Source organism: Streptomyces sp. NPDC046805 (genome assembly GCF_040645355.1).
Taxonomy (GTDB): Bacteria; Actinomycetota; Actinomycetes; order Streptomycetales; family Streptomycetaceae; genus Streptomyces.
Window position 1 is genome coordinate 55436 of the sequence record NZ_JBEYYC010000016.1, and the last position, 115343, is coordinate 170778.

A 115343-nucleotide genomic window follows, 5' to 3' on the forward strand; every position below is an offset into this window, starting at 1 on the left:
GCCGCAGCGGGGGGCTATCTGCTGGTGTGGTGGTGGGCGGGGTTACGGGGAGTGTCACGGCGTCTGACATCGGCGGAGCCGGTCCACTCCGAGATCGCTGTATGCCGAACAGACCTCCGTTGTCAGTGACTGCTGTTAGAACTGATCCATCCATAGATGGGGCGGGTTGAAGGAGCGGTCTTGGTGGAGTCGGGGGGCCTGTCGGAGCCGGTCGCGGGCGTGTACGAGCAGCTCATCACCGAGGGACTGCACCATCGGATAGAGGGCCTCGAAGCCGCGGGCTGGAAGGCGATCGACGACGAAGTCAGCGCGGAGTCCACGCCGCATGTACTGGCCCGTCACGTGGCCGAGGCGGTGCGGCGCCGGCTGAGCGGGCTGCCGCACAAGGACCAGGTGGCCGCGGCCAACCGGATCATGCGGTCGCTGGCCGCCGGCGCACCCGACGGGGAGCCGGGCGAAGCCGACGGCGCCATCGCCGACGGCCCCCGGCAACTCCTCGCTCTCGCCGAGCAGGAAGCACCCGGCGTCTACGCCATCCGCCCCCTGACCCCACTTTCCGAGACCGCGCTCATCACCAACGCGCCGGACGATCCCAACCTGGGCGCCGAGTTGCGCGCGGAACTCGCCACGGCCGACCGCATCGATCTGCTCTGCGCGTTCGTCAAGTGGCAGGGCATACGGGTGCTTGAGGACGCGCTGCGTGCGGCGAGGAAACGCGGCGTCACCATCCGGGTCATCACGACCACCTACATCGGCGCAACCGATCGATTCGCGTTGGATCGCCTGGTGCGCGAGTTCGGTGCCGAGGTCAAGGTCAACTACGAGATCCGGACGACTCGTCTGCACGCCAAGGCCTGGCTGTTCCGCCGCAACACCAAGTTCGACACGGCGTACGTGGGCAGCTCCAATCTGTCGAGGGCCGCGCTGCTCGACGGCCTGGAGTGGAACGTACGGCTGTCCTCGGTCGCCACTCCCCGAGTCCTCAAGAAGTTCGAGGCGACCTTCGACGCCTACTGGGACGATGCGGCATTCGAAACGTACGACCCCGATCGGGACGGGAAGCGGCTCGCCGAAGCGTTGGCCCTGGCGGGCGGAAGCGGCAAGGGTCCGGGCGACGAGCTCACGATCAACGTCTCCGGACTCGAGGTACGACCGTTCCCGCACCAGCGCGACATGCTGGAACGCCTCCGCGTCGAACGGGAGATCCGCGGCCACCACGAGAACCTCCTGGTGGCGGCGACCGGTACCGGCAAGACCGTCATGGCGGCCCTGGACTACCGCCGCCTGCGCGATCAGCGGGGCGGCGAGCTGCCTCGGCTGCTTTTCGTGGCTCATCGCAAGGAGATCCTGAAGCAGTCGCTGCGCACCTATCGCGAGGTGCTCGCCGACGGCTCATTCGGTGAACTGCTCTTCAACGGGCAGGAACCCCGCGAATGGACGCATGTGTTCGCCAGCGTCCAGTCCCTCAATCTCCAGCGGTTGGAACAGCTCGATCCCGGCCACTTCGACGTCATCGTCATCGACGAGTTCCACCACGCCACGGCGAACACCTACCGCCGCGTCCTCAGGCACTTCACCCCGACCGAACTCCTCGGCCTCACCGCGACACCGGAGCGGATGGACGGTCTCTCCGTGCAGGAGGAGTTCTTCGAAGGTCGGATCGCCGCCGAGATGCGCCTGTGGGAAGCGCTCGAGAACGATCTCCTGTGCCCCTTCCACTACTTCGGCGTGCCGGATGGAACGGACCTGTCCCAGCTCGACTGGCGAGCCGGTTCCTACGACAGGGACCAGCTCGGCAACCTCTACACGGCCAGCAACGCACGGGCTCTCATCGTCATCAACCAGGTTCGGGCCAAGATCGCCGATCCATCGGCCATGCGCGCCCTGGGCTTCTGCATCTCCAGGGCGCACGCGCACTTCATGGCCGACTGCTTCAACAAAGCGGGCCTCCGAGCCGCCGCGCTCGACAGCAGGTCGACGGCCGAGGAACGCGAGCGCACGCTGAACGACCTCAAGAACGGCAAGATCCAAGTCATCTTCTCCGTCGACCTGTTCAACGAGGGCCTGGACATCCCCGACGTCGACACGCTGCTTCTCCTGCGCCCGACGAACAGCGCGACCGTCTTCCTCCAGCAGTTGGGGCGTGGGCTACGCCGTACCCCGAACAAGCCAGTGCTGACCGTGCTCGACTTCATCGGCCAGCATCGGGCCGAGTTCCGGTTCGAGGCGCAGTTCCGCGCTCTGACCAACCTCTCCCGCAATCGCTTGGTCGACAGTATCGAGCGCGACTTCCCACACCTTCCCTCCGGCTGCCAGATCATCCTGGAGGGCAAGTCCAAAGACCTCGTCCTCGACAACATCCGTACGCAGCTCAACGCCACCGTCAACACACTGGCGAAGGAAGTCAGGGACTTCAGCACTCTCAAGCTCGCCTCCTACCTGCACGAAAGCCGGCGGGAGATCAACGAGCTCTACAGGAGCTCGAATTCCTGGACCAAGGTCCTCCGCAAGGCCGGCGTCATCACGGAGCCCGCGCTACTGGGCGAGGAGGAACTCCTCAAGCGCGTACACGCCTTCCTGCATGTGGACGACCCCGAGCGGGCCCGCAAGTATCTGCGTCTCCTCGCGGACGACGCCCCCGACTACGAGACGCTTTCCGCGACGGAGCAGACGTACGCCCGCATGCTGTTCTTCAACCTGTGGGACAGGGCGGGCGGCTTCTCCGGCTACGGGGAGGGCCTGGCATCCCTGCGCGCCCAGCGGTTGGTGCGGGACGAGCTGCGACAGGTCCTGTCGTACGTCCTCGATCGGACCGACCACTTCCCGATCTCCCTGAACGGCCCGCTCACCCACATCCCGCTGAAGATCCACAGCTCGTACAACCGCTCCGAAATCCTCGCAGCCCTCGGGGTGGCCCGCCTGGGTGGTCAGATGCCCGGCGTCTTCGCCCAAGGAGTCACCTGGGTCGAGGACATCAAGACCGACGCCCTCTTCATCACCGCGGAGAAGAACGAACGGGACTTCTCCCCCAACGTCCGCTACAAGGACTACGCACTCAGCCCCACACGCTTCCACTGGGAGTCCCAGAACAGCACGTCCGAGAAATCCCCGACGGGCCTGCGCTACCGGCACCACACCAAACAGCACAGCCACGTCCTGCTGTTCCTGCGCCGCTACAAGGAGAACAGCATCGGCAAGTCCGAGCCCTGGATGCTGCTCGGCCCGGCTCGCTATGTGAAGCACAGCGGCAGCAAGCCGATGGCGATCACCTGGGACCTGGAGCATGAGCTGCCCGCGGATGTGTGGTCGTACTCGGCCATCGCCTCGGTGTGAAAGGTCCCGGACGTACGTCAGGCAAGGAGTTCCCGAGCAGGCGCGGAGGCGGCCTCCCAGGCCATGCGGGCATAGTCTCCTTCGACCTCCTCATACGGGGCCAGAAGACGAAGCGGCGCCATCCCCAGCTCACGCGATCTGCATCTCGAACCGTGTTTGAGCACGGTCCAGGGCCTCGTCCGCGTCGCAGCCGTGCGCTCGGAGCCAGTGGAGAAAGTCCGTGATGACGTCGACCACTGCTTCCTGGGCCATTGACGCACTCAGCTTGCTCAAGCCCGGCTCGTGAGTTCGCCGTGCCGCCGTGTAGAGACCGAGCAGTGCTTCGGCGCGCGTGACGCCGACGCCATCGACGTGACCGTTCGACGAGGTGAGTCCCGTCGTCAGCTCGCACCAGGTCACCTTTCGCTCAGGATGGAGTTGGACGCCCCATCGGTCGGCGAGCGCATCCATGAGTGCCAAGCCCCGACCGGTCTCGCCATCAGGGACTGCGTCCATGAGCGTGGGCAATGCCCGCGTGTCAGGGTCGTGCACCTCGATGCGAAGACGGGTGCCACTCATGGAGACCGCCAGTGTGGCCAGGGTGCCGCGACCGACGTGGTTGATCACGTTGGACACCAGCTCGCTGACACAGAGTTGGGCCTCGTCGGCGATGTGGTGCAGGCCCCAGATCCCGAGGTGCAGTCGCATGGTGCGGCGCAGGACAGCCACTTCTGCGGGTTCGGCGGTGAAGGCGAGGTTCCACGGCTTTCTCGGCATGCAGGTTTCCTCGATCACGAACACCCCTCTCGTCGCCTGTTGCGCCATAGGTGCGGCGGTGCGTTACAGGCGCTCACCATGAGTTGCGATGAGGACCAGAGTGGCGCGAGCCCATCCCGACATGCAATGTGCACGGCGGGATTCCCACTTCCGAGTGATTGGCAAGTACAGACCTTGGCGCAAGACTGAACACCCGCTATTCGGAAGAGGGTTGAGATGGCCGGATCTCCCACGGCGCGCCGCCGTCGCCTCTCGATCGAGCTGAAGAAGCTCCGTGAGAAGAGCGCGCTCACCTGTGCCCAGGTCGGCGAAGCGCTGGACTGGAGCGGATCCAAAGTGAACCGCATGGAGACGGGGAGCGGCAGGGTCCAGCCGTCCGACATCGACGCCCTGTGCCGGTTCTATGACACGAGCGACGAGCTTCGCGACTTTCTCAAGTCACTGGCCCGGCAGGCCAAGACACGCGGCTGGTGGCAAGTGCACGGCGCCGGCATCCCCGAGTGGTTCAACATCTACATCGGCCTGGAGCAGGATGCCGCCACCTTGCGCCAGTACCAGTGCGAACTGATCCCTGGACTCATGCAGACCAGGGCTTACGCCACCGAGCTCCACAGGGCCGGCTCGCACATGGCCGCCGAGGACATCGACAGGGCCGTACAGGTACGCATGGAGCGCCAAGCCATGCTGACGCGCCCTGACGCGCCCGACGCCTGGTTCATCGTGAACGAAGGCGCCCTTCGCAATGTGATCGGGGACCGTGCCGTGATGCGAGAGCAACTGGAACGCGTCCTGGACATCACCGAGTTGCCGACGCTGACCCTGCAGGTCCTCCCCTTCGATTCAGGCACCTATCCCGCCACCGGGACGTTCACCATGCTCGGCTTCCCCGCTCCGGAAGACCCTGACCTGGTGTACCGGGATGGCATCACCGATGCCGTGCACCTGGAAGGCGAGCATCATGTTCGCGAGTACACAAGGGCATTCGACGGCCTGAGGGCCGCGGCCCTGAGTCCTCAACGTTCCACGCGGCTGGTCGAGTCGGTGTTGAAGGAGAACGCACGGTGAGCAACCCAAGCTCAAGAGGTGCCCACGGCCTGGTGTGGGTTACGTCCTCGTACAGCAACGGTGCCGGAGGGGAATGCGTCGAGTGTGCGATGGGCGACGACGGCACGTTGATACGCGACTCCAAGCGCCCGGAAGGGGCAGTGGTCGCCGTCAACGGCAACGCCTGGCACTCCTTCATACAGGCATTGAAAGGCCAGCTTGAAGCCTCATGCACGGCATGACCGCATGTAGGACACTCACCGTAGGGCAAAGGACATCGAGGAGCACGATCGTGAGCGCACAGCACTCGGAAGCACCGGTTCATACATCGTTGCCACTGAAGACCATCGGCGACATTCGGGCCGCCCTACACTCCGGGCACGGCTTCCCCGGTGACCGGGAGTCCTTCGAAGCGGATCTTCAGCATGCACTGGAGACGTCATCGGAGACGGACCTGAACGCGGTGGCTACGGTGATCGTCGACTACCGCGGCAGGATCCGTCTCTACCAGGACCCGGACTTCGACATCGCAGTGCAGGAAGGCATCGACCTCGCGGCCCGTCTGAAGCAGGGGCCCCAAGACCGATGAGCGGCGTGATCGCGGCCGTAACGACGCGAGCCGCCGAGCGGGCGAAGGAGCTCGGGGCCGAGTAGGCCCTGGAGGCGCTGCGACAGGATCTGGAGCAGGTACCTCGACTCGGCGTGCTGCTCGGGCCACTGCGTCGGGACAGCACCGAGGTCCGCAAAACGAAGATCGAACCCCGAGGCAATGTGCCAGGGCTCGCGGTGGCGTACGTATACACGCCGTCGCCCCCGCCCCCGACGGTGGCTATCGTCGCGGTGACACCGGACGACGGGGTTTCCTCCGAGTAGTCACTCGGTGCGCCCAGGATCTGTCGGGTTCATCGGCAATCAGTAGTCGGTGAGAGAGCGGTAGGTTGGCCTCCCATGGAACTTTGGGGAGCGCGCCTGTACGGGAACCCTTGCCGGGACTGCGGGTTCGACTGGTCACTGACCACGCGTGAAGCCATGGAACAGGTGGAGGACCTGCCCACAGACTACGCGGCTCTGGTGAAGGGGCGCCTGGGCAATGAGCGGCATCCGGAGCTGACCTGGAACGTGGCGGCCTACGTCAGCCACGTCACGGACAACCTGCGCAACTGGGCGGAGCGCCTGGCCGGTGCACGGCTATCGGGCACACGCCAGGTTCCCGGGTATAACCCAGACCTTCTGGCGCAGGCCAGCTCCTACAACGAGGTATCCCTGGCGGGCGCCTTGTGGTCGCTCCAGCTAGCAGCCGACGCCTGGGTGGACTCAGTGTCCGCCGCACTGGAGGACAACGTGGTTCTTGAGCATGCCGGTCGTGGCATCCAGCGGGCCGAGGACGTGGTGCGCAACAACGCCCACGACGCCGCACATCACGCCTGGGACATCGAGCGGATCTTGACCCACGCCGATCAGTCAGCCGCAGGCTGAGGCGCAGCAGCTGTCCTTCAGGTCGGGAACTCACCTACCAGCCAACGCGTTTGAAGGAGTATCCACCAGCTCACAGTCGCCTCCCGCGTGCTGTGGGTCCGCCAGGGAGACGAGAAGGGGTTCGGCATATGGACGACATCTTCGGGGAGATCATCGAGGAGATCGCGGAGGAGACGGCCGAAGAGGTCGGCGGCGAGGTCCTCGAAGACGTTGTGGAGGACCTCTTCGGCTGACAAGGCGTCCCCGGACCGGGCCGTAGCGCATGCCTCACCGTGATCTTGTGCGCCAAGCCTTCGGCACGGTACAGTCGATCTTGAGCGCGGCACCCAAGTCCGGGTGAAACGCGATGCGTCGGTGGTCCAAGGAAAGACGCCCCGCTTCCTGCGGGGAAATGCAGGTGCAAGGCCTGCCCGGCGCTCTGAGAGGAACCCGTCCCTGGTCTGCCAGGGGCGGGTTTCTTTGTGTGTGCGGTTCGGGGCGACGTCTGTTACCCGTAACCACCGCCTCGCGTCCGGCTATTTGCGCAGGCACATCACATAGCTCGGACCGGCGGGGTCACGCTCCAGCGCTTCCGGTGTCCAGGCGGATTCGGCCACGGCTGCGGCGAGTTCATTCGGTGCCGCCAGCCAGTAGTCGAACCACGACGTTGCCGTCGCGCCGTCCCGCACGCGGAGGCGCAGTTGGCCTCGTGCGCGTCCGCGACTGAGGTTCCAGGCGTGGTAGTCAGCATGGGCTGTGCCGCCGTCGCCCGGGTCGGTGCCGGTGCCGATCAGCCGTGTGCCTGGGCGGGCCACCGCGGCGAGGGCGGCCAGGACCTGCGGCGCCTGGTCGGGGCCGGCCAGCAGGCCGAGGTTGTTGCCGAAGAGAACGATGGTGTCGAACTCCCCCAGCCCTTCGGGTAGGCATGGCACCGAGCCGACCAGCGCCTCGACCCCACGTTCGCGTGTGATGCGCACTGCTTCGGGGGACGCGTCCACTCCCACCACCTCGTGTCCACGGGCCAGCCAGGGGACCGCGTGGCGGCCACCGCCGCACCCCACGTCCAGGATCCGGCCCGTGGCCTGCTCCCACGCCCATCGATCCAGTGCCGTCCATTGCTCCGGCTCGCGGAAATACCGAGAGGCGTCATGGGCCGCGATCAGGCCGTCGTCGCGCTCGATCACCTCCACCGCTGACCACGGCGCGGTGCCGGCCTCCCAGCAGCGGGCCAGAATGCGGCCGAAGGCATCGTCGATCCGCGGTTGTTTCGGATCCAGATCCATGAGAGCAACCGTGTCACCAGTGCACCGCGACCCGCATGCGAATTACCGCGCCGGGTGGCCCGCCGCCCCCGGCTGAGCAGACGGGCGAGGACGGCGGGCGACCGCGGTCAGTAATTCCAGCGGTTGACGCTGCCCTCGTCCCGGCAGTAGATCAGCCGGCCGTTCCCGGCGTGCGTGGAGCTGCCCACATCGCTCGCGCGGCAGAACTGGCCCGCGTTGTAGCAGTTGCCCGCGTTGGAGACGATCTCGCAGGTCGTGCTCGTACTGGCGCTACCGCTGCTGCCGGACCCGCTCGCCGAGGTTGACGACGTCGACGACGACGTCGACGAGCCGCTGTCGCTCGCGGCCGGCGGGGTGTAGTTCGGGTCGTTGGTCTTGTCCTTGTAGGTGCCCTTCTGAGACGGGCAGGCTTCCTCGGTCAGCCACAGCGTCACCTTCGCGTCGTCGGTGACTCGCGTTCCGGGCTGCGGGGACTGGAAGCACACCTTCCAGGCGTCGTAGTCGCCGTCGGTGGCGTTGCCGACGTCGACCTCCTCGTCCTTGTAGGAGGCCTTGAGGGCGATGTCGCCGTGGGTCAACTTGCCGATGTTCTTGGCGGCATGGGCGTAGGTGCTCCCCACCACGGTCGGCATGGTCGGCCACGTGATCGGCTTGCCGTCCGTCTTGGGGCACGGTGCGTCGTGGGGCACCGCGGCGTAGTCGACGGTGTCGTACGTGACCTTCTCGAAGCACACGCCCCAGTCGTCGCCCGGGGTGGCGTCCTTCTCGCTCGCGTCGTGCGCGGAGACCTTGTAGCCGTGCTTCTTCGCGACGGTGGTCGCCGCGCCGAGCGCCTTGCTCACCTGGCTGGTCATCGGCTCGGGCGCGACCGTGACCGTCGCGGTGACGGTCACGGTGGGCGCGGGCTTCGCCTTCGCGGCCGGCTTGCCGTCACCGCCTGCGCTGCCGCATCCCGTGCCGAGGGCGAATATGAGCGCGCCGATGCCGAGGCGCTTGATCCACTTCTTCTCGCCCGAGGTGAGCGGGCGCGGGGGCTGCTGCGGGGGCCTTCCTCCGGGGCGCGAGGAGGCGGTGTTACGCGGGTTCACTTGAGTGGGTCGGCCTTTCACATCTGGCACGTCCGGCTGCCAGCGCATGGCGCAGAGCGCATGCCGGACTCGTACGGCGTTGCGAGGTGAGAGTGGGCCCCGCCGTACGGATGGCGGGGCCTCGGTCAGCGGGCGGTTCGCCCGGTCAGGACACGTCGGTGCGGATCGGGTCGCCGAACAGGTCCTCGGTGAACGTCACGTACTTCGGCGTGAAGCGGCCCTTGCCGGTGACGGTTCCGGAGATGTTCTCGCCGGGGGCCAGGTCCGCCGTGGCGATCTGCTTGTCGTCGACGCCCAGTTCGGCCGTGTGCTTCGTGCCGTCGGTGTCGGTGATGGCGAAGTACAGCGGGTTGACGCTGACCTTCTTGCGGCTGTTGTTCGTGATCGTGAGCGCGACGCTGGTGTAGTTGCCGCTGTCGGCCAGGATGGTCTTCGAGAACGCCGTCTTCTTCGCCGTGATCCGCACCGGCGCCGCCTTCGCGGCCGGCTCGGACCGGTCGGACGTGTCGCTCTTCTTGGCGGTGCCGTTCTTCGCCGACGCCGCGGCGGTCGGGGCCGCGCCCTTCGGCGCGCTTCCCTTGTCGTCGTACTTGCCGTCGCCTCCGGACATCACCGCGCCCATGACGGCGAGCAGCACGAAGAGGGCCACGACGCCCAGGCAGCCGAATCCCACGATCTTGCCCGCGCCGGACTTCTTCGGCGGCTGAGGCTGCACACCCCAGCCCTGCTGCGGACTACCCCAACCGGGTTGCGGCTGTCCGGGCTGCTGAGGCGGCGGCGGATACTGCGGCTGGCTCTGGCTCATGGTCCCCCCTGGGATTGCTTATGCGCCTTGCGCGTGTGTGACTTGTGAAGGAATCGCGAGGTTGCCTCGATTCAGGGAAAGTGACCTGACCGTGACAAAGCCGCTCGACGGGCTCGAAGTTGTCCGGCAAACCTCGCAAACCCGGAGTTAGCCTCAGCTCACGGACACATGGAGGCAGATATGTTCAAAAACATCAGATCGATCACGCTGACCAGCCCGTTCGCCGTTCCCTCCTCGCTGGTCGCCGCCAGTGGGCTCATCGGCGGGTACACCGTCGCGCGCGTGACCGGGAAGCGGCAGCTCGGCGGGCTCGTGCTGGCCGCCGCGGGAGTCGTGGCCGCGCGGCAGTGGCGCGAGGAGGCCGGGGAGGCGGCCACGTTGGCGCTGAGCGCCGCCTACACCGGCGCGTTCGCCCTGTCCCACCCGCTCGCCAAGAAGATCGGTGCGTGGCCGGCCGTCTTCACGGTCGCAGGGGCCATGGGCCTGACGTCCTGGGTCGTCGCCGACCGGGCGCACAAGAGCGCGCTGCGGGCCCCCCGCCGAGGACCACGTAACCCCCAGGCCACGGGGAGCCGGCACGGCAAGCGACCGAGTTCCCCCCAGTCCGCGGCAGGCTGAGAGGGGCTCCCTCAGGCCTCCCTCAGACTCCCACCCCCCGCGACACCGCATAGATCAGCAGCCCCGCCAGCGAGCCCACCACCGTGCCGTTGATCCGGATGAACTGCAGGTCGCGGCCGATGTTGGCCTCGATCTTGCGGGTCGTGTGCTCGGCGTCCCAGCCCGCCACCGTGTCGGTGATCAGGGAGGTGATCTCCTTGCGGTACGTCGTCACGACGTGGACCGCCGCGTCCTCGACCCAGCTGTCGACCTTCTCCTGGACCTTGGGGTCGGTCGCCATGCGGGCGCCGAGGGAGAGCAGGGAGGCTCGGACGCGCATCCTGAGCTCGCTGCGCTCGTCCTCCGCCGCCGAGACGATCATGGATCGTACGGCCGTCCAGGCGGACGCGATGAGGTCCTGGACCTCGCCGCGGCCCAGCACGTCGCCCTTCAGCCGCTCCACCCGCGCGCGCGTGTCCGTGTCGGACTGGAGGTCGCCCGCGAAGTCGCCGAGGAAGCGGTCGAGGGCACCGCGCGCGGGGTGGGAGGGCATCTCGCGCATCTCGGTGACGAAGCGCAGCAGCTCCCGGTAGACGCGCTCGCCGACCTTCCTGTCGACGAAGCGGGGCGTCCAGCCGGGGGCGCCGCCCTCGATGGCGTCCATGACCTGCTGGTCGTGCCACACCAGCCAGTCGTAGGCGCGGGAGAGGACCAGGTCCACGACCCGTTTGTGGCCGCCGTCGGCGACGATCCGCTCCAGCAGCTTGCCTATGCCGGGCGCGATCTCCTGGGCCTCGGCTCTGCGCGTGATCGCCTCGCCGACCACCGCCTGGACGTCGGAGTCGCGCAGGACGGTCAGGGCCCCGCGCAGGGCCGTCGCCAGCTCGGCCGTCACCCGGTCCGCGTGCTCGGGTTCGGCCAGCCAGGCGCCGAGCCGACTGCTGATGCCCACCGCGCGCAACCGCTGCCGTACGACGTCACCGGAGAGGAAGTTCTCGCCGACGAACTCGCCCAGAGAGACACCCAACTGGTCCTTCTTGGTGGGGATGATCGCCGTGTGCGGGATGGGCAGACCGAGGGGGTGGCGGAAGAGGGCGGTGACCGCGAACCAGTCGGCCAGCGCACCGACCATGCCGGCCTCGGCGGCCGCCGCCACATAGTCGGCCCACGCGCCCGCGTGCCCGTGCGAGGCCCACTTGGCGAGGATGTACACCACCGCCACGAACAGCAGCAGCCCGGTCGCCGTGAGCTTCATGCGCCGTACGCCGCGCTGCCGCTCCTCGTCGGCCGGAGTGAAGGCGTCCATGGTGCGACGGGAGGGCACGCCGCCCTGAGCTGCGGCTTCCGTGGCCCCGCCCTGCGTTCCCGTTTCCGTACGTTCCATTTGCTCCGCCCGTTCGGTGATCCCGCACACATTGTCCCTTTCCTGACCGACTCCTGGAACGGAACGAGAGTTCCCGACGTCTGTCTGAGCGGGGGGTTTATTCCTGGTCCGGTCAGGACCACCCCCGCCCATGCCGCATCATGGGCTCATCGGTTCGGAGCCTCGGGCTCCCTCGCCCGAGGGGAACAACACACGTATGACCAGGGGTCACGGTTATGCCGTGCTCAGCGCTATCTCCGCGCTGGTCGTAGGCCTGTCCACCGCCATCTACGTCGGGGTGGCGGCCGACGACGGCGACTCCCTCAGCAGCATTGCCGGGGTCCGCCCGCACCACGACTCCTCGGCCGCCCCCGCCTCCACCGGCACCTGGGTCGGCTCCTGGTCCACCTCCCCGATGGGCGCCGAACCGGGCACCGAGACGCTGGGCATGGCGGGCCGCTCCGTGCGCAACATCGTCCACGCGAGCGTCGGCGGCACGAGCGCCCGGATCACCCTGTCCAACCTGTACGGGCAGTCGGCGCTGACCATCTCGCACGCCTCGATCGCGGTCGCCGCCACCGACAACACGGCGCAGGCCACGGCGGAGACGATGCGCCGGCTCTCCTTCAACGGCAACACCTCCGTCGTCATACCGCCGGGCGGACAGGTGCTCAGCGACGCGGTGCGGATCAACATCCCGCACGACACCGACGTCCTGGTCACCACGTACTCCCCCGTCCCGTCGGGCCCCGTCACCTTCCACCAGCACGCACGGCAGATCTCCTACGTCGCGGAAGGCGACCACACCGAGGACGCGGCGGGCGCCTACTACACCCAGCAGACGCCGTACTGGCGCTATCTGACTGCCCTCGACGTGCTCAGCAACGAGTCCGACGGCACCGTCGTCGTCCTCGGCGACTCGCTCACCGACGGCATCACCTCCACCACGGGCGCCAACCACCGCTGGACCGACATCCTTTCGGAGCGGCTGCGCTCGGCGCTCGAGCACGGCGAGGACGTTCCCCGCTACAGCATCGTCAACCAGGGCATCAGCGGAAACCGGATCCTGATGAGCGGCCTCGGCCGCCCCGCCGACAACGAGAGCGGCCTCGGCCGCTTCGACCGGGACGTCCTCACCCGTACGAACGTCAAGGTCGTCGTCATAGACCTCGGGGTCAACGACATCCTCCGTCCCCCCGGCGTCACCGACCCCAACCAGATCATCGACGGCCTGCGCACCCTCGTCCGCGAGGCCCACTCCCGCGGCCTCAAGGTCGTCGGCGCCACCCTGATGCCCTTCCAGGGCCACATCGGATACTCGCCGCAGCGGGACGTGATCCGGCAGCAGGTCAACGCCCGCATCCGGTCCGGGCAGGTCTTCGACGCGTACGTCGACTTCGACAAGGCCCTGCTCGACCCCTACAACCCGCGCCGCCTGCGCCCCGACTACGACTCGGGCGACCACCTCCACCCCAGCGACGCCGGCTACCAGAAGATGGCGGAGGTCTTCGACCTGGAGGACCTGAAGGGCGCCGGGCAGACGGAGCTCTAGGGCCTTCCTTCCGGACCTTGCCCTGCGGCGGCGCCGCTCGGGGTTTCAGTAGCCCCCGTGCCTGCGCCGCCGTCCCTCCCGCCGCTCCCGGCGCTCCGTGCGCCGCTCCCGCAGCAGGTCGCGGTGACCGTCGAGCATCCTGCGGTGGGCCGCCTGGACGTCCTCCTGGAAAGACTCCTGCAGTTCCCTGAACGCCGCCTTGCGCTCCAGCTTCTCCTGGCGGCGCTCCTCCTTCAGCCGCTGCCGATCCGCCCGCGTGGCCTTGCGCTCCACCCCGACTCCGCCCCAGAGGGCGAACCCGGTCACGATCACCCGCGGCGCGCCCGGGTCACCGGGCACGCCCTCCTCGCGGTGGTCGAAACCGCCCATCACGCCGATGCCGCGCACGACGACCTCGACGCCCGGCGGAACGATCACCTGCATCCCGCCCATGACGGCGATGCAGTTGATCTCCACCTCCCGGTCGGCGAAGTCCGCCTCGCGCAGGTCGATCTCCCCGCCGCCCCAGAAGGCGAAGCAGGTGAAGCGGCGCGGCATCGTCCAGCGCCCCTTGCGCTGGAAGCCGGACATGACGGCCACCGCCCCGGACGAAGAACCTTCGCCGCCGACGATGCGGCCCGCCCAACTCCCGCTCTCCACCGGCTCCTTGCGCAGCGACACCGGCGGCACGGCCGCCGGTGTCGCACCCGGCAGGTCCCGGGTGATCGGCGCCAGCTCGCCGTACGTACGCGCCTTGTACGTCGCGTCGAGCCGTTCCTCGAACTCCCCCATGTCGAGCCGCCCTTCGGCCAGGGCCTCCCGCAGGACCTCGGCAACTCGCTCACGATCGGCGTCGGACGCACGCAGTTGAGGGGCTTCGTCGGTCATGCACAGCAGCGTACGAGTTCACCCGGCCCAGGGCTACGAGACCGCCCTCTCCGCGTCCCCGGTGTCCGCGGCCTCTCCCGGGCCCTCCCCCGCGCCGGTACCGACGCCCGCGTACATCCTGGCGATCACCGCCTCGATGTCCGGCTCCCGTACCGACAGGTCCACCAGCGGATACTGAGCCGCGATCCGCGCCACCAGCGGCGCCGCCGACGCGGACGCCGGGAAGGCCAGCCACTGCCGCGGTCCCTCCACCCGCACCACCCGTGCCTGCGGCACCTCGATCGGCGGCACCTCCCGCTCCAGGTCCACCACCAGGGTGCGCTCGCTCTCCCCCGCCTCGTGCAGCCCGGCGAGCGCACCGTCGTACATCAGACGCCCGTGGTCGATGACCATCACGCGTGAGCACAACTGCTCGATGTCCTGGAGGTCGTGCGTGGTCAGCAGGACCGTCGTGCCGCGCTCTGCGTTCAACTCCCGCAGGAACTCCCGCACCTTGGACTTGGAGATGACGTCCAGACCGATCGTCGGCTCGTCGAGGTAGAGCACCTCGGGGTCGTGCAGCAGCGCCGCCGCGATGTCGCCGCGCATCCGCTGCCCCAGGGAGAGCTGCCGTACGGGCACGTCCAACAGGTCGCCCAGTTCCAGGAGTTCGACGCAGCGGTCGAGGTTCTCGCGGTAACGGGCGTCCGGGACGCGGTACATGCGGTGCACCAGTCGGTAGGAGTCGATCAGCGGCAGGTCCCACCACAGCGTCGTTCGCTGCCCGAACACCACCCCGATGCGGTGCGCCAGACGGGTCCGCTCACGGGAGGGGTCGATGCCCGCGACCCGCAGCCGGCCGCCGCTCGGCGTCAGGATGCCGGTCAGCATCTTGATCGTCGTCGACTTGCCGGCGCCGTTCGGGCCGATGTAGCCGACCATCTCGCCGCGCGCCACGCCGAAGGAGATCGAGTCGACCGCCCGCACCTGCCGCCGCTCCCGTCGCAGGAAGCCGGTCTTCCTGCGCACGTCGAAGACCTTCTCCAGCCGGTCCACTTCGATGAAGCCACCGTGGACCCCACCGGACACGCCACCGTCGCCGTCCACCACGTGCTAACTCCCTGTACTCCGGTACGAACGAAGCCCCGCCCGCCATGCCGCCCCCGCCAGCGCACAGCACCCCGCCGCCACCAGCGGCGAGACGAACGCCGTCCACACGGGCAGCCCGAGCGGGTACGGCCGCCCCAGCACATAGCAGGCGGGCAGCCAGTTGACGAACGCCAGCGGCAGCACGAAGGTCACCCCGCGCACCAGCTCCTTCGCGAACACCGTGGGCGGGTACTGCAGCAGCGTCGTGCCGCCGTACGTGAACGCGTTCTGCACCTCGGACGCGTCCTGCGCCACGAACTGGAAGGCCGCGCCCGCCACGAACACGGCGGCGAAGATCCCGAACCCGCTGACCAGCATCACCGGCATCAACAGCAGCTTCGGCACACTCCAGTCGATGTCGACCCCGGTCAGCGCATAGCCGAGCACCAGCACCCCCTGCGTGACGCGGCCCAGCCGGCGCAGCCCGAACCGGTCGGCGGCCACCTGCGCGAGCACCGGCGCCGGCCGCACCAGGAGCGTGTCCAGCGTGCCGTCGCGCACACGCTGCCCCAGCCGCTCCATCGAGCCGATGGCGAAATCCGTCAGCCCGAAGGACGTGGCGGACAGGCCGTACAGGAAGGCCACTTCGGGCAGCGAGTAGCCGCCGAGGGCGTCCACGCGGGAGAACATCAGCAGGATCGCGACGAAGTCGAGCATGGTCGCCGCGAAGTTCCCGAACGTGGTCATCGCGAAGGAGGCGCGGTACGCCATCGTGGAGCGGATCCACATCGCGGAGATCATCCGATAGGCGCGCAGCCCGTCCAGAACCCGGCCGAGCGCCCCGTACGACTCCCCGGCCCTTCGCCACCGCCCCTCCGTCGCATGCGACTCACCCACCCTGGACCACCACCCTCCGCGTGGCCACCGACTGCACCAACCGCCCGAGCGTCAACAGAGCCACCGCCCAAGCCCCCTGAAAGACGTACGTGTCCCACGGGTCCGCATGCCCCAACAGGATGTCAGCGGGCGCCTGGAGCAACGACGACCACGGCAGGGCCCGTACGACGTCGCCGAGCGCCCCCGGAAAGACGTTCAGCGGCAGCAGCATCCCGGAGCAGAAGTACCCGGCGAGCCAGGCCATCTGCGTCACCCCCATGCCGTCCAGCAGCCAGAACGCGCTCAGCGCCACCAGGAACCGGATCCCGAACCCCACCAGCATCGCCAGCAGTACGGCGACGAGGAACGCGGCCCAGGTCGACACGTCCGCCGGCAGCGCCACCGGAAAGCACAGCGCCCCGAACGCGAACGGGATCATCCCCCGACCCAGCAGCTGGAACAGGGCCCGCCCCAAGTCGGCTGCCAGCCACCACAGTTGCAGATCGGCGGGCCGGTACAGGTCGATCGCGACGTCCCCGGTACGGATGCGCTCCATCAACTCGCCCTCGAACCCGCCACCCCCGATCGCCAGCGTCGACAAGAACGCCTGCCCCAGCCACACATAGGTGACGGCCTGCGCCCGGTCATAGCCCCCCAAGTGGGGCTTCGCGTCCCACAACGCCAGGTAGACGTAGACGAGCATCAGCCCGAAGACCGTGTTCGTGAACACCCCTGCCGCAGTGGCGGCCCGGTACGTCGCGTACCGTCTGAACCCCCCCGCCGCGACGGCCGCGTACAACCGTCCAGCACCCATGCCAACCGACCTCCCGGACCGCCCGACACCAAGGCCGCAGGAGCGTAGTCCGAAGGCGTCGTGGCAAGCCACGCAATTTCCGTTCGGAGCGTGCCGGAAACCAGGAACGGAACGCTTGGTGCGAGAGTCTTCATCCGGGGGTCAAAGGCGTACGAGGCGTACGGCGACGTACGAGGCGAAACAGGAGTCCGTGCACGAGATGAGCGACGAGCCGCAGCCGCAGCAGCCGACCGAGGACGGCGCACCGAGAGAGCCACAGGCGGCGCCCGACGAGGGGGGCGACAAGCCCGCGCGGCCCGAGGAGCGGACGGAACGGGAAGGGCGGGAAGAGTCCGAGGAGTCCGAGGAGCGGGACGAGCCCGAACCGCGGGACGAGGAAAGGGAAGAGCCCGAACAGTCGCGCGAGGGACAGGAAGAGCCCGAACCGCGGGACGAGGTACGGGACGAGCCCGAGGAGCGCGAAGAGCCCAAGGCGCCTGCACGGCCCGAGCAGACCATGCGCATCAAGCAGGTCACGCTGCCCAAGGTGCCCGAGCAGACCGCGCAGACGAAGCAGACCGAGCAGACCGAGCAGACGGCCCCGGTCGCACAGCTCGAACAGCCCGCTCAACCCGCCGTGCCCGAGCAGACCATGCGCATCAAGCAGGTCGCGCCGCCCGAGACGCCCAAGCTGCCCGAGCAGCTCGCGCGGACCGAGGAAGCCGCACCGCCCACGCAGCCCGTGGCGTCCGCGGCCTCCGTCTCTCCCGCGCAGCCCACGACCCCCGTGCCTCCCGCTGAGCCCGCGAAGCGGGGGCGCAAGCGCACCGGCTGGCGTCGGCTCCTCCCCACGTGGCGCATGGTGCTCGCCACCTGCATCCTCGGCGCCGTGCTGCTCGCCGGTCTCTTCTTCATCGGCTACTCCATGGTGAAGATCCCGCCGGCCAACGCCCTCGCCACCAAGCAGAGCAACGTCTTCCTCTTCGCGGACGGCTCCCAGTTGGCCCGCGACGGCGAGGTCAACCGGGAGAACATCAGGCTCGCCCAGGTCTCCAAGGACGGCCAGCACGCCGTACTGGCCGCCGAGGACCGCGACTTCTACTCCGAGTCCGCCGTCGACCCCGCGGCCATAATCCGTGCCGGCTGGAACACCGCCCTCGGCAGGGGCAAGCAGTCCGGTTCGACGATCACGCAGCAGTACGTGAAGAACTACTACCTGGCCCAGGAGCAGACCGTCACCCGCAAGGTGAAGGAGTTCTTCATCTCGATCAAGCTGGACCGTACGGAGCCCAAGAACAAGATCCTCGAGGGCTACCTCAACACCAGCTACTTCGGCCGCAACGCCTACGGCATCCAGGCCGCCGCGCAGGCCTACTACGGTATCGACGCCAAGGACCTCGACCCGGCCCGCGCCGCCTACCTCGCCGCGCTCGTCAACGCGCCCAGCGAGTACGACGTCGTGGCCCACCCGGAGAACAAGGCGGCGGCCTTCGCCCGCTGGAACTACGTCCTCGACGGCATGGTCAAGCAGGGCTGGCTCCCGCAGTCCGAGCGGACCGGCATGAAGTTCCCGATGCCGAAGGAGCAGACGGTCTCCACCGGCCTGTCCGGGCAGCGCGGTTACATCGTCGACGCGATCAAGCACTACCTCACGACGAACAACGTCATCGACCCGGACTCCCTGGAGGCCGGCGGCTACCGCATCACCACCACCCTGCAGAAGGCCAAGCAGAACGCCTTCGTCAAGGCGGTCGACGACAAGCTGATGTCCAAGCTGGACAAGAAGGGCCGCAAGGCCGACTCCTACGTCCGCGCGGGCGGCGCCTCCGTCGACCCCAGGACCGGCAAGATCGTCGCGATGTACGGCGGCATCGACTACGTGCAGCAGTACACCAACGGCGCCACCCGCGGCGACTTCCAGGTCGGCTCCACCTTCAAGCCGTTCGTGTTCACCTCGGCCGTGGAGAACGGCTCGACCACGCAGGACGGCCGGCCCCTCACGCCGAACTCGTACTACGACGGCACCAACAAGCGCCCCGTGCAGGGCTGGAACGGCGGCCTGTACGCCCCGGAGAACGAGGACTCCAAGTCGTACGGCGACATCACCGTGCGCGAGGCCACCGACAAGTCCGTCAACTCGGTGTACGCGCAGATGGCCGTCGACGTCGGCCCCGCGAAGGTCAAGCGGACCGCGATCGACCTCGGCATCCCGTCCGACACCAAGGACCTCAGCCCGTACCCGTCCATCGCGCTCGGCACGGCGACCGCGAGCGTCCTGGACATGGCGGAGGCGTACGCGACCCTCGCCAACCACGGCAAGCACGGCACGTACACGATGATCGAGAAGGTCACCAAGGACGGCATGCAGGACGTGCCGCTGCCCGAGCGGAAGACCGAACGGGCCGTCAGCCGCGAGGCCGCCGACACCACGACGTCCGTCCTCCAGGGCGTCGTCCAGAAGGGCACCGCGATCGCCGCCCAGGCGGCCGGCCGCCCCGCGGCGGGCAAGACCGGCACCGCGGAGGAGGACACCGCGGCCTGGTTCGCGGGCTACACCCCCGAGCTCGCCACGGTCGTGTCGGTGATGGGCCAGGACCCGGTGACCGCCGTGCACAAGCCGCTGTACGGCGTGATGGGCCTGCCGCGCATCAACGGCGGCGGGGCGCCCACCGAGATCTGGGCGCAGTTCACCCGGGACGCCCTGCAGGGCCGTCCGGTCACCGACTTCGACCTCCATCTGCAGCCCGGCGCCAACGAGATCCAGCGGCCTCCCGCCACGGGCTCCCCGACCGCGCCCGGCACCGGCGGCCAGAACGACGGCGGTGCCGTCACCGGCGGCGACCAGGGCGACGCGGGCCAGAACAACGGCGGCCAGGACCAGGGGCAGACGGCCGGTGAGACGGACGGCGGCACGACCGGCGACACCACCGCCGGCGGTGCGACCGACGGCGGAACGACGGCGGGCACCACCGACGGCACCACCACGGGCGGCACCACGGACGGCACGTCGACCGGCGGCACGACCGACGGCACGACGACCGGCGGCACCTCAGGCCCCACCGGCGGCAGCGCGACCCCGCCCCCCAGCCCGCCGAGGACACGGAAACCGTGACCTAGCGGCACAGCGGCGAAAGGGAACGGAAAAGGGCTGGTGACAAGGTCACCAGCCCTTTTCGTTTCGGAGATGTCAGAGGTACAGGCCGGTGGAGTCCTGCGACCCCTCGAACCGGTCGGCGGCCACAGCGTGCAGATCACGCTCGCGCATGAGCACGTACGCGACACCCCGCACCTCGACCTCGGCACGGTCCTCCGGGTCGTACAGAACGCGATCGCCCGGCTCCACCGACCGTACGTTCTGCCCGACCGCGACGACCTCGGCCCAGGCCAGCCGGCGTCCGACCGCCGCCGTGGCGGGGATCAGAATGCCGCCGCCCGACCGCCGCTCGCCCTCGGAGACGTCCTGCCGAACCAGCACACGGTCGTGCAGCATCCGGATGGGCAGCTTGTCGTGCTGCGGGTAGTGCTCGTTCTTCTTGGCGCTCACGCCTTTGAACCTACCTGCCTTTGCCGCCACCGTAAGCGCCCGGGTAGCGGTGTGTGCGGTCCTTGCCGGTCGTTGCCGGTCCTCGTCAGCGCTTACGACGCCGGGAACGCGCGACGAGCAGACCCACGACCCCGGCCGTGACGAGGGCGGCAGGTACGACGCGCTCCATCCGAGGGGAGCCGTGGTCGTCGACGAACTGCGCCTTCACATCGCTCACGACCTTGTTGAGCTGCACATAGGCCCTGCCGAGCGTGTGATCGACTTTGGAGACGACCTTCGCCTTGGCATCGTCGACGATGGTCTTCGGATGCGCCCGCATCCCGATCTCGTCGAGCGTCTCGCCCAGCACCTCGCGGCGGCGCTTGATGTCCGCCTCGATCTGCGCCGGGGTTCTCGTGTCCGACGTGTCCGCCACCGCGGCCTCCGAAATCTGCTGCTGCTGTTCTGGACAGTCTGTCAGCTTTACGCGCCGCCGCACGACCAGGACCCCTCCCGTTAGGCTAGACCGATGAGCGAGCGACTCCAGCCCGGGGACGTGGCCCCCGCCTTCACCCTCCCCGACGCCGACGGCAACGAAGTGTCCTTGGCCGACTACAAAGGCCGCAAGGTCATCGTCTACTTCTACCCGGCGGCCCTCACCCCAGGCTGCACGAAGCAGGCCTGCGACTTCACCGACAACCTGGACCTCCTGGCCGCCGCCGGCTACGACGTGATCGGCATCTCCCCCGACAAGCCGGAGAAGCTGGGCAAGTTCCGCGAGAAGGAGAACCTCAAGGTCACCCTCCTCGCCGACCCCGACAAGCAGGTCCTGGAGTCGTACGGCGCCTTCGGCGAGAAGAAGCTGTACGGCAAGACCGTCGTCGGCGTCATCCGCTCCACGGTGATCGTCGACGAGGAGGGCAAGGTCGAGCGGGCCCTGTACAACGTGAAGGCCACCGGCCACGTCGCCAAGATCATCAAGGACCTGGGAATCTGAGCGCCTGAGAGCCCCCTCCTGCCACCAGGACGGCCCGCACCGACGTCACACCGGTGCGGGCCGCTCTGCATTTCGGGCGTGACTGTCCGATAAACGGTTCTTTACTCCGTACGAGGCCGCGAACACGCGGGCGGGAACGGAGGGGGACTCATGGGGGCCAGTGCACATACCAAGGAGCGGCTGGAAGAGGCTGCTCGGCAGGCTCGGACGTGGTCGGAGGCGTGTGTGGCTGGGGGTGGATCCGAAGAGCTCGAAGCGGGACTACATCAGGGAGCGGATGAGGAAGCTGGGGGTGGATACGTCGCACTTCGAGCGGGAGGGGGCGAAGTGGACGCGAGAGATCCTTCAGGCGGCGGTCTCGGCATCGACGACCATGTCCGAGGTGTTGCGTCACCTGGGTCTTGAGCTCGTCGGCGGGCATCACACCCACATCAGCCGCCGCATCAAGGCGTACGGCATCGACACCTCGCATTTCACACCGGTGGTCCGCACGGAGAACCAGAGGCACAACCAGCGCCGCCGAACCGCCGAGGAGATCCTCATCGAGGACGAGTCGGCGCTCGCCAGGCGCATCCCGAGCAGCCGGCTCAAGAGGGCGATGCGCGAACTGGACGTGGACGAGCGTTGCACCCTGTGCGGTGTCGAGCCGGTCTGGCTGGGGGAGCCGCTTCCCCTGGAGGTCGACCACGTCGACGGCAACTGGCGCAACAACCGCATCGAGAACCTGCGCCTGCTCTGCCCCAACTGCCACTCGACAACAGACAGCTACCGAGGTCGCGGCAAGGGGCGCACCAGGGCCGGTGCCTCATGAGCACCGGCGTGCAGTACACCCGCGAGCGGCTGGCTGAAGCCGCCGAACAGTGCTTCGACATCGACGAGGTCATCGCGTTCTTCGGTACCAGCCCGTACGGCAACCTCCGTCGCTACCTCATGAAGCGCTTCGCCCACTTCGACATCGACGTCTCCCACTTCCGCCCCTTCGGAAGGCTCGCGCGACCCACACCCGAGAAACTGCGAACGGCGGTCGCCGAGTCGGCCTCCATCAATGAGACGCTGCGCCGCCTGGGACGAGCGAACAACGGCGCGCAGCGAGCGAACCTCCGCCGGTGGATCGCCGACGACCGCCTGACGACCGTGCACTTCCTTGGCCAGGCACATCAGTGAGGGAAGCCCGGAACCAACGCCAAGCGGCCGGAAGAAGTCCTGGTGCACCACGACGGCAGGCACCGCATCGCCACCAAGCGTCTCCGCCGTGCCCTACGCGACGTCGGCACACCCGAGCGGTGCGCCAGGTGCGGCGTCGGTCCTGAATGGCTCGGCAAGCCCATGACACTGGAGGTCGATCACATCAACGGGGACTGGCGAGACAACCGGCGCGAGAACCTGCGGTTGCTGTGCCCTAACTGCCACGCGATCACCAGCACCTGGTGCCGAGGAGGTCGACGAGCGGCTCGCACCGCCCAGTAGAGTAGGCATCGCTGCGGGCCCGTACCCCAGCTGGCCAAGAGGGCGCCGGTTTAGGTCCGGTGTGTCGTGGGTTCGAGTCCCACCGGGCCCACAGGAAAAAGAGGCTCCGCACCTTAGATTCAAAGGTGCGGAGCCTCTTCGCGAAGTCAGCCCAACAGCTCCCGCACCACCGGCACCAGCGCCCGGAACGCCTTCCCCCGGTGGCTGATCGCGTTCTTCTCCTGCGGGGTCAGCTCCGCGCATGTGCGCGTCTCGCCCTCCGGCTGCAGGATCGGGTCGTAGCCGAAGCCGTTCGTGCCCGCCGGGGCGTGCCGCAGGGCGCCGCGCAGCTGGCCCTCGACCACGCGCTCCGTGCCGTCCGGCAGCGCCAGTGCCGCCGCGCACGCGAAGTGCGCGCCCCGATGCGCGTCGTCGATGTCGGCGAGCTGAGCCAGGAGCAGCTCCAGGTTGGCCTGGTCGTCGCCGTGCCTGCCGGCCCAGCGGGCGGAGAAGATGCCGGGGGCGCCGTTCAGGACGTCCACGCAGAGGCCCGAGTCGTCGGCGACGGCGGGGAGGCCTGTGGCCTGGGCCAGGGCGTGTGCCTTCAGCAGGGCGTTCTCGGCGAAGGTCACGCCGGTTTCCTTGACGTCGGGGACGTCCGGGAAGGCGTCCGCGCCGACCAGGTCGTGCGGGAGGCCTGCGTCCGCGAGGATCGAGTGGAGTTCGGCGATCTTTCCGGCGTTGCGGGTGGCGAGGATCAAGCGGGTCATGGGGGTCAGTATCCCTCTCCGTATCCTCTGGGCGTCCTCTGGGCCGTACCGGCGTCCTGCGACGTGCAGTCCGTCGGGAGTTCGCCCGCCGCGTCGGTGACCGCGGGCATGCCGGCCCGGTGTCGGCTTCGGCTCGTGGCCGTGGTGGTCGTCCCTCCCCCTGGTCGAGCCGGCCGGGCGCACAGTGGTGTGCCGTGTGCCCGTGCTCGCCTGCTCAACTCCTGCCTGCCCGCGCCGGTCGTTCAGAGTGTGGCTTCGAGTGCCGCGCGCTGGAGTCGGGTGAGTTCGCCGCAGCCGGTGACGGCGAGGTCGAGCAGGGCGTTGAGTTCGTCGCGGGCGAAGGGCTCGGCCTCGGCGGTGCCCTGGACCTCGACGAAGCGGCCGTCGCCGGTGCAGACGACGTTCATGTCCGTTTCGGCCTTGACGTCTTCCTCGTAGCAGAGGTCGAGCAGGGGCACGCCGCCGACGATGCCGACCGAGACGGCGGAGACGGTGCCGGTGAGCGGCTGGCGGCCGGGGCGGATCAGCTTCTTGCGCTGGGCCCAGGCGATGGCGTCGGCGAGGGCCACATAGGCGCCGGTGATGGCCGCCGTGCGCGTGCCGCCGTCGGCCTGGAGGACGTCGCAGTCCAGGACGATGGTGTTCTCGCCGAGCGCCTTGTAGTCGATGACGGCGCGCAGGGAGCGGCCGATGAGGCGGCTGATCTCGTGGGTACGGCCGCCGATCCGGCCCTTGACGGACTCGCGGTCGCCGCGGGTGTTGGTGGCGCGGGGCAGCATGGCGTACTCCGCGGTGACCCAGCCCTCGCCGGTGCCCTTGCGCCAGCGGGGGACGCCTTCGGTGACGGATGCGGTGCACAGGACCTTGGTGTCGCCGAAGGAGACGAGGACGGAGCCCTCGGCGTGCTTGCTCCAGCCGCGCTGGATGGTGACGGGGCGGAGCTGTTCGGGGGTGCGGCCGTCGATTCGAGACATGACGTCGAGCCTAGTCCAGCGACGGGGGCGTACGGCCCGCGAGGGTGCGCGTGAGGGGCCCTTCCCGTTTTGACGGGCAGGACCCCTCACCGGGGAACCGGGAGGTTCACATCAGGTCTTCGATCTCCGCCGCGATGGGGTCGGCGTCGGTGCCGATGACGACCTGGACGGCGGTGCCGATCCTGACGACGCCATGGGCGCCGGCGGCCTTGAGGGCGGCCTCGTCGACCAGTGAGGGGTCGGTGACCTCGGTGCGGAGTCGGGTGATGCAGCCCTCGATCTCCTCGATGTTGTCGATGCCCCCGAGACCGGCGACGATCTTTTCCGCCTTGCTGGCCATGTTGCTTCTCCCTGGTCCGAACCGCTTGTGCGACTGGTCTACACCACCGAACGGGCGCCCGCCAACCTCGTCTCACCGAGGGCGGGCGGACGGCCAGCGGACGGCCAGCGGCCGACTTGCCGCCGGGGAACGGGTGATGACGGGCCGACAGGGTCGGGACATAGTTCTCATCGGGAATGAATAGGGTATGCCGCACAGCGTCGTGGTCGCCGATTTCGAGGGTTCCTCAGAGCGCCTTCATCGTGCTACAACAGGTCTACACCACCAAGTGGTGTAGACCACACTCGTTGGAGGAAGCAGAAGTGACGAGCACCGCCACCCCGACGGCGGCCCCCGCGAAGAAGTGGGGATCCGGCCTGTTCCAGGGCCTGCAGAAGGTCGGCCGCAGCCTTCAGCTCCCCATCGCCGTACTGCCGGCGGCCGGCATCATGGTCCGGCTGGGCCAGGACGACTTCTTCGGCAAGGACGGGCTCGGCTGGGACAAGGTCGCCGCCGTCTTCAACGCCGCCGGCGGTGCCATCACCGGCAGCCTGCCGATGCTCTTCTGCATCGGTGTCGCCATCGGCTTCGCCAAGAAGTCGGACGGCTCGACGGCGCTCGCGGCGCTGGTCGGCTTCCTCGTCTACAGCAAGGTGCTGGAGGCGTTCCCGCTGACGCCGGAGCACATCGAGAAGGGCACGATCGTCGCGGCGACGTACAACAACCCCGGTGTCCTCGGCGGCATCGTCATGGGTCTGCTGTCGGCCGTGATGTGGCAGCGCTTCCACCGCACCAAGCTGGTCGACTGGCTCGGCTTCTTCAACGGCCGCCGCATGGTGCCGATCCTGATGGCCTTCGTAGGCGCGCTGGTCGGCGTCTTCTTCTCCCTGGTGTGGAAGCCCGTCGGTGACTGCATCACCGGCTTCGGCGAGTGGATGACCGGTCTCGGCGCCACGGGCGCGGCCCTCTTCGGTCTGGTCAACCGCGCGCTCATCCCGATCGGCATGCACCAGTTCGTGAACACCGTGGCGTGGTTCCAGCTGGGCGAGTTCAAGAACGCCGCGGGCGAGGTCTTCAACGGCGACTACAACCGCTTCCTGCACGGGGACCCGACCGCCGGGATGTTCATGTCCGGCTTCTTCCCGATCATGATGTTCGGTCTTCCGGCCGCGGCCCTCGCGATGGCGCACTGCGCCCGCCCCGAGCGCCGCAAGGCGGTCATGGGCATGATGGTCTCGCTCGCGCTGACCTCGTTCTTCACGGGTGTGACCGAGCCGATCGAGTTCTCGTTCATGTTCATCGCGCCGGTGCTGTACGCCGTGCACGCCGTGCTGACCGCCGTGTCGATGGCCGTCACCTGGGCGTTGGGCGTGCACGCGGGCTTCAACTTCTCCGCCGGTGCGATCGACTACGTCCTCAACTGGAACCTGGCTACCAGGCCCTGGCTGATCATCCCGATAGGCCTGGTGTTCGCGGCGGTCTACTACGCCCTCTTCCGGTTCGCCATCACGCGGTTCGACCTCCCCACCCCGGGCCGCGAGCCCGAGGAGGAGGTGGAGGACCTCACCAAGGCGTGAGTGTCGCCCCCGGCATGACGAAGACCCCGGAACCCGCGGCAGGGTTCCGGGGTCTTCGCACGTAAGACCTAGGGCCTCTCGTTTGGATCAGGCCGGGCTCGCGGGGTCTGGCACGCACATCTGCGGCGTTGTCGTCGGTTGCCGACTCCCTCAAGCTCTCGGCTGCGCTCGAGCAGGGGGGGACCCCCATCGCGTCGACGCCCTCCTCCGCCTTGCAGCTGCACGCACCAGACCCCGCTCCCTGATCCGGCCTGATCCAAACGAAAGACCCTAGATCTCGTACGCGATCCTCGGCGCCGCCAGCTCCACCGGACCGTCGAAGACCTCGCGCGCGTCGGCGAGGTTGGCCTGGGGGTCGGTCCACGGCGGGATGTGGGTGAGGACCAGGAACCGTGCGCGCGCACGGGTCGCCGTCTCGCCCGCCTCGCGTCCGTTGAGGTGCAGGTCGGGGATGTCCTCCTTGCCGTACGTGAAGGCGGCCTCGCACAGGAACAGGTCGACGTCCCGGGCCAGCTCGTCCAGGACCTCGGTGACGCCCGTGTCGCCGGAGTACGCCAGTGACTTGCCGCCGTGCTCGATGCGGATGCCGTACGTCTCCACGGGGTGGCGCAGCTTCTCGGTGTGCACGGTGAACGGGCCGATGTCGAACGTGGAGGGCTTGACCGTGTGGAAGTCGAAGACCTCGCTCATGGACGAGGCGCTGGGGGTGTCGGCGTAGGCGGTGGTGAGGCGCTGTTCCGTTCCCTCGGGTCCGTAGACGGGGATCGGTTCGGCGCGGCCGCCGTCGTGCCGGTAGTAGCGCGCCACGAAGTAGCCGAGCATGTCGATGCAGTGGTCGGCGTGCAGGTGGCTGAGGAAGATCGCGTCGAGGTCGTAGAGACCGCAGTGGCGCTGCAGCTCGCCCAGGGCGCCGTTGCCCATGTCGAGGAGCAGCCGGAAGCCGTCGGCCTCGACGAGGTAGCTCGAGCAGGCCGATTCCGGTGACGGGAACGACCCTGAGCAGCCGACGACGGTGAGCTTCATGAAGCAGAAACCTCCGTGGGCGGGAATCGAGGGAAGCGAACCAGGAGATGCGAAAAGAAAGAGGGGCGGGGACGTGCAAGACAGGGGTTGTGCGGTTTGTCGAGCGTAAGGCGCAAAAGGGCCGGTCGCTCCTCCACCTGGGGCCGTTGTGGGCGAACTCACCTGTGCTGTCACCAATTCGGCTGGACCGGGGGGCGGGTGAAGGTGGGCAGAGGGCGCGCGTCGGGGATGACGCGCCGGTAACGTCGTCCGTATGGACACGTCCTGGTGGCTGGCGCTCGCGGCGGTGATACTGCTCGCGCTGGTCGCCACGCTCGTCGACGGATGGGGGCGGGGGCGTCGGTCACGCAGGCTCAGGACGCGTCCGCCGGGGCGGCGCGAGGGGCCGCAGGGGCGTGCGGCCCGGCCGCGGCCGGGCGACATCTGGTGGGCGAACGTGCCTTACGAGCAGGGGGCGGGCGCCAAGGACCGGCCCTGTCTGGTGCTGACCGTGCACGGGAACCGGGTGACGGTCGCGAAGATCACCAGCAAGTACCACGACGAGCGGGCCGGGGTGATCCCCCTGCCGCCGGGTGCCGTCGGGGACGCGCACGGCCGGCCGAGCTTCCTGGAGACGGACGAGCTGCGGCAGGTCCCGGTGTGGGACTTCCGGCGGCGGGTGGGCGTGGTCGATCCGGTGCTGTGGGACCAGGTGCGGCACCTGGCCGGCTGAGGCGGCCTCAGCGCACCCGTACGGTGACCGTCCATTCCTGAATCCCCTTGCAGGAGAACTGGCCTGGGGCGGTGGGCCGGGCGCACAGCGGGCGGCTCGCGGTGAGCCTGGCGGTGCCGGGCGCGATCGCGTCGTAGGCGGCGACCGCGTCGCCGGGCAGGATGACGAAGCCGGGGTTGGCGGCCTTCAGCGCGCTGCCGGTCGTGGCGACCGGTGACCAGGGGCGGTCCTTGGTGCCGTCGAGGGTGAGCCGGACCTGTCCGCCCCGCGTCAGGCAGAGGACGCGGTGGTCGTCGGCGGCGGTGAGCTGGGCGTGGGTCACGCAGGGGCCGTGGGTGGGGGCCGGTGTCACCGCGGTGCTGCCCGCGCCGGTGCCGGTTGCGTTGCCGGTGCTTCCGGCCCGGGTGCCGCAGCCCACGAGGAGGATGGCCGCCGTGGCGGCGACGACCGTCGTGCGGTGGATCGTCGTACGACGCATGGGGGATGACCGCCTTTCCGCTGGGGCCGGCCGACCGGCCCGCGCTGCAGATGTGACGTTCCCGCTGCACAGGCGGATCCCGGAAGGACCCCGGCCGGGTCACCCGGCCGGGGTCCTCCGCTCGGCGGTACGTCAGCTGGTCGTGACGGCGGTGTCGTCGACGACGAAGCTGGTCTGGAGGGAGGAGTCCTCCGCCCCGGTGAACTTGAGCGTGACCGTCGAGCCCGCGAAGGAGGACAGGTCGAGGGTCTTCTGGGTGTAGCCGGAGGCGGCGTTGAGGTTGGAGTACGTCGCCAGGGTCGTCGAGCCGGCGGCCACCGTCAGCTGGTCGTACGCGGTGCTGCCGGTCTCGGCGGTGTCGACGTGCAGGTAGAAGGTGAAACTGGCGCGGCACCCGGCGGGGATCGTCACCGACTGGGAGAGCGTGTCGGTGTGCGTGGTGCCGTACCCGTCGAGCCAGGCCTTGTAGGAGCCGCCGTGCGCGGCCTCACCGGTGTCGTTGGTGATGACGCCGCTGGAGGCGGTCCAGGCGGTGTTGCCCGACTCGAAGCCCGGGTTGCCCAGGAGCTGGCCGGGGGTGCAGGTACCGCCGCCACCGCCGCCGGAGGTGAAGGCGGCGGTGCCGTTCGGGGTGCCCCAGCCGGTCGGGCCGTCGTAGCCGGCGGCCGCGGTGCAGAAGTACGACGTCGAGCAGGAGCCGTTGCTGCCGGTGGTGACGTCGTACAGGTTCGCGGTGTGGGAGTAGGGGTACTGCGCCGGGTAGTCGGTGGCGCCCGGGGTGCCGGCGAGGGCGTAGACGCCGGCGATGATCGGCGCGGAGGCGCTGGTGCCGCCGTAGACGGCCCAGCCGGAGCCGCCGTAGGTGTTGTAGACCGCGACGCCGGTGGCCGGGTCGGCGACCGCGGAGACGTCGGCCTCCATGCGGCGCGAGCAGCCGGAGTCGGTCTGCCAGGTGGGCTTGGGGTCGTATGCCGAGCAGCCGGAGCCGGTGCCCTCGGTGGCGCTGGTGTGCCAGACCGACTCGGTCCAGCCGCGGGCGTTGCCGGACGTGGTGAGGGCGGTGCCGCCGACGGCGGTCACGTACTGGGACGTGGCCGGGTATTCGGCGCCGTAGGCGGAGTCGCCGGCGGAGACGGTGATGGCGACGCCGGGGTGCCTGAAGTACTGGGTGTCCTCGGTGGTCTGGCCGGCCGCCTCGGAGCCGCCCCAGCTGTTGGAGACGAACTTGGCGCCCAGCGAGACGGCCTCGTTCTCGGCGATGCCGAGGTCGGTGTCGTTCGCGGAGTTGGCCTCGACGAGGATGATGTTGCAGTTGGGGCAGACCGCGCTGACCATGTCGAGGTCGAGCGCTTCCTCGCCCGCCCAGCCGGTGTCGTTGGCCGGGAGTGCGGTGGTCGAGCCGGTCTGGCTGACCTGCTTGAAGCAGCCGCTCGCCTTGGTGCAGGCGGACAGGCCGTACTGCGAGCGGTAAGTGGCCAGGTCCGCTTCGGCGTTGGGGTCGTTGTAGGCGTCGACGACGGCAACGGTCAGGCCGGATCCGCCGGTTGACGGCAGGCTGTAGGCGCTGTGCAGGTTGGCCGGGCTGAGGCCGGAGGGGGCGGCGGCGAGCGCGGAGGCCAGCTGCTGCTTGATGTCGGTGCGGCGCTGGGCGAAGCAGGACGCGTGGCCGGGCTCGGCGGTGGCGCACAGGTGGGTCGTCGGGACCTTCTGGCCGGCCGTGCCGGTGGAGTGGAAGGTCTGCCGCTGGGGGTCGGTCAGGGCCTTGGCGTTCTGCGTGGCCCGGGAGGAGTGTGAGGTGGCGGGAGCGGCCTCGGCCCCGGCCGTCGGAGCGACGACGAGTCCGGCGACGGTGAGGGCGAGGGCGGGCAGGGCGACGGCCAGGAGTCTTCGAAGACTCCGTCGCCGCGCGCTCGGGCGTGACTCACGCATGGGGGTGCTGCCTCCATCGGGAAAAGTGGGGTTCTCGAACGGGGTGGTGGCAGGCCCGAGTCGCGCAGGAGCGGCGGTAGCAGAGCGCGGCCATGGGCATGACACTTACAGCGCCCTGCGATGCCGGTGAACATGACAAAACAGGGTGGGCAGAACCTAGCCCGGCCCCGGCGACGGCGGGCAGTCCTCAAAAGAAGATCTTTGCCGCGCCATAAGCAGCACTTAGCCGGGCCCGGGTCGGGTTGACACGTCGATTGGCAGGTCTAGGCCCAGAGTTGACCTTGGAGTGCCTCGACGGCCTCCTCCGTCGTGGTAGCCGTGTAGACGCCCGTCGAGAGGTACTTCCAGCCGCCGTCGGCCACGACGAAGACGATGTCGGCGCTTTCGCCCGCCTTCAGGGCCTTCTTGCCGACGCCGAGCGCGGCATGGAGGGCGGCGCCGGTCGAGACGCCCGCGAAGATGCCCTCCTGCTGCAGGAGTTCACGGGTGCGGGCCACGGCGTCGGCCGAGCCGACCGAGAAGCGGGTGGTGAGGACGGAGGCGTCGTACAGCTCCGGTACGAAGCCCTCGTCGAGGTTGCGCAGGCCGTAGACGAGGTCGTCGTAGCGCGGTTCGGCGGCGACGATCTTCACGTCGGGCTTGTGCTCGCGCAGATAGCGGCCGACGCCCATCAGCGTGCCCGTCGTGCCGAGGCCGGCGACGAAGTGGGTGATCGACGGGAGGTCGGCGAGGATCTCCGGACCGGTCGTGGCGTAGTGCGCGCCCGCGTTGTCCGGGTTGCCGTACTGGTAGAGCATCACCCAGTCCGGGTGCTCGGCGGCCAGCTCCTTGGCGACGCGTACGGCGGTGTTGGAGCCGCCCGCGGCCGGGCTGGGGATGATCTCGGCGCCCCACATGCCGAGCAGGTCCCGGCGCTCCTGCGAGGTGTTCTCCGGCATCACGCACACCATGCGGTAGCCCTTGAGCTTGGCCGCCATGGCGAGGGAGATGCCGGTGTTGCCGGAGGTGGGTTCGAGGATCGTGCAGCCGGGGGTGAGCCGGCCGTCCTTCTCCGCCTGCTCGATCATGTGCAGGGCCGGGCGGTCCTTGACGGAGCCGGTCGGGTTGCGGTCCTCCAGCTTGGCCCAGATCCGGACGTCGGAGGACGGCGACAGGCGCGGCAGGCGCACCAGGGGGGTGTTGCCCACCGCGGCCAGCGGGGAGTCGTAGCGCATGAGGGATCAGCGGCCGATCAGGCCATGCCGCCGGCGACGGCGGGCAGGATCGTCACGCTGTCGCCGTCGGCGAGCTTGGTGGTGATGCCGTCGATGAAGCGGACGTCCTCGTCGTTGAGGTAGACGTTGACGAAGCGGCGCAGTTCACCGCCGTCGACGAGGCGGGCCTGGATGCCCGCGTGCCGGGTCTCGAGGTCGGCGATCAGGTCGGCGAGGGTGTCGCCGCTGCCCTCCACCGCCTTCTGACCGTCGGTGTACTGGCGGAGGATGGTGGGGATGCGGACCTCGATGGCCATGGTGCGGGCTCCTCTGTCGGAAGGTGTCGGTTCGGTACGCGCGGTGGGGGTCCCCCCGGCTCTCGGCTCCGGGGGAGCGCCGCGGCTCACGGCCGTACGGCGGCAGGGCACGTCAACAGATGGCGCTGCTGAGCCTGCACAGGTCGACGTGCAGCCGCGCCACGAGCAGCACGCTCGGCGTCTTGTCGCTCACGTCGGGAAGAACCATGGGGTCATCGTACCGATTCCCGGTCCGGCCCCTGGAATGTGATCTCACCCTTCGGACGGAGGTCATCCGGGGTTCGAGACCGCCACCCGGGGATCGGCGGCCGGTCGGGGGTCAGTACGACTCCACCACCTTGACCTCCTCCTCCGTGACCTCGCCCTCGACGATGCGGAACGAGCGGAACTGGAAGTCGCCTGCGTCGTCGGCGTCCGCGGTCGACACCAGGACGTAGTGGGCGCCGGGCTCGTTCGCGTAGGAGATGTCGGTCCGGGACGGGTAGGCCTCGGTCGCCGTGTGGGAGTGGTAGATGACCACCGGCTCCTCGTCGCGGTCGTCCATCTCGCGGTAGAGCTTGAGGAGGTCGCCGGAGTCGAACTCGTAGAACGTGGGCGAGCGGGCGGCGTTGAGCATGGGGATGAAGCGCTCGGGGCGGCCTTCGCCCACCGGGCCCGCCACCACACCGCACGCCTCGTCGGGGTGGTCCTGGCGCGCGTGCGCGACGATCCGGTCGAACAGGTCCTGCGTGAGGGTCAGCATGCGGGCCAGGATAAACAGGAGGGCCGCCCCGTACCGAGGGACGGTACGAAGCGGCCCACATGCCGGACATCCTGAGCGGCAGCCGAAGGGAGCTCCACGAGCACTCCCTGCGGCCGGACGTCCTGGAAGGCGGTGGTCAGCCCGCCTCAGCTCACCTTCTCCAGCACCTGCTCGTCGCGCTCGGCGATCCCCGGGGTGCGGGCCTTGAGGACCATCCAGCCGATGCCGAGCACGACCGCCCAGACCCCCATCACGTACAGGGAGATGCGGGACTCGGCGTCGTATGCGATCAGGCCGGTGACGAACAGCAGGAACACGATAGCGATCCAGCTGCAGACCGCGCCGCCGGGGGCCGGGAAGGAGGACGCGGGCAGGCGGCCCGCCTTGACCGCGCGGCGGTACAGGACGTGACTGATGAGGATCATCAGCCAGGTCCAGATGCCGGCGCCGGTGGCGACGGAGGTGACGTAGCCGAAGGCCTTCTCCGGGACGACGTAGTTGAGGACCACGCCGATGCCCATGAAGACCACGGAGGTCGTGATGCCGATCGCCGGGGTCTTCGAGGCGGACAGCCTGCCGAAGACCTTCGGGGCCTCGCCGTTGTCCGCGAGCGTGCGCAGCATGCGGCCGGTGGAGTACATGCCGGAGTTGCAGGACGACAGGGCCGCGGTGAGGACGACGAAGTTGACGATGGCGGCGCCGGCCGGGATGCCGATGACGGCGAAGGCCTTCACGAAGGGGCTGACGCCCGCCGCGAACTGGGTCCACTTCACGACGCACAGGATGACGGTGAGGGCACCGACGTAGAAGAGCGCGATGCGCCAGGGCAGCGTGTTGATCGCCTTCGGGAGCGTCTTCTCCGGGTTCTCGGACTCGCCCGCGGTGACGCCGACGAGCTCGACGGCGAGGTAGGCGAACATGACGCCCTGCAGGGTCATCAGGGAGGAGCCGATGCCCTTGGGGAAGAAGCCGTCGAAGGCCCAGAGGTTGGAGACGCTGGCGGTGTCGCCGGCCTGGCTGAAGCCGAGGGTGAGCACGCCCAGGCCGATCACGATCATGCCGATGAGCGCGGTGACCTTGACCATCGAGAACCAGAACTCGATCTCGCCGAACAGCTTCACCGAGATCAGGTTGGCCACGAAGAGGACCAGCATGAAGACGAGGGCCGTCACCCATTGCGGGACGGACGGGAACCAGTAATCGACGTAGATCGCGGCGGCCGTCAGCTCGGCCATGCCGGTCACCACCCACATCAGCCAGTACGTCCAGCCGGTGAAGTAGCCGAAGAGCGGGCCGAGGAACTCGCGGGAGTACTCGGCGAAGGAGCCGGAAACGGGGCGATAGAGCAGGAGCTCGCCGAGCGCCCGCATGATGAAGAAGATGATGCCGCCCGCCAGGGCGTACATCAGGATGAGACTCGGACCGGCCTTGGCAATGTTCGCGCCGGCTCCGAGGAAGAGGCCGACGCCGATGGCGCCGCCGATCGCGATCATCTGGACCTGGCGGCTGCCCAGCCCGCGCTCGTACCCCTCCTCGGGGGTGGTGTCCGCGACCTTCGGTGCGGTCATGTGTGGTGCGCCTTTCTCCATGCCGATCCGGACCGGTGCTCGGCCTCGGATCGGGTTTCGATCCCCCCGGATAGCTGGAGTCGTGCCTGGCCGGTGGTTACCGGCTCGGTGGCGCACCCGGCCGGAACATGGGTGGTGTCCCGTCGGGCGATCGTGAAGGTCTATCACGCAGGCCGATCGGGAGGTGTGGCGCATCACACAGGAAGAAGTGGATAAAATGCCGCCGAACAGGTCATACCAGGCCGCAACGGTGACGCGATCGTTATCCGGATTTGAGCGTCCTCTGAGCGGACGCCATATCCGTACAGATCGACCCGTAAGGGGAATCGGGCCTTAAGAAGTCACGTCAAGACGGTCGGGCTGAACCACGGCACGGGTGCCGAGCGGCGTCACGGCATGAGCGTCGAGACGAGCGTCTCCTGCAGCCCGCCCAGCCACAGGTACGCCATCACCATCGGCTTGCGCGGGTCCTCGTCCGGCAGCCGGTAGAGGAGGTCGGTGTCGTCCTCGTCGGTGATCTCCAGCCGGGAGCCGATCGCCAGGCGCAGGTCGTTGAGCGAGCTCAGCCACTGGCGGGACGCGTCGGGGGACAGCTTGAGGACCGCCCCGCCCTCGTCCACCGGCGTGAGCGCATCCAGGGAGCGGATCACCGCCAGGGCGTTCTCGCGCTTGCCGGCCCGCAGGTCGTTCTCGGTGTAGCGGCGGAACTCGGCCGAGTGGGCCTGCTGCTCCTCGGCGTCCTGGGGCGAGTCCGGGAACCGCTCCGGGTCGCTGTAGGCGTCCGGGAAGAGGCGGCGCAGCACCGGGTCCGCGGGGGGCTCGCTCGGCCCCTCGGCGAACAGCTCGGCGAGCGGGTCGGCCGAAGCGTCCTCGCCGGGGCCGGGGCCGATGAGCTCGAGGAGCTGGACGGCCAGCGACCGGATGATGGAGATCTCGACGTCGTCGAGTGCGACGGCCGCGCCGCCGCCGGGGAGCGGTTCGAAGTGTCCTGGCATCTAAGTGAGTTCGCTACTTCCGGTCCTGCTGGAGGGTGGCCCACAGACCGTAGCCGTGCATCGCCTGCACGTCGCGCTCCATCTCCTCGCGACTGCCGCTGGAGACGACCGCCCGGCCCTTGTGGTGGACGTCGAGCATGAGCTTGGTGGCCTTGTCCTTGCTGTAGCCGAAGTACGACTGGAAGACGTATGTCACATAGCTCATGAGGTTGACCGGGTCGTTGTGGACGATCGTGACCCAGGGGACGTCGGGCTCGGGTACGGCGAAGACCTCTTCCGCCGATTCGGTGCGTTCGATCTCTACGGGAGCGGGTGACGTCACATGGCCATGCTGCCATGCAGGCCACAAATCGTCACACTGACGAGATGGGAGTAGCATCTGTCGTCATGAACACTGCGGGCCTTGGGCTGCCAGAAGAAGAAGGGCGCGAAGCGCTTCCGCAGAAGGGTGGTGGTGGGCACCGGGTGGGCGTGCCCTCGACGGCACTCTTCACGGACCAGTACGAGCTGACGATGCTGCAGGCCGCCCTGCAGGCGGGCACCGCCGAGCGGCGCAGCGTGTTCGAGGTCTTCACCCGGCGGCTGCCCGACGGCCGCCGCTACGGCGTCGTGGCGGGCACCGGACGCGTCCTGGACGCGGTCGAGAACTTCCGCTTCGACCCGGGCCTCCTCGGCTTCCTGCGGGAGCGGCAGATCGTCGGCGAGGAGACCCTCCAGTGGCTCGCCGACTACCGCTTCAGCGGCGACATCTGGGGCTACCCCGAGGGCGAGGTGTACTTCCCGGGCTCGCCGATCATGCGGGTCGAGGGGACGTTCGCCGAGTGCGTGCTGCTGGAGACCGTGATCCTGTCGATCCTCAACCACGACTCGGCGATCGCGGCGGCCGCCTCCCGGATGTCCTCCGCCGCCGGTGACCGGCCGCTGATCGAGATGGGCGCCCGCCGCACCCACGAGCTGGCCGCCGTCGCCGCCTCGCGGGCCGCGTACGTCGGCGGCTTCGCCACCACGTCCGACCTGGCCGCCGGCTTCCGCTACGGCATCCCGACCGTGGGCACGTCCGCGCACGCCTTCACCCTGCTGCACGACCGCGAGCGGGACGCCTTCCAGGCCCAGGTGGAGTCCCTGGGCCGGGGCACCACGCTGCTCGTGGACACGTACGACGTCGCCGAGGCCGTCCGTACGGCCGTCGAGGTGGCCGGGCCCGAGCTGGGCGCGGTGCGCATCGACTCCGGGGACCTGCTGCTCGTCGCACACCGGGTACGTCAGCAGCTGGACGCGCTGGGCGCGACGGACACGAAGATCGTCGTGACCTCGGACCTGGACGAGTACGCCATCGCCTCGCTGGCGGCGGCGCCCGTGGACGCCTACGGCGTGGGCACCCAGCTGGTGACCGGCTCCGGGCACCCGACGTGCTCGATGGTCTACAAGCTGGTGGCGCGCGCCGAGTCCGGCGATCCCAAGGCGCCGCTGGTGCCGGTGGCGAAGAGGTCCACCGGCGGCAAGACCTCCATCGGCGGCCGCAAGTGGGCGGCCCGGCGGCTGGACGAGTTCGGGGTGGCGGAGGCCGAGGTCATCGGCACCGGACCGGTGCCGGGCGACCTGTCGGACCGGCAGCTGCTCGTCGAGCTGGTCAAGGGCGGCGAGGTCGTGGCTCACGAGCCGCTGGACGTCGTACGGGAGCGGCACATGGCCGTGCGGGCCAACCTGCCGCTGTCCGCTACGCAGCTCTCGCGCGGGGAACCCGTGCTGGCGACGGAGTACCTCCGGGCGCGGTCGGGTAGCTAGAGCACGTGCGCCGTCGCACGCCGCTCGCCCCTGCTTGCCGCACCGCCGCCGTCTCCGGGCTCGTACCGTCACTCACAGTCGTACGTCACTCACAGTCGAAGGACACCGACCATGCGCCGCGCCTTGATCGTCGTTGACGTGCAGAACGACTTCTGCGAGGGGGGCAGCCTCCCGGTGGCCGGAGGCGCCGATGTGGCCGCCGCGGTCACCGAGCTGATCGGCCAGGCTCCGGCCGGCTACCGGCACGTGGTGGCGACCCGCGACCACCATGTCGAGCCCGGCGAGCACTTCGCCGACAACCCCGACTTCGTCCACTCCTGGCCCGCGCACTGCGTCGCGGGCACGGAGGGCGTGGGCTTCCATCCGAACTTCGCCCCCGCGGTCGCCTCGGGGGCGGTCGACGCCGTCTTCGACAAGGGGGCGTACGCGGCCGCGTACAGCGGGTTCGAGGGCGCCGACGAGAACGGGGTGGCGCTCGGCGACTGGCTGCGGGCCCGGGAGATCGGCGAGGTGGACGTGGTCGGCCTCGCGACCGACCACTGCGTGAGGGCGACCGCCCTGGACGCCGTACGGCAGGGTTTCCGCACCCATGTGCTCCTGGACCTGACCGCCGGGGTGGCCGAGGAGACCACCGAGCGGGCGCTGGAGGAGCTGCGGGAGGCGGGCGTGGAGCTGTCGGGAAAGCCCGTCGTCCAGTGACCTGGCAGTGACCCGGCGGCCGGGCGCTACGCCTGGGCGGCCGGGCGTCTGAGCAGGGATCTGATCGGATGCCACAGCTCCGTCGCGAGGTCCGGTGACGTGGCTCCGCCGGCGGGGGCCGTGCGCCATATCAGGCCGTCGGGATGGTGCAGGACCGCCGTGATCTCGTCCGGGGTCGGCGGCGCCGCGTTGCCGCGCAGGTAGACGGCCCGCAGGCCCAGGTTGCGCAGCCGCGTCAGGGCGCGGGCGCGATTGCGGGCGTGCACGAGCACGCGGACCGCCGTAGCGGCGGACGAGCCGTCGGCGGCGGGGCTGGGCAGGTTCAGTGCCACCACCACCGTGCCGTTCGGCAGCTTGCAGAATCCTCCTGCGGCCATGCGCTCATCCCCCCGTGCGTACCGGTGTCAATAAGAGAGCCACAGGACGCACCTAAACACGATCGGCGGCGACCCGCCAAGGGGTCGCCGCCAATACGCTTCTGACCTGCGAAAACGCGGATTACTTCACCGCGGGGCCCACCTGGAGCGAGATCGTCGAGCCATCCACGGCCTCCTTGACGATCTTGATCTTGGTGTTGGTGTCAGTGATCTTGACGCCACCGCGCGGGTTCGCCTCGTCGTAGTAGGTGCTGGTGCGGTCGTTGAAGACCGGCACCCCCTTCGACGACGGGATCGCGGTCGCGACGCCCGCCTTGTGCAGCGTGATGCCGTCCGTGCGGTACAGGCTGAACGTGGAGTCGTAGGCCTGGATGCGGTTGCGCATCAGCGTGCCGTCGGTCCACTTCAGCGCCGCCGGGTGCGAGTCGACCGGGAGGACCAGGCCGACGCCCGGGTGGGCGCTGGTGTTGTTGTCCGCCTGCGAGGTGTCCCACTTCCAGATCAACAGGCCGTTCTGGTACGGGTAGTGCTCCACCCAGTCCGGACGATCCGGCCCGAAGCCGAAGTTGTACGGGCCCGTCTGCAGCGTCTTGTCGTACGACACGTACTGGCGGTTCTCCGCGAGGTAGTACTGCGCGTAGTCCTTGGTGAAGGACGCGCCGATGCGGGAGAAGCCGTTCGCGGTCCACGCGGGGTCCGCCGTCTCGGCGTTGTCGGCGAAGACGGTCGCGCCGTCCGCGGTCAGCGTGATCTCGTCGGCCGCGAAGCCCTTCTGCGCCACACCGCCGTCGGTCTGGTAGCGGAAGCGGATGCCGACCTTCTTGCCCGCATAGGCGTCCAGCGCGTACGACAGCTTCTTGTAGCCGTCCACCGTGCCGGTCAGGGCCGGCGTGCCGCTGGCGTCACGCGGGATGGCCTGGCCGTCCACCGTGCCGTCGAGCGCGGTCCAGCGGGCGCCCCCGTCGGTCGACGCCTCGGCGTAGAGGTAGTCGTAGTTCGCCTCGATGTCGTACCAGCCGTCCATGGCCAGCGTGGCCGAGGACTTGCCGGTGAGGTCGACACTGCGTGTCAGCGTGTTCCTGAGGTCGTCGCCGCTGCCGCTCCACCACTGGGTGGAGCCCTGCGCCGGGGTCACGACCGTGGTGGTGACCGCCTTGTCGGGCAGGGAGACCACGACGGCCTGCTTGTTCGCGGTGTTGTACTCGGCGACGCCCAGCTTGTGCGCGGAGGACGTACCGGCCTTCGCCGTGTCGTAGTTGAGCCAGCCGAGCTGCAGCTTGTCCCAGGCACTGAAGTCGCCGGGCAGGTCGCCGATGGCGTCCTTGCCGCGGCCGAGCCAGGAGCCCGAGGACATCAGGGTCCAGAAGCCGGTGGAGTTCTCGCCGCCGCTGGTGTCGTAGTGGTCGGGCAGGCCGAGGTCGTGGCCGTACTCGTGGGCGAAGACGCCGAGTCCGCCGTTCTCCGGCTGGATGGTGTAGTCGCCGACCCAGATGCCGGAGTCGCCGATCTGCGTGCCGCCCAGCTTGTTGTTCGAGGGGCCGGTGGCGCCGGCGTCCGTGCCGAAGGCGTACCAGCGGTGGGCCCAGATCGCGTCGGTGCCCTGGGCGCCGCCGCCCGCGGACTCGTCCTCGCCGGCGTGCACGACCTGGAAGTGGTCGATGTAGCCGTCGGGTTCGTTGAAGTCGCCGTCGCCGTCGTAGTCGTAGCGGTCCCACTGGTCGTACTTGGCCAGGTCCGCCTTGATGTCGGCGTCGCTCTTGCCTGCCGCCTTCTGCTGGGCGACCCAGGCGCTCACGCCGTCGCTGACGACGTTCCACACGCTCGGGCAGTTGGTGGAGCCGCAGGCGTCGTTGCCGTAACGGGCCTCGTTGTAGGGGACCTTGACCCAGTCGGAGACCTCGCCGTCGACCGAGTAGCGGCCCGACGACTCCTTCTCGTAGAACTTCTTCATCGACTCGACGCCGCTGCCGGTGCCGAAGTAGAGGTCCTGGTAGTGCTGCCGGTTGTAGTCGGCCTGCCAGGCCGTCGAGTTGTCGTTCGCCCGGTCGGGCGCGGCTATCGTGTTGTGCTGCGGCCCGGTGGTGCCGCCGTACTTCGGGTCGGTCTGGTCGCCGAACTCGACCAGGATGGTGAAGATCTTGTCGGTCTTCTCGCGGCCGAGCTCGACGTACTTGCCGTCACCCTTCCTGCTGTCGAGCCGGACGACCTGCGACCCGTCGCGGTCCTGGACCTTGGCCTCACCGGATATGACCTGGTTGAGGGCCTCCTGCCGCTGGGCCGCCCGGGTCTTGCTCAGGGGGCCGTCGAGGTCGTGCTTCTGCTGCTTCTCCGGCTGCGGATCGTGCCGGTCCACGGCGCCTGCCCGCGCCGCCGTGCTCGCCTCCGCCACCGCGAAGGTCGAGAACGTGGCGGTGGCCGCCGCGAGCGCGACACCGACGGCCGCCGCTCTGAACGTCCAGGTTCTGCCTGTCACTTGAGTTCCTCCCCCGCGCCGCGCACACGGAAGGAGGTATCCCGGTCAGTGGAAGGCCCGTGCGCGCACGTTCAACGCGTGTAGTCAAGTGCCGTCATTTGACTAGAGGTTTACGAGAAAAGACAGACCTTGACTTGAGCAAGTCAACTCCGCTATGTGGAGCCGGGGTTCGCTTTACGGACGGTCGCTAACCTGCAACGGGCGCGCGGTCCCTCCCGTTGGTGGCGACCATGACTCAGTGCGCCCCTTGTGCACCGGAACCGTGGGTTAGGCCACGCTTACCAACCGTTCCGGTAGGGCATGGACGCGGTTAGAGTCGAATGGTGGAACGCCCGGAAGTCGGCACAAAAACAGGCCGGTTACCCGTCTCACCCCCAATTCCTTCCGAGGACACGATTGCCATGCCTCGTCCGACTGCCGCACAGCTCGCCTACGGTTCCTGCACCGTGATCTTCTCGACGCTCGCCATGCTGCTGCTGTCACAGACGAGTTCGGGTCTCGGGATCGCGGTCATCGCCCTCGCCGCGCTCGCCCTGGGGCTGCTCGTCGCCATGACGGTCCCCCTGCCCAAGCCCCGCACGGTCGCACCGCCCGGCGAGACCGCCGTGGCGGCCCGGGCCGTCGAGCCGCGGGTAGCGGCGTCGCGGCAGCGGGTCGGCGCCGCGGCTGAGCCGATCCGGGAGCCGACGGCGCCCTGACACACGAGACGGCGGATCCGTGGGACTCACGGATCCGCCGACTGCTGTCACCGGGCGGTCGCCTCGAGGTCAAGTGGTGCTGACCACCACCGTCTTGGCGGCCTTGTCGTCCAGGCCCTGCTTGTAGGGCCGGTCGAAGTAGCTCCAGCCACCCGCGATCGCGGTCCAGATGCAGGCGCAGCAGAAGGCGAACGGAATCCACAGCACGAGCGCGCGCACCAGCGAGGTCCCCCAGGAGGGCGTGGCGCCGTTGTCGAGGTTGGCCACGCGCATGCCCATCAGCCGCTTGCCGAGGGTCTGCCCCCACGTGGCGGTCAGGATGGTGTCGTAGGCGACGTAGAGCACGGCCACCACGATCGACTGCCCGATCGACTTGCCGACGTCGAGCCGGTCGCCGTCCACCTCGTACTCGTTCACCCCGAGGCCCCAGGTGACCAGCCAGACCACGATCCCCACCAGGATCATGTCGATGATGCGCGCGAGCGTGCGCTTGCCGCTGTCGGCGAGCGGGGGCATGCCGGCGAGCGGGTCCTCGGGGTAGGGCGGGGGCGGCTGCCCGCCTCCGTCGGGTGGCGGCCCGCCCCCGTGGCCGCCGTACGGGGCGTCGTACGGCGAGCCCGACCCCTGACCCGACGGCGGCTGCTTCCTGAACGGGTCGTCTTCCGGTGGCTGCTGTCCGGAGCCCGGGGGCGGTTCGGTGCTCATGGCCCGAGTGGACCGCGAACGCCCCCGCTCCGCACCCGGCGGACCGCCGTACGGCGTACGAAATCGGCCACTCGCACGCGCTCTCCGGGCCGGTTCAGCCCGCCACGAACGTGTGGGCCGCCTTGTCGTGCCAGCACTGCTGCCACGGCCGGTCGAACAGGCACCAGGCGAGGCCGAGGATCCCGATGCCGAGCAGGCTGGGAAGGACCTGGACCACCCAGCGGCGCAGCGACGGGCCGAAGGCCGGGGGCTCGTGGCCCTCGATGTCCCGCACCTCGATGCCGCACAGCTTCTTGCCCAGGGTGCGGCCCCACTTGGCGGTGGGCAGCACCTCGCACAGGACGCCGGCGACGAGGAGGACGGCGAGGACGATGCCGAGGTAGGCGCTGGTCGTGCCGTCGAGCAGCCAGACGGTGACGGTACGGCCGGAGAGCTCGGCCGCGTCGATCTTCGCCTCGATGTGGTCGACGGCCTCGGTGCCGAGCGGCACGGCGACGGTGGCGGTGACGGCGCCGAGGACCACGGTGTCGATCAGCCGGGCGGCCAGCCGCTTGCCGAGCTTCGCGGGCCGCGCCGCCGCCTGGCGCATCGCGGCCGCCTGGAAGATGTCCTCCACCGGCGGCTTCCACGGCGCCACGGGCTGCTCGTCGCCGCCGCCCGCGAGCCGCTGCACCTGCTGGGGCCAGGACGGCTGCCCGCCGCCGGGGCCGCTGGTCATCGGCGGGGGCGCGGGCGCCGGCGCATGCTGGTGCGGTACGGAGGGAGCCTGCGCGACCTGGGGGGCGGCTCCGGGCGAGGGCGCGCCGCCCGCGCCGGGGCCACCCGCGCCGGGGCCACCGAAGACGGGCCCTCCCGAAGCGGGCCCGCTCGCCGCCGGCGGCCCGCCCGGCTGCCCGGGACGCTGCGGAACGGCGCGGAACATCATGGTGCCCTCGTCCTCACCGGGGGCGCCGGGAGCGGCCGGGCCGGACGCGGCGGGGCCGCCGGCGTCCGCGCCGGCCGCCGGACGGCGGAAGGCGAACGTGCCGCCGGACGCCGCGTCGGCCGGGTCCGCCGGCGGGATCGGTGCCGTGCCGTCGGTGCGGGCGGCCTGGCCGCCGGGCTGGGACGGAGGGGGCGAGGCGTCGGCCGGGGTCCGCGGGTCCGCGCCCCAGGAGACGCGATGGTCCTGGTCTCCGCCGAAGCCGGACTGCTGGGCGGGATCGGCGCCCCACGCGGGCGCCGGCTCCTGCACGGAGGGCGTCGGCTCCTGTCCGGTGGGCGCCGGATACGGGTCCTCGTCGAAGAAGTGCGGGCCGGTCTCCTCGACCGCGGGGACCGCCGGGCCCGCACCGGGCGGCGGGGCGAGCGGCTCGCCGTCCTGCGGAGCCGGCCGGCTGGTGCCCGACACCCAGGAGACACCGTTCCAGTACCGGACATATCCAGGAATGGACGGGTCCGGGTAATACCCTTCGCGGGGCCTGTCGTCGCCGTGGGCCGGGGTTGGGGCGCTCATGTCCGTCGTCCCGTATCTGCTCGGGGAATGTATGGGGGACTCCACTATCTATCAGACCCGTGCGCGCACCACCGCCAGTCCCGCCGTACCCACCCCTTTCCGGGCAACGTCGTGTGCGGCGGCTTCACGGCTCGTGAAAAAAATTCTCCGAACCCGCGTAATGGTCCCGCCCCTGCCCTCTCTCCACTCGTACGGGCCCACCCGCAGGGCCCGTACACCTGCCCGAGAGAGGAATCGGACGACATGCACTACACCGTGGTGGAGCGCGAGTTGGAGCTCCGGCTCATCCTGTCCCCGCAGCGCAGCGTCCCGGTCCCGGCCCGGCTCGGCTACCGCGCCGACGATCCGTACGCCATCCACATCGGCTTCCACATCGACTCCGCGTGCCCGGTGCACTGGACGTTCGCCCGCGAGCTCCTCGTGGAGGGGGTGTTCCGGCCGTGCGGGCAGGGGGACGTGCGGATGTGGCCGGCCAAGTCGCAGGGGCGCAGCGTGGTGTTGATGGCGTTGAGCTCGCCCGACGGGGACGCCCTGCTCCAGGCGCCGAGCGCCCAGGTGTCGGCCTGGCTGGAGCGGACCCTGCGGATGGTGCCCACGGGGTCCGAGGGCGAGCGGCTCGGCATCGACGACGCGCTCGACCAGCTGCTCGCCCGGTGACCCGTCCGAGAAGGTGTCGGGACGGGAGGAGGGTCAGAACAGCTTGCCCGGGTTGAGGATGTTCAGCGGGTCGAAGGCCCGCTTGACGGCCCGCTGCATCTCCATGCCGACGGGACCGATCTCCCGGGCCAGCCACTCCATCTTCAGGACGCCCACGCCGTGTTCGCCGGTGATCGTGCCGCCGAGTTCCAGGCCGAGGGCCATGATCTCGTCGAAGGACTCGCGGGCCCGCCGGGACTCGTCGGGGTCGGCCGCGTCGAAGCAGACGGTCGGGTGGGTGTTGCCGTCGCCGGCGTGGGCGCACACCCCGATGGTCAGCCGGTACTTGTCGGCGATCCGCTCGATGCCTTCGAGCAGCGCGCCGAGCTTGGAGCGGGGCACGCACACGTCGTCGATCATCGTCGTGCCCTTGACCGCCTCCAGTGCCGTGAGCGACAACCGGCGCGCCTGGAGCAGCAGTTCGGACTCTGCGGCGTCGTCGGCGGGGACCACCTGGGTGGCACCGGCGGCCTCGCACAGCGCGCCGACGGCGGCGAGGTCGGCGGCCGGGTCGGCGGTGTCGAAGGCGGCGAGGAGCAGGGCCTCCGTGGTCTCCGGCAGGCCCATGTGGGCCATGTCGTTGACCGCCCGCACCGTCGTACGGTCCATGAGTTCGAGCAGGGACGGCACATGGCCGCCCTCCATGATCCGGCACACGGCGTCGCAGGCCTCGGCCGCGGAGGCGAACTCGGCGGCCAGCACCAGCTGCTCGGGCGGCTTGGGCTTCAGCGCGAGCACGGCCCGTACGACGATGCCGAGCGAACCCTCGGAGCCGACGAAGAGGCGCGTCAGGTCGTATCCCGCGACGCCCTTCGCCGTACGGCGGCCGGTGGACATGAGCCGTCCGTCGGCGAGCACGACCTCCAGGCCGAGCACGTACTCGGCCGTCACTCCGTACTTCACGCAGCACAGGCCGCCGGAGGCGGTGCCGATGTTGCCGCCGATGGTGCACATCTCCCAGCTGGAGGGGTCCGGCGGGTAGCACAGGCCGTGCTCCTCGACCGCCCGGGAGAGGGTGGCGTTGACGACGCCCGGCTCGACGACCGCGATGCGGTCGACCGGGTTGATCTCCAGGATGCGGTCCATCTTGGTGAGGGACAGCACGATGCAGCCCTCGGAGGCGTTGGCACCGCCGGACAGACCGGTGCGGGCGCCCTGCGGGACGACCGGGACGCGCAGTTCGGTCGCGGTGCGCATGACGTGCTGGACCTGTTCGACCGTGCGCGGCAGGACGACCACGGCGGGGGTGCCGGCCGGGCAGAAGCTCGCCATGTCGTTGGCGTACGAGGTCGTGACGTCGGGGTCGGTGAGGACCGCCTCGGCCGGCAGACCGGCGAGGAGCCGGTCGGTCAGAGTGCCCAGGGCTGCGACAGCGTCTTCGGGTCGCACTTCGATACGGCTCATGATCACAGCGTCGCACCCGGGGCCATCGGTGTGAACCCCACCGGGGGCGCGCCTTCCCCTACCGAGGTGTGCTTGTCATATTGACGCACAGTGGGCGCCATGGAGAACGCACAGTCCGGGCCGGGTACCTCCCTGGTGGCCTCGCCGCCGCCGCGCCGATCCCGTCTGCTGCGGCGGGTGCTGCTCGCCACGGCCGTGATCGGTGCCGCGGGCGCCGCCGCGTTCGGCGGGCTGCTGATGCTGCGGCCGTCGCCACCGCCGCCGGTCAGGTCCGCACCGCCCGCGCCCGGCCCCAAGCCCCAGGTGCTGACGACGGTCACCGCCGGGGTGCCGGCCGCGCTGCCCGGCCTGACCGCGCTGATCGGGGAGCGCAAGCGGTACGTGCAGGCTCATCCGCAGGACGCGCGGGCATGGGCGGTCCTCGGGACGGCCTATGTGGAGCGGGGACGGCGGACCGCCGACGCCACGAACTACCCGAAGGCCGAGCAGGCGCTGAAGACCTCGCTGCGGCTGCGGGGTGAGCAGAGCGCCGAGAACGCCGCGGCACTCGACGGCCTGGCCGCGCTGGCGAACGCGCGCCGGAACTACGCGGACGCCAAGGACTGGGGCGAGCAGGCGCGGGAGCTCGCACCCAAGCAGTGGACGACGTATCCGCTGCTGATCGACGCGTACACCGGGCTGGGCGACTACCAGGCGGCCCGCGACACGCTGGACAAGCTGATGGCGCTGCACACCGGCGCGGACGGGCGCCCGGCCGTGATGGCGCAGGCGGCCGCCGTCTACCGGGACCGCGGCTGGCGTGAGGACGCGGCGGCGCAGCTGGCGGACGCGGCGGCGGCAGCCGGGACGCCCGCCGAGCGGGCCGCGTATCTGCAGCGGGCCGGGCAGCTCGCCTGGGAGCGCGGCGATCGGGAGGACGCGCTACGGCACTTCGAGGCGGCCGTGCGCCTCGACCCGGACCAGCGGGCCGCGCTGGCCGGGCAGGGGCGCGCGCTGGCCGCCCTCGGCCGCACGACGGAGGCCGTGACGGCGTACAAGCGCGCGCTGTCCCAACAGTCATCTGCTCAATACGTCCTGGAACTGGGCGAGTTGTACCAGTCACTGCGAATGGACCGGCAGGCGCGCGAGCAGTACGGCCTGCTGGCGGCGCAGGTGGGGCAGGACACGGCGGGCGGGGTCGACGACGAGCTGGTGATCGGGCAGTTCGAGGCGGACCACGGGGACCCGCAGGCCGCGGTGGACCGGCTGCGGGCCGAGTGGGAGCGGCAGCCGGGTATCGAGGTGGCGGACGCGCTGGGGTGGGCGCTGCGCCGGGCGGGAGACCCCGAGGGGGCGCTGCGCTACGCCAAGATCGCGACGGACAAGACGAAGGGGGGCGGGGTGCGCAGCGCGCTGTACTCGTTCCACCGGGGCATGATCGAGCGGGAGTTGGACGAGGATGCCTCCGCCCGCCGGCATCTGCAGGACGCGCTGCTGATCAATCCGTACTTCTCGCCGCTGCGGGCCCCGGAGGCGAAGGCGGCGCTGGCGGACCTGGGCGATCCGCCCGACGAGGCGGCGCCGGACGATGTGACGGGCCTGCAGTAGGCCGCCACCCGTCCGGCGCGCCTGTCGTCGCTACGGCATCACAGGTGTCCGTACGGCATCACAGGTTCCCGCGCCGCTCCTGCTCGCGCTCGATCGCCTCGAACAGGGCCTTGAAGTTGCCCTTGCCGAAGCCCATGGAGCCGTGCCGTTCGATGATCTCGAAGAAGACGGTCGGGCGGTCCTGGACCGGCTTGGTGAAGATCTGCAGCAGGTAGCCGTCCTCGTCGCGGTCGGCGAGGATCTTCAGCTCGCGCAGGGTGTCGACGGGGACGCGGGTGTCGCCGACCCACTCGCCGAGGGTGTCGTAGTAGGTGTCGGGGGTGGCCAGGAACTCGACGCCGGCCGCGCGCATGGTCCGTACCGTCTGGACGATGTCGTTGGTGTTGAGCGCGATGTGCTGGACACCGGCGCCGCCGTAGAACTCCAGGTACTCGTCGATCTGGGACTTCTTCTTGGCGATCGCGGGCTCGTTGATCGGGAACTTCACCTTGAGGGTGCCGTCCGCGACGACCTTCGACATCAGCGCGCTGTACTCGGTGGCGATGTCGTCGCCCACGAACTCCTTCATGTTCGTGAAGCCCATGACCTTGTTGTAGAAGCCGACCCAGTCGTTCATCCGGCCGAGTTCGACGTTGCCGACGCAGTGGTCGACGGCCTGGAAGGTGCGGTGGGCCGGCGGCTCGACGATCGGGTCTGCGGCGACGAAGCCGGGCAGGTACGGGCCGTCGTAGCCGGAGCGGTCGACGAGGGTGTGGCGGGTCTCGCCGTACGTCGCGATCGCGGCGAGGACGACCGTGCCGTGCTCGTCCTTCAGCTCGTACGGCTCGGCGACCGGGCGGGCGCCGTGCTCGACGGCGTAGGTGTACGCGGCGCGCGCGTCCGGGACCTCGATGGCCAGGTCGATGACGCCGTCGCCGTGCTCGGCCACGTGCCGGGCGAGGAACTCGCCCCACTCGGTGGCGGGCTTGATCACCGAGGTGAGCACGAAGCGCGCCGAGCCGTTCTCCAGCACGTAGCTCGCGGTCTCGCGGCTGCCGTTCTCCGGTCCGGAGTAGGCCACCAGCCGCATGCCGAACGCGGTGGAGTAGTAGTGCGCCGCCTGCTTGGCGTTGCCCACGGCGAAGACGACCGCGTCCATTCCCTTGACCGGGAAGGGGTCGGCCTGCCGGGCGGTCGTGTCGGGAGCGTGCTGAGTGGTCTGCGTCATGACGGCAGCGTGGACCCGCTCTGCAAGGTGCGCAATAGTTTGCAGGTTCGCTGGGCAGTCTGCTCAGGCATACGGCTGTATCGGCGGCCGTTCTGTACAGGATGACCACCCCCAGGGAGTGGGCGTAGGGGTTGTAGCGCCCCGAAGGGGAACGACCCGAAAACAGGGAGCAGGCTGCCGTGGCGATCGATCGACTGGACGGGCGCATCATCGTGCTGCTGGCGCGGGAGCCGCGGATCGGGGTGCTGGAGATGTCCCGGCGGCTCGGGGTCGCGCGCGGGACGGTGCAGGCACGGCTGGACCGGCTCCAGTCCCACGGGGTCATCCGCGGCTTCGGCCCCCAGGTGGACCCGGCGGCACTCGGCTACCCGGTCACCGCCTTCGCCACGCTCCAGATCCGGCAGGGCCAGGGCCCGGACGTCCGGGCCCACTTGGCGACGGTCCCGGAGGTCCTGGAACTCCACACCACCACCGGCACGGGCGACATGCTCTGCCGCCTGGTGGCCCGCTCGAACGCCGACCTCCAGCGGGTCATCGACCGGGTGGTCGGCATCGAGGGCATCGTCCGGGCGTCGACGGCGATCGTGATGGAGAACCCCGTACCGCTGCGGATCATCCCGCTGGTGGAGCAGGCGTCGCAGGACGTCTGACCACCGCGCCTGACAACGCCTAACAGCTCGGGATCGAGCCCTTGCCCTTCTCCAGGGCCACCAGGGAGTCGACCGCGCTCTTCAGCGTCGTCACCGGGATCAGGCGCAGGCCGGCCGGGAGTTCGGACTTGGCGTCCTGGCACTCCTCCTTCGGGACCAGGAAGACGGTCGCCCCGTCGCGCCGGGCGGCCTTCGTCTTCAGGGCCACGCCGCCGACCGCGCCGACCTTGCCGTCCGCGTCGATGGTCCCCGTGCCGGCGACGGTGCGGCCGCCGGTGAGGTCGCCGCCGCTGCCGTTGCCGTCGAGCTTGTCGATGACGCCGAGGGTGAAGAGGAGACCCGCGCTCGGGCCGCCGACGTCGGCCAGCCGCAGCGTGACCTTGACGTTCTTGTCGCTCAGATCCAGATAGTTCAGCGCGGCCCGCGTCGCCGCGTCCTGGGACTCCTTCATCTGCGCCGTGTTGTGCCGCTCGATCTCCTTGATGTTGCCGCCCGTCGGGTAGACCGAGTCGTACGGCATGACCGCCCGGTCCGTGCGGAACCAGCTGTCGACGACATCACCGAGCGAGACCTGCGCGTCCGGGGCGGTCGCCTCGATGGTCGTCATCCGCAGCTGGCCGCTCGTCTTCCGGGTCGGGGCGCCGGAGACCGTGATCACCGCGGTGCCCTTGTTCTCACCGAGCACGTTCGCCGTCATCCCGGGCTGCGCCAGCGCGAACGGCAGCGGCGCGGCCGCCGCCGTGGCGATCAGGGCCACGACGGGCACGGCGCAGAGGGCGATGGCCTGGAGGCGTGTGAGACGAGAGAGCACGGGATCAATCTAACGCGGCGGTCGGTTCCGGCCACCGGGCGCCCGATCGGCCCCCTCCGCACCGGCCCTCAGGCCCGCCACAGGTCCCTGCGCTCCCGGGTGAACCGGCGCAGGGGGCCCGGGAGGGGCTCGGTGCCGATGCCGGGGCCGGACGGGACCGGCAGGTGGCCGTCCACCAGGACGAAGGGTTCGGTGATGTCCTCGGCGAAGTAGCGGCTGGACGCGGAGGTGTCGCCGGGCAGGGTGAAGCCGGGGAGGGCGGCCAGGGCCAGGTTCGGGGCGCGGCCGATGCCCGTCTCCAGCATGCCGCCGCACCACACCGGCACCCCGTGCGCGTGGGCCACGTCGTGGACGCGGCGGGCCTCCAGGTAGCCGCCGACCCGGGCCGGTTTGACGTTCACGACGCGGCAGGCGTCCAGGGCGATCGCGGCGGCCGTGTCCCGGGCGTTGTGCAGGGACTCGTCCAGGCACACGGGGGTGGCGATGCGCTGCTGGAGTCGGGCGTGGCCGTACAGGTTGTTCTCCTCCAGCGGTTCCTCGATCAGCAGCAGCCCGAAGGCGTCGAGGCGCCGCAGGTGCTCGGCGTCCGCGAGCGAGTACGCCGTGTTGGCGTCGACCTGGAGCGGCAGCGCGTCGCCGAAGCGCTCGCGCACCGCGCGGACCGGCTCGACGTCCCAGCCGGGCTCGATCTTCAGCTTGATGCGGACATAGCCCTCGGCGAGGTAGCGCTCGACGTCGTCGAGGAGCTCCGGCACGGAGTTCCTGATGCCGACGGACACGCCCGCCGGCACCCGGTCGCGCACCGCGCCCAGGTAGGTCGCGAGCGGCATGCCGTGGGCGCGCAGCTCCGCGTCCAGGATCGCCGTCTCCAGGGCCGCCTTCGCCAGCTCGTGCCCCTTGATCCCAGCCATCGCGGGGGCCGGCGCGGCCGCGGTGAGGTGCGGGAGGGCAGCGACGCGCGGCAGCAGGAAGTCGCGGAGCACGGTCTCGGCGCCGGCGACGAACTCGGAGCAGTACAGCGGCTCGGGGTCGGCGGCGAACTCCGACCAGCCCTCGGCCTCGTCCGTGACCACGTGGAGCAGGAAGGTGTCCTTGGCCGTCATGGTGCCGAAGGACGTGCGGAAGGGGGTGACGAGCGGGATCGCCACGTGGACGATCTCGACGCGTTCGAGCTTCATGCGGTCTCCTGCACGCGGGTGAGCGTGTACCAGCCGTCGCGGGACATGCCCGTCGCGGCGTATCCCCCGTCGAAGGCCTCCGTGAACACCTCGCGCACCGCATGCCGCCAGCGCCCGGCCAGCACCGGATCGACGGCCCGCAGCCCCACGATGTCGTCCGGGACGCGGCACCAGAGGTGACGTCCGCCGCGGTCACGGCGGACCAGGGCGTCCCCGTCGGGGGCGACGCGGGTCTCGGCGGCGCGGGCGAAGCGGGCGGCCCCCGCGTCCCCGGTGTCCCCGGTGTTCTCGGTGTCGTACGGCCGTGGCGGCGCCGTCAGGTCCCAGGTCGCCGTCAGCCGGTCGCTCTCGTCGCCGTCGTTCACGCCGTCCGCCATGGGGCCGTAGAAGTCGACCAGGTACTCCGTGCCGACGGCGCCGAGCTTGACCAGGTTGAAGCGGGCGTTGCGGCCGACCAGCGGGTCGAAGGTCCAGCGCATGGTGCGGGCGCCGAGGTCGAGCGCCCAGGCGCGCTGCGCCTGCTTCACGGCGTGCCCGAGGCCCTGGTCGGCGGCTGCCACCAGCGAGTACGTGTCCCGCCGCGGTCCGGAGACGGCGACGGTGGCCCCGGCCAGCCGCTGCCCGTCGTACGCGGCGTGCACGGCGCCGCCCGCGTGGACGAGGCTGTGCAGCACCTCGGCGGGATACGGCGGTGCGCTGCGGGGCGTCTGCCACACGTCGCTGAGGAAGTCCGCCACGGCGGCGATCCCGGCGACGTCGTGGACGGTACGGATGGTGACTCCTGACATGGCTCGAGTCTCCGTCGCGGCGATCTGGCTCGTATGGTGCAAGAGGACAAGCCGTACACGGGTTCGTTTGGGGATCGGCCAACCCTCCGCTCCCCTCCGGACCACCTGAACCACCTGAACCACCTGAGCAAGCCAAGGAATCCATGAACGCCCCCACCCTCGGTGACCTGCTGGACGTCGTCGGCGGCCCGTCCTTGCGCCTGCACACCGCCCCCGCCGGTCTCTCCGTGCCGGTCACCGAGGCGCTGCTCCACGACGCCCACGCCCCGCTCCCCCGGCTGCCCGGCGCGCTGCTGCTCGCGGTCGGGGTGCGGGCGGCGGGCGCGGGTGCGCTGGTGCGGGAGGCCGCGGCGGCGGGGCTGGCCGGGGTGGTGGTGCGGGGCGCCGACGGGCCGGCCGGCGAGGCCGAGGCGCACGGCATCGCCCTGCTGTCGGTCGACGAGGACACGGCCTGGCACCACGTGCACCTGCTGCTGGCCTCGGCCATCGGCGCACGCCCGGCCCCGTCGGGAAGCGGACTGGGCGACCTGGGTGATCTGTTCGCGCTGGCCGACGCGATCGCGGCGGCGGCCGGCGGGGCCACCGCCGTCGAGGACCCCCGGCAGCGGATCCTCGCCTACTCGACCGTCCCGGGGCAGCCGGTCGACGAGGACCGCCGAGAGGGAATCCTGGGCCTGCAGGTACCGGCCAGCGCCGAGAACGCCGAGCAGTACCGGGTGCTGTTCGCCGCCGACCGCCCCGTACGGCTGCCCGCGCTGACGGACACGGGCCTGCCCCGGCTGGCGATGCCCGTGCGGGCCGGCGGCGAGACGCTCGGCTCGGTCTGGCTGGTCGACGACGGCACGCTCGCCCCCGACGCCGAGGACACGCTGGTCCAGGGCGCCTCCACCGCGGCCCTGCTCCTGCTGCGCGCCCGGGCGGCGCGGGAACTGGCCCGCCACCAGCACGACGAACTGCTGCGCCGCCTGCTGGACGGAACGGCGGACGCGTCAACGGGTGCTCTTCGCCTGGGACTTGAGGGGCCGGTGCGGGTGGCCGCGTTCGTCCTCGACGCCGCCGCCAGCCTGCCCGACGCCGAGCGGACCGCACTGCGCCTGCTGGACGTCGTACGCCTGGCGTGCGAGGCGCGCTACGGGCGGCACGCGTGCGTACTGGTCGACGGCGTGGTGTACGCGCTGCTGCCGGCGCCCGGCGAACACGGCGGAGCGCGGCATCTGCGGCTGGCCGAGGACCTCACGCGGCGGGCGGGGCAGGCGCTGCGGGTGCCGGTGCGGGCGGCGCTCGGCGAGGTGGTGCCGGACGTCGGCGCGGTGGCGGACTCCCGCGCGGACGCGGACCTGGCGCTCCGCGCGCTCGGACCCGATCTGCCGGTGGCCTCGGTGGAGCAGGTGCGCGCCCGCGTCACGCTCCTCAGGCTGACGGAAGTGCTGGGCGAGCGAAGGGAGTTGAGTGCGGGCGCGTGGCGGCGGGTGCTGGCGTACGACGACGCGCACGGCACCGACTACGCCCGCACGCTGGCCTGTTGGTTCCACGCGGGCTGCGACATGGCGGGCGCCGCGAGGCTGCTCGCCGTGCATCCCAACACCTGCCGCTACCGCCTGAAGCAGGTCCGGCGGCACGTCGGGATCGACCTGGACGATCCCGACGAACGGCTGGTGCTGTGGCTGCAGTTGAGAACGCTGGCCGGACTCACCGGAGCGGGTTCACCGGGCGTGCCCGGTGAACTCAACGAAGCCAGTTCGTGAGCCTCTTCTCGCACTCCCTCAGCTGCTCCACCGGCACGTACTCCCCCGCCGTGTGCGCGAGCGACGGGTCCCCGGGGCCGTAGTTGAGGGCGGGCACGCCCAGCGCGGCGAACCGGGCGACGTCGGTCCAGCCGAGCTTGGGCCGGGGCCGCGCGCCGAGCGCGTCGACGAGCCCAGCGACCTGCTCCAGCCGGGGCGGCGCACCCGGCACGACCTCCGTCACGCGCACCTCGTACTCCGGGAAGAGCCCTCGGACGTACGCCTCCGCCTGTTCGGCCGAACGACCGGGCGCGAACCGGCAGTTGACGGTGACGACGCACTCGTCGGGCACGACGTTCCCGGCCACCCCGGCCCGTACGGAGACGGCACTGAGCCCCTCCCGGTACTCCAGCCCGTCGACGACGACCCGCTCGGGCACATGATCGTCCAGCCGTTGGAGGACCCGGGCCGCCTTGTGCGCGGCGTTGACGCCCTTCCAGGCGCGGGCGGTGTGCGCGCGTTCGCCGCGTACGACGATGTCGGCGGTGAGGATTCCCTGGCAGCCCGCCTCGACTCCGGCGTCGGACGGTTCCATGAGGATCGCGAGGTCGGCGTCGGCGAGGAGCGCGGGGCGGTCGGCGGCGATGCGGTGCAGCCCGTTGCGCTCGCCCTCGACCTCCTCGCACTCGTAGAAGACGTAGGTGACGTCGCGGACGGGCGCCGCGACGGCGGCCGCGAGGCGCAGGGCCACCGCGACGCCGCCCTTCATGTCGCAGGCGCCGAGTCCGTGGACCTTGCCGTCGGCGAGCCGGGAGGGGAGGTTTCCGGCGGCCGGAACGGTGTCCAAGTGGCCCGCGATGACGGCCCGTTGGGCGCGTCCGAGGTCGCTGCGGGCGACGACCGAGTTGCCGAGGCGCTCGACGGTGAGGTGGTCGAGCGCGCTCAGGGCCCGCGCCACGGCGTCCGCGATCCGGGCCTCGTCCCCGCTCTCGGAGGGGAGGTCGACGAGGGCACGGGTGAGGTCGACGACATCGGCGGTGAGGTCGAGGGGAGGGAGAGCGGGGGCGGGGGCGTGGGCGGGGCTCATGCGCGGTCCTGGGCGTCCTGGGGCTTGTCCGGACCGATGATGCAGGGCGCGGGGCGCCGGCGGGTGGGCCGGTCGGCCAAACAAGGGGGGTCGCGTTGAAGGATCGGCCAAGGCGCCGGTGGACACGGGCAGACACCGGCCACCCGGCTCGGCCCGCCGGTGCCTCCCAGCCCGGCTCGATCGGCTCAGCGCAGCGCATCGGCGACCTCTCGTGCCGCCTCCACGACCCGCAGGCCCACCCGCTCCGGCACGGAATCCGTCAGCATCACGACCCCGACGCTGCCCTCGACTCCGGTGACCCCGAGCAGCGGAGCCGAGGCGCCGCTGGCCCCGGCCTCCAACTCCCCGTGCGTCAGGATGTATCCGGGATCGGCGAGCGGTGAACGCCGGCCCGCGAGGATCGCCTTGCCCGCGGCCCCCCGGTCCAGCGGATGCCGGAACCCGGCCCGGTACGCCACGTGGTAGTCCGTCCACGTCGGCTCGACCACCGCGACGGCCAGCGCCTCGATCCCGTCGACCAGCGTGAGGTGGGCGGTCGCCCCGAGGTCCTCGGCCAGCGCCCGCAGGGCCGGCAGCGCGGCCTCCCGTACCAGCGGATGCACCTGCCGCCCGAGCCGCAGCACGCCGAGGCCGACCCGGGCGCGGCCGCCCAGATCACGGCGTACGAGCGCGTGCTGCTCCAGGGTGGCGAGGAGCCGGTAGACGACGGTACGGTTCACGCCCAGTTTCTTGGAAAGCTCGGTGACGGTCAGCCCGTGGTCCGTGTCGGCCAGCAGCTTGAGGACGCGCAGTCCCCGGTCGAGCGTCTGAGAGGTCTCCGCGGTCACGACGCCCACTCCTTAGGTGGTGAGGTCGGCGGCGCTCTCGCGGCGATCGCGTCATCGAGTCCCGTCGGCGACGCGCTTCAGAGGCCGCCGATCGGCAGGACGGCCCGGCGGCTCCGGACCCAGTCGCTTCACGGCTGCGCTCCGCGGCGGCGCTGCCACGGGGCGTGTGCGTAGCGGGACAGTAGCGAAGCCGGTTCGCTGAGCGGAAGCCTCCGTCCAGAATCCGATCACGGCCTGGTAGGGACTGTTTACCTTCGTCCGGATACGTACAGCGCGCGTGCGCCCGCGCACACAACCCTCACGCACAGCGCACACGCGCGACCGCGGGCGCCGACGCCCTTTCGGCCCCGCGCCCAGCCCCCGCCCGGACCCGGCACGCCAGGCCCGGCACCGGGCCGCCCGAGCGGGACACCGGGGGTCACCTCATGCGGGTGGCCCACTCCTGCATCTTGGCGATCCGCTGCTTCAGCTGGCCGGCCGTCGCCTCGGCGCTCGCCGGGCCGCCGCACACGCGCCGCAGCTCGGTGTGGATCACGCCGTGCGGCTTGCCGCTCTGGTGCACGTACGCGCTCACCATCGTGTTGAGCTTCTTGCGCAGCTCCATCATCTCCTTGTGGGAGACCACCGGCCGCCGCTCGGCGGGCACTTCGAGGAGGTCGGCCTCGGTGTCCGGCCTCTTGCGGCTGTGCGCGATCTGCCGGGCCTGCCGCTTCTGGAGCAGGAGCTGGACCTGGTCCGGCTCCAGCAGCCCCGGGATGCCGAGGTAGTCCTGCTCCTCCTCGCTGCCCGGGTGGGCCTGCATGCCGAACTCGGCACCGTCGTACAGCACCCGGTCGAAGACGGCCTCGGACTCCAGCGCCTCGAAGGAGAACTGCTCCTGCTCGCCGGTGTCCTCGTCCTGCTCCTTGTTCGCCTCCTCCATCTCCTTCTCGGACTCGGCGTACGGGTCCTCCTCGCCGTTCTTCTGGGGCTTGTCGAGGGCGTGGTCGCGCTCGACCTCCATCTCGTTGGCGAAGGTGAGCAGGTCCGGGACGGTCGGCAGGAACACGGAGGCGGTCTCGCCGCGGCGCCGGGAACGCACGAAACGACCGACGGCCTGGGCGAAGAACAGGGGCGTCGAGATGGTGGTGGCGTACACGCCGACCGCGAGACGGGGGACGTCGACGCCCTCGGACACCATGCGGACCGCGACCATCCAGCGGTCGTCGCTCGCGCTGAAGTCGTCGATCCTCTTCGAGGCCCCGACGTCGTCGGAGAGCACGAGCGTCGCCTTGCTGCCGGTGATCTCGCGGATCAGCTTGGCGTAGGCGCGGGCGGAGTCCTGGTCGGTGGCGATGACGAGGGCGCCCGCGTCCGGGATCGCCTTGCGGACCTCGGTCAGCCGCTGGTCGGCGGCGCGCAGCACGCTCGGCATCCACTCGCCGCGCGGGTCGAGCGCGGTGCGCCAGGCCTGGCTGACGGCGTCCTTGGTCATGGGCTCGCCGAGCCGGGCCTCGATCTCGTCGCCGGCCTTCGTGCGCCAGCGCATGTTGCCGCTGTAGGAGAGGAAGATGACCGGCCGGACGACCCCGTCCGACAGGGCGGAGCCGTACCCGTACGTGTAGTCGGCGGCGGAGCGCCGGATGCCGTCCTGCCCCTCCTCGTACGTCACGAAGGGGATCGGGTTGGTGTCGGACCGAAACGGCGTACCGGTGAGCGCGAGCCGCCGTGTGGCCGGTTCGAAGGCCTCCAGGCACGCCTCGCCCCACGACTTGGAGTCACCGGCGTGGTGGATCTCGTCGAGGATGACGAGGGTCTTGCGCTGCTCGACCCGGTTGCGGTGCAGCATGGGCCGCACGCCGACACCGGCGTAGGTGACCGCGACGCCCTGGTAGTCCTTGCCGAGGGGCCCGGCGCTGTACTCGGGGTCCAGCTTGATGCCGATGCGCGCGGCCGCCTCCGCCCACTGCTTCTTCAGGTGCTCGGTCGGCGCGACCACGGTCACCTGCTGCACGACGTGGTGGTGCAGCAGCCAGGAGGCGAGTGTCAGGGCGAAGGTCGTCTTGCCGGCGCCCGGCGTGGCCACGGCGAGGAAGTCACGCGGCTGCTCCTGGATGTACTTGTCCATCGCTCCCTGCTGCCAGGCACGCAGTCTGCTGGCGGTGCCCCAGGGCGCACGGCCCGGGAAGGCGGGGGAAAGGTGGTGGGAGGAGGAAGCGGCGGTGGTAGTCACGGTCTCCGTGGTGGGGGTCGGCTCGGCTACGTATGACAACCGGGCCACCCTACCGGCGGCCCGGATATGTCAATGCGCGAACGAGGCCGGGTCACCCGGTGATGGGACTCACCTCACATCGCCGCGTGCGGCGATCTCGCACAGCGGTTCCCGGCCGTCAGGCGATCCGCACGCGCCTGCTCACCCACGCCCCCACCAGCGCCACCCCCGCCATCGGCAGGAACACCACGGCGAAGGCGGCCGGATGGGAGCTGTTCGCCGAGGCGGTCACGCTGGTCACCGTTCCCCCGCCCAGGGCCGCGAAGGCCGCCCCGGCCGCCCCGAGCAGGACGATGTTGGACAGGGCGTCGGAGATCTGCAGCGCGGCGGAGTTGCTGCCGGCCTCCTCCGGGGCGGAGAGCCGGAGCAGCAGCACGCTGCTGGAGGAGATCGTCAGCCCCATGCCGAAGCAGCCGAAGCCCCAGGCGACGGCGACGATCCACACGGGCACGCCGGGCGCGAGCACGCCGGGCGCGGTGGCGATGGCGGCGGTGACCAGCAGCATCCCGAGCGTCATCAGCCGCTCCCGGTACGGCTCCGCCCACTGCCGCGACTGCACCCACGAGCCCACCGCCCAGGTCACCCCGCCGGCCGCCAGCGAGAACCCGGCCGCCGTCGGCGTCAGCCCCCGCTGCGTCACCAGCATCAGCGGTACGAAGGACTCGGCGGCGATGAAGGACCCCGCGGCCAGCCCGCGCAGCAGCACGACGGACGGCAGCCCGCGCGCGGCCCGGTAGGTGCCGCGCGGCAGCAGTCCCCGCACGGCCGGCACGAGCAGGGCCGTCCCGGCGAGGCCGGGGAGCAGGGAGATCCAGCGCAGGTCCTGGGCGGCGTACTGGAGGAGCCCGGCGCCGAGGGAGATCCCGAGGGCGAGCCGGATCCGCCGCCGGTCGAAGGAGGCCTCCGGGCCCTCCTCGACCGCCCCCGACGCCCGCCGCCGTATCTGCGGGAGCGCGAGCGCCAGCGGGAGCACCACCAGCACCGGAATGCCGAGGAAGACCCACCGCCAGCCGAGATGCTCGGTCACGGCCCCGGCGGCGAGCGGCCCGACGATGGACGGGACGACCCACGCCGCGGCGAACGCCGCCATGATCGCCGGGCGCAGCCGCTCCGGATACGCGCGCCCCACGACGACGTACATCGCGACGATCAACAGCCCGCCGCCGAACCCCTGCACGGCCCGCCCGGCGATGAACACCCACATCGTGCCGGCGGCCCCGGCTACCACCAGCCCGGCCGCGAAGGCCGCGATGCCGGTGGTCAGCGGCGCCAGCGGCCCCCGCCGGTCCGACCATTGCCCGGAGAGCACCATGCCGAACAGGCTGGTCGTGAAGAACCCCGAGAACGCGAAGGCGTACAGCGACACCCCGTGCAGCTCCCGCGCGGCGACGGGCATCGCCGTACCCACCGCGGTCGCCTCGAAGGCGATCAGCAGCATGACGGACACCATGCCGATGCTCAGCGCCCGATGGGGCCGCCCGAGCACACCGGCCTCGGCAGGGGGCATGGCGTGGTCATGGGCTTCGGCGTCGGTACCGGCACCGGGTGTGCCGGCGGATTCGTCCGCGACTCCGGTGTCGCGCGGTCTCAGAGCGGCCATGGCCGCCAGCGTAAGGTGCACGACCGACTTTGACGCCTGTCGGGAGTCGGCTGCGGGCCGGGCCTTTGGTCGTACGACCCCGAGGCCCCCGGCGGCCCTCGGCCGTCAGCCCCGGCGGTCCGGGGGTGCGTCCCCGGTCATCTCGTTTCGGTCATCTCGCGTCGGTCATCTCGCGCTCGATCCAGCGGAAGATCACCGCCACCACGTAGAGGTGCTCCTCGCGGGTCAGTTGGCGCCCCTTGGGGATCTGGTGCCAGCGCTGGAGGCAGGTGCGGCAGCACGTCGCCGTCGCGTGCTGGGCGACGAAGACCGGGTGGCCGCGGTAGGGGGTCTGCTTGCCGTCCTTGTACGGCTCGGCCGGTGCGAGGCGCTTGGCGATGAGGTCGTAGGCGTGCCAGCGCATGGTGGCGGGCCCGCGTTCCTCGGCGATGGCCCGGTCGCGGCCGCGCAGATGGAACTTCGCGCGGAACGGGTGGCGCGCGATGGTGTCGAGCCGCTGGTCCAGCGAGCGAAGCGAGGGACCGGGCGTCTCGGAGGGCGAGGGGTCGGGCGAGGACGTCATGCTCTCTTCGAGCATAGGGCGATCGCCCCGTGAACGTTCTGGAGGAGCTCCGTCCAGTAGTGCCAGTCGGCGTCGGTCGCGGTGGCGGCCGGGTCGGCGGCCGGCAGGGCCTGGAGCAGGGCCGCGGCCAGCCGGTCGCAGGCGTCGGTCGTCCGCTCGTGCTGCCGCAGCCACAGGGCGCAGGCCAGGGTGGAGACGTCCGTGTTCAGCGGGTGCAGGGTCGCTTCGGGCTCGCTCCAGTACAGGACCGCGCCCGTCGCCCCGTCGACCACCAGACTGCTGCCCTCGGCGAGCCGGCCGAGGCGTATCAGGCGGTCGGCGCGGGAGGGGAGCAGGTCCGGCGGGTACGCGCCCGCCCGCTCGGCCGCGTCCGCGTCCTCGTCCGTGTCCGCGTAGTACTCCGCCAGGGTCGGCAGCGGCACGTCCGAGTCCTCCGCGTCCAGGCGGAGCAGGAACGCATCCTCGGGCAGGCCCGTGTCCCGCAGGAAGCGGCGGGTCGGCTCGTGGGTGAGCGTGGCGGGGAAGTCGACCTCCTCGAACCGGGCCACCCGGCCGAGCAGGCGGGCGGGCAGGCACAGAGCGAGTCCGGAGTCGGCGCCCCCGGTCAGGGCGAGCGGACGGAACAGCGCGGCCGCCTTCCCGTACGGCGGGGCCTCGCCCTCCGTGCCCTCGTCGAGGAGCGCGAGGAGCCGCCGGGACGTCTCGGTCACCGCCTTCGTGCCGCGGCGGCCCGCGAGGGAGGCCAAGCGACCGCGCAGGCCCGCCAGTTCCTCGGTGACCGCGGCGAACCGCAGCAGCGTCTCCAGGGGTGCCGGGCCCAGCAATGTCCCCAACACCAGCCGGTCCCGCAGCTCCTCCGCCAGGCGGGCGTGGCCGTCGGTGACGTCCGCGGGCGTGCACAGGCTCTCGACGCGCCACGGCGCGAGCCTCAACAGGTCACTACTGCCGGACAGTTCAGACAGTTCGGGCAGGTGCGTGACATACCAGTCCAGCTCGCCCTCGGTCGTCCTCATCGCTCCCCCGCGATTCGAGTCGTACGTCGTGCCCCACTGCCCCGCACACTACGCCGCACCACTGACAACGCCGCGCGCCCGGGAAGACGTCGCGCGGCACCGGTCCGTTCCACGGCCTCGTGCGTCAGGGGGCTCAAGTGAAGTACACGCCACCCAGCACGACCGCGAGCGCCGCCACGACGAACAGCAGGATCCAGAGCAGCAACTTACCGACGGCGGGCGGCGGTTCGTAGCGCGGCCCCTCGGGAGTGTCCGCGGTCACCGGTCCGTCACCACCGCGGCCTGGGGGCGGATCGGGAGGCGGTTCACCGGGCGGCCGGTCGCGGCACGCACCGCCGAGGCGATGGCGGCGGGCGACGTCACGACCGGGACCGCGCTGACGGACTTGGCGCCGAAGGGCGCGACCACGTCCCGCTCCTCGACCAGCTTGACGATCCGGATGTCCGGCGCGTCCAGGGTGGTCGGGAGCGCGTAGCCCGTGAGGTCGGGGTGGCGGACGAGGCCGCGCGGGGTGCGGAGGTTCTCGGTGAGGGCGATGCCGACGCCCTGGGTGACGCCCCCCTCGATACGGGCGTTGAGCTGGGCCGGGTTGAGGATGCGGCCCACGTCCTGGGCGACGGCCAGTTCCACGACCCGCACCGAGCCGAGCTCGATGTCGACGTCCACCACCGCACGGATCGCGCAGAAGGCGAGGCCCACGAAGGCGTCGCCCTGGCCCTCGGCGTTCAGCGGCTCGGTGGGGTGCGGGCGGCACTGGGCGGTGGCCCACAGCTCCTTGCCGTCCATGGCCTCGGTGACGGTCGTGGACAGCACGCCGTCGTACGACGTGATCTTGCCGTCGGTGATCTGGAGCAGCTCGGTCGACATGCCGAACTTGTGCGCCAGCGGCTGGAGAAGCTGGGTGCGGACCATCTTGGCCGCGCGTTCCACGGCGCCGCCCGACACCCAGGTGTGGCGGCCGCGGCAGCCCGCGCCGGCCGGGGGCTGGTCGGTGTCGACCGGGGCCACGTGGACCTCGTCGATGCCGAGGGTCTCCTGGACGATCTGCCGGGCGAGCGTGCCGAAGCCCTGGCCGGTCTCGACTGCCGCGCAGAGCACGGTCGCCACGCCGTCGTGGACCTTCACGGTCGCGGTGGACACCTCGTCGGCGCCCTCCGCGCCCAGCATGTGCACCATGCCCAGGCCGTAGCCCACGCCCCGGCGCACCGCGCCCGGTTCGCCCGCCCCCTCGGGGCCGCCGGGCAGCAGCAGCCAGCCCTCCTCGGGCATCTCCGTGGGGAGTTCGGGGAGCGGGAAGTCCCGCACGGCCTGCAGGAGTTCGGCCACCGGGGCCGGGCAGGTCACCGTCTGGCCGATCGGGAGCACGTCGCCGGTGGCGAGCACGTTGCGCAGGCGCAGCTCGGCCGGGTCCACGCCGAGCCGCTTCGCGAGCTTGTCCATCTGCGCCTCGTAGGCGGCGCAGACCTGCATGGCGCCCTCGCCGCGCACATGGCCGGAGGGCGGGTTGTTGGTGCGTACGGCCCAGCCCTCGATGAAGGCGTTGGGGACGACGTACGGTCCGCAGGCGAAGGAGACGGCGGCGGCCAGGGCGTCGGCGGACGTGTCGGCGTACGCGCCCGCATCCAGCAGGATCTGCGCCTCGACCTTCACCAGGTTGCCCTCGGCGTCGGCGTGATGGCGGTAGCGCAGCAGGGTCGGGTGGCGGTGGACGTGGCCGAGGAAGGACTCCTCGCGGGACGCCGCCAGCTTCACCGGGCAGCCGGTCTTGAGGGCGAGCAGGCCGAGCGGGAGCTGGAAGCCCTGGTCCTCGCGGTCGGCGGTGGCGCCCGGGACGCCGGTCACGACGATCTTCACCTGGTCGGTGGAGAGCCCGAAGCAGGCGGCGGCCGCGTTACGGTCGGTGTGCGGGTCGGTGGAGGCCAGGTAGAGCTCGACGCCGCCGTCGGGCCGGGGCACGGCGAGGCCCGCCTCGGCCCCTATGGGGGCAGGGTCCTGGCGGCCGATGCGATAGAGGCCCTCCACGACGATGTCGCCGGCCGCGTCCGGGTCTCCGTGGCGCAGCGGGATGTGCCGGATCAGGTTGCCGTCGGGATGCAGTGGTTCGGCCTCGAAGGCGTGCTCCGGGTCGGTCACCGGGTCGAGCACCTCGTACTCGACCATGATGGCCGCGGCGGCGATCCGTGCGGTGTCGGGGTGGTCGGCGGCGACGGCCGCGATGGGCTCGCCGTGGTGGCGTACGACCTCGGAGGCGAACACCGGGCGGTCGGGCGTGCCGCGGCCGTAGCGCGGGGTCCCGGGCACGTCCTCGTGCGTGACGACCGCGTGGACGCCGGGCATGTCGCGCGCGTGGGAGGTGTCGATGGACACGATGCGCGCGTGCGGGTGCGGGGAGCGCAGTACGGCCGCCCACAGCAGGCCCTCGGCCCACAGGTCCGCCGCGTACGGGAATGTGCCCTCGGTCTTGGCGCGGGCGTCGGACGCCGGCAGGGAGGCGCCGAGGCCGTGCGGCGGCGACTCCGGGACGGGCGCGGCCTCCGCGGCGGTGGTCGCGGTGGCGGCTTCGTTGCTCACGCGTGGCCTCCGTCCTGGCCGTAGGACTGGTCGTACGTCTCGCCGTAGGTGTCGTCGTACGGCTGGGGGAAGGTCTCGTCGTAGGGCTGGTCGTGCGGCGTGGGCGCCCCGAGGGACTCCGGGGACTCGAACGCCGCCGGGTTGACGCCGCCCGCGCCGGGACCCGCCTGGCGCGGGATGCGCGCCTCGTCCGCGTCCGCCTCGGTCCCGGCGGCGGCCTCCGCCTCGGCCGCGGCCTGCGCCTCGCGTTCCGCGACGGCCTCCTGGACGGCGTCCAGGACGCCCCGGTAGCCGCTGCAGCGGCACAGGTTGCCGCACAGGGCCTGGCGCGCCTCCAGATCGGTCGGCGCGGGGTTGCCCTCCAGCAGGTCGTGCACGGTCATCGCCATGCCGGGCACGCAGAAACCGCACTGCACCGCACCGCACTTGGCGAGCGCCCGCTGCACGTCCGAGGGCCGTCCGTCGGCGGCGAGCCCCTCGACCGTACGGACCTCGCTGCCGGCCGTGGTGACCGCGGGCACCAGGCAGGAGGCGACGAGCCGTCCGTCGACCTGGATGTTGCACGCCCCGCACTCGCCCTGCGAGCAGCCGTCCTTGGCACCGGCGAGGCCGAGGCGCTCACGCAACACGTACAGCAGGGACTCGCCGATCCAGGCGTCGGTGACGGGCCGGTCGGCGCCGTTGACGGTCAGGACGTACGAGGCCAGCGGGTGGTCGTCGTGCAGCGGCGCGGACTCCGGCTCGGGCAGCGCACCCGGCTCGTCGGCCGTCGCGTCGCCCTCCGCGGTCTCCGGACCGCCCTCGGCATCGGCGGCCGTCTCGGGCTGCGTCGGGGACTCGGCGCCCCTTTCAGGAGCCTCCTCGGGCCCTGACGCCTCAGCCGCCTCGGGCAGCTCGGCCGACTCTGCGGGATCGGCGCCGTCGGCCGGTTCCGCGGCCTCTTCGAACTCGTGGGAGTCGTGACCGCCCTCGTGGGCGGCGTGCGTGTCTTCGTGTACGGCGTACACGTCCTCGTGGACCGCGTGCGCGTCCTCGTGGACAGCCTGGGCGTCCTCGTGGGAGGCGGGAACGGCCTCGGGCAACGGCTGATGGGCTGGGTCGTCCTGGGCTGCGGCGCCGTACGCCTCGGTGGGCCCGTACCCCTCGTGGGCGTGCCCCGGCGCGTCCACGGTCCCGTAGCCCGGGACCTGCGCGTCCGGCGGACCCGGGTGCCCGTCGGCCGACGGCTGCCCCCAGGGCTCCCCCGCGGCCTCCGTCGCCCAGGGCGCGGGGGCGCCGCCGGGGAGGGTCGCCGGAGGGGTGCTGCCCCACTGCTCGACCAGGGAGGACGTGGTGAACTCGCCGGATTCGTCCGGCAGATCGCCCCCGGCGACGGGGATGGACCAGTGCCCGGTCACGTCGTGACCGGGAGCCGGGGCCGGTGCCGGTGGCGCGGGCTCCTCGTAGGTCCAGTGCTGGGTGGCCGCGGGCGTGTACGTGAACCGGTCGCCCGCGCCGCCCGTCTCCTGGGGCACGGTGTTCGAGTCGGGCCACTGGGCGCCGTCGGCCGGTGTCGTCCAGGCGCCCGGCGCGGCCGGCTCGGCCCCGGGGGCCGCCGCTATCTGCGGCGGCACATAGCCGTGGCCGGGCGCGGCGAGCGGGCTGTGGGCGGCCAGGAGCGCGTCGATGCCCCCCTCGGGAAGCTCCACGAACGCGGTGGCGCCGTCGTCGTAGTCGCCCTGGGGCAGCGGATCCCAGCGGCCACCGCCCTGGGGCGTGCCCTCTCCGTGCTGGTCGTCGGTCACGACAGCGCCCTCCCCAGTGCTCGTCGGGCCAGTGCGGCGACAGTGCGCCGCAGATGCAGTACGGCGGGCGGAAGTTGCGGGACGGAGCCGTCGGGCTCCGGCGCCGGGTCGGGGATGCAGGCCGCGGCGACGTACTCCCCGAAGGCGCTCAGGGCCTCGGGGGCGATCAGCCGCTCGTTGTCCCAGTCGATGAGCTGGGCGACCCACTGCTCGGCGTCCAGCGGCCGCAGCGGCATCGGCGCTATGGCGCCGACGGCGCACCGCACTCCGCGCCGGGCCGGGTCGAGGACCAGCGCCACCGAGGCGAGCGAACGGCCCGGCCCGGTACGGCCGGTCGCCTTCAGGAAGACCTGCGGGGCGTGCAGCAGCGGCACGCGCACGTAGCCGATGAGTTCGCCGCCGTTCAGCATCTCCACGCCGGCCAGCAGGTGCGACACCGGGACTTCCCGGCGGGCTCCCCCGGGCCCCGCGACGATCAGCATCGCCTCCAGGGCGGCCAGCACCGGCAGCAGGTCCCCGTTGGGCGCGGCGGAGGCGATGTTGCCGCCCAGGGTGCCCGCGTTGCGGATGTGCGGCGGTCCCGCGGCCCGCGCGGCGGCGGCGAGCGCCGGGATCAGGGCGGCGAAGTCGGGGCGCCCCATGCGCGCGTGCGTGAGCCCGGCGCCGAGGAGTGCGTGACCGTCCTGGTACTGCCAGCCGCGGATCTCACTGATCCGTCCGAGGCCGACCAGGGCGGCGGGCCTGAGCTGACCGGAGTTCACGGCGGCCATGAGGTCGGTGCCGCCCGCCACGGGGACGGCCGCGGGCATGGCGGTGAGTGCCGCCACGGCCTCGTCCAGTGTCGTGGGCAGCGTCACGGTCTGCGCCGCCTGCGGTGCGTGCGTGGTCAAACCGGCTGCCCCTTCCCGCTGCCCCACCTGGTCCCGCCTGTGTTGCCGTACGGTACGTGCTGACAGGGCGGACGTGGCAACTCTGGCACATCTTCGCGACGTCCGAACGCGGGGGTCCGCTAGGAGGTATTCGCCCACCTCATCGGGGAGATGGTCCCCTTTCGCACCCCATCACCCGTGCGCACCGAATGACACTCTTCGGTGACCCTTGCGGTCTTTTTTCACTGCGTGTTCGGGACAGAACGGCCCGCCCGAAGCAGGGCCGTCGGCGGCTCGGACGGCGAATTCCCGCCCTCACCGCAGGACTTGGCGAACCCCCTGGTCACAGCACTCTGCACAACAACGCCACACAACGACGCCGTACGACATCCCGGCTCTACGACGAAGACCCCCTGCAGCACGCCGAAGCGCACCCGGGGGTCTCGTGCGTCCCGGCCGGAAACGGCCGGAACAGCCGGAACGGTCCTGCGGGAAGGTCCGGCCGGAAGAGGGCCGGTTACTTTCCGTCGCCCTTGTCGTCGCCGCCGCTGCTGCCCATGGACTCGTAGATCTCCTTGCACATGGGGCACACGGGGTACTTCTTCGGGTCGCGGCCCGGCACCCACACCTTGCCGCACAGCGCCACGACGGGCGTGCCGTCGAGGGCGCTCGCCATGATCTTGTCCTTCTGGACGTAGTGGGCGAAGCGCTCGTGGTCACCGTCGCCGTGGGACACCTGTGGCGTCGGCTCTACGAGGGTCCCGGTACCAGTCCCGCGCTCGGGCTCGAGAGTGCTCATGCCGCCAAGGGTACTGAAGGTCACACGCATCAGTTGAGAGAAGGGTCGTCCGGATAGGTGGCCACCATCGCCAGCTCGCTGCGCTGCCGGCGCAGCACGTCGCGCCAGAGCTTCTCCGGGGACGGGGAGGAGACGTCGCCGGGCTCGGACTCGACGACGTACCAGGCACCCTCCACCAGCTCGTCCTCCAGCTGACCCGGGCCCCAGCCGGCGTACCCGGCGAAGATCCGCAGGGAGCCGAGGGCCGAGGCGAGCAGCTCGGGCGGGGCCTCCAGGTCGACGAGGCCGATCGCGCCGTGCACCCGCCGCCAGCCGAGCGGCGCGCGGTCGCCGGACGCCCCGCCGGGGATGACCGCGACACCGAGGGCCGAGTCCAGCGACACCGGACCGCCCTGGAAGACGACGCCGGGCTCGCCCGTGAGGTCGGCCCAGCCCTCGAGGATGTCGCCCACGTCGACCGGGGTCGGACGGTTGAGGACGACACCGAGGGAACCCTCCTCGTCGTGGTCGAGAAGGAGCACCACCGCACGGTCGAAGTTCGGGTCCGCCAGGGCGGGCGTTGCCACGAGCAGCCGCCCTGTGAGCGAGGACACCTCGGTCATGCCAGACATGATCCCGCATCTTCGCTCCGCATGGGGAGCCAAGTCCCTTACCGGGGTTAACGCCCGCCATGGCCCGTCGGCGCACCCCTGCGCGTGCGTTGTGTCACGGTGACCCTTTGTGCCCGACAGGGGACGTTTCGTGTTGTGACACGGTCATGACGTAGCTGTGCCCGGCTCGGGCTTACGGCGGAGGGGTCAACGGCGATTACCCTGTCCCCCGGCCCCTGCCCCACTCCACGGAACGCGAGATTCATGACCGTCAACGACGATGTCCTGCTTGTCCACGGCGGAACCCCGCTGGAGGGCGAGATCCGTGTCCGCGGTGCGAAGAACCTCGTACCGAAGGCCATGGTCGCCGCCCTGCTGGGCAGTGCGCCGAGTCGACTGCGCAACGTTCCGGACATCCGTGACGTGCGGGTCGTACGCGGTCTGCTGCAGCTGCACGGGGTGACCGTACGTCCGGGTGAGGAGCCCGGCGAGCTGGTGATGGACCCGTCGCACGTGGAGAGCGCGAACGTCGCCGACATCGACGCCCACGCGGGTTCCTCGCGCATCCCGATCCTCTTCTGCGGCCCCCTGCTGCACCGCCTCGGGCACGCCTTCATCCCGGGCCTCGGCGGCTGCGACATCGGCGGCCGTCCGATCGACTTCCACTTCGAGGTGCTGCGGCAGTTCGGCGCGACCATCGAGAAGCGCGCCGACGGCCAGTACCTGGAGGCCCCCAAGGGCCTGCGCGGCACGAAGATCCGGCTGCCCTACCCGTCCGTCGGCGCGACCGAGCAGGTGCTGCTGACGGCCGTCCTGGCCGAGGGCGTCACGGAGCTGTCCAACGCGGCCGTCGAGCCGGAGATCGAGGACCTCATCTGCGTGCTGCAGAAGATGGGCGCGATCATCGCGATGGACACCGACCGCACGATCCGCATCACCGGTGTGGACAAGCTCGGCGGCTACACCCACCGCGCCCTCTCGGACCGCCTGGAGGCCGCGTCCTGGGCGTCGGCGGCGCTGGCGACCGAGGGCAACATCTACGTCCGCGGCGCCCAGCAGCGCTCGATGATGACGTTCCTGAACACCTTCCGGAAGGTCGGCGGCGCCTTCGAGATCGACGACGAGGGCATCCGCTTCTGGCACCCCGGCGGCCAGCTGAAGTCCATCGCGCTGGAGACGGACGTGCACCCCGGCTTCCAGACCGACTGGCAGCAGCCGCTGGTGGTCGCCCTGACGCAGGCCACGGGCCTGTCGATCATCCACGAGACGGTCTACGAGTCCCGGCTGGGCTTCACCTCCGCCCTGAACCAGATGGGCGCCCACATCCAGCTCTACCGCGAGTGCCTGGGCAGCTCCGACTGCCGCTTCGGCCAGCGCAACTTCCTGCACTCCGCGGTCGTGTCCGGCCCCACGAAGCTCCAGGGCGCCGACCTGGTCATCCCGGACCTCCGGGGCGGCTTCTCGTACCTCATCGCGGCCCTGGCGGCCCAGGGCACGTCCCGGGTCCACGGCATCGACCTGATCAACCGCGGTTACGAGAACTTCATGGAGAAGCTCGTCGAGCTCGGCGCGAAGGTCGAGCTGCCGGGCAAGGCCCTCGGCTGAGCCACGGTCGTACGAGGCTGACGCCGACAGGCATACGAGGCTGACGCCGACGGACGTACAAAAAGGGGCGGCCACCCGGACCGGGTGGCCGCCCCTTCGGCGTCACTGCGCCGCGTGCATCGTCCCGGGATGCACGCGCGGCGAGATCACTTGCCCTTCGCGGCTTCCTTGAGCTTGCTGCCCGCGGAGACCTTCACGCTGTAGCCGGCCGGGATGTTGATGGGCTCACCGGTCTGCGGGTTGCGCGCGGTGCGAGCGGCACGGTGGGTGCGCTCGAAGGTCAGGAAGCCGGGGATGGTGACCTTCTCGTCGCCCTTGGAGACGATGTCGCCGACGACCTCGGCGAACGCGGCCAGCACGGCATCGGCGTCCTTGCGGGTCACCTCGGCGCGGTCGGCCAGCGCGGCCACCAGCTCACTGCGGTTCATTTTGTTACTCCCGTGTTCTTCTTGCCATGGAGGCGTGCCACGCGGCGGAGCCGCATGTCGGGCACGGCGAAGCCGATGCTGCCAGGGTCCTCGGACAGTCCCCGGACCGGGTCCTGGGTCAGACCCTCGCGCCCAGGGACGCATCCTGCCCCTACCTGCGGCGGGAAAGCCAATCCGGCACCCGCAGGAGTCGTGAGAACACCCTTGGGAGTCACACGAAAAGAGGGCTCAAGCCTCGCCGACACCCTAAAGGCGATCCGAGCGGAGCGGCCTCGCGACGCGCCGGAGGCCGGGGCCGCGTGGCGATCCTCACAGCCCCCGGGCCCGTGAGGCCTGGGCTCCGGGGCTCCGGGGCCCCGCGGCCCCGGCCCGTACGGGCCGTCACAGACCCTCGCCGGCCACCTTCGCCGCCTCGCGGACGGCGCCGGCGACGGCGCCCGCGACCTTGTCGTTGAAGACGCTCGGAATGATGTAGTTCGGGTTGATCTCGTCCTCGCTCACCACGTCGGCCAGGGCCTGCGCGGCGGCGAGCATCATGTCCGTGTTGACGGTGCGGGACTGCGCGTCGAGCAGGCCGCGGAAGACGCCCGGGAAGACCAGCACGTTGTTGATCTGGTTCGGGAAGTCGGAGCGGCCGGTGGCCACAACTGCCGCCGTCTGACGGGCGATTGCGGGGTCCACCTCGGGGTCCGGGTTCGCGAGCGCGAACACGATCGCACCCTCGGCCATCGCGGCCACGTCGTCGCCGTCGAGGACGTTCGGGGCCGAGACGCCGATGAAGACGTCGGCGCCGTGCACGGCCTCCTTCAGCGTGCCGGTCAGGCCCTCGGGGTTGGTGTTGTCGGCGATCCAGCGCAGCGGCGAGTCGGCCGGCGCGTCCACCAGGTCCCCGCGGCCGGAGTGCACGACGCCCTGGATGTCGGCGACGACGGCGTTCTTGACGCCGGCGGCGAGCAGCAGCTTGAGGATGGCCGTACCGGCGGCGCCGGCGCCGGACATGACGACGCGGATGCTCTCCATCGTCTTGCCGGTGACGCGCAGCGCGTTGGTCAGGGCGGCGAGCACGACGATCGCGGTGCCGTGCTGGTCGTCGTGGAAGACGGGGATGTCGAGGGCCTCACGCAGCCGCGCCTCGATCTCGAAGCAGCGGGGGGCGGAGATGTCCTCCAGGTTGATGCCGGCGAACCCGGGCGCGATGGCCTTGACGATCTCGACGATCGCGTCGCTGTCCTGGGTGTCGAGGCAGATCGGCCAGGCGTCGATGCCGGCGAACCGCTTGAAGAGGGCCGCCTTGCCCTCCATGACGGGCAGGGCGGCCTTGGGGCCGATGTTGCCGAGGCCGAGCACGGCGGAGCCGTCCGTCACGACCGCGACGGAGTTGCGCTTGATGGTGAGGCGGCGGGCGTCCTCGGGGTTCTCGGCGATCGCCATGCAGACGCGGGCCACACCCGGCGTGTAGACCATGGACAGGTCGTCGCGGTTGCGGATGGGGTGCTTGGACTGCATCTCGATCTTGCCGCCGAGGTGCATGAGGAACGTACGGTCCGAGACCTTGCCGAGCGTGATGCCGTCGATACCGCGGAGCTCCTCCACGATCTCGTCGGCGTGCGCGGTCGAGGTGGCGGCGATGGTGACGTCGATGCGGAGCTTCTCATGGCCGGACGCGGTGACGTCGAGGCCGGTCACCGAGCCTCCGGAGGACTCCACGGCGGTGGTGAGCTGCGAGACGGCCGTTCCGCTCGCGGGCACCTCCAGCCGGATCGTCATCGAGTAGGAGACGCTGGGCGCCGTTGCCATGGCCGACTTCCTCTGCTGTGCGGTGTCGCGAAGTTGTGCCGTCCGATCGTCGCACCTACCCCCGAGTACGTGGTAGCCGCCTCGAATTAAGGACGTTTTGTTCACATACAAGGACGCACGACGGGGCACGACGCGAGAGGCCCACGTCACAGTGGACGTGGGCCTCTCGTACGAGCAGTGACACCGACCCGCCATGCTCGCCTCGCGGCAAGTGGTCCCTCTAAGGGACGAAGGTTGGGCCCGGGGGCTTGGATCGAGCCGGTGTCACCGCCAAGGCTAGCAAACGGATCCCGTCCGGCTATTCCCGCCCGCGGAGTTCACAGGAATCAGTCCCGGAGCAGGTCCGGTACGCCGTCCGCGTCCGGATCGTCCCGTTCCGCCGAGACGACCGTCAGCTGCTGCGTGGCCCGGGTCAGGGCGACGTACAGCACGCGCAGGCCCGCCGGGGACTCGTCCGCGATCTCCGCGGGCGAGACGACGACCGTCGCGTCGTACTCCAGGCCCTTCGCCTCCAGGCTGCCGAGCGCGACCACCCTCTCGCCCAGCCCGTCGAGCCAGCGCCGGGCCTCCTCGCGCCGCTGCATCGGGACGACGACGCCGACCGTGCCGTCGACCTGGTCGAGGAGCCGCTCGGCCTCCGCCCGGACCGTTCGCTCCAGGGCGCCGTCGACGACGGCGAAGCGCGGCTGAACGCCGGTGGAGCGCACCGCGGACGGGGCGGCCGAGCCGGGCATGGCGAGGGCCAGCACCTTGGAGGCCAGCTCGGCGATCTCGGCCGGGTTGCGGTAGTTCACGGTGAGGTTGAAGCGGCGGCGCGGGCGGCTGCCCAGGGCCTCGTCGCGGGCCTCGGCCGCCTCGTCGGGGTCGGACCAGGAGGACTGGGCCGGGTCGCCGACGATCGTCCAGGTGGCGTGCCGGCCGCGCCTGCCGACCATGCGCCACTGCATCGGCGTGAGGTCCTGCGCCTCGTCGACGATGACGTGCGCGTACTCGGTGCGCTCCTGCGCCAGCCGCTCGGCCCGCTCGCGCTGCGACTCCTCGCGCCCGGGCATCAGCTCTTCCAGGCCGGTGAGCTGGTCGAGCGGGTCCAGCTCGCGCTTCTTCTTGGGGCGGGCCGGGGCGCCGAGGATCGCCTGGAGCTCGTCGAGCAGGGCGATGTCGTGCACGGAGTGACCGTCGCGCTTCAGGGAGCGGGCGATCTTGCGCACCTCGTTCGGGTTCAGGATCCGCCGGGCCCAGCGGCCGAGCCGCCGCTCGTCCGCCATGGCCGCGAGAACGCCCTTCGGGGTCAGCTCCGGCCACCAGGCGTCGAGGAACTCGATGAAGCTGTCCTCCGTCGTGATGTCCTCGTCGAAGGAGGAGCGCAGCTCGGCCGCCAGCTCCGGGTCCGCGTGCCGGCCGGCCGCGCCGGACTTCGCCCACAGGGCGTCGAGGAGCAGCTTGCGGGCGCGCGGGCGCATCAGGTTCACCGGTGCCGTGCCGCCGAGCGCGTTGCGCCGGATCCGCTCCAGCTCCGCCGCCTCCAGCTCGATACGACGCCCGAAGGCGACGACGCGCAGCCGGTTCGGCGCGTCGCTCGTCTCCAGCGCGCCGCGCGCGGCCTTCCGCAGCACCTTCAGCATGCGGTACGACCCCTTGGCGCGGGCCGCGGACGGGGAGTCGTACAGGGTGGCCTCGGCGCCCACGGCGTCCACGGCGAGTGAGCCGATCGCGCGGATGGCGACCTGGCCCTCCTCGCCGAGGGAGGGCAGCACACCCTCGGTGTACGCGACGAGCAGCGGGGTCGGCGAGACGATCAGGATGCCGCCCGCGTACCGCCTGCGGTCCTGGTAGAGCAGGTAGGCCGCACGGTGCAGGGCGACGGCGGTCTTGCCGGTGCCCGGGCCGCCCTCGACGTAGGTCACGGAGGCGGCGGGGGCGCGGATGACCAGGTCCTGCTCGGCCTGGATGGAGGCGACGATGTCCCGCATGGTGTGGCTGCGGGCCTGCCCGAGGGCGGCCATCAGGGCGCCGTCGCCGATGACGGGCAGCTCCTCGCCTTCGCGGTAGGCGGTGAGCTCGGGGCGCATCAGGTCGTCCTCGACGCCGAGGACCCTGCGCCCCTTGGAGCGGATGACGCGGCGCCGGACGACCCGGCCGGGGTCGACGGGGGTGGAGCGGTAGAAGGGTGCGGCGGCGGGCGCCCGCCAGTCGATGACGAGCGGCGAGTAGTCCTGGTCCAGGACGCCGATGCGGCCGATGTGCAGGGTCTCGGCGATGTCGGCGGTGTTGTCGTCACGCACCGCGCCCTCGGCGGGCTCTACGGCGGTGTAGGCGCCGTCGGGGCCCTTCTTGCCGTCCTTGCCCTGGAGCAGGTCGATCCGCCCGAAGAGGAAGTCCTCGAACTCGTTGTTGAGTCGGTTGAGATGGACCCCGGCCCGGAAGACCTGGGCGTCCCGCTCGGCGAGCGCGCCGGGCGTGCCGACCTGGCCGCGCTTGGCCGCGTCGTCCATCAGGAACTCGGCCTCGTGGATCTTCTCCTCGAGGCGCCGGTACACCCGGTCCAGGTGTTCCTGTTCGACACTGATCTCTCGGTCACGTACGGAATCGTGTGCGTCGTGAACCGAGCCGACCGCGGATTGCTGAGCCTGAGCGGCCACCGGGCCCCCTTCTGACGTGCTGGGCAGCCGTCAACCGTACGCGAAGGGGGCCCGCGGAAGCTACGCGTCGACGTTCGCAGGCGACTACGAGTCGACTTCCACCAAGCGCTTTCCGTCGAAGGTCATGACCTCGAAGTGGTCGATCTGGTTGGGGCTGAGGGCGGCGCCGCCGTGGACGTAGAGCGGGTTCTTGGCCTCTACGCGCTTGGCGTTCGCGACGCCGTAGCCCCAGTTGGGGACGGACCACGAGGTGACCGTCTCGCGCTCGCCGTTCTTGCCGACGGCGATGAGCGAGCACTTCTTCGGGCCGGTGACGTTCTTGAGCTGGAGGACCGCGTGGGTGCCCCAGTCCCTCTTCTCCACGGCGACGGTCGCGGTGACGTGGGTCGTCGGGTCCGTCGCCGTCCTCTTGTCGGTCATGGCCTGGAAGGCCGCCTGGGCGGGCCCCATGGCCATGTTGTGGTCGGCGTCGTCCGAGCCGCCGGTGGCCGCCATGACGGCCAGCGGACCGCCGATGATCACCGCGGCCGCGGCCGCCACCAGGTAGAAGCTGCGGCGGCGCTTCATCGCGCGGCGCTCGGAGACCTCGTCGACCAGTTTCTCCACCAGTCGCGGACTGGGCCGGGCGGAGAGCGACTCCCCGATCGCGGGCATGCCGGAGCCCGGCAGGTCCGCGAGCGCGGCCATCATCGGTTCCATCCCCGAGAGTTCGTCGAGCTGCTGGGCGCACCACTCGCAACCGGCGAGATGGGCCTCGAAGGCAGTCGCCTCGGCGTCGTCGAGGATGCCGAGGGCGTAGGCACCGACCGTCTCGTGCTCGCCTGGCACCGGAGTTCCCTGCCTGGGGCTCATGGGTCCAGACATACCCGGACCACCCGTGCTGAATCCGCTGTATCCCCCGTACCCACTCATCACGCCGTCACCCCCCGCTCCTCCAGCGCCAGCTTCATCGACCGCAGGGCATAGAACACCCGGGAACGAACCGTGCCGCTGGGTATACCGAGCGTCTCGGCCGCCTCGTTGACGGTACGCCCCTTGAAGTAGGTCTCGACGAGCACCTCCCGGTGGGCCGGGGTCAGGTCGTCGAGCGCGTCCGACAGCGTCATCAGCCACAGCGCCTTGTCGATCTCGTCCTCCGCGGGGATGACCTCCAGCGGCGACGGATCGACCTCCTGCGGCCGGGCCTGCCGGCTGCGGTGGCCGTCGATGACGATGCGACGCGCGACCGTCACCAGCCAGGGGCGTACCGAACCGGTCGCCCGGTTGAGCTGACCGGCGTTCTTCCAGGCACGGATGAGCGTCTCCTGCACGACGTCCTCGGCTCGCTGCCGATCTCCGGCGACCAGCCGCAGGACGTAGGCGAGGAGTGGTCCGGCGTGCTCGCGATACAGGGCACGCATCAGCTCCTCATCGGGCTCCGAGGGCTGGGACATGCGATGTCGGGCCCTCGATCCAGATTCATTGGCCACGACGGAATCCTTGCGCACGCCCACCTCCGATGTCCGGGGGATCCCCCAGCCGGTCGCTCGTGCACGGGTACGGAAGCGGGCCGCGTCGTGTTCAACGTGATGCGGAGTGACGTGACAGTTTTCTGCGGGGTGTCACGGCGAGAAGGACATGGCCGCACATTCCCACCGCGTGGTCTTTGCAAGTCCGTCTCAGGCACGAGGGATTGGAGTCGGCGGCTCGGCGGCTACGGCAAACGTGGTGTTACGTAAATCACGTCACGCGCGGGCCAGGGCCGCCCGGCGCCGGTGCCGGGCCACCCGTTCCCGGTTCCCGCAGACCTCGCTGGAGCACCAGCGCCTCCTGCGTCCCCGGGAGGTGTCCAGGTACACGATGGGGCACTTGTCCCCTTCGCACTCCCTGACGGCCGCGCGCGCGACGGGGTCGGTCAGCAGCTCCACCACGTCCCGGGCGACGACCGCGAGCAACGCGGCGGACTCGGGCGGGCCGGTCAACTCCCGGACGAGGGTGCCGTCCTGGTCGCGCACCGCGCGCGGGACCGGGGGCGCGGCACGGGCGATCTCGTTGACGCGGGCGAGCGCGAGGTCGTACGGCCGGCTCGCGAGGTCGTACGACCGGCCGTCGGTCACCGGCACGGCCGTCACCAACTGGCCGATGCGGGCGCGCAGTTCGCGGAAATCCAGCAGCCAGGCGGCGTCCGCGTGCGTGAGCGGCGTGCCCGGTGGGACGAGTCCCGAGCCGGCGATCCAGGCGCGCAGCGGGCCGACCGAGTCGAGCCGTTCCTCGGGATGGGTGGTCGCGAGGAGATCCAGGCAGATCCGCCCGGCGTCGAACCGCAGCTCGTACGGGGCCGTGGCCGTACCCAGTGCCATGTGCCTGTCACCGCCTAGGGGTTACCCGGTGGAGGAAGCCGTTCCCTCTCTCACAGTGCCTGCCCACGCGCCCGACCGGAACCCCTCGTACCGGGACCTCGTGGCGGGCCCGGGCCGTCCGTGACGTCAGGCGTCCGCGTACTTCGCGTCGGCGGCCGGGTCCAGCGCCAGCCGGTAACCCCGCTTGACCACGGTCTGGATCAGCTTCGGCGCTCCAAGTGCCGTACGCAGCCGGGCCATCGCGGTCTCCACCGCGTGCTCGTCCCGCCCCGCGCCGGGCAGCGCCCGCAGCAGCTCGGCCCGCGCGACCACCCACCCCGGCCGCCGCGCCAGCGCCCGCAGCAGCGCCATCCCGGCCGGCGGTACGGGCCTGAGCTCGCCGTCCACCACGACCGCGTGCCCCCGGATCTCCACCCGCCGCCCGGCGATCGGCAACGCCCGTGCGCGCGCGGGCAGTTCACGGCACAGCAGCTGGACGAGCGGACCGAGCCGGAACCGCTCCGGCTGCGCCGTGTCGATCCCCCGGGCCTGCAGCGGCAGTGCGGTGACGGGCCCGACGCACGCGGGCAGCACGTCGTGGTTCAGGGCGGCGAGCAACTCGTCGGCCAGCCCCCGCTCTTCGGCTCGTGAGAGCAGCGACGCGGCGGCGGGGGCGCTGGTGAAGGTGAGCGCGTCCAGCCCGCGCGAGACGGTCGCGTCCAGCAACCGGTCGACGGGACCGATGTCCTCCGGCGGCATCCACCGGTACACCGGCACCGGCACCACCTCCGCTCCCCCGGCCCGCAGCGCCTCCACGAACCCGGGCAGCGGCTCACCGTGCAGCTGTACGGCGATACAGCGCCCGTCGACGCCCTCCGTCAGCAGCCGGTCGAGCACCTCCGCCATGGACTCGCTCGACGGCGACCACTCCTCCGTGAGTCCGGCGGCGCGCACCGCTCCCTTGACCTTGGGTCCGCGCGCCAGCAGCTCCACGGCGCGCAGCCGACCGAGCAGCCGCTCGCCGAGCCCCCACCCGTCGGCCGCCTCGATCCACCCGCGGAAGCCGATGGCGGTCGTGGCCACGACCACGTCCGGCGCCCGGTCGATGATCTCCCGGGTGGCGGCGAGGAGTTCACCGTCGTCGGCGAGCGGCACGATCCGCAGCGCGGGCGCGTGCAGGACGGCGGCGCCGCGCCGCTGGAGCAGCGCTCCGAGCTCGTCGGCGCGGCGCGCGGCCGTCACGCCGACGGTGAACCCGGCGAGGGGTCCGTGACCGGGTTCGGGTCGCTGCTGCTGTCCGTCGTACATGGCCCTCCTGCCTCGCCTGCATGCGGAACCGAGCCTGTCAACGGCGCGTGACAGGCTCGGTTCCGCATGATGTCACCCGTGTTACGTCACACCTCGGCGTAGCCGGGCCGCGGCTTCGCCCCGGCGGCGGCCGTCGCCCGCACCCGTCCGGCCGGACGGCGAAGGTATACGGCCCAGGTGACCGCGAAGCAGGCGCCGTAGCAGGCGAGGAAGGCGACGAACGCGCCGGTGCCGGAGCCGTAGGAGAGGAAGGACTGCCGGAAGGCGAGGTTGATGCCGACACCGCCGAGCGCGCCGACGGCCCCGATGATCCCCATGGCGGCCCCCGACAGCCGCCGCGCGTGGCTCGCGGCCGCGTCCCCCGTGAGCCCCCGGGCGAGGGCCTTCGCCCGGAAGATGCCGGGGATCATCTTGTACGTCGATCCGTTGCCGAGCCCGCTGAGCGCGAACAGCACGATGAACACGGTGACGAACAGCGGCAGCGACTGGCGCATACCGGCGACGACGAGGACCGCGGTGGCCGCGGCCATCCCGACATAGGTGCAGAGCGTGATGCGCGCCCCGCCGTACCGGTCGGCGAGCCGGCCGCCGACGGGCCGGACGAGGGAGCCGAGCAGCGGGCCGATGAAGGTGAGGTAGGCGGCCTGGAGGGGCGTACGCCCGAACTGACCGGTGAGCACCTGCCCGAAGGCGAAGCTGTAGCCGATGAACGACCCGAAGGTGCCGACGTAGAGGAAGGACATGATCCAGGTGTGCGGGTCCCTCGCGGCGTCCCTGGCGGCGCCGGTGTCGCTGCGCACGGCGGAGAGGTTGTCCATGAAGAGGGCGGCGAGCACGGCGGCGGCGACGATCAGCGGGATGTAGATCCCGAGCAGCACGCGCGGCCCGCCGCCCGCCCCGATGACCGCGAGGGCGACGAGCTGGATGACGGGCACGCCGATGTTCCCGCCGCCGGCGTTGATCCCGAGCGCCCACCCCTTCTCGCGGAGCGGGAAGAAGGCGTTGATGTTGGTCATGGAGGAGGCGAAGTTCCCGCCGCCGATGCCGGCGAGCAGGGCGACGAGGAGGAAGGTGCCGAACGACGTCCCCGGCTCCATCACCGCGAACGCGGCGACGGTCGGGACGAGGAGCAGACCCGCGGAGACGACCGTCCAGTTCCGCCCGCCGAAGAGCGCGACGGCAAAGGTGTAGGGGACGCGGACGACGGCGCCGACGAGGGTGACCACCGACGTCAGCAGGAACTTGTCGGCCGGGCTCAGCCCGTACTCCGGCCCCATGAACAGCACCAGCACGGACCACACGGTCCAGACCGAGAACCCGATGTGCTCGCAGAGCACGGAGAGGGCGAGATTCCGCCGGGCGGTCTTCTCCCCGGTCGCCTTCCAGAAGGCGTCGTCCTCCGGATCCCAGTGCTCGATCCAGCGGCCGTTGCGACGGGTTGGGGCTGGGGCTGGGGCTGTCATGGCGCGCCTCCACGGTGCTCCGGGACTCGGGTGACGAGTCCCGAAGGTAGGGAGGCCGCGTTTCCGGCCTGTGGCCGCGAGTGACCGCGGGGGAACTTTGCTCTCACCCGCCGGGGAGGGCGGGTGAGAGGTCCCGCGCCGGGATCTAGCGGGGCGCCTGCGGAGGGTACGGGGGCTGCTGGTTCGGCGGCGGGTAGTACGGCTGCGGCTGGGGGTAGGCCTGGGGAGCGTACGGACCCGGCTGCTGGGGGTAGGCCTGGGGAGCGTACGGACCCGGCTGCTGGGGGTAGGCCTGGGGAGCGTACGGACCCGGCTGCTGGGGGTAGGCCTGCGGGGCGTACGGACCCGGCGCGTACGGGCCGGACTGATAGGGCTGCGGCTGAGGTTGCGGCTGCGGCTGCGGCTGTCCCGGCATGTGCTGGGCCTGCTGGACCGGCGGGGTCTGCTGCTGCGGCGCCTCGGGCGGCAGGTACCGTACGCGCCCGTTCTTGTCGGTCACCGGCACGAACCCGGCGGCCTGAAGGCGCCTGGCGTACTTGCCGTTGAGCAACTTGGTCACCAGGAACCCGCCCCCCACGACGGGGAGGAGGAGGGCCCCGACGACAACGGCGGCGACGACGGCACCGACACCGCCGCCCATCCGCACCACGGCGACAACCAGTCCGGCGATGATGCCGATGGCGGTGTACGCCATCCGCTTGTCGGCGGTCTTACCGGTGAGGTCGTACTGGATCCGGGTCTTGAACAGCCCGACCGCCGCGGGCACGACGGGCGGCAGCGAGACCCCGTCGGCGGCGTTCGGATACTGCGCCCAGTTCTGCGCGGCACGCGCCCGCGCCTGCGGGCCGGGGTCGGGCACGAGCAGCATCTTGCGCACGTTGTTGCGCGCCCCGCTGTACCACGCGTCGGCGTACTGATACCCGAACTGCTCGGCTATGCAGGCGAGTTCGGCCAGGTTCCGCAGAGGTGTCAGCGCGTTCATGAGCTCGACCGGCTCACCGGCGGCCATCTTCCGCAGCATCTTCTGCACTTGCCGTTTGCTCACAGCACCCGCTCCCCACCCGTGACTTCGCTTCGGTTACCGGAGACCGTACAGCGCAACCACGCGGGGACGGCCCACCACTGGTCGGGACGGTCCACCACCGAGGCGCTCGGTCGACTCCGGCAGCCACGGACCCTCGTCCTCGCGCACCTGCTTCAGCGCCCACGACCAGGCGGCCTCGCCCAGTTCCCGATACACGTCGCTCGCAGCCACCCGGCTACGCTGCAACCGGCCGCTTTCCGCGGGGACTTGACCCGTCCGGCCACAGCCGCGGGGGCCGCTTCGCCGCGAGGTCCTCGACCCAGCCGAAGGCGAGGATCGCCAGGGCGATCAGGGGCCACACCACGACGAACATCCACAGCGTGTCCGTGGAGTCGAGCACCGCGACGGCCCGGTCGCTCTGCATGAACGGCAGGTCGTACGCCCGGTCGACCACCCACACCGCCGCCATGATCAGGAGGTTGTGCCACAGGTAGATCGTCACCGCGCGGTTGTTGGACAGCGTCACCAGCCGGTCCCAGCGCGCCAGCCGGCCCGGCAGTTCCCGCCAGGACGGGGAGTACTGCAGGAGGATCACCACGCACCCGAAGGACCACGTCGCCTGGGCCAGCGGGATGTCGTTCAGGTCCCAGCCCTCGGCACCCAGGTGGCCCGACGCCCACCACAGGCCGAAGGCCATCACCAGCGCCGACAACGAGACCGCCAGATAGCGGGGCACCCGGGTGATCATGCCCTCGTGGTGGGCGAAGCCCAGGACCCAGCAGCCGCCGTACACCGCGAAGTCGGTCACCGCGTTGCCCGTCTCGCCGGGGATGGACACCAGTCCCGTCCCCACGATCGCCGTCAGGCCCAGCGGGGCCAGCAGCGTCGGCCACGGCGCCCGGCGGAACGCCCACAGGAGCAGGGGGGACGCCATCACGAACCACAGGTAGGCCCGGAGGTACCACAGCGGGCCCGCCGCCTGTTCGGCCCACGAGGACTCCAGCAGGCCCGACTCCGAGCCGATGTGCCAGGGGAACGGTGGCGCGCCGATCGGAACGACGTAGTCGATCAGGTCGACGACGCCCCACACACCGCCGTTGTCCGGGTCCTTCACCGGGTTCCAGCCGCCGGCGAACAGCATCGCCAGGACCACCGCGCTGAACGCCCACAGCGGCGGCAGGAGTCGGCGGATCCGCCCCCGGATCACGCTCGGCGCCGGACGCTTCAGCGACCGCGCCATCAGCGAGCCCGCCAGCGCGAACATCACACCCATGGACGGGAACAGCACGCTCAGCCAGGCCCAGCCGAAGAGGTGGTAGACGACCACACGGAAGAGGGCTATGGAGCGGAGGAGGTCCAGGTAGCGGTCCCGGCCCGGGGGCTTCCCCGGGGAACCCGACGGCTTCTTTCCGGCACTGGAAACGGTGGGCACGGTCATGCCACGGGACTCCGATCACTGCTGCCGCGCACCTGCCCGCGCGGTAGGGGGCCGCCCGGCGCGTCGACGACACCCGTGCGCCGCAGCTTCTGCCAGCGCAGGCGGCCGCCGGTGAGTGCCGTGATCCAGGACTGGAGCAGCACGACGTACATGAGCTGGCGGTAGAGGATCTGCTGCAGGGGCAGCGAGACGAGGTGGGTCGCGCGCTCCCGGTCCAGGCGGAAGGCGTACGCCGCGCACACGGCCTGGACCGCCAGGACGCCCAGCCACGCCACGATCGTCTTCTGAGTCGGGCCGAACACGACGCCGTACAGCAGGAACACGTCGATCAGCGGCGCGAGCAGCGGCGCCACCACCATGAACAGGGAGACCAGAGGGAGGCCGATCCTGCCGAAGCGGCCCGAGGGGCCTGAGTCCACCAGGGCGCGCCGGTGCTTCCAGATCGCCTGCATCGTGCCGTACGACCAGCGGTAGCGCTGGGACCAGAGCTGCTGGACCGACTCGGGGGCCTCCGTCCAGGCGCGCGCCTTCTCGGCATAGACGACGCGCCAGCCGTCCCGGTGGAGGGCCATCGTGATGTCCGTGTCCTCGGCCAGCGTGTCGTCGCTCATGCCGCCCACCCGTTCCAGGGCCGAGCGGCGGAAGGCGCCGACCGCACCCGGGATCGTCGGCATGCAGCGCATGATGTCGTACATACGGCGGTCGAGGTTGAAGCCCATCACGTACTCGATGTGCTGCCAGGCGCCGATCAGGGAATCCCGGTTGCCCACCTTGGCGTTGCCGGCCACCGCGCCGACCCGCGGGTCGCCGAAGGGCTGCACCAGTTCGCGGACCGTGGCCGGTTCGAAGACCGTGTCGCCGTCCATCATCACGATCAGGTCGTGACGGGCGTTCGCCAGGCCGCGGTTGAGCGCCGCCGGCTTGCCCGCGTTGAGCTGGCGTACGACGCGGACGTCCGGCAGGTCCATCGCCTCCACGATCCGCGCGGTGCCGTCCGTCGAGCCGTCGTCGATGACGACGATCTCGACGGGGTGCTCGCCCGCCATGAGGGAACGGACCGTGTTCTCGATGCACTTCGCCTCGTTGTACGCCGGCACCAGCACCGACACCGGTTCGGTGACCGGCGGCCCCCAGCAAAAGTCCGGGCGGCGCACCCGGCGGGCGTGGATGCCCGACAGCAGGAGCATCAGGACGAAGCGGGAGATGACCAGGGCGCCGATCACCGCGAGGCCCACCACCATCACGCCGGTGATGTCGTCCGAGGCCTGCACCAGGAAGATCCACGCCCGGCCCGTCCACAGGTCGGCGCCGGTGACGGGGGTGTGCGCGCTGGGGGCGTCCAGGGCCTCGGTGACATTGACGAACCGGTAGCCCTGCTTCTGCAGCAGGGGCACGAACCTGTCCAGGGCCTGCACCGTCTGGTGGCGGTCGCCGCCGGAGTCGTGCATCAGGACGATGGCGCCCTTGCCGCCGTGCGGGGTGGCCCGGCGGATGATCTCGTCGACGCCGGGCTTCTGCCAGTCCTCGCTGTCGGTGTTGTTGACGACGGTGATGTAGCCGCGGGTGCCGATGTACTCGGTCACCGGCCAGGACTTGTCGTCCATCGCGTCGGCGAAGGAGGAGTACGGAGGGCGGAAGAGCGACGTACGGATGCCTGCCGCGCCCGTGATCGCGAGCTGGTTCTGGGACAGCTCCCGGTCGATGCGGCTCCTGGACTGGTAGGAGAGATCGGGGTGGTTGAAGGTGTGCAGGCCGACCTCGTGGCCCTCGGCCACCATGCGCCGGACCAGCTCCGGATAGCGGGACGTCATGGTGCCGGTGACGAAGAAGACCGCGTGCGCGTGGTGCTTCTTCAGCACGTCCAGGACCTTCGGCGTCCAGGTCGGGTCCGGGCCGTCGTCGAAGGTGAGGACCAGACGGTGGTCGGGCACGCGCAGGCTGGTCGCATGGCCGCCGCGGGTGTCGATGACCGGGCCGCCGTCGAGGATCTTCTCCGGAACCCGGTCGGTGGCGGCCTCGGGCCGGATGCGGTGGTCGGCGAGGATCTCGCTGTGGACGTAGCCGCGCAGCATCAGCATCGCCATCAGGGCGACGAGGACCAGCACGGGCAGCAGCAGGCGCAGGGGCAGGCGGCTGGAACGGGGCAGGGGCCGGGAGCCAGCACGGGCTCCTGACGTGGCCCCGGTGCGGCGGGGGCGGGGTGCCATCAGAGGATGTGCTCCGGGGACTGGTCGGTCGAGGACGGCGCCGTGGTGCGCGTGCCTATGCCGGTGCCTGTGGCCGGTTCCGCTCCGACGGGCTTCGGAGCGGACGCGCCGTCGGCCACCGGGCTGTTGCCGCCGCCCGCACCGCCGCCGGCCGGGGGCCCCGAGGGGCTGCCGGAGTTCGGGGGCGGGCCGCTCGGGTCGATCGACGTCGGAGGCGTCGGCTCCACGGAGGCCGGCGGCTTCGCGGACGAGCCACTGCTCGCGCCGGTTTTGGACGTGGGCTTCACCTTCGTCGGCGCCGGCACGGGGTGGGCCGCGGCGGAGGTGCCCGACGCACCTGGGCGACCGGGCGCACCGGGTGCCGAGGCACTGGCGCCCGGCGACGGCGTCGTACCGTCGCTCGGAGTCGGGCCGGTCCCGGGCGGCGCGCCGCCGCCATCGATCGGTCGGGCGGAGTCGGCGGGCAGCGGGGAGATGTCGACCTGACTGGCCGGCTGGTCGTCGTTCTGGCCCGGCACGGGCAGCCAGGGCGCGTCGGAGCTGCCGGACAGCAGCGTGACGACGATGACGACGGCGTAGGCCGCACAGGCCAGACCGACGAGCATGCCGAGCCGACGGAACGTCCGGCTGCGCCGCCCCGACTCGTCCACGAACACCGGCCCGTCGGAGCCTGGCCGCCCGCCCCGGCCCGGGATCCCGTCGGCCGCCCGCAGGCGCGCGCCGCCCCCGAGCCGGACGGCGTCGAGCTGGACGGTCACCTCGTGCGGGTCGTGGGTCGGATCCACCGGATCTGCCGTGGTCCCGCCGGTGGTTCCGCCCGTGAAGGGATCGCCCCAGGGGTCGCGCAGGGGGTGGCGGGCCTTGGGCGGCACCGGGATGCGGCGCAGGATCACGGTTTCCGCCACCGCGGTGTCCGAGAGCGGCGCGGTCTCCGCCGTATCGGTCCTGGCCGTATCTGCCGCCACCGTCTTGATCTTTGAGGTATCGGCCGCCGCCGTATCGGTCTTCGATGTCCCGGTCTTCGGACGGCCGCGGTCTTCCGCTATTTCTCTGTCGAACTCGCGGTCGAACCACCCGCCGCCGACCGGTCCGCCGCCCACGGCGTGCACCGCTCCGGTCTGCGGAAAGGTCTGGGTCTCTCTGCCCGACACCGGCAGGTCCCGGGTCGCTGATGCGACGTCCGGCCATTCCGGTTGGGCGTCTTCTCGCCACTTGCTCACGTGCGCACATCCCCCCGAGGGACAGTTCTGGGTGCGCCTACGACCCCGAGCACCCGTCGACCGAACCAGGCCCCCCACCTGGCCCACGCGCCCCTCTACCACACCGTGCTCAGGCGAAGAATGTAGCGCACGAGCGGGTTCCGTGTTCACGACGTGTCAGTTATGGGGATACATAACCTCTTGATCAGCGGCCGGAATCCATCCCTCGGCGGGCCGTCGGAGCCAGCCCTCGGCCGCGGCGATGTCGGCCGCCGCCCGCCGTAGCGCGTCAATTCCGGGATGGGCCAGCCCTTTTCGCCACACGAGTGACACGGGCGAGAGGGGGACGGGGTCGACGAGGGGGCGCACCACCGTGCGCGGCATGGCCGGAAAGTCCACCACGGCGAGGATCGGGTTCCGCGTCTTCGCCATGATCCGCTCGAACTCCTCGTTCCCGACGGCGAGCGGAAGAGGCGAGGCGATGCGTATGTCCCGCCCCTCGAAGAGACGTTGGGCTAGATCGGTCCACTCTGCGGTGCGCGGATTCCCGGCGCCCGCGTACAGGCTCTCCCCGGCCAGCGCGGCCAGCGGCACCGCCTCCCACGAGGCCAGCGGATGGTCGTCCGGCAGCACGACCGCCATCGGCTCGTACCGCACCGGCTGCTGCTCGAGCCCGGCGCGCAGGGCCGGATCCAGGCCGGCGAACCGCCCGAAGGACGCGTCGATGCGTCCCGCGAGCAGCTCGGCCGCCGCTCCCGTCAGCCCGCTCTCGTAGCGGGCCATCAGCTCACCGTCGGGGGCGAGTTCGCGGGCCCGGTGGAGCACGCGGCGGCCCGTGCCCAGGCCCGGCGAGTTGAGGTCCACCAGCAGGGGCCGCGCCTGCCCGACGGCGGCGAGCAGGTCGTCCTGGGCGGCCAGGACCCGGCGGGCGTACGGCAACAGGCGCGCGCCGTCGGCGGTCAGGGCGACCTGCCGGGTGGTCCGTACGAACAGCTCGGCGCCCAACTCCCGCTCCAGCCGCCGTACATCGCGGCTGAGGGCCTGCTGGGCGACGTACAGGCGCGCCGCGGCCCGGGTGAAGTGCAGTTCCTCGGCGACGGTGACGTAGGCGCGGAGCAGGCGGGGGTCTATCGACACGGGAGCGGGCATGGCGGCGAACTTACAACGCGGGTGCGTGAATCGGCGCGGAACAGGTGTTGGACGCCGTGATCCCCTCCGGGCGAGCGTGGAACCATGCCCCAACAGGTTCTGAAAGACCGCCCGATACAGGCCATGGGTCGTCAACCCAGCGGCTATCGACGGCTCTTCGCCGTCCCCGGCGCCCTCGCCTTCACCGTCGGCAATCTCCTCGCACGGCTGCCCATGGGCCTGTTCGGGGTGAGCGCGGTCGTGATGATCGCCGGGTCCCGGGGCTCGTACGCCCTCGCCGGCGCCGTCACCGCCACGGGGCTCGCCGCGACCGGGATGGCCGGACCCTGGGTCGCGCGGCTCGTCGACCGGTACGGGCAGGCCCGGGTGGCCGTACCGGCCACGCTCGCCGCGGTGCTGGGCAACCTGGCGTTGCTGCTGTGCGTCCGTTACGGCGCCCCGGACTGGACCCTGTTCGCCGCGTACGCCGCCACCGCGGCCACGCCCAACATCGGCGGGCTGTCGCGCGCCCGCTGGGCCCATCTACTGCGCGACGACCCCGCGGGCCTGCACACGGCCACCTCCTTCGAGCAGGCCGCCGACGAGCTGTGCTTCATGCTCGGCCCGGTGCTGGCATCCTTCCTGACCGGCACGTTCTTCCCGGAGGCGGGCACGCTCGTGGGCGCCGCGCTGCTGCTGGGCGGGATGCTGCTGTTCACCGCCCAGCGGGCGACCGAGCCACCGCCCCGGGCCCGCTCGAAGGCGCCGTCGCCGCTGCGCAGCCCGGGCATCCCGCCGCTCCTGGCCTGCTTCGCGGCCACCGGCGTGGTGTTCGGCTCGCTGGAGGTCGTCACGATCGCATACGCCGACGCGCAGGGGCACCGCGCGGCGGCGGGGGTCGTGCTGGCCCTCCAGGCGGCGGGCTCCTGCGCGGCGGGGCTGCTGTACGGGGTGCGGAAGCCGGCCGGTCCGGCGGTACGGGTGCTGCCCCGGTGCCTGCTGGCGATGGCCGTGCTGATGACGTTGCCGTGGCTGGCGGCCGGCACCACCGGTTCACTCACGGTCCTGGCGGGCGCGCTGCTGGTGGCGGGCATGGCCACCGCGCCGACGATGGTGACGGCGATGACCCTGGTGCAGGACCGCACCCCGGCCGATCGTCTCAACGAGGGCATGAGCCTGGTGGTGACGGCCCTGCTCACCGGCATCGCCTGCGGCTCGGCGGCCGGGGGCTGGGCGGCGGACCGCCTCTCCACCGCCACGGCCTATGCCGTCCCGGCCGCCGCGGCCTCCGTGGCGCTGCTGATCAACGGGATCAACCGGGCCGTAACAGAGCGTACCGGGCCGTGACAGCGCAAAGGCCCCGCCGCTCGTAGCGACGGGGCCTTTGCCCACATGGGGTACGGAAGGCTCGGGAGCCTTCCGATCGTGGAGATGGCGGGAATCGAACCCGCGTCCACCGGTGCAGAATCAGGGCTTCTCCGTGTGCAGTTCGCTTCGATTTTCTCGGCCCCGGAGATCACGCGAACAAGTCTCCGACGGGCTCAGTCACTGTTTGGTTTCCCTCTTCACCCCGTGACCGGGATCAAGGTTTAGTTCCCTAGCTGATGCCAGGATCCGGGTCGGGAACAGCCCCGGGCTGACACTTCGCAAGTCGCTACTTAGGCAGCGAGGGCGAAGGAATCGCGCTTGGTGTTGGCGATTATTTTTTGCGACATATGGTTTACGAGATCATTGCCGCTTCCTCGACACGCTTCCCCTGCTTCGACAGCCGCTGTCGAAACCGATCATCCCCATGTTGATTTTTCAATGACCTCCGCGAAGGAGGCGCGCACCCTCCATGGAGTGCGCTGCCATCGTACGTGACCAACGCACGACAGTGCCAGCGTATTCCCGGCGGTCCGGCTAGGCGCCCCGCTGCTTGCGCTTCGCGGCCGCGATCGCACGGTCCGATTCGCGCCGGTCCTGCTTCTCGCGCAGGGTCTGCCGCTTGTCGTACTCCTTCTTGCCCCGGGCGAGCGCGATCTCGGCCTTCGCGCGGCCGTCCTTGAAGTACAGGGCGAGGGGCACGATCGTGTGACCCGTCTCCTGTGACTTCGCCTCCAGCTTGTCGATCTCCTCGCGGTGCAGGAGCAGCTTGCGCTTGCGGCGCACGGAGTGGTTGGTCCAGGTGCCCTGGCTGTACTCGGGGATGTGGGCGTTGTGCAGCCACGCCTCGTTCCCGTCGATCTGGACGAAGCCGTCGGCCAGCGAGGCTCGTCCCTGGCGCAGCGACTTCACCTCGGTGCCGGTCAGGACGATTCCGGCCTCGTAGGTGTCGATGATCGCGTAGTCGTGCCGCGCCTTCTTGTTCTGGGCGACGAGCTTGCGCTTGCCGTCCTTGGCCTTGGCGGAGGCCGCCCCGCCCTGCTTGGGCTGGGACTCCTTCGGTACGTACATTCCCTTGCTCATAGTGCTGGCCATTTTCGCACCATGAGGGGGTCCGGGGGAAAGCCGATTACGAGAGCGGAGCCCGCAAAGTGCCGTGTGGGCCGGACGGCGCTCACGCCCGGTCACTGCGTGTCGTCGCCGAGGCCGCTCAGTACCGTTTCGGCCCGCTGCAACGGCTGCCGGTCCGCCTCGAGGTCCGGGGTGATGCCCCGGCCGTCGACGGCGTGGCCGGAGGGGGTGCGGTAGTGGCCGACGGTGAGCTCGGCGACGGAGCCGTCGGGCAGCCGGGTCGGCATCTGGATGGAGCCCTTGCCGAAGGTGCGGGAGCCGACGACGACCGCGCGGCCGCGGTCCTGGAGGGCGCCGGTGAGCATCTCGGCGGCGCTCATCGTGCCGCCGTCGACGAGCGCGACCAGGGGCCTGCCGGTGTCGCCGTCCGTGTCGGCGTGCAGGGAGCGCTGCCGGCCGTCGACGTCGTAGGTGGCGACCAGCCCGCCGTCGAGGAAGGCGGAGGCGGTGGTGACGGCCTCGTCGACCAGGCCGCCGGAGTTGCCGCGCAGGTCGAGGATGATCCCGGAGTCGGCCGGGGCCTGCCGTACGGCGGTGCGGACGGCGTCGCCGGTGTCCTTGGTGAAGGACGCGATCTTGATGACGGTGCCGCCGCTGCCGGGCAGCTTGTGGACGGTCACGGAGTCGGTGGAGAGGCGGGCCCTGCGCAGCGTCTCGCTCCACGCGCGCGTGCCGCGCCGCAGGCCGAGGGTGACGGCGGTGCCGGCGCGGGCATCCGTGGCGTCACCGCGCAATAAGGAGACCACCTCGGTGACCGGGCGGCCGTCGACCTCGGTGCCGTCGACGCTGCTGAGCCGGTCGCCGGCGCGGATCCCGGCGGCGGCCGCGGGCGACCCGGACTGCACCTTGGCCACCTCGATCCGCCCGTCGCGCTCGCGCCGGGCCCAGAGGCCGACGCCGGTGTACTCGCCGTCGAGGGCCTCCTTCAACTCCTCATATTCCCCGCGGGAGTAGACGGCGCCCCAGCGGTCACCGCTGCGGCTGACGGCGCGCTCGGCGGCCTCCATGGGGGACTTGCCCGCGGCCATGGCCGCAGCGGCGGCCTTCTCCACGTCCTCGTGGTTCGCGTGCCCCGGCCGGCCTTGGCGGGCCGGCGCCTTGGGCGTCGCTCCGGCCGCGACCTCACTGCTCGTGCGACCGGCGCGGCCGGCGCGGCCGTGGTCCGTGAAGAAGCCGATCGCGCCGCCCGCGACCAGCACGCTGGTGCAGACCCATGTCAGCGCCGCCCCGCGGCAGATGCGGCGGGGCTGCGAAAACGCGTCAAGGCCTGACATGCCGGTGAGTCTAGGACAAGGCGAAGGGCCGTACGGGCAGTTGCCCGTACGGCCCTTTTGGGATGCGTCACACCTTCAGGTACTTGCGCAGCGCGAAGAACGCGGCCATCGCGGGCATCAGCACACTCGCGGCAAGAATCAGCGGGAGCTTGGCCAACACGGCGTCCCAGCCGACGAAGTTGATGAGGTTGAGCTTGCTCGACAGGGCCATGCCGTGGTCGATCGTGAAGTACCGGCCGACGACCAGGAAGACGCAGGCGAGACCACCGCCGATCAGACCGGCGACCGCGGCCTCCATGATGAACGGCGCCTGGATGTAGAAGCCGGAGGCACCGACCAGCCGCATGATCCCGGTCTCACGCCGACGGCTGAACGCTGATACGCGCACGGTGTTGACGATCAGCAGCAGCGCGACGACCAGCATGAGCGCCATGACGCCGAGCGCGGCCCGGTTCATCAGGTTCAGCAGCCCGAAGAGGTTGTCCAGGATGCCCTTCTGGTCCTGCACCGACTGCACACCGTCACGCCCGTCGAAGGCGGTCGCGATGACCTGGTACTTCTCCGGGTCCTTCAGCTTGATCCGGTACGACTCCTGCATCTGGTCCGGGGTGAGCGAACTGGCCAGCGGGGAATCGCCGAACTGCTCCTTGTAGTGCTTGTAGGCCTGGTCCTGGGACTCGTAGTTGACCTTCTCCACGACCGACATCTTGTGGAGGTCGGAGAGGATCTGCTTCTTCTGGTCCTCGGTGACCGCGCCCTTGGCGCAGTTGGGGTCGGACTCGGCGTCACTCTTGTTGCAGAGGAAGACCGAGACGTTGACCTTGTCGTACCAGTAGCCCTTCATGGTGCTCACCTGGTCGCTCATCAGCAGCGAACCGCCGAAGAGGGCCAGGGACAGGGCGACGGAGACGATGACGGCGAAGGTCATCGTCAGATTGCGGCGGAGACCGACACCGATCTCGGACAGAACGAACTGGGCGCGCATGGCGTCTGGTTAAGCCTTTCCGTGGATCCTGGTGCGTCAGTGCTGGTAGCCGTAGACGCCGCGCACCTGGTCGCGTACGAGGCGGCCCTTCTCCAGCTCGATGACGCGCTTGCGCATCTGGTCCACGATGTTCTGGTCGTGGGTCGCCATCACCACGGTCGTACCGGTCCTGTTGATCCGGTCGAGCAGCTTCATGATGCCGACGGAGGTCTGCGGGTCGAGGTTGCCGGTGGGCTCGTCGCAGATGAGCAGCTTGGGCCGGTTGACGAAGGCGCGCGCGATGGCGACGCGCTGCTGCTCACCACCGGAGAGCTCGCCGGGCATCCGGTCGTCCTTGCCGCCGAGCCCGACGAGGTCGAGCACCTGCGGCACGGACTTGCGGATCTCGCCGCGCGACTTGCCGATGACCTCCTGCGCGAAGGCCACGTTCTCGCCGACGGTCTTGTTGGGCAGGAGGCGGAAGTCCTGGAACACCGTCCCCAACTGGCGGCGGATCTGCGGCACCTTCCAGTTGGAGACGCGAGCGAGGTCCTTGCCCAGAACGTGCACCTGTCCGTGGCTGCACCGCTCCTCGCGGAGAATCAGCCGCAGGAAGGTGGACTTTCCGGAGCCGGAAGACCCCACGAGGAAGACGAATTCGCCCTTCTCCACCTCTAGGGAAACATCCCTGAGGGCGGGGCGGGTCTGCTTGGGGTAGACCTTGGAGACGTTGTCGAATCGGATCACGGATGCACCACGGGTCGCCGGGGGTAGATGAGCGTGACCATACGCGAACTGGATGTGCGGGCGCAGGCACCGGTCGGGGTTGCGTGAGGGTTGTGCGTATTTGTGCCGGGGACCCTTCACATTTGCGCAGGGAGGACTTCTGTGCGATGAGGACCTTCACGGGCGGCCGCGCTCTTTTCGGGGGAACCTGGCACAGTGGAGGGGGAACGTTGTGGTTCCCGTAAGCGTTGTACGGGGTGGCGGGTCATGGACGGCGCAAGGAGGGCGAGCGCATGACGTACGACCGGTTGGTGTGCGCGAACTGCGCGGCGCCTGTGAACGAGGGCCGATGCCACGTGTGCCGGGCACATCGCGAACGGCTCCAGCAGGAGAGCTTCTTCGCGGGACTGAACCCGATGGCGCTGATCGTGCTGCTGGCGGTGCTGATCGCCGCGGTGGCACTGCTGGCGCACCAGACCGTCTGAGACGGCCGAGGCGGGAACAAGGCGGGTAAGAACAAGACAGGTAAGACGACCGAAGGGCCCGGAGCTGGATGCTCCGGGCCCTTCGCCGTACGGTGCGCGCACGCACCGTACGTGGGTGACTTCTGTCGGCTGCCGTCAGGCGGCCGCGCCGCCCCGGCCGCCCGCGAGGCGCGGCAGGACACGGAAGGCGACGCCACCGGCGATCATGGTGGCGGCGCCGACGATCAGGAACGCGGTCTGGCCGGCACCGGTCTCGGCGAGCTGCTGACCACTGCCCTGCGGCTGGACCTGGGTGGCCGTACCGGTACCCGTGCCCGTGGTGTTCGAGCCGGTGTCGGTGAGGGCCGAGGAGCCCTCGTCCTGGGTCGAGGCGCCGGAGCCGCCGTCGGGGTTGGTGTTGTTGCCACCGGCGTTGCCCTGACCCTGGCCGTGACCGCCGCCGTTGCCGTTGCCCTGGCCGCCGCCCTGGGTCGGGTTCTCGGTGGGCTGCGTCGGGTCCTCGGTGGGCTCGGTGGGGTTGTCCGTGGGGTCCGTCGGGAGCGTCGGATCCGTCGGGAGCGTGGGGTCCGTCGGGAGCGTCGGGTCCGTCGGGTCCGTCGGCGGCGTCGGGTCACCGGCGCACAGGAGGCCGAGGATGCAGTTGTCCGCCTCGGCGGCGGAGGCGGCGCCGGTGGCGGCCATCGAGGCACCGGCCGCGATCACGGTACCGGCGGCAATCCGCGCGATCCGGATCCGCGTCTTCTTGGTCATATGGTTGCTACCCCCAGTAGCTGTTGTCATAGAGCGACGCATGGGGTCGGCAGTGATCGACGGAGGCAGCTGACGAAGTAAGTCCGAGTCCCCCGGTTCACATGCGCCCCAGAAATACGCATGCCACGCTGCACCCTTCCCATTTTTCAAAGCAACGTCAAGGCCGTTGCGTACGCGATGTCCGCTTGGGGGTTGTTTGCGGACAGTCGAAGGGTGTGAGTGTGACGTAAAACCCGGACATCGAGGCCGAGAACAGTCCCGGAAACGGCAACTGCCGCCCTGAAGGCGGCAGTTACCGGATGATTGTCAGGTCGACAAAGTCACTTCTCTTGCTGCTTGCGCCAGCGAATTCCGGCCTCGAGGAAACCGTCGATCTCACCGTTGAACACGGACTCGGGGTTGCCGACCTCGTGCTCCGTGCGCAGGTCCTTCACCATCTGATACGGGTGCAGCACGTAGGAACGCATCTGGTTGCCCCACGAGCTGCCGCCGTCGCCCTTGAGGGCGTCCATCTTGGCCCGCTCCTCCTGGCGCTGCCGCTCCAGCAGCTTGGCCTGCAGAACGTTCATGGCCGTGGCCTTGTTCTGGATCTGGGAGCGCTCGTTCTGGCAGGAGACCACGATGCCGGTGGGGATGTGGGTCAGTCGCACCGCGGAGTCGGTGGTGTTGACGCCCTGACCGCCGGGGCCCGAGGACCGGTACACGTCGACCCGGAGCTCGGACTCGTCGATCTCGATGTGGTCGGTCTGCTCCACGACGGGCAGGATCTCGACGCCGGCGAACGAGGTCTGGCGGCGGCCCTGGTTGTCGAAGGGCGAGATGCGCACCAGGCGGTGGGTGCCCTGCTCCACCGAGAGGGTGCCGTACGCGTACGGGGACTGGACGGCGAAGGTGGTGGACTTGATGCCCGCCTCCTCCGCGTACGAGGTCTCGTAGAGCTCCGTCTTGTAGCCGTGGCGCTCCGCCCAGCGCAGGTACATGCGCTGGAGCTTCTCGGCGAAGTCGGAGGCGTCGACGCCGCCGGCCTCGGCACGGATGGTGACGACCGCCTCACGGGAGTCGTACTCACCGGAGAGGAGGGTGCGGACCTCCATCTCGTCCAGCGCCTTCTTCACGACGGCCAGCTCGGACTCGGCCTCGGCACGGGTGTCCGGGTCGTCCTCCTCCTCGGCCATCTCGAAGAGCACGGCGAGATCGTCGATCCGGCCGCGCAGCGCCTCCGCCTTCCTGACCTCGGCCTGGAGGTGGGAGAGCTTGCTGGTGATCTTCTGCGCCTCGTCCGGGTTGTCCCACAGGGACGGCGCGGCCGCCTGCTCCTCGAGCACGGCGATGTCTGCCCTCAGCTTGTCGAGGTCCAGAACGGCCTCGATCGACTCCATGGTCGAGGAGAGGGACTTGAGCTCTTCGGATACATCGAGGACTGCCACGCCATCAAGCGTAACGGCTGTGGCAACCGACCTCGGCCCTGCCCGACCACTACGCCTCCGCTCGCCTCGGGAGGCAGGTGTGACGAGTGGGGCTCGTCGGGCCGGAGTGGCGTTGCTTTCGGAGCGGGACGGCTCAGGGCGTGGCCGAGCTGTGGGTGTCCCGGGGTGTCGCTCCCGCGTCGTCTCCCGTCGTCGCCAGCCAGGCGCCGATGCCCACGGCCGCCGCCAGCACCACGCCCACGGCGCCCAGGGCCAGTCTGCGCCGGCGGGCGGCGACCCGGTGCCGGGCCGAGCCGGGGCGGCGTGCCCCCGACGCCCGGGGCACGCGCGCCGTACCGCGTGCGCCGCCCGCCAGCTCGTCGGGCGCCGGTACCCGCATCGACGTATGCGTGTCCCGGTTGGAGTCCGGCTTCGCGCCGGGGACCAGCGACACCGCTCCCCGGCGCCGTACCGACTCCTCGGAGCCGCCCGTCCCGCCGGGAGCGCCGGAGCCGCCGGTCCCGGTCGCGGTCGCCGGGTCCTCCGGTGCCGTCTCCGCCGCCTCCGTTCCCGGCTCGTCCACGTCCAGCGGCGGCATCCCGGCCAGCATCGGCAGCTGCTCCCGCAGCCGCGCCGTCAGCTCGGACGCCCGCAGCCGCGACGCCGGCGCCTTGGCCAGGCACTGCACGAGCAGCTGCCACAGCTCCTCCGGGATTCCCGGCAGGGGCACGACCGACTCGGTCACATGCCGTCGCAATACGGCTCCGGGGTGGCCGCCGCCGAAGGGCGTGAAGCCGGCCAGCAGCTCGTACAGCACCGTCGCGAGGGCGTAGATGTCGACCGACGCCCGCGGCGGGAGGCCCTCCACGATCTCCGGTGCCAGATAGTCCGGCGTTCCGATGATCTTCGTGGCGCGGGTCCGCTTCGGGGTGTCGATCAGCTTCGCGACCCCGAAGTCCGTCAGCAGGGCGGGGTGCGCTCCGCCCGGGCCCAGCGGGCCCTGCATGTCGAGCAGGACGTTCTCCGGCTTGACGTCCCGGTGCACCACCCCGGCCGCGTGCGCCGCCGCCAGCCCGTCCGCGACGTCGGCCACGACGGCCACCGCCGCCTCGGGCGCCATGCGCCGCTCCCGCTCCAGGCGGGTACGCAGGTCCGTACCGCGCACCAGGTCCATGACCAGCGCCAGGTCGTTGCCGTCGACCACCATGTCCCGTACCGAGACCACGTTGGGGTGCTCCAGCCCGAGCAGCGCCGTGCGCTCCTGCACGAAGCGCCCGACGAGTTCCTGGTCGGACGCGAGGTCCTCGCGCAGGAGCTTGATGGCGACGGGCCCGTCCGGTCCCTCACCCAGCCACACCGTGCCGGCGCTGCCCCGCCCAAGGATCTGGTTCGCGGTGTACCGGCTGCCGATCTTCCGTGCCAAGACTGCTCCTACAGACGCGTGTTGCCGATAAAACTACGCGCCCGAGGAGCCAACCTTCACCGCGGAGCCGGAAATCACCCGTCAGGTGTCGACAAGTCCCCAAACCAGCGCAGCAGTTGCCGCGAACCAGCGACGCAGTTGCCGCCGGTCGCGAACTGCCGATCACGCGTTGCCGGTTGCCGGTATCAGTTACCGGACACGCTGCCCGAACTGCCGCCGGACCCGTTGCTCAGGTCCCCGATCCAGCCGCTCACCGTGGTGAACCAGTCGCTGAGCTGCTGCCAGTACCCCTTGCCGGTGCCGATCCACTCCTGCAGCGGGGTCAGGTCCCAGATCAGCCAGCCCGCGACGAACAGGATGACGATCGTGAACAGGCATCCCTTCAGGCAGCCGAGCCCGGGGATCTTCATCGGGTTGGCGCTGCGCTGCCGCGGCTGACGCGGCTCGGGCGCCGGGCGCGGAGGCCGCGCCGGGGCATGCCGCTGCGGCTGCCGCGGGGCGTACTGCTGCGGCCGGCCGTAACCGGGCGGCGGCTGCTGCGGCCGGGCCACCTGCCGCTGGGGGCGGCGGCGCAGCGGATCCTCGTCGGGATCGATGTACTGGATCTGCGTCTGCTCGTTGCGGTCGCGGGCCGCGCTCAGCTGGCTCTGCCAGGGGTGCGGCTGGTCGGGCCCCGGCGGCACGGGCGGCATCGCGGCGGTCGGATCGGCCGCGCCCGTCTGTCCGCCGTCGCCACCGGGGTAGCCGGTGTGCGGCAGCACGCTGGTCACCCCGTTCGGGTCGTACGCCCCGGCGGCCGCACTCGTCGGCAGGACCTGCGTCGCGTCGCCGGCATCGGGCGCGCCCGGTACGGCGGTCGGCGCCGGGTCCGGGGCCAGCAGGGCTCCGACGCCCTCGGCGGCGGCGATCTGCGCGGCGTTCGCGTGCACGCCGACGCCCTCCGCGACCACGCGCAGGGAGCGCGCGAGGTTCTCGGCGCTGGGGCGCTCCCCGGGGTCCTTGCGCAGGCAGCGCTCGATGACCGTCCACAGCGGGTCGGGCACGGTGGACGGGCGGCGCGGCTCGGCGTTGAGGTGCTGCTGCAGGACCTCCATCGAGGAGCCGCCGGAGAACGGCGGACGGCCGGTGACCAGCTCGTACAGCAGGATGCCGGCGCCGTAGACGTCGACGGCGGAGGTCTGCGGGCGGCCCTCGGCGGACTCGGGCGCGACGTACGCGGGCGTGCCGACGAACTCCTGCGTGCGCGTGAGGCCCGGGGAATCGGCGAGGCGCGCGATGCCGAAGTCGGTCAGCAGCGGGTGCAGCTGCCCGTCGTACTGCTGGAGCAGGACGTTGGCGGGCTTCAGGTCGCGGTGGACGACGCCGTCGGCGTGGCTGGCCGCGAGCGCGTCGGCGATCTGGGCCGTGAGCAGAGCCGCGGCGACCGGCGAGAAGGGGCCGTTCTCGCGCAGGTAGCGGTGCAGGTCGGGACCCTCGACCAGGTCCATGACCAGCGCCAGCAGATCGCCCTCGACCACCAGGTCGCGGACCCGGACGATGTTGGGGTGGGTCAGGCGGAGCAGGACGGACCGCTCTCTGAGGAACCGCATCACGACATCCGCGTCGTTCGCGAGCTCCTCCTTGAGGACCTTGATCGCGACGGTCTCGCCGGGCTGGCCCGGCACGGCCGCCTCGGCGCCCGCGGTCTCCCTCTGGCGGGCTCGCCAGACGGTGCCCGTGGCGCCGCGTCCGAGCGGCTCCTCGAGCAGGTACTTGCTGCCTACCGGCCGCACGTCATGCGCTCCCTGCTGCTTGCTGGTGATCGGATTGCTGGGGTCGGACCCACTGCCCTGCGGGTGTTCCGACCCACTGTAGTGCCGCCGCGCGCGGTGACGGCCTGGCGTCTTTTCGAGGCTCCCGCACAACCGGTACGTACGCCTCCCCGTACATGTTCGAAGGAAAGACGCTCACCTCGGTCCGTTGGTTGCCGGACCCGGAGGTGACCGATCTCAAGACCGGTCTCAAGCGGTCATCCGGGTGTCACTGGTCAGGCATTTTTACGGGCAGAGCCGACCAATCAAGATCGCTTACGGGTGGGCGGCGGGCGTGTTGTCGGTGGCAAGTGCGAGGATGCCCTCGTACTGGCCGACGTGTTCGTACGGCGGTGGGGGAAGTCCGCGGTGGGGGGGCCGCGGGACGGCTTCGTCCCGTCCGCCGGCGCCCGCGCAGAAGGGACCGCAGACGGCGATGCAGATCCGGCTGACCGTCGTAGACCCGCTGGGCCCGCCCCCGCAGCAGGGCCGCACCGCGAGCCGCGACGTGCTGGTCACGGCGCCCGCCGGCACGGCCCTGTCCGTGGTGGCCTCGTCCCTCGCCTCGGCGGTACTGGGCGATGGCGCCGTGGGCCGGGAGGCCGGAGGTGCGCCGGTCGTGCTGTACGTCGACGCCGAGCGGCTGGACCCCCAGCGCAGCACCCTCGGCGAGCCCCCGCTGACCGACGGCGCGGTGCTGTCCCTGGGCGCGCCCGCCGCGCCGGAACCGCATCCCGAGCTGGACGACGCCCCGACCCAGCTGCACGTGGTCGGGGGCCCGGACGCGGGCGGTGTCCATCTGCTGCACGGCGGCCAGGTCACCATCGGCCGCTCCGCCGACGCCGACGTGCCCCTCGACGACCCCGACGTCTCCCGCCTCCACTGCGCCGTGACGGTCGCCGCCGACGGCCGCGTCTCGGTCGCCGACCTCGACTCCACCAACGGCACGGTCCTGGACGGCACGCGCGTGGGAGGCCACCCCGTCCGCTTCTCTCCGGGCGCGCTGCTGCGCATCGGCGAATCCGCCCTGAGGCTTACTCCGTCCGGAGGTCCGGGGGCACGGGTGACGACGACTCCCGACGGGGAGGGATGCGTGCGCGTGGCCCTGGGCGGCCGGGACGCGGACCACGCGCGCGTGGGGCACAGCGGCACCGGCACCGGCCTCGGAGGACAGAGCGGGGAGCACGGGGACGCGGAGCGCAAGGACGCCGACGCTTCCGCCACTGCCTCCGCTCCCGCCGGACCCGCGCACCATGCGTACGGCACGGCGGGCTGGGACACCTCAGGGGGCGGCCCCGGGGCCCAGGAGCACGGCCCGGCGGAGCCGCCCGTGGCGCCGGGGCAGGCCGTCGTACCAGGCCAGGGCGGCGCACCGCCGATCGAGAGCCGGGGCGGCGGGCAGGGCGCAACCGGCCCGGGGTCCGCAGCAGGCGCACCGGGTGTGAATCTCGGCACCCCGCCGACCCACGCCACGACACCGAACGGCCCCGTCTCCGGCGGCTACGGCATCTCCGGCATGCGCGCGCGTGACGACCACCACGGGCTCGAGGACCACCGCGGGCAGCACGACAACCGTGGCCAGGACGACGGCTTCGACACCCGCGGCCGCAAAGGCACCCCGGTCCGTGGCACCGACATCCCCCAGGGCGTGCGCAGGCGCGGCGGGCTCGGGGCGTGGGCGCGGCGGCTGACCGGCGGATGGGGGGACCAGCCGACGGGCGGGACTCGGGCGTACGCCGAGGAGGGCGAGACCGGTGCCGCCCTGCCCGTCCTCCCTCTGCAGCCGGAGGCCTGGCCGGACCCCGCCGCCCTGCTGCTGACGGCGCTAGGGCCGGGCCCCCGGCTGTGGGAGCGCGGGCCGCAGCACGCGGAGACGCTCACGGTCCGGCTGGGTACGGCGGACCGGGCGATGCCGGACGGCTCGGGCCGGCTGCCCGCCGTACCGGTCACCGCCGATCTGCGCGAGGCCGGGGCGCTGGGCCTGGCCGGGCCGCGCGCGCGGCTGTCCGGGCTGGCCCGCGCGGTGCTGGCCCAGCTCGCCGCGCTGCACTCCCCCGACTCGCTGGAGATCGTCCTGATCAGCGCGGACCGCTCCCGCACCCTGGAGGAGCGCACCGCCGAATGGTCCTGGCTCGGCTGGCTCCCGCATCTGCGCCCGGGGCACGGCCAGGACTGCCGCCTCCTCCTCGCCTACGACCGCGAACAGGCCGCGGCCCGCGCCGAGGAGCTCCTCCGCAGGCTGGAGGACCAGGCGGCAACGGAGACCCGTGCGGCAGAGGGCACGCACGCGTCGCGCGCAAGCGCAGACGCGGGCACGGGCACGGGCACGACGGTCGGCTTCGGCGGCCCGTACACGGTCGTCGTCGTGGACGGTGATCCGGGCGGCTCCGGGCTGCACGAGGCCCTGACGCGGCTGGCCCTCGACGGGCCGCGGGCCGGGATCCACGTCGTGTGCCTCGCCGAGACGGCCCCGGCCTCGCCCGCCTCACCGGTGACGCAGACGTACGAGGCGGCATGCGCGGCCGTGCCGACGTTCCGCGCGTGCGGGGCCGTCGCGCTGCTCGGCGGTGACGTGGCCACGGCGCTGCATCTGCTGCGCGTGGCCCGACCGGACGCCCCCACGGGCACCACCGCTCCCGCCTCCACCGACCCCCTGGCCTCCGCGTGCCCCGTCGGCCCCGGCACCGTCGCCGCCGTGGACGCCGTCTCGCTCGCGTGGGCCGAGCGGTTCGCGCGGGCGCTGGCGCCGCTGCGCCCGGACAGCGCCGTCGGCGCGCAGCCGCACGCGCGCGTGTCCGCGCCGTTGCCCCAGGCCGCGCGCCTGCTGGACGAGTTGGGGCTCGCCCGGGCCACCCCGGCATCGCTGATGGCGCGCTGGGCGGACGCGGCCGACGACACCGAGTCGCTCGGCGGTCGGGCCTGGGCCGTGCTCGGCGCCGGGCCGCGCGGTCCACTCGATGCCGACCTCGTGGCCGAGGGGCCGCACCTGTTGATCGAGGGGCCGCCCGGCAGCGGCCGTACGGAACTGCTGCGCGCCGTCGTCGCCTCGCTCGCCGCGGCCGAGCGCCCCGACCGGCTGGGCGTCGTCCTCATAGACGGCCGGGACGGCGTCGGCACGGGCGCGGGGCATGCCGAGGGCCTCTACGCCTGCACGGACATACCGCATGTCACCACGTATCTCACCGCCAACGACCCCGTCCGCATGCGGGAGTTCGCGCAGTCCCTGAGCGCCGAGCTGAAGCGGCGGGCGGAGCTGCTGGGGCGGACCGGCTTCGCCGAGTGGCACGCGGGGCGCGAGGTGTCGGGCCGGTTCGTCGCGCAGCGCACGGCGACCGGGCGCCCCACCGTGTCCGGCACCGGCGATCTCGAATCACCGCCCAGCTCGACGCTGCGCCTGCGGCCCGCAGCGAGCGCCCGTCAGCAGGCCGAGGCGGCACCGCCGCTGCCCCGGCTCGTGGTCGTCGTCGACGATCTGGACGCGCTGGTGTCCCCCGCGCTGGGCTCGCCGGGGCGGCCCGCGGCGGGCTCCGTGATGCGGGCGCTGGAGGCGGTGGCCAAGGAGGGCGAGCGGCTCGGCGTCCACCTGGTGACGGCGGCCGGGCTCGGGGGCCGTACGGCGGAGACGGAACTCGCCCAGCGGTCCGCCCTTCGCGTCGCGCTGGACGCCCCGTCCTCCGGACCGGAGGAGCCGGCGCCGGGGCGCGGGCGCCTGACCTCGGCGGACGGACAGGTCACCGCGTTCCAGGGGGGCCGCGTCACGGGCCGTATCCCGCGCACGGCCACCCTGCGGCCGACGGTCGTCCCCCTGGACTGGCACCGCATGGGCGACCCCCCGACCCGTCGTCCGGTGCGCGAACTGGGCAACGGGCCGACCGACCTGGCCCTGCTGGCCAGTGCGGTGGAGCGAGCCGCGCGGGAGGTCGCGGCCACGCACATACCCTCGCTCCTGTAACGGGCGAGGGCCCGCCCCCGCCATCCCCGACCACCGATCACGACGCGGTCACGATCCCCCGCTCGACAGGGCGGGCGCTCTTGCCGTGTCGGAGGAGCCGGGCGTAGACCGGACCGCACGGGACAGCGCTCGGACGTTCAACGGAGAACGAAGAACGGGGCAGTGATGCGCGATACGAGCAGCACCATCCGGACACACAGGGCCGTCACGACACTCTCCGTCCTCCTCGCGGGAGCCCTCGCGCTCACCGCGTGCGGCGGCGGCGGCGACAGCAAGAAGGACACCGGCGGCAAGACCGAGCCGGGCACCACCGTCACCCTCCCCAAGCTGAACGGCGCGAACCTGGAGATCGCCGCCGTCTGGACCGGCCAGGAGCAGAAGAACTTCAAGCAGGTCCTCGCGGAGTTCGAGAAGCGGACGGGCGCCAAGGTCACCTTCGTGCCCGCGCAGGACCCGATCATCAACTTCCTCGGCTCGAAGATCGCGGGCGGCCAGCCGCCGGACATCGCGATGCTGCCGCAGCCCGGCGCCATCAAGCAGGCCGTGGACAAGAAGTGGGCCAAACCGCTCGGCGCCGAAGCCGTCAAGGAGCTGCAGAAGAACTACTCCCCGGGCTGGCAGGACATCGGCAAGGTCGACGGGAAGCCGTACGGCGTCTACTACAAGGCCGCCAACAAGTCGCTGATCTGGTACAACAACCAGGTCTTCGAGAACGCGGGCGCCAAGGAGCCCAAGACCTGGCCGGAGCTGCTGACGACGGCGCGGGCGGTGTACGACTCGGGCGTCACCCCCTTCTCCATCGGCGGCGCCGACGGCTGGACCCTCACCGACTGGTTCGAGAACGTCTATCTGTCGCAGGCGGGCCCGGAGAAGTACGACCAGCTCGCCCAGCACAAGATCAAGTGGACCGACCCCTCCGTCAAGAAGGCGCTGACCACGCTCGCCCAGGTCTGGGGCAAGAAGGACTACATCGCGGGCGGCGCGGACGGCGCGCTGCAGACCGAGTCCCCGGCTTCCGTCACCCAGACGTTCACCGGCGGCGACCAGCCGAAGGCGGCGATGGTCTTCGAGGGCGACTTCGCACAGGTCAACATCGGTGAGACCAAGGCGAAGGTGGGCACGGGCGCGAAGGTGTTCCCGTTCCCGGCGGTGGGCTCGGCGGCGCCGGTGGTCTCGGGCGGCGACGCCGCGGTCGTCCTGAAGGACTCCAAGGCGGCCCAGGCGCTGGCCACCTTCCTGGCCTCCCCGGACGCGGCGACGATCCAGGCGAAGCTCGGCGGCTACCTCTCCCCGAACAAGAACGTGCCGAACTCGGCGTATCCGAACGCGGTCCAGCAGAAGATCGCCAAGGCTCTCATCGCGTCCGGCGACGACTTCCGCTTCGACATGTCCGACCAGGCCCCGCAGGCCTTCGGCGGCACCCCCGGCAAGGGCGAGTGGAAGGACCTGCAGGACTTCCTGAAGAACCCGCAGGACGTCGCGGGCACCCAGGCCGAGCTGGAGAAGGACGCGGCGGCCGCGTACGGCAGCGGGAGCTGAACCCACCATGCCGACGCACAGGAGCGTCACCGGCACCCGCAAGACCGTGGCAGCCCTCTTCCTGCTGCCCGCCCTGGTGCTGCTCGGCGCACTCGTGGTCTACCCGATCGGGTACTCGATCGTCCGCAGCCTCTACAACGCCTCGGGCGACGGATTCTCCGGAGTCGACAACTACAAGGCCCTCTTCACCGACGACGGCATTCGTACGGCCCTGAAGAACAACATCATCTGGGTGGTGTTCGCGCCCACGGTCTCCACGGCCCTGGGCCTGGTCTTCGCGGTGCTGACCGAACGCGTGCGCTGGGGAACGGCGTTCAAGCTGGTCGTCTTCATGCCGATGGCGATCTCGATGCTGGCGGCCGGGATCATCTTCCGGCTCGTCTACGACCAGGACCCGCAGAAGGGGGTCGCCAACGCCGTCTGGGTCGGTGTCCACGACACCTTCGCCCAGTCGTCCGCCTTCCCGAAGGCGCACCCGGGCCGCAACTCACCGCTCGAGCCGGAAGCGGGCGGCTTCATCACGTCGGCGACCGTCCGCACGGGCCATGCGGTCAGCCTGCCGCTGGTCGGCGTCGCGCCCGACCAGATGCCCGACGACGCGAAGAGGGCGATGGCCGCGAGGCCGGAGCCGGGAAAGATCACCGGCACCACCTGGCAGGACTTCACACGCGGCAAGGGGGTCGGCAGGCTGGGCGCCCCCGACCCGTCCGAGCGGGGCTACGCCGGCATGCGGATCGAGGCGGTGAAGGACGGCAAGGTGGTGGCCTCGACGAAGGCCGCCGCCGACGGCACCTTCACGCTGCCCGCCTCGGCCGACGGGGCCCGGCTCCGGCTCCCGGCAAGCAACTTCAAGGCGCCGTACAACGGCGTCGACTGGCTCGGTCCGGCGCTGGTCACACCGGCCATCATCGGGTCGTACGTCTGGATGTGGGCGGGCTTCGCGATGGTGCTCATCGCGGCCGGTCTTGCGGGCGTGCCCCGTGAACTCCTGGAGGCGGCACGGGTCGACGGGGCCAACGAGTGGCAGGTGTTCCGGAAGGTCACGGTGCCGCTGCTCGCCCCGGTCCTCGCGGTCGTGGCCGTCACGCTGATGATCAACGTGCTGAAGGTCTTCGACCTGGTCTTCATCATCGCGCCGGGCTCGTCCCAGGACGACGCGAACGTGCTGGCCCTGGAGCTGTACCGCAAGGGCTTCTCCGAGAGCCAGCCCGGCATCGCGAGCGCGATCGCGGTGTTCCTGCTGCTGCTGGTGATCCCGGTGATGCTGTTCAACGTCCGTCGGCTCAGGCGGGAGGAGCGGCGATGACGACGCACGCCGGAAGCACGGGGAGCATCGGCAACGCGGCCCCGGCCGGGACGGCGAGGGCCCGGCAGTCGCTCGGGGCGCTGATCGCGGAGAGGCTCAGCGGCGGACTGGTCCGCGCGTTCCTGATCGTCGTGGGCCTGTTCTGGCTGGTGCCGACCGTCGGCCTGCTCATCTCCTCCCTGCGCATGCCGGAGGACATGAGCGCGACCGGCTGGTGGCAGGTGTTCACCAAGCCGTCCCAACTCACCTTCGACAGCTACCAGAAGCTCCTCGAGAACAGCGACATCACGGGCTCCCTGGTGAACACCGTGCTGATCACGGTCCCGGCGACGATCCTGGTCGTCGCCATCGGCTCCCTCGCGGGCTACGCGTTCGCGTGGATGGAGTTCCCCGGCCGCGACTGGTGGTTCCTGGGCGTGGTCAGTCTGCTGGTCGTGCCCGTGCAGGTGGCGCTGATCCCGATCGCCGAACTGTTCGGGAACATCGGCCTGTTCGGGACGATCTTCGGAGTGATCCTGTTCCACGTGGGCTTCGGCCTGCCGTTCGCGGTGTTCCTGCTGCGGAACTTCTTCGCGGAGATCCCGAGGGAGCTGCTGGAGGCGGCCCGCCTGGACGGCGCCGGCGAACTGCGCCTGTTCACGCGGGTGGTGATGCCGCTGGGCGGGCCCGCGATCGCGAGCCTGGGCATCTTCCAGTTCCTGTGGGTGTGGAACGACCTGCTGGTCGCGCTGGTGTTCACGAAGTCGGGCACCCAGCCGATCACGGTCGCGCTGCAGACGCAGGTTCGCCAGTTCGGCAACAACATCGACGTGCTGGCGCCGGGCGCGTTCATCTCCATGGTGATTCCGTTGGCCGTGTTCTTCGCGTTCCAGCGGCAGTTCGTGTCCGGCGTGATGGCGGGCGCGGTCAAGTAGCGGTTTCGGATAATCCTCAAGTTCCGTGCGAAAGACAGACGTTGAGGGGCGGACCGGTCATCGGCCCGCCCTTCACGGCGCTTCGGACATCCCCCGAACGACGTATGAAACCGTAACCGATTCACCCCATCGGCCGTTGCCGGGCAGAACGCCCGCGCTCCGACCCATGGATGTCCCTTGCCCAGGTTCAGTGTCATCGTCCCCGCATACAAGGTCCAGGCGTATCTGCACGCATGCCTGGACTCGGTGCTCTCACAGTCCTATCCCGACCTCGAACTCATCGCCGTGAACGACCGCTCGCCGGACGCCTGCGGCGCGATCATCGACGAATACGCGGCCCGCGACGTGCGCGTACGGCCCGTGCACCTGGCGGAGAACCAGGGTCTGGGGCACGCCCGCAACGTGGGCATGGAGCACGCGGAGGGCGACTACCTGGTCTTCCTGGACAGCGACGACACCCTCACCCCGGACGCGCTGCGCTCGATCGCGGACCGGATCAAGGAGACCGGCGAACCGGACGTCCTGGTCTACGACTACGCGCGCACCTACTGGACGGGCGAGGAGGTCCCCGACAAGTTCGCGCTCCAGCTGACCGAGGAGGGCCCGGCCCCCTTCCGGCTGGCGGACCGCCCGGGGCTGCTGCGGGTGCTGATGGTGGCCTGGAACAAGGCGTACCGCAGGGAGTTCGTCGAGCGCGAGGGCTTCGCCTTCCCGCCGGGCTACTACGAGGACACGCCCTGGACCTACCCGGTCCTGATGTCGGCGCAGACGATCGCCACCCTCGACCGCGTCTGCGTCCACTACCGCCAGCGCCGGCAGGGCAACATCCTCGGCACGACGAGCCGCAAGCACTTCGACGTCTTCGACCAGTACGACCGGGTCTTCGCGTTCCTGGAGAAGCGGCCCGAACTCGCCCGATGGCGGCCGGTGTTGTTCCGCCGCATGGTCGACCACTTCTCGACCGTGTTCACCAAGCGCGACCGGCTGCCGCGCCGCAGCCGTGCCGAGTTCCTGCGCAAGGCCCGCGCCCACTACCGCCGTTACCGGGTTCCTGGCGCCTCGGTCCCCGTGCGCACGCGTCTGCGTCACAGCCTGGTGCGCTTCGGCCTGCACCGCACCTACCGCGCCCTGCTGTCGGCGATGTCCATGCGCCGAAGCGCCCTGAGGCTCGCCGCCGCACTCACCCGCGCGCTGCGGGCCGGCGCCCTCCAGCTCCACTACCGGGTGCAGCTGCGCCTGCCCCTGCGCGCCGACCGCGCCGTCTTCGCCGCCTACTGGGGGCGGGGGCACGGCTGCAACCCGGGCGCGCTGGAGGCCGCGTTCCGCAGGCACGCCCCGCACATCCGCACGGCGTGGATCGCCCGCCCCGAGCACCAGCACACGGTGCCGCCGGGCACCCGCCCGCTGCGTCCCGGCACGGCGGCCTACTGGACGGCGCTGGCCCGCTCTCGGTACCTGGTCAACAACGTCAACTTCGACCGCCGGCTGCGCAAGCGCCCCGGCCAGGTCTTCGTCCAGACCCAGCACGGCACCCCGCTCAAGCACATGGGCCTGGACCTCCAGGAGCACCCGGCGGCCGCCGGCGGAATGGACTTCGCCGAGCTCCTCAAGGGCGTCGACAAGTGGGACTACGTGCTGTCCGCCAACCGCCACACCACGCTGACCTGGGAGCGCGTCTACCCGGGCCGTTACACCACGCTGGAGTACGGCTATCCGCGCAACGACGTCTTCCAGCGGGCCACCTCCGCGGACGTGACCCGACTGCGCGAACAGCTCGGCATCCCCCGGGACTCGGTCGCGATCCTCTACGCCCCCACCCACCGCGACCACCACCGCACCCAGCGCACCACCCTCGACCTGGGCCGTGTCGTACGCCGCCTGGGCCCGCGTTTCGTGATCCTGGCCCGCGCCCACTACGGGCAGGCCGGCCCCCTGGCCCAGGGCACCCGGGTCATCGACGTCAGCGACCACCCCAGCGTCGAGTCGCTGTGCCTCGCCTCGGACGCGCTGGTCACCGACTACTCGTCGATCATGTTCGACTACGCCAACCTGGACCGGCCGATCGTCCTCCACACCGAGGACTGGGAGGCGTACGAGGCGTCGCGCGGAACCTACTTCGACCCGCGGTCCTTCCCGCCGGGCGCGGTCGCGCGCAGCGAGGACGAGCTGATCGACATCTTCGCGACCGGGCACTGGCGTGGCTCGCGCTCGGCCCAGCTGCGGGCGGTGTTCCGGGATCGGTTCTGCGCGTACGACGACGGGCGCGCCGCCGAGCGGGTCGTACGGCATGTGGTGCGGGGCCAGACCGAGCGGCTGCCGAAGTTCACACCGCTCGGCGAACGCCACCCCGTGCCGTCGGCGGCCGCGGCCCTCGCGCGCTCACCGCTCGCCAGCGTGCCGCAACCGTCCGGCTCCTCCCCCGTCACCAAGAGCGTCTGACCGCCGTTGCCCTCATGGGAGTTCACATGCCCCTCAGCACCTCGCGGCCCACGCCGTCCAGACCGTCCACCTGGCGGCCGACCGGGCGGCCGGGCCGCTTCCGCACGACCTGAGCAGCAGGACAGACAACAGAGAGAACAGAATGCCCCGCTTCAGCATCATCGTCCCGTCCCAGGGGGTCGCCGGCCGGCTGTCCCCGGCGCTGGACTCGGTCCTCGCGCAGTCCTTCGGCGACCTGGAGCTGATCCCGGTCTACGACGCCTCCGGCTCTCCGACCGCGGACGTCATCGCCGCTCACGCCGGCCAGGACCCCCGGGTGGCCCCGGTGAACTCCCCGCCGTCCGCCGGGCTGAGCGGGGCGCGCAACGCCGGGATGCGGGCGGCGACCGGCACGTATCTGCTGTTCCTCGACGGCGACGACATCCTTCTGCCGGGGGCGCTGGCGGCGCTCGACGCGCGGCTCGCCGAGACCGGTGACGTCGACCTGCTGTATTTCGAGCACGAGCGGGTGCCGTGGTGGGAGGGCGAGACGACCAACCCGGCGGCGGCGCTGCTGGCGAAGACCCCGTCCGGCGCGTTCGCCCCCGGCCGGGCGCCCGGGCTCACCGGCGTGCAACTGCCCGCCTGGAGCGCCGTCTACCGCCGCTCCTTCGTCGCCGACGCTCGTCTCGCCTTCCCCGACGGCCATTTCACGGACATCGGCTGGGGCGGCCTGACCACCGTCGCCGCCGAGCGGATCGCCGCCCTGCGCTCGGTCCTCGTACGCCACCGGCTGCGGCGGCAGGGCAGCCGGCTCAACCTGCCCGGCACGCACCAGGGCGAGCTCCTCGACCAGGTGGACCTGGTGCTGACCCGGGCCGCCGAGCAGGGGCTGTCCGCCGAGCGGGCGCGGCCGCTGTTCGAGCAGCTCTTCGCCGTCGTCCTGAAGACGGCCTCCCGGCCGGAGCGGCTGCCCTCCGGGCGGCGTGCGTTCTTCCGCCGGGCGGCGCGCCTGTACCGGCACCGCCGCCCGGACGGATTCCGGGTGCCGGGCGGCAGTCTGGGTGTCCAGCACCGGCTGCTGGCGGCCGGGGCGTACACGGCGTTCCGCGCGCTGCGCGGCGCCAACCGGGCGTCGGCAGCCCTCACCGAGCACCTCCCGCGCCCCCGCATGCTGCGCACCCGGCTGCGCTACGCACGCGACCTGCGCCGCCCCCTGGACCCCAACCTGGCCGTGTACTGCGCCTACTGGGGCCGCGGCTACGCCTGCAGCCCGGCCGCGATCCACGCCAAGGCCCGCGAACTCGCCCCGCACATCCGCTCGGTGTTCCTCGTCGAGGCGGGCCAGGAGCACGCCGTGCCCGAGGACGTCGAGTACGCGGTGATCGGCGGCCGCCGCTACTGGGAGGTGCTGGCCCGCGCCAAGTACCTGATCAACAACGCCAACTTCGCCGAGGGGGTCGTCAAGCGGCCGGGCAGCGTGCACGTGCAGACCCAGCACGGCACGCCACTGAAGAAGATGGGCGTGGACCAGTCGACGTACCCCGTCGTGGCCGCGCAGACGGGCAGCTTCGCCAAGCTGCTCGGCCGGGTCGACCGCTGGGACTTCAACCTCTCCTCCAACCGGCACTCCACCCAGGTGTGGGAGCGCGCCTTCCCCGGCTCGTACGAGGCGCTGGAGTACGGCTATCCGCGCAACGACGTCTACTGCACGGCGCGCGCGGACGATGTGGCCCGCGTCCGGCGGGAGTTGGGCATCCCCGAGGGCAAGACGGCCGTCCTGTACGCGCCCACCCACCGCGACCACCAGACCGGTTTCGAGACCGGCCTCGACCTGGAGGCCTTCTGCGAGGCGGCCGGCGAGGACGTGGTCGTGCTGCTGCGCGCCCACTACTTCTACGACCAGGGGCGCTCCCAGGGTTCCGGCAGGATCAGCCGCGTCATCGATGTAACCGCGCACCGCTCCTCCGAGGACGTGTGCCTGGCCGCGGACGCGCTGATCACCGACTACTCGTCGATCATGTTCGACTACGCCAACCTGGACCGCCCGATCGTCGTGTACGCCGACGACTGGGAGGTCTACCAGGAGACGCGCGGCGTCTGCTTCGACCTGATGGCCGAGCCGCCGGGACCGGTCGCCCGCACGCCCGGGGAACTGGCGCGGATCTTCCGCGACGGCTCGTACGCGGGGCCTGAGTCGCGGGCGCTGCGGGCCGCGTTCCGGGAGCGGTTCTGCGAGTTCGACGACGGTCTGGCCGCCGAGCGCGTCGTACGGCGGGTGCTGCTCGGCGAGCCACCCGAGGCGCTCCCGCCCGTGATCCCGCTCGCGGAGCGCATCCCCGCCCCCGCCGCCGCGACCCTCGTGAGGAGCTGATCCCGCCGTGCCCCGCTTCAGCGTCATCGTCCCCTGCTTCAAGGTGCAGGGCTTCCTGCGCGAGTGCCTCGACTCGGTCCTGGAGCAGTCGTATCCGGATCTCGAACTGATCGCGGTGAACGACCGCTCGCCGGACGGCTGTGGCGCGATCCTCGACGAGTACGCGGCGCGCGACCCGCGCGTGAAGGTGCTGCACCTGCCGGAGAACGTCGGCCTGGGCCGCGCCCGCAATGCCGGAATGCCGCTCGCCACCGGCGACTTCCTCTTCTTCCTGGACAGCGACGACACCCTCACGCCCGGCGCGCTGCGCGCCATCGCCGACCGCCTGGCCGAGACCGGCGACCCGGACGTGCTGGTGTTCGACTACGCGCGCACCTACTGGTGGGGCGGGACGCGGCGCAACGTCCTCGCCGACGTGCTCACCGAGGCCGGCGACGGCAGTGGCACCGACGGCACCTTCACGGCCGCCGAATACCCGCAGATCCTCGACCTGTTGATGGTGGTGTGGAACAAGGTCTACCGGCGGGACTTCGTCGCCGAGCACGACTTCCGCTTCCCGCCCGGCTACTACGAGGACACCCCGTGGACCTTCCCGGTGATGCTGAGCGCCGGGCGCATCGCCGCGCTCGACCGGATCTGCCTGAACTACCGCCAGCGCCGCCAGGGCAACATCCTGTCCACCACCAGCCGCAAGCACTTCGACGTCCACGACCAGTACGAGCGGGTCTTCGCGTTCGTCGACGACCATCCCGGCCTGTGGACCTGGCGGCCCTACCTGCACCGCAAGATGGGCGAGCACTGCCTGGACATCCTCGCCAAACCGGACCGGCTGCCCCCGTCGGACAAGGGCGAGTTCTTCCGTCGTACGGCCGAGATGTTCCGCAGGCACCGGCCCGAGGGCGCGACGGTCGACGGTGAGGTCCGCCTGCTGACCGGCCCGTACGCGGCCTATCAGGCCGCGCGTCAGGTGCGGCGCGGCGCCCACGAGGCCGGGCGGCGGGCGCTGCAGGTACGCAAGGTGGCCGCGGGGCGGGCCAGACGCGGCTGGTCCGCGCTGCAGGCCCGCCGCCCGCTGGACCCGGGCCTCGCGGTGTACTCGGCGTTCTCGCACCGCGGGGTGCTCGGCGATCCGGGGGCGGTGTACCGCGCGGCACGGGAGATCGCGCCGGACATCCGGGGCGTGTGGGTGGTGCGCGACGAGGAGGACGCCGCGCGGCTGCCGTCCGGCGTCGAGCACGTGCTGCTCGGCTCACGGCGCTACCTCGACATCGCCGCGCGGGCCACGTTCTTCGTCAACAACGTCAACTGGCCCGGCACCCTGGTCAAGCGCCCCGGCAGCGTGCACATCCACACCCATCAGGGCACCCCGCTCAAGTACATGGGCGCCGACCTGCTGGGCAAACCCGGTGCCCGGCACGGCCTCGACGTGCCGCAGATGCTGCGCCGGTCCGACCGCTGGGACCACAGCCTGGTCGCCAACCGGCACTCGGAACTGGTGTGGGAGCGGGCCTACCCCTGCCACTTCGCCTCCGCGCGCACCGGCAGCCCGCGCAACGACGTCCTGGTGGGCGCCGCGCCGGACGCGGGGGCCGCCTTCCGCGCAGCGCACGGCATCCCCGAGGACCACACGGTCGTGCTGTACGCGCCGACCCGCCGCGACTACCGCCGGGGCGGCCACGTGGACCGCGTGGACCTGGCCCGGTTCGCGGCCGACCTGGGCGAGGGCCACACCCTCGTCGTCCGCCTGCACCCCTCCCTCGCGACCGGTCCGGCGCGCGGGCTGGGCCTGGCCGAGCTGCACCGGCGGGGCGTACTGGTCGACGCGACGGACGAGCCGCACGTCGAGGAGGTGATGCTCGCCTCCGACGCGCTGGTCACCGACTACTCGGCCCTGATGTTCGACTACGCCAACCTCGACCGGCCGATCGTGGTCCACGCCGACGACCTCGCGGCGTACACGGCGAGCCGGGGGACCTACTTCGACATCACGGCCGAGGCGCCGGGGCAGGTGTCGCGCTCCTACCGGGAGCTGGCGTGGCTGTTCGCCTCGGGGGCGTGGCGGAACGAGGAGTCGGCGCGGCTGCGCGCACGGTTCCGGTCCCGCTTCTGCGAGTTCGACGACGGGCACGCCGCCGAGCGGGTCGTACGGACGCTGCTGCTCGGCGAGTCCGAGGCGAGGACGGAGGCCGTCCGGATCCCGCGTCCGACCGTCGGCCACGACCTCCTGACGTCGAGGTGAGGCCGCGCGCCTGGGTGCTGCTCCTGGCCGCCGCGTTCGCGCTGATGCAGCTCGCGACCGTCACCGGCCGGGACACCCCCGACTCCAAGAACTACGTGTCGTACGCGCTGAGTCTGGGCGGCGCGAGCAAGCGGGAGGCGGCCGCCGCCACGATCGACTGGGCCTGCGCGGGCCAGGCGTCGGTCGTGCACCGGAACCAGGACGTGGACGTGGTGCGCTTCCACCGGCCCGACCCCACCCCGCGCGTGCTCACCGGGTGCCGGGCCGAGGAGTGGCGGCTGGTGGACCGGCGGCTGCGGGCCGGCCAGACGGAGGGGCACATCGTGCCGTTCATCGGGCAGCGCATGAAGCGGATCTTCGAGGTGCGGCCCGGGTACCCCGCGTTCCTGCTGCCGTTCGTCACGGCGTTCGGCGTGACGTGGGGCGTGTGGCTGGCGAGCGTGGTCGTCACGGTGACGGGCGGGGTCCTCGCCTTCCTGGTCCTGCGCACCCTGTCCGTGCCCGTGCCGCTCGCGCTGACCGGGCAGGCCCTGTTCTACGTCCTGCCGTGCGGGACGACCGCCATGCGCCCGATGACCGAGGGCCTGATGCTGGCGCTGACGCTCGCGGCGGTGTGGGGCTGCGCGCTGGCCCTGACCGGGCGCTCCCGGGCCGGGACGGCGCTGGTCGGCTGCTCGCTGCTCGCGCTGTTCGCGGTCAAGCACTCCCAGTCGCTGTTCCTGGGGCTGTGCCTGGCGGTGGCGGGAACGGTGGTCGCGCTGCGACGCCGACGGCACATGGGGGTCCCCCCTGCACGAGCGGATTCGAGCGCTCGGCGGAGTCCTTGGGGGCGCGGGCTCGTGGGGGTCACCACTACCGGGTGCTGCGCGGCCGTGGGGACGCTGATCCTGGCGCGGCTGCTGCACTACCCGTCGGAGTCCGAGAGCGTCCAGGACCTGCTCACCGGCCACTTCGCCCGCCCGGACCGGGCCCGCCCCTGGGCGGAGTTCCTGCGGCTGGAGGGCCGCTTCTGGCTCGAGTGGGCACGGCGGCAGCTGTCGGAGCCGCTGTTCGTGGCCGCGCTGGCGGTCGGGGCCTGGGGCACGCTGCGGCGGCGCGCCTTCGGCTGCTTCCTGCTGGCGGCGGCGTTCACCGGGATCCTCAACCAGGCCGGGCACCCCGACATCAACATCTGGGGCGACCGGCTGATCGTGCTGGTGTGGCTGCTGCCGGTGGTCGGGGTGCCGCTGCTGCTGGAGCCGCTGGTCCGGCGGCCGGTGGCGCTGCCCGTGCAGGGACACCGTGAACGGCAGGCTCACTCGATGAGGTGAGCGGCGGCAAAGCCGCCCACCGGGGTGGGAAGACTCGGCAAATGCCCAGCCTCGTCTGCGTCCCGGCCGCCCGGTGAGCACCGACGTCCTGAACCGGCGTTCCGCGCGCGGGGCCACCGCCCCGCGCGGGGGCGCCCTCCGGCGGCCGACGCCGTACCAGGTCTACGGCCTCCTCTTCTGGCTGCTGATGACGCTGGCCTACTGGAGGGTGCCGCCGTGCTGCGACGCCGGTCAGCACGCGTCGGTCGTGGAGCGGCTGCGGGCGGGCCTGCCGGACGCGGCGTTCCACTCCCCCTACGTGCTCGCCCAGGCCGCGTTCGCCCGGCTGACGGGGCTGTCGGGCTGGGCGGTGCTGCGGGTCTGGGGGCCGCTGAACCTGCTGGTGCTGCTGACCGGCGTCGGCCGCTTCGTCCGTGCGCTCACCCCGCGCGCGTGGGCGCCGGTGCTCGCGCTGGCCTTCCTGACCGTGCTGTGGGGCACCGAGCGGGTCTGGGGCGGCGGCCTTATCGCGCTGATGCCGATGACCGGCAACCTCGGCTACCCGTCGGCCTGCGCGATCGGCCTCGCCTTCTGGGCCTGGGCACTGACCGCGGCACGCGCGCGTGACGTGCGGCCGGTGCGGTACGTCGGGCCGAGCGGGCTGCGGGGCTGCACGGGGTATGCGGCGCTCGGGCTGCTGTACGGGACCGTCGTGCTGGTCGACCCGGTGACCGGGGCGGGCGCGGCGCTCGGGGCGGTTGCCTGCGTGGCGGGGTGGCAGCGCGGGTGGCGGGCGGCGGTGGCGGGGCGCTGGGCGCTGGCGGGCGCGGTGGCGGTGCTCGTCGCGGCGGGCCGTCCGTACGCCGGCTGGAGCGTGGTCGCGCAGGGCGGCGTCCCGGAGGACCTCGCCGCCCGGTGCTGGCTGGCGCTGCTCGGGCTGCCGGCGCTGTGGCTGCGGGCCCGGCGGGATTCCTGGCGCGATCCGCTCGTGCTGCTGACCGTGCTGGAGTGCCTGGCGCCGGCCTGCGGCCGCCTCGGCGGGCTGCTCGGGCTCGCGCTGGCGGGACCGCAGTGCGCGCTCGCGGTGGAGCTCGCGGCGCCGCGCCCGTGGCCGGTGTGGCGGCGGGCGCTGGGCTGGGCGGCGGCGGGCGGAGCCTGCCTGGGCTTCCTGACCGTGCAGGCCGGCGCGGTGGTGCCGCGCTCCCTGGACCCGGTCGGCTTCGCGCAGCCGCCGCGCTGGCCGTCGTACGACTGGATGGCGGGGTACGTCCGCCCCGGCGACGTCGTCCTCGCGGACGGCTCCCGGGCCGTCCGCACGCTCCCGGGGTACGGCGTCACGGTCGCCGACGCCCGCGCCTATCTCTCCCCGGCGTCGACCCGCGCCGAGCGCACCGCGATCGTCCGCCGCGACCGGGTGCGCTGGCTGCTGCTGACGCGGCACAGCGGGGTGCCCGAGGAGGCGGTGGTGGTGGCGTGGAGCCGGCGGACGGGTGAGGTGCTGGCTCGGGTCGGCGGAACCGGTTCGGCTACTCGATGACGAGATCGACGTCGATGTTGCCGCGGGTGGCGTTGGAGTAGGGGCAGACCTGGTGGGCCTGCTCGACCAGCTTGCGGCCGGTCTCGCGGTCCACGGTGTCGGGGAGTTCCACGCGCAGGGTCACCTTGAGGCCGTAGCCCTCGCCCTGCTTGCCGAGGCCGACCTCGCCGGTGACGGCGGCGTCGCTCACGTCCACCTCGGCCGCGCGGCCCACGAGGCCCAGGGCGCTGGCGA

At 71.1% G+C, this 115343-nt stretch carries 98 protein-coding genes, 1 tRNA gene, 1 other RNA gene and 3 pseudogenes (2 of these 103 running past the window's edge); 34 read left to right on the forward strand and 69 right to left on the reverse strand.

What is annotated here, in order from left to right:
- Both ABZ910_RS18920 and ABZ910_RS18925 read left to right on the forward strand, forming a co-directional pair.
- A protein-coding gene (locus ABZ910_RS18920; RefSeq protein WP_361366006.1) for an SEC-C domain-containing protein crosses the window boundary here: on the forward strand, positions 1-67 show its 3' end. Its footprint begins 944 nt before the window's first position; only the last 67 of its 1011 coding nucleotides appear in the window; its start codon lies beyond the left edge, outside the window; its stop codon occupies positions 65-67.
- Positions 68-156: 89 nt separating this feature from the next.
- Positions 157-3333, forward strand: coding sequence for a DUF3427 domain-containing protein (locus ABZ910_RS18925; RefSeq protein ID WP_361366009.1), 3177 nt, complete (start codon positions 157-159; stop codon positions 3331-3333).
- 129 nt (positions 3334-3462) lie between these two features.
- Here the strand turns inward: ABZ910_RS18925 and ABZ910_RS18930 are convergent, their stop codons facing one another.
- Complete coding sequence (locus ABZ910_RS18930) at positions 3463-4107, reverse strand: ATP-binding protein (protein WP_361366011.1); 645 nt, start codon at positions 4105-4107, stop codon at positions 3463-3465.
- 198 nt (positions 4108-4305) lie between these two features.
- Between ABZ910_RS18930 and ABZ910_RS18935 the strand changes: the two genes are divergently transcribed.
- The 4 genes from ABZ910_RS18935 (at position 4306) to ABZ910_RS18950 (ending at position 6609) form a co-directional block, all read left to right on the forward strand.
- Positions 4306-5154: a helix-turn-helix transcriptional regulator gene (locus ABZ910_RS18935; RefSeq protein ID WP_361366014.1), complete on the forward strand. Its 849-nt coding sequence runs from the start codon at positions 4306-4308 to the stop codon at positions 5152-5154.
- Complete coding sequence (locus ABZ910_RS18940) at positions 5151-5375, forward strand: DUF397 domain-containing protein (protein WP_361366017.1); 225 nt, start codon at positions 5151-5153, stop codon at positions 5373-5375. Before ABZ910_RS18935 ends, ABZ910_RS18940 begins: the two co-directional genes overlap by 4 nt.
- Before the next feature lie 50 nt (positions 5376-5425).
- On the forward strand, positions 5426-5722 hold the full coding sequence (locus ABZ910_RS18945; RefSeq protein WP_361366020.1) for a DUF6247 family protein: 297 nt from the start codon (positions 5426-5428) through the stop codon (positions 5720-5722).
- Between the two features lie 440 nt (positions 5723-6162).
- Positions 6163-6609: a DinB family protein gene (locus ABZ910_RS18950; protein WP_361366023.1), complete on the forward strand. Its 447-nt coding sequence runs from the start codon at positions 6163-6165 to the stop codon at positions 6607-6609.
- Between the two features lie 515 nt (positions 6610-7124).
- Here ABZ910_RS18950 and ABZ910_RS18955 read toward each other — a convergent pair.
- The 3 genes from ABZ910_RS18955 to ABZ910_RS18965 all read right to left on the reverse strand — a co-directional run bounded on the left by ABZ910_RS18955 (position 7125) and on the right by ABZ910_RS18965 (position 9764).
- Positions 7125-7871: a class I SAM-dependent methyltransferase gene (locus tag ABZ910_RS18955; RefSeq protein ID WP_361366026.1), complete on the reverse strand. Its 747-nt coding sequence runs from the start codon at positions 7869-7871 to the stop codon at positions 7125-7127.
- Between the two features lie 107 nt (positions 7872-7978).
- A complete protein-coding gene (locus tag ABZ910_RS18960; protein ID WP_361366029.1) occupies positions 7979-8959 on the reverse strand; it encodes a PASTA domain-containing protein in 981 nt (326 codons plus the stop codon).
- 145 nt (positions 8960-9104) lie between these two features.
- Positions 9105-9764 carry a DUF4352 domain-containing protein gene (locus ABZ910_RS18965; protein ID WP_361366032.1) on the reverse strand — a complete coding sequence of 220 codons (660 nt, stop codon included), beginning with the start codon at positions 9762-9764 and terminating at the stop codon, positions 9105-9107.
- 180 nt (positions 9765-9944) lie between these two features.
- Between ABZ910_RS18965 and ABZ910_RS18970 the strand changes: the two are divergent.
- Positions 9945-10274: pseudogene (locus ABZ910_RS18970) on the forward strand (hypothetical protein); the annotation flags it as partial.
- A 130-nt stretch (positions 10275-10404) separates the two neighbouring features.
- On the opposite strand, the gene ABZ910_RS18975 reads toward ABZ910_RS18970, so the two are convergent.
- On the reverse strand, positions 10405-11775 hold the full coding sequence (locus ABZ910_RS18975) for a DUF445 domain-containing protein (RefSeq protein WP_361366034.1): 1371 nt from the start codon (positions 11773-11775) through the stop codon (positions 10405-10407).
- 166 nt (positions 11776-11941) lie between these two features.
- On the opposite strand from ABZ910_RS18975, the gene ABZ910_RS18980 reads away from it, so the two are divergent.
- Positions 11942-13276, forward strand: a complete 1335-nt coding sequence (locus tag ABZ910_RS18980) for an SGNH/GDSL hydrolase family protein (protein ID WP_361366036.1) — start codon at positions 11942-11944, stop codon at positions 13274-13276.
- A 45-nt stretch (positions 13277-13321) separates the two neighbouring features.
- Here the strand turns inward: ABZ910_RS18980 and ABZ910_RS18985 are convergent, their stop codons facing one another.
- The 4 genes from ABZ910_RS18985 to ABZ910_RS19000 form a co-directional block, all read right to left on the reverse strand.
- A complete protein-coding gene (locus ABZ910_RS18985; protein ID WP_361366039.1) occupies positions 13322-14143 on the reverse strand; it encodes a DUF1707 domain-containing protein in 822 nt (273 codons plus the stop codon).
- 33 nt (positions 14144-14176) lie between these two features.
- Complete coding sequence (locus tag ABZ910_RS18990) at positions 14177-15232, reverse strand: ATP-binding cassette domain-containing protein (RefSeq protein ID WP_361366042.1); 1056 nt, start codon at positions 15230-15232, stop codon at positions 14177-14179.
- A 3-nt stretch (positions 15233-15235) separates the two neighbouring features.
- Positions 15236-16036 (reverse strand): ABC transporter permease, encoded by an 801-nt coding sequence (locus tag ABZ910_RS18995; RefSeq protein WP_361366301.1) that lies wholly within the window; start codon positions 16034-16036, stop codon positions 15236-15238.
- Between the two features lie 64 nt (positions 16037-16100).
- Entirely contained in the window at positions 16101-16901 is an 801-nt protein-coding gene (locus tag ABZ910_RS19000) for an ABC-2 family transporter protein (RefSeq protein ID WP_361366045.1), read from the reverse strand.
- Positions 16902-17739: 838 nt separating this feature from the next.
- Between ABZ910_RS19000 and ABZ910_RS19005 the strand changes: the two genes are divergently transcribed.
- Positions 17740-19992 carry a transglycosylase domain-containing protein gene (locus ABZ910_RS19005; RefSeq protein ID WP_361366303.1) on the forward strand — a complete coding sequence of 751 codons (2253 nt, stop codon included), beginning with the start codon at positions 17740-17742 and terminating at the stop codon, positions 19990-19992.
- 75 nt (positions 19993-20067) lie between these two features.
- Here the strand turns inward: ABZ910_RS19005 and ABZ910_RS19010 are convergent, their stop codons facing one another.
- Together ABZ910_RS19010 and ABZ910_RS19015 are read right to left on the reverse strand one after the other, a co-directional pair.
- Complete coding sequence (locus tag ABZ910_RS19010; RefSeq protein ID WP_361366047.1) at positions 20068-20424, reverse strand: co-chaperone GroES; 357 nt, start codon at positions 20422-20424, stop codon at positions 20068-20070.
- A gap of 85 nt (positions 20425-20509) precedes the next feature.
- Positions 20510-20839, reverse strand: a complete 330-nt coding sequence (locus ABZ910_RS19015; protein WP_361366049.1) for a DUF3618 domain-containing protein — start codon at positions 20837-20839, stop codon at positions 20510-20512.
- Between the two features lie 93 nt (positions 20840-20932).
- Here ABZ910_RS19015 and bcp point away from each other — a divergent pair, with 93 nt between their 5' ends.
- The 4 genes and pseudogenes from bcp to ABZ910_RS19035 all read left to right on the forward strand — a co-directional run bounded on the left by bcp (position 20933) and on the right by ABZ910_RS19035 (position 22958).
- The gene (gene bcp / locus ABZ910_RS19020) at positions 20933-21400 is read left to right on the forward strand and encodes a thioredoxin-dependent thiol peroxidase (protein WP_361366051.1); all 468 of its coding nucleotides are present in this window, start codon (positions 20933-20935) and stop codon (positions 21398-21400) included.
- Between the two features lie 150 nt (positions 21401-21550).
- A pseudogene (locus ABZ910_RS19025) lies at positions 21551-22211 on the forward strand (HNH endonuclease).
- Positions 22208-22867 (forward strand): annotated as a pseudogene (locus ABZ910_RS19030) (HNH endonuclease). The pseudogenes ABZ910_RS19025 and ABZ910_RS19030 overlap by 4 nt, the downstream one beginning before the upstream one ends.
- A 15-nt stretch (positions 22868-22882) precedes the next feature.
- Positions 22883-22958 (forward strand) — tRNA-Leu (locus ABZ910_RS19035).
- A 55-nt stretch (positions 22959-23013) separates the two neighbouring features.
- On the opposite strand, the gene rdgB is transcribed toward ABZ910_RS19035, so the two are convergent.
- From rdgB to ABZ910_RS19050, 3 genes are all read right to left on the reverse strand, one after another.
- Complete coding sequence (gene rdgB, locus ABZ910_RS19040) at positions 23014-23616, reverse strand: RdgB/HAM1 family non-canonical purine NTP pyrophosphatase (protein ID WP_361366054.1); 603 nt, start codon at positions 23614-23616, stop codon at positions 23014-23016.
- Positions 23617-23858: 242 nt separating this feature from the next.
- A complete protein-coding gene (gene rph, locus ABZ910_RS19045; RefSeq protein WP_361366057.1) occupies positions 23859-24590 on the reverse strand; it encodes a ribonuclease PH in 732 nt (243 codons plus the stop codon).
- 106 nt (positions 24591-24696) lie between these two features.
- Positions 24697-24930 carry a PTS glucose/sucrose transporter subunit IIB gene (locus ABZ910_RS19050; RefSeq protein WP_361366060.1) on the reverse strand — a complete coding sequence of 78 codons (234 nt, stop codon included), beginning with the start codon at positions 24928-24930 and terminating at the stop codon, positions 24697-24699.
- 302 nt (positions 24931-25232) lie between these two features.
- Between ABZ910_RS19050 and ABZ910_RS19055 the strand changes: the two genes are divergently transcribed.
- Positions 25233-26486, forward strand: a complete 1254-nt coding sequence (locus ABZ910_RS19055) for a PTS transporter subunit EIIC (RefSeq protein WP_361366063.1) — start codon at positions 25233-25235, stop codon at positions 26484-26486.
- A 270-nt stretch (positions 26487-26756) separates the two neighbouring features.
- Here ABZ910_RS19055 and ABZ910_RS19060 read toward each other — a convergent pair whose 3' ends face one another.
- Entirely contained in the window at positions 26757-27509 is a 753-nt protein-coding gene (locus ABZ910_RS19060; RefSeq protein WP_361366066.1) for an MBL fold metallo-hydrolase, read from the reverse strand.
- A 253-nt stretch (positions 27510-27762) separates the two neighbouring features.
- On the opposite strand from ABZ910_RS19060, the gene ABZ910_RS19065 reads away from it, so the two are divergent.
- Positions 27763-28221, forward strand: a complete 459-nt coding sequence (locus ABZ910_RS19065) for a type II toxin-antitoxin system PemK/MazF family toxin (protein WP_361366068.1) — start codon at positions 27763-27765, stop codon at positions 28219-28221.
- A gap of 7 nt (positions 28222-28228) precedes the next feature.
- On the opposite strand, the gene ABZ910_RS19070 is transcribed toward ABZ910_RS19065, so the two are convergent.
- The 9 genes from ABZ910_RS19070 to clpS all read right to left on the reverse strand — a co-directional run bounded on the left by ABZ910_RS19070 (position 28229) and on the right by clpS (position 35822).
- Positions 28229-28699 (reverse strand): hypothetical protein, encoded by a 471-nt coding sequence (locus ABZ910_RS19070; protein WP_361366071.1) that lies wholly within the window; start codon positions 28697-28699, stop codon positions 28229-28231.
- Positions 28700-28831: 132 nt separating this feature from the next.
- On the reverse strand, positions 28832-30628 hold the full coding sequence (locus ABZ910_RS19075) for a hypothetical protein (protein ID WP_361366074.1): 1797 nt from the start codon (positions 30626-30628) through the stop codon (positions 28832-28834).
- 263 nt (positions 30629-30891) lie between these two features.
- Complete coding sequence (locus tag ABZ910_RS19080; RefSeq protein ID WP_361366077.1) at positions 30892-31842, reverse strand: cysteine synthase; 951 nt, start codon at positions 31840-31842, stop codon at positions 30892-30894.
- Positions 31843-31859: 17 nt separating this feature from the next.
- Positions 31860-32138, reverse strand: a complete 279-nt coding sequence (locus ABZ910_RS19085) for a MoaD/ThiS family protein (RefSeq protein WP_361366080.1) — start codon at positions 32136-32138, stop codon at positions 31860-31862.
- Positions 32139-32250: 112 nt separating this feature from the next.
- A complete protein-coding gene (locus tag ABZ910_RS19090) occupies positions 32251-32346 on the reverse strand; it encodes a putative leader peptide (protein WP_361366083.1) in 96 nt (31 codons plus the stop codon).
- A 111-nt stretch (positions 32347-32457) separates the two neighbouring features.
- Complete coding sequence (locus tag ABZ910_RS19095) at positions 32458-32880, reverse strand: M67 family metallopeptidase (RefSeq protein WP_361366086.1); 423 nt, start codon at positions 32878-32880, stop codon at positions 32458-32460.
- A 146-nt stretch (positions 32881-33026) separates the two neighbouring features.
- Positions 33027-34448, reverse strand: a complete 1422-nt coding sequence (locus ABZ910_RS19100; RefSeq protein WP_361366088.1) for an amino acid permease — start codon at positions 34446-34448, stop codon at positions 33027-33029.
- Between the two features lie 389 nt (positions 34449-34837).
- A complete protein-coding gene (locus ABZ910_RS19105) occupies positions 34838-35443 on the reverse strand; it encodes a DUF2017 domain-containing protein (protein WP_361366091.1) in 606 nt (201 codons plus the stop codon).
- Positions 35444-35456: 13 nt separating this feature from the next.
- Positions 35457-35822, reverse strand: coding sequence for an ATP-dependent Clp protease adapter ClpS (gene clpS / locus ABZ910_RS19110; RefSeq protein ID WP_361366094.1), 366 nt, complete (start codon positions 35820-35822; stop codon positions 35457-35459).
- A 134-nt stretch (positions 35823-35956) separates the two neighbouring features.
- On the opposite strand from clpS, the gene ABZ910_RS19115 reads away from it, so the two are divergent.
- Both ABZ910_RS19115 and ABZ910_RS19120 read left to right on the forward strand, forming a co-directional pair.
- Complete coding sequence (locus ABZ910_RS19115) at positions 35957-37228, forward strand: nicotinate phosphoribosyltransferase (RefSeq protein WP_361366306.1); 1272 nt, start codon at positions 35957-35959, stop codon at positions 37226-37228.
- Positions 37229-37339: 111 nt separating this feature from the next.
- Positions 37340-37927 (forward strand): isochorismatase family protein, encoded by a 588-nt coding sequence (locus ABZ910_RS19120; protein WP_361366096.1) that lies wholly within the window; start codon positions 37340-37342, stop codon positions 37925-37927.
- 26 nt (positions 37928-37953) lie between these two features.
- On the opposite strand, the gene ABZ910_RS19125 is transcribed toward ABZ910_RS19120, so the two are convergent.
- Together ABZ910_RS19125 and ABZ910_RS19130 are read right to left on the reverse strand one after the other, a co-directional pair.
- Complete coding sequence (locus tag ABZ910_RS19125; protein WP_361366099.1) at positions 37954-38304, reverse strand: hypothetical protein; 351 nt, start codon at positions 38302-38304, stop codon at positions 37954-37956.
- A 121-nt stretch (positions 38305-38425) separates the two neighbouring features.
- Complete coding sequence (locus tag ABZ910_RS19130; protein WP_361366102.1) at positions 38426-40777, reverse strand: immune inhibitor A domain-containing protein; 2352 nt, start codon at positions 40775-40777, stop codon at positions 38426-38428.
- Positions 40778-41178: 401 nt separating this feature from the next.
- Here ABZ910_RS19130 and ABZ910_RS19135 point away from each other — a divergent pair, with 401 nt between their 5' ends.
- On the forward strand, positions 41179-41475 hold the full coding sequence (locus tag ABZ910_RS19135) for a hypothetical protein (RefSeq protein WP_361366104.1): 297 nt from the start codon (positions 41179-41181) through the stop codon (positions 41473-41475).
- A 69-nt stretch (positions 41476-41544) separates the two neighbouring features.
- On the opposite strand, the gene ABZ910_RS19140 is transcribed toward ABZ910_RS19135, so the two are convergent.
- Positions 41545-42180: an RDD family protein gene (locus ABZ910_RS19140; RefSeq protein WP_361366107.1), complete on the reverse strand. Its 636-nt coding sequence runs from the start codon at positions 42178-42180 to the stop codon at positions 41545-41547.
- A gap of 94 nt (positions 42181-42274) precedes the next feature.
- Entirely contained in the window at positions 42275-43675 is a 1401-nt protein-coding gene (locus ABZ910_RS19145) for an RDD family protein (protein WP_361366110.1), read from the reverse strand.
- Positions 43676-43918: 243 nt separating this feature from the next.
- On the opposite strand from ABZ910_RS19145, the gene ABZ910_RS19150 reads away from it, so the two are divergent.
- On the forward strand, positions 43919-44332 hold the full coding sequence (locus ABZ910_RS19150; protein WP_361366113.1) for an SsgA family sporulation/cell division regulator: 414 nt from the start codon (positions 43919-43921) through the stop codon (positions 44330-44332).
- Between the two features lie 33 nt (positions 44333-44365).
- On the opposite strand, the gene ABZ910_RS19155 is transcribed toward ABZ910_RS19150, so the two are convergent.
- Positions 44366-45781 carry an FAD-linked oxidase C-terminal domain-containing protein gene (locus tag ABZ910_RS19155; protein WP_361366116.1) on the reverse strand — a complete coding sequence of 472 codons (1416 nt, stop codon included), beginning with the start codon at positions 45779-45781 and terminating at the stop codon, positions 44366-44368.
- Positions 45782-45874: 93 nt separating this feature from the next.
- Here ABZ910_RS19155 and ABZ910_RS19160 point away from each other — a divergent pair, with 93 nt between their 5' ends.
- Positions 45875-47362, forward strand: coding sequence for a tetratricopeptide repeat protein (locus ABZ910_RS19160; RefSeq protein ID WP_361366119.1), 1488 nt, complete (start codon positions 45875-45877; stop codon positions 47360-47362).
- Between the two features lie 58 nt (positions 47363-47420).
- Here the strand turns inward: ABZ910_RS19160 and hppD are convergent, their stop codons facing one another.
- Positions 47421-48569: a 4-hydroxyphenylpyruvate dioxygenase gene (gene hppD, locus ABZ910_RS19165; RefSeq protein WP_361366121.1), complete on the reverse strand. Its 1149-nt coding sequence runs from the start codon at positions 48567-48569 to the stop codon at positions 47421-47423.
- A 179-nt stretch (positions 48570-48748) separates the two neighbouring features.
- Between hppD and ABZ910_RS19170 the strand changes: the two genes are divergently transcribed.
- Positions 48749-49219 (forward strand): Lrp/AsnC family transcriptional regulator, encoded by a 471-nt coding sequence (locus ABZ910_RS19170; protein WP_361366123.1) that lies wholly within the window; start codon positions 48749-48751, stop codon positions 49217-49219.
- 19 nt (positions 49220-49238) lie between these two features.
- On the opposite strand, the gene ABZ910_RS19175 is transcribed toward ABZ910_RS19170, so the two are convergent.
- The 3 genes from ABZ910_RS19175 to ABZ910_RS19185 form a co-directional block, all read right to left on the reverse strand.
- Positions 49239-50030: a S16 family serine protease gene (locus tag ABZ910_RS19175; protein ID WP_361366126.1), complete on the reverse strand. Its 792-nt coding sequence runs from the start codon at positions 50028-50030 to the stop codon at positions 49239-49241.
- Positions 50031-50098: 68 nt separating this feature from the next.
- On the reverse strand, positions 50099-51208 hold the full coding sequence (gene menC / locus ABZ910_RS19180) for an o-succinylbenzoate synthase (RefSeq protein WP_361366129.1): 1110 nt from the start codon (positions 51206-51208) through the stop codon (positions 50099-50101).
- Positions 51205-51996, reverse strand: coding sequence for a chorismate synthase (locus tag ABZ910_RS19185; protein WP_361366132.1), 792 nt, complete (start codon positions 51994-51996; stop codon positions 51205-51207). The genes menC and ABZ910_RS19185 overlap by 4 nt, the downstream gene beginning before the upstream one ends.
- A gap of 143 nt (positions 51997-52139) precedes the next feature.
- Here ABZ910_RS19185 and ABZ910_RS19190 point away from each other — a divergent pair, with 143 nt between their 5' ends.
- Positions 52140-53741 (forward strand): helix-turn-helix domain-containing protein, encoded by a 1602-nt coding sequence (locus ABZ910_RS19190; protein WP_361366135.1) that lies wholly within the window; start codon positions 52140-52142, stop codon positions 53739-53741.
- Here ABZ910_RS19190 and dapE read toward each other — a convergent pair.
- The 12 genes from dapE to ABZ910_RS19250 all read right to left on the reverse strand — a co-directional run bounded on the left by dapE (position 53722) and on the right by ABZ910_RS19250 (position 67685).
- Positions 53722-54807 (reverse strand): succinyl-diaminopimelate desuccinylase, encoded by a 1086-nt coding sequence (gene dapE, locus ABZ910_RS19195; protein ID WP_361366138.1) that lies wholly within the window; start codon positions 54805-54807, stop codon positions 53722-53724. The two genes, ABZ910_RS19190 and dapE, sit on opposite strands and share 20 nt — an antisense overlap.
- Before the next feature lie 185 nt (positions 54808-54992).
- Positions 54993-55634, reverse strand: a complete 642-nt coding sequence (locus tag ABZ910_RS19200; protein ID WP_361366140.1) for a helix-turn-helix domain-containing protein — start codon at positions 55632-55634, stop codon at positions 54993-54995.
- Positions 55635-56052: 418 nt separating this feature from the next.
- Positions 56053-57846, reverse strand: coding sequence for a DEAD/DEAH box helicase (locus ABZ910_RS19205; protein WP_361366143.1), 1794 nt, complete (start codon positions 57844-57846; stop codon positions 56053-56055).
- 157 nt (positions 57847-58003) lie between these two features.
- On the reverse strand, positions 58004-59485 hold the full coding sequence (locus tag ABZ910_RS19210; protein ID WP_361366145.1) for an MFS transporter: 1482 nt from the start codon (positions 59483-59485) through the stop codon (positions 58004-58006).
- Positions 59486-59636: 151 nt separating this feature from the next.
- The gene (locus tag ABZ910_RS19215; protein ID WP_361366148.1) at positions 59637-60047 is read right to left on the reverse strand and encodes a DUF4186 domain-containing protein; all 411 of its coding nucleotides are present in this window, start codon (positions 60045-60047) and stop codon (positions 59637-59639) included.
- Positions 60044-61060, reverse strand: a complete 1017-nt coding sequence (locus ABZ910_RS19220; RefSeq protein ID WP_361366151.1) for an SUKH-4 family immunity protein — start codon at positions 61058-61060, stop codon at positions 60044-60046. Before ABZ910_RS19220 ends, ABZ910_RS19215 begins: the two co-directional genes overlap by 4 nt.
- Positions 61061-61193: 133 nt before the next feature.
- Complete coding sequence (locus ABZ910_RS19225; RefSeq protein WP_361366154.1) at positions 61194-61322, reverse strand: hypothetical protein; 129 nt, start codon at positions 61320-61322, stop codon at positions 61194-61196.
- Positions 61319-63631, reverse strand: coding sequence for a molybdopterin cofactor-binding domain-containing protein (locus ABZ910_RS19230; RefSeq protein WP_361366157.1), 2313 nt, complete (start codon positions 63629-63631; stop codon positions 61319-61321). Before ABZ910_RS19230 ends, ABZ910_RS19225 begins: the two co-directional genes overlap by 4 nt.
- Positions 63628-65415, reverse strand: a complete 1788-nt coding sequence (locus ABZ910_RS19235) for a 2Fe-2S iron-sulfur cluster-binding protein (protein WP_361366160.1) — start codon at positions 65413-65415, stop codon at positions 63628-63630. Before ABZ910_RS19235 ends, ABZ910_RS19230 begins: the two co-directional genes overlap by 4 nt.
- Entirely contained in the window at positions 65412-66305 is an 894-nt protein-coding gene (locus tag ABZ910_RS19240; RefSeq protein ID WP_361366163.1) for an FAD binding domain-containing protein, read from the reverse strand. The genes ABZ910_RS19235 and ABZ910_RS19240 overlap by 4 nt, the downstream gene beginning before the upstream one ends.
- A 496-nt stretch (positions 66306-66801) precedes the next feature.
- Positions 66802-67083, reverse strand: coding sequence for a DUF3039 domain-containing protein (locus tag ABZ910_RS19245; protein WP_361366166.1), 282 nt, complete (start codon positions 67081-67083; stop codon positions 66802-66804).
- 29 nt (positions 67084-67112) lie between these two features.
- Complete coding sequence (locus ABZ910_RS19250) at positions 67113-67685, reverse strand: YqgE/AlgH family protein (protein WP_361366169.1); 573 nt, start codon at positions 67683-67685, stop codon at positions 67113-67115.
- 252 nt (positions 67686-67937) lie between these two features.
- Here ABZ910_RS19250 and murA point away from each other — a divergent pair, with 252 nt between their 5' ends.
- The gene (murA, locus tag ABZ910_RS19255; protein WP_361366172.1) at positions 67938-69278 is read left to right on the forward strand and encodes a UDP-N-acetylglucosamine 1-carboxyvinyltransferase; all 1341 of its coding nucleotides are present in this window, start codon (positions 67938-67940) and stop codon (positions 69276-69278) included.
- 146 nt (positions 69279-69424) lie between these two features.
- Here the strand turns inward: murA and ABZ910_RS19260 are convergent, their stop codons facing one another.
- The 14 genes from ABZ910_RS19260 to ABZ910_RS19325 form a co-directional block, all read right to left on the reverse strand.
- On the reverse strand, positions 69425-69706 hold the full coding sequence (locus tag ABZ910_RS19260) for an HU family DNA-binding protein (RefSeq protein WP_067001509.1): 282 nt from the start codon (positions 69704-69706) through the stop codon (positions 69425-69427).
- Between the two features lie 381 nt (positions 69707-70087).
- Complete coding sequence (locus ABZ910_RS19265; RefSeq protein ID WP_361366175.1) at positions 70088-71503, reverse strand: NAD-dependent malic enzyme; 1416 nt, start codon at positions 71501-71503, stop codon at positions 70088-70090.
- 326 nt (positions 71504-71829) lie between these two features.
- Positions 71830-74142 carry a UvrD-helicase domain-containing protein gene (locus tag ABZ910_RS19270; RefSeq protein WP_361366178.1) on the reverse strand — a complete coding sequence of 771 codons (2313 nt, stop codon included), beginning with the start codon at positions 74140-74142 and terminating at the stop codon, positions 71830-71832.
- Between the two features lie 84 nt (positions 74143-74226).
- Complete coding sequence (locus tag ABZ910_RS19275; RefSeq protein ID WP_361366181.1) at positions 74227-75054, reverse strand: zf-HC2 domain-containing protein; 828 nt, start codon at positions 75052-75054, stop codon at positions 74227-74229.
- Entirely contained in the window at positions 75054-75575 is a 522-nt protein-coding gene (locus ABZ910_RS19280; protein ID WP_010039908.1) for a sigma-70 family RNA polymerase sigma factor, read from the reverse strand. The genes ABZ910_RS19275 and ABZ910_RS19280 overlap by 1 nt, the downstream gene beginning before the upstream one ends.
- Before the next feature lie 291 nt (positions 75576-75866).
- Positions 75867-76481: a CGNR zinc finger domain-containing protein gene (locus tag ABZ910_RS19285; RefSeq protein WP_361366183.1), complete on the reverse strand. Its 615-nt coding sequence runs from the start codon at positions 76479-76481 to the stop codon at positions 75867-75869.
- 126 nt (positions 76482-76607) lie between these two features.
- Entirely contained in the window at positions 76608-77768 is a 1161-nt protein-coding gene (locus ABZ910_RS19290) for a uroporphyrinogen-III synthase (protein WP_361366186.1), read from the reverse strand.
- A gap of 86 nt (positions 77769-77854) precedes the next feature.
- On the reverse strand, positions 77855-79231 hold the full coding sequence (locus tag ABZ910_RS19295) for a nitrate/nitrite transporter (RefSeq protein WP_361366188.1): 1377 nt from the start codon (positions 79229-79231) through the stop codon (positions 77855-77857).
- A 145-nt stretch (positions 79232-79376) separates the two neighbouring features.
- Positions 79377-80276: a hypothetical protein gene (locus ABZ910_RS19300; protein ID WP_361366190.1), complete on the reverse strand. Its 900-nt coding sequence runs from the start codon at positions 80274-80276 to the stop codon at positions 79377-79379.
- Between the two features lie 33 nt (positions 80277-80309).
- Positions 80310-80486: a hypothetical protein gene (locus tag ABZ910_RS19305; RefSeq protein ID WP_361366193.1), complete on the reverse strand. Its 177-nt coding sequence runs from the start codon at positions 80484-80486 to the stop codon at positions 80310-80312.
- 4 nt (positions 80487-80490) lie between these two features.
- On the reverse strand, positions 80491-81693 hold the full coding sequence (locus ABZ910_RS19310) for an acyltransferase (RefSeq protein WP_361366196.1): 1203 nt from the start codon (positions 81691-81693) through the stop codon (positions 80491-80493).
- Positions 81690-83900, reverse strand: a complete 2211-nt coding sequence (locus ABZ910_RS19315; protein ID WP_361366199.1) for a glycosyltransferase — start codon at positions 83898-83900, stop codon at positions 81690-81692. Before ABZ910_RS19315 ends, ABZ910_RS19310 begins: the two co-directional genes overlap by 4 nt.
- Positions 83900-85051 carry a hypothetical protein gene (locus ABZ910_RS19320; protein ID WP_361366202.1) on the reverse strand — a complete coding sequence of 384 codons (1152 nt, stop codon included), beginning with the start codon at positions 85049-85051 and terminating at the stop codon, positions 83900-83902. The genes ABZ910_RS19315 and ABZ910_RS19320 overlap by 1 nt, the downstream gene beginning before the upstream one ends.
- Positions 85052-85276: 225 nt before the next feature.
- Complete coding sequence (locus ABZ910_RS19325) at positions 85277-86248, reverse strand: LysR family transcriptional regulator (protein ID WP_361366205.1); 972 nt, start codon at positions 86246-86248, stop codon at positions 85277-85279.
- Positions 86249-86371: 123 nt separating this feature from the next.
- Here ABZ910_RS19325 and ABZ910_RS19330 point away from each other — a divergent pair, with 123 nt between their 5' ends.
- Entirely contained in the window at positions 86372-87574 is a 1203-nt protein-coding gene (locus ABZ910_RS19330) for an MFS transporter (protein WP_361366208.1), read from the forward strand.
- 76 nt (positions 87575-87650) lie between these two features.
- Here ABZ910_RS19330 and ssrA read toward each other — a convergent pair.
- The 5 genes from ssrA to ftsE form a co-directional block, all read right to left on the reverse strand.
- Positions 87651-88019, reverse strand: a transfer-messenger RNA (tmRNA) gene (gene ssrA / locus ABZ910_RS19335).
- A 110-nt stretch (positions 88020-88129) separates the two neighbouring features.
- Positions 88130-88663 carry an SsrA-binding protein SmpB gene (smpB, locus tag ABZ910_RS19340; protein WP_361366309.1) on the reverse strand — a complete coding sequence of 178 codons (534 nt, stop codon included), beginning with the start codon at positions 88661-88663 and terminating at the stop codon, positions 88130-88132.
- A gap of 113 nt (positions 88664-88776) precedes the next feature.
- Complete coding sequence (locus ABZ910_RS19345) at positions 88777-89997, reverse strand: S41 family peptidase (RefSeq protein ID WP_361366211.1); 1221 nt, start codon at positions 89995-89997, stop codon at positions 88777-88779.
- A 67-nt stretch (positions 89998-90064) separates the two neighbouring features.
- Positions 90065-90982, reverse strand: coding sequence for a permease-like cell division protein FtsX (ftsX, locus tag ABZ910_RS19350; RefSeq protein ID WP_361366214.1), 918 nt, complete (start codon positions 90980-90982; stop codon positions 90065-90067).
- A 36-nt stretch (positions 90983-91018) separates the two neighbouring features.
- Positions 91019-91708 carry a cell division ATP-binding protein FtsE gene (ftsE, locus tag ABZ910_RS19355; protein WP_361366217.1) on the reverse strand — a complete coding sequence of 230 codons (690 nt, stop codon included), beginning with the start codon at positions 91706-91708 and terminating at the stop codon, positions 91019-91021.
- A gap of 272 nt (positions 91709-91980) precedes the next feature.
- Between ftsE and ABZ910_RS19360 the strand changes: the two genes are divergently transcribed.
- Positions 91981-92172, forward strand: coding sequence for a hypothetical protein (locus tag ABZ910_RS19360; protein ID WP_361366219.1), 192 nt, complete (start codon positions 91981-91983; stop codon positions 92170-92172).
- Positions 92173-92307: 135 nt separating this feature from the next.
- Here ABZ910_RS19360 and ABZ910_RS19365 read toward each other — a convergent pair whose 3' ends face one another.
- From ABZ910_RS19365 to ABZ910_RS19380, 4 genes are all read right to left on the reverse strand, one after another.
- Entirely contained in the window at positions 92308-92922 is a 615-nt protein-coding gene (locus tag ABZ910_RS19365) for a hypothetical protein (RefSeq protein WP_361366222.1), read from the reverse strand.
- 320 nt (positions 92923-93242) lie between these two features.
- Positions 93243-94349 (reverse strand): peptide chain release factor 2, encoded by a 1107-nt coding sequence (gene prfB, locus ABZ910_RS19370; protein ID WP_361366225.1) that lies wholly within the window; start codon positions 94347-94349, stop codon positions 93243-93245.
- Positions 94350-94482: 133 nt separating this feature from the next.
- Positions 94483-95751 (reverse strand): serine/threonine-protein kinase, encoded by a 1269-nt coding sequence (locus tag ABZ910_RS19375; protein ID WP_361366228.1) that lies wholly within the window; start codon positions 95749-95751, stop codon positions 94483-94485.
- A gap of 185 nt (positions 95752-95936) precedes the next feature.
- The gene (locus ABZ910_RS19380; protein ID WP_361366231.1) at positions 95937-97523 is read right to left on the reverse strand and encodes a serine/threonine-protein kinase; all 1587 of its coding nucleotides are present in this window, start codon (positions 97521-97523) and stop codon (positions 95937-95939) included.
- A 454-nt stretch (positions 97524-97977) separates the two neighbouring features.
- Between ABZ910_RS19380 and ABZ910_RS19385 the strand changes: the two genes are divergently transcribed.
- The 9 genes from ABZ910_RS19385 to ABZ910_RS19425 all read left to right on the forward strand — a co-directional run bounded on the left by ABZ910_RS19385 (position 97978) and on the right by ABZ910_RS19425 (position 115109).
- The gene (locus ABZ910_RS19385) at positions 97978-101493 is read left to right on the forward strand and encodes an FHA domain-containing protein (protein WP_361366234.1); all 3516 of its coding nucleotides are present in this window, start codon (positions 97978-97980) and stop codon (positions 101491-101493) included.
- 165 nt (positions 101494-101658) lie between these two features.
- Positions 101659-103032, forward strand: a complete 1374-nt coding sequence (locus ABZ910_RS19390) for an ABC transporter substrate-binding protein (RefSeq protein WP_361366237.1) — start codon at positions 101659-101661, stop codon at positions 103030-103032.
- A gap of 7 nt (positions 103033-103039) precedes the next feature.
- On the forward strand, positions 103040-104338 hold the full coding sequence (locus ABZ910_RS19395; protein WP_361366240.1) for a sugar ABC transporter permease: 1299 nt from the start codon (positions 103040-103042) through the stop codon (positions 104336-104338).
- Entirely contained in the window at positions 104335-105252 is a 918-nt protein-coding gene (locus tag ABZ910_RS19400) for a carbohydrate ABC transporter permease (RefSeq protein ID WP_361366243.1), read from the forward strand. The genes ABZ910_RS19395 and ABZ910_RS19400 overlap by 4 nt, the downstream gene beginning before the upstream one ends.
- A 177-nt stretch (positions 105253-105429) precedes the next feature.
- Positions 105430-107691: a bifunctional glycosyltransferase family 2 protein/CDP-glycerol:glycerophosphate glycerophosphotransferase gene (locus tag ABZ910_RS19405; protein WP_361366245.1), complete on the forward strand. Its 2262-nt coding sequence runs from the start codon at positions 105430-105432 to the stop codon at positions 107689-107691.
- A gap of 142 nt (positions 107692-107833) precedes the next feature.
- Positions 107834-110044 (forward strand): bifunctional glycosyltransferase family 2 protein/CDP-glycerol:glycerophosphate glycerophosphotransferase, encoded by a 2211-nt coding sequence (locus ABZ910_RS19410; RefSeq protein ID WP_361366248.1) that lies wholly within the window; start codon positions 107834-107836, stop codon positions 110042-110044.
- Positions 110045-110051: 7 nt separating this feature from the next.
- Positions 110052-112283, forward strand: a complete 2232-nt coding sequence (locus ABZ910_RS19415) for a CDP-glycerol glycerophosphotransferase family protein (RefSeq protein WP_361366250.1) — start codon at positions 110052-110054, stop codon at positions 112281-112283.
- Complete coding sequence (locus ABZ910_RS19420) at positions 112280-113593, forward strand: hypothetical protein (RefSeq protein WP_361366252.1); 1314 nt, start codon at positions 112280-112282, stop codon at positions 113591-113593. The genes ABZ910_RS19415 and ABZ910_RS19420 overlap by 4 nt, the downstream gene beginning before the upstream one ends.
- 73 nt (positions 113594-113666) lie before the next feature.
- Complete coding sequence (locus ABZ910_RS19425; protein ID WP_361366255.1) at positions 113667-115109, forward strand: hypothetical protein; 1443 nt, start codon at positions 113667-113669, stop codon at positions 115107-115109.
- Here the strand turns inward: ABZ910_RS19425 and ABZ910_RS19430 are convergent.
- Positions 115099-115343 carry the 3' portion of an organic hydroperoxide resistance protein gene (locus tag ABZ910_RS19430; protein WP_361366258.1) on the reverse strand. 169 nt of this gene lie beyond the right edge of the window, so 245 of the gene's 414 nt are visible here — the last part of the coding sequence; its start codon lies off the right edge, out of view; its stop codon occupies positions 115099-115101. The two genes, ABZ910_RS19425 and ABZ910_RS19430, sit on opposite strands and share 11 nt — an antisense overlap.

Bases quoted from the DNA above. Each gene is read 5' to 3' on its own strand.
- ABZ910_RS19315 (WP_361366199.1), bottom strand. From the start codon at position 83,900: ATGGCACCCCGCCCCCGCCGCACCGGGGCCACGTCAGGAGCCCGTGCT.
- ABZ910_RS19085 (WP_361366080.1), bottom strand. From the start codon at position 32,138: ATGGCCATCGAGGTCCGCATCCCCACCATCCTCCGCCAGTACACCGAC.
- ABZ910_RS19050 (WP_361366060.1), bottom strand. From the start codon at position 24,930: ATGGCCAGCAAGGCGGAAAAGATCGTCGCCGGTCTCGGGGGCATCGAC.
- ABZ910_RS19000 (WP_361366045.1), bottom strand. From the start codon at position 16,901: ATGGGTGCTGGACGGTTGTACGCGGCCGTCGCGGCGGGGGGGTTCAGA.
- smpB (WP_361366309.1), bottom strand. From the start codon at position 88,663: ATGTACGTACCGAAGGAGTCCCAGCCCAAGCAGGGCGGGGCGGCCTCC.
- ABZ910_RS19310 (WP_361366196.1), bottom strand. From the start codon at position 81,693: ATGACCGTGCCCACCGTTTCCAGTGCCGGAAAGAAGCCGTCGGGTTCC.
- ABZ910_RS19215 (WP_361366148.1), bottom strand. From the start codon at position 60,047: ATGACGTCCTCGCCCGACCCCTCGCCCTCCGAGACGCCCGGTCCCTCG.
- ABZ910_RS19115 (WP_361366306.1), top strand. From the start codon at position 35,957: ATGCTGCAGGCCGCCCTGCAGGCGGGCACCGCCGAGCGGCGCAGCGTG.
- ABZ910_RS19210 (WP_361366145.1), bottom strand. From the start codon at position 59,485: ATGGCCGCTCTGAGACCGCGCGACACCGGAGTCGCGGACGAATCCGCC.
- ABZ910_RS19365 (WP_361366222.1), bottom strand. From the start codon at position 92,922: ATGACCAAGAAGACGCGGATCCGGATCGCGCGGATTGCCGCCGGTACC.
- ABZ910_RS19290 (WP_361366186.1), bottom strand. From the start codon at position 77,768: ATGTACGACGGACAGCAGCAGCGACCCGAACCCGGTCACGGACCCCTC.
- ABZ910_RS19330 (WP_361366208.1), top strand. From the start codon at position 86,372: ATGGGTCGTCAACCCAGCGGCTATCGACGGCTCTTCGCCGTCCCCGGC.
- clpS (WP_361366094.1), bottom strand. From the start codon at position 35,822: ATGCTACTCCCATCTCGTCAGTGTGACGATTTGTGGCCTGCATGGCAG.
- ABZ910_RS18925 (WP_361366009.1), top strand. From the start codon at position 157: ATGGGGCGGGTTGAAGGAGCGGTCTTGGTGGAGTCGGGGGGCCTGTCG.
- ABZ910_RS19385 (WP_361366234.1), top strand. From the start codon at position 97,978: ATGCAGATCCGGCTGACCGTCGTAGACCCGCTGGGCCCGCCCCCGCAG.
- ABZ910_RS18985 (WP_361366039.1), bottom strand. From the start codon at position 14,143: ATGACCGACGAAGCCCCTCAACTGCGTGCGTCCGACGCCGATCGTGAG.
- ABZ910_RS19070 (WP_361366071.1), bottom strand. From the start codon at position 28,699: ATGCGTCGTACGACGATCCACCGCACGACGGTCGTCGCCGCCACGGCG.
- ABZ910_RS19100 (WP_361366088.1), bottom strand. From the start codon at position 34,448: ATGACCGCACCGAAGGTCGCGGACACCACCCCCGAGGAGGGGTACGAG.
- ABZ910_RS18965 (WP_361366032.1), bottom strand. From the start codon at position 9,764: ATGAGCCAGAGCCAGCCGCAGTATCCGCCGCCGCCTCAGCAGCCCGGA.
- ABZ910_RS19080 (WP_361366077.1), bottom strand. From the start codon at position 31,842: ATGCGCTACGACTCCCCGCTGGCCGCGGTGGGCAACACCCCCCTGGTG.
- murA (WP_361366172.1), top strand. From the start codon at position 67,938: ATGACCGTCAACGACGATGTCCTGCTTGTCCACGGCGGAACCCCGCTG.
- ABZ910_RS19325 (WP_361366205.1), bottom strand. From the start codon at position 86,248: ATGCCCGCTCCCGTGTCGATAGACCCCCGCCTGCTCCGCGCCTACGTC.
- ABZ910_RS19245 (WP_361366166.1), bottom strand. From the start codon at position 67,083: ATGAGCACTCTCGAGCCCGAGCGCGGGACTGGTACCGGGACCCTCGTA.
- ABZ910_RS19285 (WP_361366183.1), bottom strand. From the start codon at position 76,481: ATGGCACTGGGTACGGCCACGGCCCCGTACGAGCTGCGGTTCGACGCC.
- ABZ910_RS19410 (WP_361366248.1), top strand. From the start codon at position 107,834: ATGCCCCGCTTCAGCATCATCGTCCCGTCCCAGGGGGTCGCCGGCCGG.
- ABZ910_RS19075 (WP_361366074.1), bottom strand. From the start codon at position 30,628: ATGCGTGAGTCACGCCCGAGCGCGCGGCGACGGAGTCTTCGAAGACTC.
- ABZ910_RS19005 (WP_361366303.1), top strand. From the start codon at position 17,740: ATGGTGCTCGCCACCTGCATCCTCGGCGCCGTGCTGCTCGCCGGTCTC.
- rdgB (WP_361366054.1), bottom strand. From the start codon at position 23,616: ATGACCCGCTTGATCCTCGCCACCCGCAACGCCGGAAAGATCGCCGAA.
- bcp (WP_361366051.1), top strand. From the start codon at position 20,933: ATGAGCGAGCGACTCCAGCCCGGGGACGTGGCCCCCGCCTTCACCCTC.
- ABZ910_RS19295 (WP_361366188.1), bottom strand. From the start codon at position 79,231: ATGACAGCCCCAGCCCCAGCCCCAACCCGTCGCAACGGCCGCTGGATC.
- ABZ910_RS19135 (WP_361366104.1), top strand. From the start codon at position 41,179: ATGCCTCGTCCGACTGCCGCACAGCTCGCCTACGGTTCCTGCACCGTG.
- ABZ910_RS19390 (WP_361366237.1), top strand. From the start codon at position 101,659: ATGCGCGATACGAGCAGCACCATCCGGACACACAGGGCCGTCACGACA.
- ftsX (WP_361366214.1), bottom strand. From the start codon at position 90,982: ATGCGCGCCCAGTTCGTTCTGTCCGAGATCGGTGTCGGTCTCCGCCGC.
- ABZ910_RS19060 (WP_361366066.1), bottom strand. From the start codon at position 27,509: ATGAAGCTCACCGTCGTCGGCTGCTCAGGGTCGTTCCCGTCACCGGAA.
- ABZ910_RS19090 (WP_361366083.1), bottom strand. From the start codon at position 32,346: ATGGTTCTTCCCGACGTGAGCGACAAGACGCCGAGCGTGCTGCTCGTG.
- ABZ910_RS19220 (WP_361366151.1), bottom strand. From the start codon at position 61,060: ATGAGGACGACCGAGGGCGAGCTGGACTGGTATGTCACGCACCTGCCC.
- ABZ910_RS19275 (WP_361366181.1), bottom strand. From the start codon at position 75,054: ATGAGTGGGTACGGGGGATACAGCGGATTCAGCACGGGTGGTCCGGGT.
- ABZ910_RS19280 (WP_010039908.1), bottom strand. From the start codon at position 75,575: ATGTCCCAGCCCTCGGAGCCCGATGAGGAGCTGATGCGTGCCCTGTAT.
- ABZ910_RS19140 (WP_361366107.1), bottom strand. From the start codon at position 42,180: ATGAGCACCGAACCGCCCCCGGGCTCCGGACAGCAGCCACCGGAAGAC.
- ABZ910_RS19120 (WP_361366096.1), top strand. From the start codon at position 37,340: ATGCGCCGCGCCTTGATCGTCGTTGACGTGCAGAACGACTTCTGCGAG.
- rph (WP_361366057.1), bottom strand. From the start codon at position 24,590: ATGTCTCGAATCGACGGCCGCACCCCCGAACAGCTCCGCCCCGTCACC.
- ABZ910_RS19065 (WP_361366068.1), top strand. From the start codon at position 27,763: ATGGACACGTCCTGGTGGCTGGCGCTCGCGGCGGTGATACTGCTCGCG.
- dapE (WP_361366138.1), bottom strand. From the start codon at position 54,807: ATGAGCCCCGCCCACGCCCCCGCCCCCGCTCTCCCTCCCCTCGACCTC.
- ABZ910_RS19265 (WP_361366175.1), bottom strand. From the start codon at position 71,503: ATGGCAACGGCGCCCAGCGTCTCCTACTCGATGACGATCCGGCTGGAG.
- ABZ910_RS19395 (WP_361366240.1), top strand. From the start codon at position 103,040: ATGCCGACGCACAGGAGCGTCACCGGCACCCGCAAGACCGTGGCAGCC.
- menC (WP_361366129.1), bottom strand. From the start codon at position 51,208: ATGAAGCTCGAACGCGTCGAGATCGTCCACGTGGCGATCCCGCTCGTC.
- ABZ910_RS19145 (WP_361366110.1), bottom strand. From the start codon at position 43,675: ATGAGCGCCCCAACCCCGGCCCACGGCGACGACAGGCCCCGCGAAGGG.
- ABZ910_RS19360 (WP_361366219.1), top strand. From the start codon at position 91,981: ATGACGTACGACCGGTTGGTGTGCGCGAACTGCGCGGCGCCTGTGAAC.
- hppD (WP_361366121.1), bottom strand. From the start codon at position 48,569: ATGACGCAGACCACTCAGCACGCTCCCGACACGACCGCCCGGCAGGCC.
- ABZ910_RS19150 (WP_361366113.1), top strand. From the start codon at position 43,919: ATGCACTACACCGTGGTGGAGCGCGAGTTGGAGCTCCGGCTCATCCTG.
- ABZ910_RS18955 (WP_361366026.1), bottom strand. From the start codon at position 7,871: ATGGATCTGGATCCGAAACAACCGCGGATCGACGATGCCTTCGGCCGC.
- ABZ910_RS19250 (WP_361366169.1), bottom strand. From the start codon at position 67,685: ATGACCGAGGTGTCCTCGCTCACAGGGCGGCTGCTCGTGGCAACGCCC.
- ABZ910_RS19345 (WP_361366211.1), bottom strand. From the start codon at position 89,997: ATGTCAGGCCTTGACGCGTTTTCGCAGCCCCGCCGCATCTGCCGCGGG.
- ABZ910_RS19105 (WP_361366091.1), bottom strand. From the start codon at position 35,443: ATGCCAGGACACTTCGAACCGCTCCCCGGCGGCGGCGCGGCCGTCGCA.
- ABZ910_RS19260 (WP_067001509.1), bottom strand. From the start codon at position 69,706: ATGAACCGCAGTGAGCTGGTGGCCGCGCTGGCCGACCGCGCCGAGGTG.
- ABZ910_RS19185 (WP_361366132.1), bottom strand. From the start codon at position 51,996: ATGTCAGGAGTCACCATCCGTACCGTCCACGACGTCGCCGGGATCGCC.
- ABZ910_RS18950 (WP_361366023.1), top strand. From the start codon at position 6,163: ATGGAACAGGTGGAGGACCTGCCCACAGACTACGCGGCTCTGGTGAAG.
- ABZ910_RS18980 (WP_361366036.1), top strand. From the start codon at position 11,942: ATGACCAGGGGTCACGGTTATGCCGTGCTCAGCGCTATCTCCGCGCTG.
- ABZ910_RS19095 (WP_361366086.1), bottom strand. From the start codon at position 32,880: ATGCTGACCCTCACGCAGGACCTGTTCGACCGGATCGTCGCGCACGCG.
- ABZ910_RS19190 (WP_361366135.1), top strand. From the start codon at position 52,140: ATGAACGCCCCCACCCTCGGTGACCTGCTGGACGTCGTCGGCGGCCCG.
- ABZ910_RS19160 (WP_361366119.1), top strand. From the start codon at position 45,875: ATGGAGAACGCACAGTCCGGGCCGGGTACCTCCCTGGTGGCCTCGCCG.
- ABZ910_RS18935 (WP_361366014.1), top strand. From the start codon at position 4,306: ATGGCCGGATCTCCCACGGCGCGCCGCCGTCGCCTCTCGATCGAGCTG.
- ABZ910_RS19400 (WP_361366243.1), top strand. From the start codon at position 104,335: ATGACGACGCACGCCGGAAGCACGGGGAGCATCGGCAACGCGGCCCCG.
- ABZ910_RS19125 (WP_361366099.1), bottom strand. From the start codon at position 38,304: ATGGCCGCAGGAGGATTCTGCAAGCTGCCGAACGGCACGGTGGTGGTG.